Origin of the sequence: Fluviispira sanaruensis (assembly GCF_004295685.1) — a bacterium.
In the GTDB taxonomy this organism is placed as follows: domain Bacteria; phylum Bdellovibrionota_B; class Oligoflexia; order Silvanigrellales; family Silvanigrellaceae; genus Silvanigrella; species Silvanigrella sanaruensis.
In genome coordinates, this window is the sequence record NZ_AP019368.1 from 2,377,501 (window position 1) to 2,492,843 (window position 115,343).

Annotated in this window: 101 protein-coding genes (1 of these 101 running past the window's edge); 46 read left to right on the plus strand and 55 right to left on the minus strand. The window is 34.1% G+C overall.

Going from position 1 to position 115,343, the window contains the following annotated elements:
- Positions 1-41 precede the first annotated feature (41 nt).
- Positions 42-1,247, minus strand: coding sequence for a pyridoxal phosphate-dependent aminotransferase (locus EZS29_RS09975; protein ID WP_130609766.1), 1,206 nt, complete (start codon positions 1,245-1,247; stop codon positions 42-44).
- 431 nt (positions 1,248-1,678) lie between these two features.
- On the opposite strand from EZS29_RS09975, the gene EZS29_RS09980 reads away from it, so the two are divergent.
- Positions 1,679-2,308, plus strand: coding sequence for an HAD-IA family hydrolase (locus tag EZS29_RS09980; RefSeq protein WP_130609769.1), 630 nt, complete (start codon positions 1,679-1,681; stop codon positions 2,306-2,308).
- Between the two features lie 90 nt (positions 2,309-2,398).
- Here the strand turns inward: EZS29_RS09980 and EZS29_RS09985 are convergent, their stop codons facing one another.
- Positions 2,399-3,373: a flagellin N-terminal helical domain-containing protein gene (locus EZS29_RS09985; RefSeq protein ID WP_130609772.1), complete on the minus strand. Its 975-nt coding sequence runs from the start codon at positions 3,371-3,373 to the stop codon at positions 2,399-2,401.
- 282 nt (positions 3,374-3,655) lie between these two features.
- On the opposite strand from EZS29_RS09985, the gene EZS29_RS09990 reads away from it, so the two are divergent.
- From EZS29_RS09990 to pyk, 6 genes are read left to right on the plus strand one after another with little or no spacing between them, the layout of a single operon-like run.
- Positions 3,656-4,921, plus strand: a complete 1,266-nt coding sequence (locus tag EZS29_RS09990; RefSeq protein ID WP_172603884.1) for an exo-beta-N-acetylmuramidase NamZ family protein — start codon at positions 3,656-3,658, stop codon at positions 4,919-4,921.
- Positions 4,922-4,927: 6 nt separating this feature from the next.
- Positions 4,928-6,664 (plus strand): hypothetical protein, encoded by a 1,737-nt coding sequence (locus tag EZS29_RS09995; RefSeq protein ID WP_130609778.1) that lies wholly within the window; start codon positions 4,928-4,930, stop codon positions 6,662-6,664.
- Positions 6,661-8,691 (plus strand): hypothetical protein, encoded by a 2,031-nt coding sequence (locus tag EZS29_RS10000; RefSeq protein ID WP_130609781.1) that lies wholly within the window; start codon positions 6,661-6,663, stop codon positions 8,689-8,691. The genes EZS29_RS09995 and EZS29_RS10000 overlap by 4 nt, the downstream gene beginning before the upstream one ends.
- Positions 8,688-10,148, plus strand: coding sequence for an exodeoxyribonuclease VII large subunit (gene xseA, locus EZS29_RS10005; RefSeq protein ID WP_130609784.1), 1,461 nt, complete (start codon positions 8,688-8,690; stop codon positions 10,146-10,148). The genes EZS29_RS10000 and xseA overlap by 4 nt, the downstream gene beginning before the upstream one ends.
- Before the next feature lie 41 nt (positions 10,149-10,189).
- Positions 10,190-10,405 carry a hypothetical protein gene (locus EZS29_RS10010; RefSeq protein WP_130609787.1) on the plus strand — a complete coding sequence of 72 codons (216 nt, stop codon included), beginning with the start codon at positions 10,190-10,192 and terminating at the stop codon, positions 10,403-10,405.
- A gap of 1 nt (position 10,406) precedes the next feature.
- Complete coding sequence (pyk, locus tag EZS29_RS10015; RefSeq protein WP_130609790.1) at positions 10,407-11,855, plus strand: pyruvate kinase; 1,449 nt, start codon at positions 10,407-10,409, stop codon at positions 11,853-11,855.
- 52 nt (positions 11,856-11,907) lie between these two features.
- On the opposite strand, the gene trpS is transcribed toward pyk, so the two are convergent.
- The gene (gene trpS / locus EZS29_RS10020; RefSeq protein ID WP_172603885.1) at positions 11,908-12,960 is read right to left on the minus strand and encodes a tryptophan--tRNA ligase; all 1,053 of its coding nucleotides are present in this window, start codon (positions 12,958-12,960) and stop codon (positions 11,908-11,910) included.
- Positions 12,961-13,216: 256 nt separating this feature from the next.
- Here trpS and EZS29_RS10025 point away from each other — a divergent pair, with 256 nt between their 5' ends.
- Complete coding sequence (locus tag EZS29_RS10025) at positions 13,217-13,555, plus strand: integration host factor subunit alpha (RefSeq protein ID WP_130609797.1); 339 nt, start codon at positions 13,217-13,219, stop codon at positions 13,553-13,555.
- A gap of 9 nt (positions 13,556-13,564) precedes the next feature.
- On the opposite strand, the gene EZS29_RS10030 is transcribed toward EZS29_RS10025, so the two are convergent.
- Entirely contained in the window at positions 13,565-13,900 is a 336-nt protein-coding gene (locus EZS29_RS10030; protein WP_130609800.1) for an HU family DNA-binding protein, read from the minus strand.
- A 217-nt stretch (positions 13,901-14,117) separates the two neighbouring features.
- Here EZS29_RS10030 and EZS29_RS10035 point away from each other — a divergent pair, with 217 nt between their 5' ends.
- The 3 genes from EZS29_RS10035 (at position 14,118) to EZS29_RS10045 (ending at position 19,634) form a co-directional block, all read left to right on the plus strand.
- On the plus strand, positions 14,118-15,824 hold the full coding sequence (locus EZS29_RS10035; protein ID WP_130609803.1) for a pyridoxal-dependent decarboxylase: 1,707 nt from the start codon (positions 14,118-14,120) through the stop codon (positions 15,822-15,824).
- Positions 15,825-15,920: 96 nt separating this feature from the next.
- A complete protein-coding gene (gene lon, locus EZS29_RS10040) occupies positions 15,921-18,521 on the plus strand; it encodes an endopeptidase La (protein WP_130609806.1) in 2,601 nt (866 codons plus the stop codon).
- 18 nt (positions 18,522-18,539) lie between these two features.
- The gene (locus EZS29_RS10045; protein WP_130609809.1) at positions 18,540-19,634 is read left to right on the plus strand and encodes a sensor histidine kinase; all 1,095 of its coding nucleotides are present in this window, start codon (positions 18,540-18,542) and stop codon (positions 19,632-19,634) included.
- 47 nt (positions 19,635-19,681) lie between these two features.
- Here the strand turns inward: EZS29_RS10045 and rpmG are convergent, their stop codons facing one another.
- Complete coding sequence (gene rpmG / locus EZS29_RS10050) at positions 19,682-19,849, minus strand: 50S ribosomal protein L33 (protein ID WP_130609813.1); 168 nt, start codon at positions 19,847-19,849, stop codon at positions 19,682-19,684.
- Positions 19,850-20,007: 158 nt separating this feature from the next.
- On the opposite strand from rpmG, the gene EZS29_RS10055 reads away from it, so the two are divergent.
- Positions 20,008-20,982: a polyprenyl synthetase family protein gene (locus tag EZS29_RS10055; protein WP_130609816.1), complete on the plus strand. Its 975-nt coding sequence runs from the start codon at positions 20,008-20,010 to the stop codon at positions 20,980-20,982.
- 110 nt (positions 20,983-21,092) lie between these two features.
- Complete coding sequence (gene bamD, locus EZS29_RS10060) at positions 21,093-22,073, plus strand: outer membrane protein assembly factor BamD (protein WP_130609819.1); 981 nt, start codon at positions 21,093-21,095, stop codon at positions 22,071-22,073.
- 418 nt (positions 22,074-22,491) lie between these two features.
- On the opposite strand, the gene EZS29_RS10065 is transcribed toward bamD, so the two are convergent.
- The 3 genes from EZS29_RS10065 to EZS29_RS10075 are packed head-to-tail and all read right to left on the minus strand — an operon-like array spanning position 22,492 to position 25,707.
- Entirely contained in the window at positions 22,492-22,785 is a 294-nt protein-coding gene (locus EZS29_RS10065; RefSeq protein WP_130609822.1) for a hypothetical protein, read from the minus strand.
- Positions 22,786-22,828: 43 nt separating this feature from the next.
- Positions 22,829-24,391: a M17 family metallopeptidase gene (locus EZS29_RS10070; protein WP_130609825.1), complete on the minus strand. Its 1,563-nt coding sequence runs from the start codon at positions 24,389-24,391 to the stop codon at positions 22,829-22,831.
- A complete protein-coding gene (locus tag EZS29_RS10075) occupies positions 24,388-25,707 on the minus strand; it encodes a lytic transglycosylase domain-containing protein (protein ID WP_130609829.1) in 1,320 nt (439 codons plus the stop codon). Before EZS29_RS10075 ends, EZS29_RS10070 begins: the two co-directional genes overlap by 4 nt.
- A 65-nt stretch (positions 25,708-25,772) precedes the next feature.
- Here EZS29_RS10075 and EZS29_RS10080 point away from each other — a divergent pair, with 65 nt between their 5' ends.
- Positions 25,773-26,528 carry an ABC transporter permease gene (locus EZS29_RS10080; RefSeq protein ID WP_130609832.1) on the plus strand — a complete coding sequence of 252 codons (756 nt, stop codon included), beginning with the start codon at positions 25,773-25,775 and terminating at the stop codon, positions 26,526-26,528.
- Positions 26,529-26,548: 20 nt separating this feature from the next.
- On the plus strand, positions 26,549-27,286 hold the full coding sequence (locus EZS29_RS10085; protein WP_130609835.1) for an ABC transporter ATP-binding protein: 738 nt from the start codon (positions 26,549-26,551) through the stop codon (positions 27,284-27,286).
- A gap of 2 nt (positions 27,287-27,288) precedes the next feature.
- Here the strand turns inward: EZS29_RS10085 and EZS29_RS10090 are convergent, their stop codons facing one another.
- The gene (locus EZS29_RS10090) at positions 27,289-27,657 is read right to left on the minus strand and encodes a hypothetical protein (protein WP_130609838.1); all 369 of its coding nucleotides are present in this window, start codon (positions 27,655-27,657) and stop codon (positions 27,289-27,291) included.
- Between the two features lie 189 nt (positions 27,658-27,846).
- On the opposite strand from EZS29_RS10090, the gene secA reads away from it, so the two are divergent.
- On the plus strand, positions 27,847-30,381 hold the full coding sequence (gene secA, locus EZS29_RS10095; protein ID WP_130609842.1) for a preprotein translocase subunit SecA: 2,535 nt from the start codon (positions 27,847-27,849) through the stop codon (positions 30,379-30,381).
- A gap of 55 nt (positions 30,382-30,436) precedes the next feature.
- Here secA and EZS29_RS10100 read toward each other — a convergent pair whose 3' ends face one another.
- A complete protein-coding gene (locus tag EZS29_RS10100) occupies positions 30,437-31,720 on the minus strand; it encodes a GAF domain-containing protein (RefSeq protein ID WP_130609845.1) in 1,284 nt (427 codons plus the stop codon).
- A 608-nt stretch (positions 31,721-32,328) separates the two neighbouring features.
- On the opposite strand from EZS29_RS10100, the gene EZS29_RS10105 reads away from it, so the two are divergent.
- Complete coding sequence (locus tag EZS29_RS10105; RefSeq protein ID WP_130609848.1) at positions 32,329-33,573, plus strand: dicarboxylate/amino acid:cation symporter; 1,245 nt, start codon at positions 32,329-32,331, stop codon at positions 33,571-33,573.
- On the opposite strand, the gene EZS29_RS10110 is transcribed toward EZS29_RS10105, so the two are convergent.
- Positions 33,574-34,308 (minus strand): phospholipase A, encoded by a 735-nt coding sequence (locus EZS29_RS10110; RefSeq protein ID WP_130609851.1) that lies wholly within the window; start codon positions 34,306-34,308, stop codon positions 33,574-33,576.
- Between the two features lie 169 nt (positions 34,309-34,477).
- Between EZS29_RS10110 and EZS29_RS10115 the strand changes: the two genes are divergently transcribed.
- Entirely contained in the window at positions 34,478-35,359 is an 882-nt protein-coding gene (locus tag EZS29_RS10115) for a hypothetical protein (RefSeq protein WP_130609854.1), read from the plus strand.
- A 48-nt stretch (positions 35,360-35,407) separates the two neighbouring features.
- Here the strand turns inward: EZS29_RS10115 and EZS29_RS10120 are convergent, their stop codons facing one another.
- The gene (locus EZS29_RS10120; RefSeq protein WP_130609857.1) at positions 35,408-35,803 is read right to left on the minus strand and encodes a VOC family protein; all 396 of its coding nucleotides are present in this window, start codon (positions 35,801-35,803) and stop codon (positions 35,408-35,410) included.
- A 478-nt stretch (positions 35,804-36,281) separates the two neighbouring features.
- Here EZS29_RS10120 and EZS29_RS10125 point away from each other — a divergent pair, with 478 nt between their 5' ends.
- Positions 36,282-36,542, plus strand: a complete 261-nt coding sequence (locus EZS29_RS10125) for an NUDIX domain-containing protein (protein WP_130609860.1) — start codon at positions 36,282-36,284, stop codon at positions 36,540-36,542.
- Positions 36,543-37,110: 568 nt separating this feature from the next.
- On the opposite strand, the gene rpsG is transcribed toward EZS29_RS10125, so the two are convergent.
- Both rpsG and rpsL read right to left on the minus strand, forming a co-directional pair.
- Positions 37,111-37,584, minus strand: coding sequence for a 30S ribosomal protein S7 (gene rpsG / locus EZS29_RS10130; RefSeq protein WP_130609864.1), 474 nt, complete (start codon positions 37,582-37,584; stop codon positions 37,111-37,113).
- 146 nt (positions 37,585-37,730) lie between these two features.
- Entirely contained in the window at positions 37,731-38,144 is a 414-nt protein-coding gene (rpsL, locus tag EZS29_RS10135; protein ID WP_130609868.1) for a 30S ribosomal protein S12, read from the minus strand.
- 421 nt (positions 38,145-38,565) lie between these two features.
- Between rpsL and EZS29_RS10140 the strand changes: the two genes are divergently transcribed.
- From EZS29_RS10140 to EZS29_RS10155, 4 genes are all read left to right on the plus strand, one after another.
- Positions 38,566-40,758 carry a flagellar hook-length control protein FliK gene (locus tag EZS29_RS10140; protein ID WP_130609871.1) on the plus strand — a complete coding sequence of 731 codons (2,193 nt, stop codon included), beginning with the start codon at positions 38,566-38,568 and terminating at the stop codon, positions 40,756-40,758.
- A gap of 39 nt (positions 40,759-40,797) precedes the next feature.
- Entirely contained in the window at positions 40,798-42,201 is a 1,404-nt protein-coding gene (locus EZS29_RS10145; protein ID WP_172603886.1) for a flagellar hook assembly protein FlgD, read from the plus strand.
- Between the two features lie 32 nt (positions 42,202-42,233).
- Positions 42,234-43,610, plus strand: a complete 1,377-nt coding sequence (locus EZS29_RS10150; RefSeq protein ID WP_130609877.1) for a flagellar hook protein FlgE — start codon at positions 42,234-42,236, stop codon at positions 43,608-43,610.
- Between the two features lie 233 nt (positions 43,611-43,843).
- Positions 43,844-44,707, plus strand: coding sequence for a fatty acid desaturase family protein (locus tag EZS29_RS10155; RefSeq protein WP_130609880.1), 864 nt, complete (start codon positions 43,844-43,846; stop codon positions 44,705-44,707).
- Here EZS29_RS10155 and EZS29_RS10160 read toward each other — a convergent pair.
- Positions 44,704-45,045, minus strand: a complete 342-nt coding sequence (locus tag EZS29_RS10160; RefSeq protein WP_130609883.1) for a hypothetical protein — start codon at positions 45,043-45,045, stop codon at positions 44,704-44,706. The genes EZS29_RS10155 and EZS29_RS10160 overlap by 4 nt on opposite strands.
- Before the next feature lie 65 nt (positions 45,046-45,110).
- Between EZS29_RS10160 and EZS29_RS10165 the strand changes: the two genes are divergently transcribed.
- A complete protein-coding gene (locus tag EZS29_RS10165) occupies positions 45,111-46,079 on the plus strand; it encodes a lysophospholipid acyltransferase family protein (protein ID WP_130609886.1) in 969 nt (322 codons plus the stop codon).
- Between the two features lie 10 nt (positions 46,080-46,089).
- Here the strand turns inward: EZS29_RS10165 and EZS29_RS10170 are convergent, their stop codons facing one another.
- Positions 46,090-46,413: a hypothetical protein gene (locus EZS29_RS10170; protein WP_130609889.1), complete on the minus strand. Its 324-nt coding sequence runs from the start codon at positions 46,411-46,413 to the stop codon at positions 46,090-46,092.
- 125 nt (positions 46,414-46,538) lie between these two features.
- Between EZS29_RS10170 and EZS29_RS10175 the strand changes: the two genes are divergently transcribed.
- The 3 genes from EZS29_RS10175 to EZS29_RS10185 are packed head-to-tail and all read left to right on the plus strand — an operon-like array spanning position 46,539 to position 50,512.
- Positions 46,539-48,446 carry a hypothetical protein gene (locus EZS29_RS10175; protein WP_130609892.1) on the plus strand — a complete coding sequence of 636 codons (1,908 nt, stop codon included), beginning with the start codon at positions 46,539-46,541 and terminating at the stop codon, positions 48,444-48,446.
- Entirely contained in the window at positions 48,443-49,216 is a 774-nt protein-coding gene (gene deoC, locus EZS29_RS10180; protein ID WP_172603887.1) for a deoxyribose-phosphate aldolase, read from the plus strand. The genes EZS29_RS10175 and deoC overlap by 4 nt, the downstream gene beginning before the upstream one ends.
- 21 nt (positions 49,217-49,237) lie before the next feature.
- Positions 49,238-50,512: a vitamin K epoxide reductase family protein gene (locus EZS29_RS10185; protein WP_130609898.1), complete on the plus strand. Its 1,275-nt coding sequence runs from the start codon at positions 49,238-49,240 to the stop codon at positions 50,510-50,512.
- A 13-nt stretch (positions 50,513-50,525) separates the two neighbouring features.
- On the opposite strand, the gene EZS29_RS10190 is transcribed toward EZS29_RS10185, so the two are convergent.
- The 4 genes from EZS29_RS10190 to EZS29_RS10205 are packed head-to-tail and all read right to left on the minus strand — an operon-like array spanning position 50,526 to position 53,615.
- Positions 50,526-50,873, minus strand: a complete 348-nt coding sequence (locus EZS29_RS10190; RefSeq protein WP_216678662.1) for a histidine triad nucleotide-binding protein — start codon at positions 50,871-50,873, stop codon at positions 50,526-50,528.
- Between the two features lie 21 nt (positions 50,874-50,894).
- The gene (locus EZS29_RS10195; protein WP_130609904.1) at positions 50,895-51,455 is read right to left on the minus strand and encodes a hypothetical protein; all 561 of its coding nucleotides are present in this window, start codon (positions 51,453-51,455) and stop codon (positions 50,895-50,897) included.
- 60 nt (positions 51,456-51,515) lie between these two features.
- Entirely contained in the window at positions 51,516-51,935 is a 420-nt protein-coding gene (locus EZS29_RS10200; RefSeq protein WP_130609907.1) for a hypothetical protein, read from the minus strand.
- A 6-nt stretch (positions 51,936-51,941) separates the two neighbouring features.
- Positions 51,942-53,615, minus strand: coding sequence for an ABC1 kinase family protein (locus EZS29_RS10205; RefSeq protein ID WP_130609910.1), 1,674 nt, complete (start codon positions 53,613-53,615; stop codon positions 51,942-51,944).
- 146 nt (positions 53,616-53,761) lie between these two features.
- On the opposite strand from EZS29_RS10205, the gene EZS29_RS10210 reads away from it, so the two are divergent.
- On the plus strand, positions 53,762-54,064 hold the full coding sequence (locus tag EZS29_RS10210) for a rhodanese-like domain-containing protein (RefSeq protein ID WP_130609913.1): 303 nt from the start codon (positions 53,762-53,764) through the stop codon (positions 54,062-54,064).
- Here EZS29_RS10210 and EZS29_RS10215 read toward each other — a convergent pair.
- From EZS29_RS10215 to EZS29_RS10225, 3 genes are read right to left on the minus strand one after another with little or no spacing between them, the layout of a single operon-like run.
- Entirely contained in the window at positions 54,056-54,436 is a 381-nt protein-coding gene (locus EZS29_RS10215; protein WP_130609916.1) for a response regulator, read from the minus strand. The two genes, EZS29_RS10210 and EZS29_RS10215, sit on opposite strands and share 9 nt — an antisense overlap.
- Positions 54,437-54,460: 24 nt before the next feature.
- On the minus strand, positions 54,461-54,652 hold the full coding sequence (gene ccoS, locus EZS29_RS10220) for a cbb3-type cytochrome oxidase assembly protein CcoS (protein WP_130609919.1): 192 nt from the start codon (positions 54,650-54,652) through the stop codon (positions 54,461-54,463).
- Positions 54,640-57,093, minus strand: a complete 2,454-nt coding sequence (locus EZS29_RS10225) for a heavy metal translocating P-type ATPase (protein WP_172603888.1) — start codon at positions 57,091-57,093, stop codon at positions 54,640-54,642. Before EZS29_RS10225 ends, ccoS begins: the two co-directional genes overlap by 13 nt.
- On the opposite strand from EZS29_RS10225, the gene EZS29_RS10230 reads away from it, so the two are divergent.
- Entirely contained in the window at positions 57,074-57,751 is a 678-nt protein-coding gene (locus EZS29_RS10230) for a sulfite exporter TauE/SafE family protein (protein WP_130609925.1), read from the plus strand. The genes EZS29_RS10225 and EZS29_RS10230 overlap by 20 nt on opposite strands.
- On the opposite strand, the gene EZS29_RS10235 is transcribed toward EZS29_RS10230, so the two are convergent.
- From EZS29_RS10235 to ccoN, 3 genes are read right to left on the minus strand one after another with little or no spacing between them, the layout of a single operon-like run.
- Positions 57,748-58,323: a c-type cytochrome gene (locus tag EZS29_RS10235; RefSeq protein WP_130609928.1), complete on the minus strand. Its 576-nt coding sequence runs from the start codon at positions 58,321-58,323 to the stop codon at positions 57,748-57,750. The two genes, EZS29_RS10230 and EZS29_RS10235, sit on opposite strands and share 4 nt — an antisense overlap.
- Positions 58,313-58,471, minus strand: a complete 159-nt coding sequence (locus tag EZS29_RS15940; RefSeq protein ID WP_172603889.1) for a hypothetical protein — start codon at positions 58,469-58,471, stop codon at positions 58,313-58,315. The genes EZS29_RS10235 and EZS29_RS15940 overlap by 11 nt, the downstream gene beginning before the upstream one ends.
- Positions 58,468-60,615 (minus strand): cytochrome-c oxidase, cbb3-type subunit I, encoded by a 2,148-nt coding sequence (ccoN, locus tag EZS29_RS10240; protein WP_130609931.1) that lies wholly within the window; start codon positions 60,613-60,615, stop codon positions 58,468-58,470. Before ccoN ends, EZS29_RS15940 begins: the two co-directional genes overlap by 4 nt.
- Before the next feature lie 377 nt (positions 60,616-60,992).
- Between ccoN and EZS29_RS10245 the strand changes: the two genes are divergently transcribed.
- Positions 60,993-62,543, plus strand: a complete 1,551-nt coding sequence (locus EZS29_RS10245; protein WP_130609934.1) for an ATP-binding protein — start codon at positions 60,993-60,995, stop codon at positions 62,541-62,543.
- Between the two features lie 425 nt (positions 62,544-62,968).
- Here EZS29_RS10245 and EZS29_RS10250 read toward each other — a convergent pair whose 3' ends face one another.
- The 5 genes from EZS29_RS10250 to EZS29_RS10270 all read right to left on the minus strand — a co-directional run bounded on the left by EZS29_RS10250 (position 62,969) and on the right by EZS29_RS10270 (position 67,479).
- On the minus strand, positions 62,969-64,123 hold the full coding sequence (locus EZS29_RS10250; protein ID WP_130609937.1) for a branched-chain amino acid transport system II carrier protein: 1,155 nt from the start codon (positions 64,121-64,123) through the stop codon (positions 62,969-62,971).
- A 147-nt stretch (positions 64,124-64,270) separates the two neighbouring features.
- Positions 64,271-65,104 carry an alpha/beta fold hydrolase gene (locus EZS29_RS10255; RefSeq protein ID WP_130609940.1) on the minus strand — a complete coding sequence of 278 codons (834 nt, stop codon included), beginning with the start codon at positions 65,102-65,104 and terminating at the stop codon, positions 64,271-64,273.
- Positions 65,105-65,284: 180 nt separating this feature from the next.
- Entirely contained in the window at positions 65,285-65,908 is a 624-nt protein-coding gene (locus EZS29_RS10260) for an HNH endonuclease (protein WP_130609943.1), read from the minus strand.
- Positions 65,909-66,068: 160 nt separating this feature from the next.
- Positions 66,069-66,302, minus strand: coding sequence for a hypothetical protein (locus EZS29_RS10265; protein WP_130609946.1), 234 nt, complete (start codon positions 66,300-66,302; stop codon positions 66,069-66,071).
- The gene (locus tag EZS29_RS10270) at positions 66,286-67,479 is read right to left on the minus strand and encodes a tRNA-dihydrouridine synthase family protein (protein ID WP_130609949.1); all 1,194 of its coding nucleotides are present in this window, start codon (positions 67,477-67,479) and stop codon (positions 66,286-66,288) included. Before EZS29_RS10270 ends, EZS29_RS10265 begins: the two co-directional genes overlap by 17 nt.
- Positions 67,480-67,573: 94 nt before the next feature.
- Here EZS29_RS10270 and EZS29_RS10275 point away from each other — a divergent pair, with 94 nt between their 5' ends.
- The 3 genes from EZS29_RS10275 to EZS29_RS10285 are packed head-to-tail and all read left to right on the plus strand — an operon-like array spanning position 67,574 to position 70,621.
- A complete protein-coding gene (locus EZS29_RS10275) occupies positions 67,574-68,623 on the plus strand; it encodes an NAD-dependent epimerase/dehydratase family protein (RefSeq protein ID WP_130609952.1) in 1,050 nt (349 codons plus the stop codon).
- Positions 68,624-68,638: 15 nt separating this feature from the next.
- Positions 68,639-69,760: a lysophospholipid acyltransferase family protein gene (locus tag EZS29_RS10280; protein ID WP_130609955.1), complete on the plus strand. Its 1,122-nt coding sequence runs from the start codon at positions 68,639-68,641 to the stop codon at positions 69,758-69,760.
- Positions 69,761-69,769: 9 nt separating this feature from the next.
- Positions 69,770-70,621, plus strand: coding sequence for a ParA family protein (locus EZS29_RS10285; RefSeq protein ID WP_130609958.1), 852 nt, complete (start codon positions 69,770-69,772; stop codon positions 70,619-70,621).
- 32 nt (positions 70,622-70,653) lie between these two features.
- Here the strand turns inward: EZS29_RS10285 and rlmD are convergent, their stop codons facing one another.
- From rlmD to EZS29_RS10300, 3 genes are all read right to left on the minus strand, one after another.
- Entirely contained in the window at positions 70,654-72,081 is a 1,428-nt protein-coding gene (rlmD, locus tag EZS29_RS10290) for a 23S rRNA (uracil(1939)-C(5))-methyltransferase RlmD (RefSeq protein WP_130609961.1), read from the minus strand.
- 132 nt (positions 72,082-72,213) lie between these two features.
- Complete coding sequence (locus tag EZS29_RS10295; protein WP_130609964.1) at positions 72,214-73,164, minus strand: hypothetical protein; 951 nt, start codon at positions 73,162-73,164, stop codon at positions 72,214-72,216.
- 55 nt (positions 73,165-73,219) lie between these two features.
- Positions 73,220-74,008: an ImmA/IrrE family metallo-endopeptidase gene (locus tag EZS29_RS10300; RefSeq protein WP_130609967.1), complete on the minus strand. Its 789-nt coding sequence runs from the start codon at positions 74,006-74,008 to the stop codon at positions 73,220-73,222.
- A 221-nt stretch (positions 74,009-74,229) separates the two neighbouring features.
- Here EZS29_RS10300 and EZS29_RS10305 point away from each other — a divergent pair, with 221 nt between their 5' ends.
- The 3 genes from EZS29_RS10305 to ggt all read left to right on the plus strand — a co-directional run bounded on the left by EZS29_RS10305 (position 74,230) and on the right by ggt (position 77,624).
- Positions 74,230-75,075 (plus strand): flagellin N-terminal helical domain-containing protein, encoded by an 846-nt coding sequence (locus EZS29_RS10305; RefSeq protein WP_130609970.1) that lies wholly within the window; start codon positions 74,230-74,232, stop codon positions 75,073-75,075.
- Positions 75,076-75,083: 8 nt separating this feature from the next.
- Positions 75,084-75,767 carry a hypothetical protein gene (locus EZS29_RS10310; RefSeq protein WP_130609973.1) on the plus strand — a complete coding sequence of 228 codons (684 nt, stop codon included), beginning with the start codon at positions 75,084-75,086 and terminating at the stop codon, positions 75,765-75,767.
- 99 nt (positions 75,768-75,866) lie between these two features.
- Positions 75,867-77,624 (plus strand): gamma-glutamyltransferase, encoded by a 1,758-nt coding sequence (gene ggt, locus EZS29_RS10315; RefSeq protein ID WP_130609976.1) that lies wholly within the window; start codon positions 75,867-75,869, stop codon positions 77,622-77,624.
- 85 nt (positions 77,625-77,709) lie between these two features.
- Here the strand turns inward: ggt and EZS29_RS10320 are convergent, their stop codons facing one another.
- Together EZS29_RS10320 and EZS29_RS10325 are read right to left on the minus strand one after the other, a co-directional pair.
- Positions 77,710-79,218, minus strand: coding sequence for a methyl-accepting chemotaxis protein (locus tag EZS29_RS10320; protein ID WP_130609980.1), 1,509 nt, complete (start codon positions 79,216-79,218; stop codon positions 77,710-77,712).
- A gap of 61 nt (positions 79,219-79,279) precedes the next feature.
- A complete protein-coding gene (locus EZS29_RS10325; protein ID WP_172603890.1) occupies positions 79,280-80,296 on the minus strand; it encodes a pyridoxal phosphate-dependent aminotransferase in 1,017 nt (338 codons plus the stop codon).
- A 137-nt stretch (positions 80,297-80,433) separates the two neighbouring features.
- On the opposite strand from EZS29_RS10325, the gene EZS29_RS10330 reads away from it, so the two are divergent.
- On the plus strand, positions 80,434-81,372 hold the full coding sequence (locus tag EZS29_RS10330; protein ID WP_130609986.1) for a DUF1338 domain-containing protein: 939 nt from the start codon (positions 80,434-80,436) through the stop codon (positions 81,370-81,372).
- Here EZS29_RS10330 and murI read toward each other — a convergent pair.
- On the minus strand, positions 81,369-82,256 hold the full coding sequence (gene murI, locus EZS29_RS10335) for a glutamate racemase (RefSeq protein ID WP_130609991.1): 888 nt from the start codon (positions 82,254-82,256) through the stop codon (positions 81,369-81,371). The genes EZS29_RS10330 and murI overlap by 4 nt on opposite strands.
- Positions 82,253-83,125, minus strand: a complete 873-nt coding sequence (locus tag EZS29_RS10340; RefSeq protein WP_130609994.1) for an HAD family hydrolase — start codon at positions 83,123-83,125, stop codon at positions 82,253-82,255. Before EZS29_RS10340 ends, murI begins: the two co-directional genes overlap by 4 nt.
- A gap of 77 nt (positions 83,126-83,202) precedes the next feature.
- On the opposite strand from EZS29_RS10340, the gene EZS29_RS10345 reads away from it, so the two are divergent.
- Positions 83,203-83,955, plus strand: coding sequence for a PilZ domain-containing protein (locus tag EZS29_RS10345; RefSeq protein ID WP_130609997.1), 753 nt, complete (start codon positions 83,203-83,205; stop codon positions 83,953-83,955).
- Between the two features lie 5 nt (positions 83,956-83,960).
- Here EZS29_RS10345 and fliS read toward each other — a convergent pair whose 3' ends face one another.
- Together fliS and fliD are read right to left on the minus strand one after the other, a co-directional pair.
- Positions 83,961-84,524 carry a flagellar export chaperone FliS gene (gene fliS, locus EZS29_RS10350; protein WP_130610000.1) on the minus strand — a complete coding sequence of 188 codons (564 nt, stop codon included), beginning with the start codon at positions 84,522-84,524 and terminating at the stop codon, positions 83,961-83,963.
- 48 nt (positions 84,525-84,572) lie between these two features.
- Positions 84,573-85,922 (minus strand): flagellar filament capping protein FliD, encoded by a 1,350-nt coding sequence (gene fliD / locus EZS29_RS10355; protein ID WP_130610003.1) that lies wholly within the window; start codon positions 85,920-85,922, stop codon positions 84,573-84,575.
- A gap of 198 nt (positions 85,923-86,120) precedes the next feature.
- On the opposite strand from fliD, the gene EZS29_RS10360 reads away from it, so the two are divergent.
- The 6 genes from EZS29_RS10360 to EZS29_RS10385 all read left to right on the plus strand — a co-directional run bounded on the left by EZS29_RS10360 (position 86,121) and on the right by EZS29_RS10385 (position 92,943).
- Positions 86,121-87,290 (plus strand): glycosyltransferase family 4 protein, encoded by a 1,170-nt coding sequence (locus EZS29_RS10360; protein ID WP_130610006.1) that lies wholly within the window; start codon positions 86,121-86,123, stop codon positions 87,288-87,290.
- A complete protein-coding gene (rffA, locus tag EZS29_RS10365) occupies positions 87,287-88,423 on the plus strand; it encodes a dTDP-4-amino-4,6-dideoxygalactose transaminase (protein ID WP_130610009.1) in 1,137 nt (378 codons plus the stop codon). The genes EZS29_RS10360 and rffA overlap by 4 nt, the downstream gene beginning before the upstream one ends.
- Before the next feature lie 102 nt (positions 88,424-88,525).
- A complete protein-coding gene (upp, locus tag EZS29_RS10370) occupies positions 88,526-89,179 on the plus strand; it encodes a uracil phosphoribosyltransferase (protein WP_130610012.1) in 654 nt (217 codons plus the stop codon).
- A gap of 21 nt (positions 89,180-89,200) precedes the next feature.
- A complete protein-coding gene (gene udk, locus EZS29_RS10375) occupies positions 89,201-89,806 on the plus strand; it encodes a uridine kinase (RefSeq protein ID WP_216678663.1) in 606 nt (201 codons plus the stop codon).
- Positions 89,807-89,884: 78 nt separating this feature from the next.
- On the plus strand, positions 89,885-90,973 hold the full coding sequence (locus EZS29_RS10380; protein ID WP_172603891.1) for a thioredoxin domain-containing protein: 1,089 nt from the start codon (positions 89,885-89,887) through the stop codon (positions 90,971-90,973).
- 491 nt (positions 90,974-91,464) lie between these two features.
- Entirely contained in the window at positions 91,465-92,943 is a 1,479-nt protein-coding gene (locus EZS29_RS10385; RefSeq protein WP_130610018.1) for a methyl-accepting chemotaxis protein, read from the plus strand.
- Between the two features lie 109 nt (positions 92,944-93,052).
- Here EZS29_RS10385 and EZS29_RS10390 read toward each other — a convergent pair whose 3' ends face one another.
- The 6 genes from EZS29_RS10390 to EZS29_RS10415 form a co-directional block, all read right to left on the minus strand.
- Complete coding sequence (locus EZS29_RS10390; RefSeq protein WP_130610021.1) at positions 93,053-93,823, minus strand: hypothetical protein; 771 nt, start codon at positions 93,821-93,823, stop codon at positions 93,053-93,055.
- A gap of 338 nt (positions 93,824-94,161) precedes the next feature.
- Positions 94,162-94,836, minus strand: a complete 675-nt coding sequence (locus EZS29_RS10395) for an MFS transporter (protein WP_130610024.1) — start codon at positions 94,834-94,836, stop codon at positions 94,162-94,164.
- A 1,041-nt stretch (positions 94,837-95,877) separates the two neighbouring features.
- Positions 95,878-98,217, minus strand: a complete 2,340-nt coding sequence (cheB, locus tag EZS29_RS10400; RefSeq protein ID WP_130610027.1) for a chemotaxis-specific protein-glutamate methyltransferase CheB — start codon at positions 98,215-98,217, stop codon at positions 95,878-95,880.
- Positions 98,217-100,493 (minus strand): methyl-accepting chemotaxis protein, encoded by a 2,277-nt coding sequence (locus EZS29_RS10405; protein WP_130610030.1) that lies wholly within the window; start codon positions 100,491-100,493, stop codon positions 98,217-98,219. The genes cheB and EZS29_RS10405 overlap by 1 nt, the downstream gene beginning before the upstream one ends.
- A gap of 9 nt (positions 100,494-100,502) precedes the next feature.
- Positions 100,503-100,994, minus strand: a complete 492-nt coding sequence (locus EZS29_RS10410; protein ID WP_130610033.1) for a chemotaxis protein CheW — start codon at positions 100,992-100,994, stop codon at positions 100,503-100,505.
- Between the two features lie 5 nt (positions 100,995-100,999).
- A complete protein-coding gene (locus tag EZS29_RS10415; RefSeq protein WP_130610036.1) occupies positions 101,000-102,745 on the minus strand; it encodes a chemotaxis protein CheA in 1,746 nt (581 codons plus the stop codon).
- A gap of 167 nt (positions 102,746-102,912) precedes the next feature.
- Here EZS29_RS10415 and EZS29_RS10420 point away from each other — a divergent pair, with 167 nt between their 5' ends.
- On the plus strand, positions 102,913-104,502 hold the full coding sequence (locus EZS29_RS10420; protein ID WP_130610039.1) for a methyl-accepting chemotaxis protein: 1,590 nt from the start codon (positions 102,913-102,915) through the stop codon (positions 104,500-104,502).
- 3 nt (positions 104,503-104,505) lie between these two features.
- Here EZS29_RS10420 and EZS29_RS10425 read toward each other — a convergent pair whose 3' ends face one another.
- The 8 genes from EZS29_RS10425 to EZS29_RS10460 all read right to left on the minus strand — a co-directional run bounded on the left by EZS29_RS10425 (position 104,506) and on the right by EZS29_RS10460 (position 113,428).
- The gene (locus tag EZS29_RS10425; protein WP_130610042.1) at positions 104,506-106,002 is read right to left on the minus strand and encodes an MlaD family protein; all 1,497 of its coding nucleotides are present in this window, start codon (positions 106,000-106,002) and stop codon (positions 104,506-104,508) included.
- Positions 106,003-106,051: 49 nt separating this feature from the next.
- Positions 106,052-106,831: an ABC transporter ATP-binding protein gene (locus EZS29_RS10430; RefSeq protein ID WP_130610045.1), complete on the minus strand. Its 780-nt coding sequence runs from the start codon at positions 106,829-106,831 to the stop codon at positions 106,052-106,054.
- A 1-nt stretch (position 106,832) separates the two neighbouring features.
- Complete coding sequence (locus EZS29_RS10435) at positions 106,833-107,612, minus strand: MlaE family ABC transporter permease (protein ID WP_130610048.1); 780 nt, start codon at positions 107,610-107,612, stop codon at positions 106,833-106,835.
- Between the two features lie 8 nt (positions 107,613-107,620).
- Complete coding sequence (locus tag EZS29_RS10440) at positions 107,621-108,721, minus strand: ArsA family ATPase (RefSeq protein WP_130610051.1); 1,101 nt, start codon at positions 108,719-108,721, stop codon at positions 107,621-107,623.
- Positions 108,722-108,749: 28 nt separating this feature from the next.
- Positions 108,750-109,754 (minus strand): ArsA family ATPase, encoded by a 1,005-nt coding sequence (locus EZS29_RS10445; RefSeq protein WP_130610054.1) that lies wholly within the window; start codon positions 109,752-109,754, stop codon positions 108,750-108,752.
- Complete coding sequence (locus EZS29_RS10450; RefSeq protein ID WP_130610057.1) at positions 109,726-109,968, minus strand: Sec-independent protein translocase subunit TatA/TatB; 243 nt, start codon at positions 109,966-109,968, stop codon at positions 109,726-109,728. Before EZS29_RS10450 ends, EZS29_RS10445 begins: the two co-directional genes overlap by 29 nt.
- A 116-nt stretch (positions 109,969-110,084) precedes the next feature.
- A complete protein-coding gene (locus EZS29_RS10455) occupies positions 110,085-112,166 on the minus strand; it encodes a heterodisulfide reductase-related iron-sulfur binding cluster (protein ID WP_130610060.1) in 2,082 nt (693 codons plus the stop codon).
- A 110-nt stretch (positions 112,167-112,276) separates the two neighbouring features.
- Entirely contained in the window at positions 112,277-113,428 is a 1,152-nt protein-coding gene (locus EZS29_RS10460) for an NAD-dependent epimerase/dehydratase family protein (RefSeq protein WP_130610063.1), read from the minus strand.
- A gap of 101 nt (positions 113,429-113,529) precedes the next feature.
- Between EZS29_RS10460 and trmFO the strand changes: the two genes are divergently transcribed.
- Positions 113,530-114,999 carry a methylenetetrahydrofolate--tRNA-(uracil(54)-C(5))-methyltransferase (FADH(2)-oxidizing) TrmFO gene (trmFO, locus tag EZS29_RS10465; protein ID WP_130610066.1) on the plus strand — a complete coding sequence of 490 codons (1,470 nt, stop codon included), beginning with the start codon at positions 113,530-113,532 and terminating at the stop codon, positions 114,997-114,999.
- A gap of 82 nt (positions 115,000-115,081) precedes the next feature.
- On the opposite strand, the gene EZS29_RS10470 is transcribed toward trmFO, so the two are convergent.
- A protein-coding gene (locus EZS29_RS10470; RefSeq protein WP_172603892.1) for a TerC family protein crosses the window boundary here: on the minus strand, positions 115,082-115,343 show its 3' end. It continues 476 nt past the right edge of the window; the window shows 262 of its 738 coding nt (coding positions 477-738); the start codon falls outside the window, past its right edge — the gene reads right to left on this strand; the stop codon is at positions 115,082-115,084.

Sequence of the window (115,343 nt, forward strand, 5' to 3'; positions counted from 1 at the left end):
CAACAAACTATTTTATCAACTGTTAAATAAAAAATTAATACTTATATGTCTTTTTTATAATTAGAAATACGTTTAGCTGATTCTTCAATTCTATCAATATTTTGTGTTAAAGACGCTCTAAAATACCCAGGACAACCAAAACCACTACCAGGCACACATAAAACTCCTTTTGAAACTAATGAATCACAAAAGGCTCGATCATCTGGAATGGGAGATTTTGGGAAAACAAAGAATCCTGCTGCAGGTTGGATCGTTTTTATACCAGCTTCAGATAAAATTTGGATAAATTTGCTAACACGTTCTTCATATATCCCAACATCAACACGGGCATGATACACATGGGGTAGAATTCTTTGCATGAGTCTTGGCGCGCCAACAAAACCTAAACAGCGCGCAGAGTTACGTAAGGCATTGATAAAACCTAATTTTGTTTTATCTTCACTCCATGCCACAAATCCTATTCGCTCACCGGCAAGGCCAATGTCTTTCGAAAAGGAACGAATCAACCAGCTGTATCTATAACTTTCTAAAATAGATGGAACAGTTTTATTGCGAAAAACAATTCTACTATAGGGCTCATCTGAAATCAGCTGGATACATTGCCCCGTTTTTCTTCTATGTTCCTCGAGTATGCTGGCAATCCCTTCAATTGTTTCTTTACTGTAAAGCGCACCGGATGGATTATTTGGGCTATTTATAAGTACAACTTTAGTTTTTTCTGAAATTTTGCTGCGGAAATCTTCTAAATTTGGTTCATGTAATTCATCGCAGTTCACAACAACTGGTTTTGCATTATAATTAGATATATAGGGAATATATTCTGGGAAATACGGGGCAAAAATAATTGCTTCATCCCCTTGATCTAAAAAAACGCGTAAAAGAATATGTATCCCACCCGCAGCTCCTACAGTTAAATAAACCGTCTCCTCATTTATATTAACATGCTCACTATGCGAAAGTTCTTGGGCAAGAAACTTTCTCACATCAACAAGGCCAGCGAAATCCATATAGCGATGGGAACCTTTTTCATGTTTTTCTAAAACTTTTATTATTGAGCTCGTAACAATTTCTGGCGGCTCTAAATCAGGATTGCCTAATGATAGATCAATTAAATCAATTTGTGGATTTTCTTGCAGCAATTTTTGCCCCAACATAAACATCCTTCGAATATCTCCACCTACACTCGCAAGTTCATTAAATTTTTTTGCATAAAATTCTTGCAGATAAAAATTATTATTTTGATTCATATAAGCATTCCTCTAAATTTATAATCATATATTCATGATAAACTCTTATACACTATCTAATATGATTTTTTAAATTTAATAAATCAAGAACATTTATCTTGAATGTATTAAATATTTTTTAATTTATTAAAAAATATTTAAATAAAATAAATATATATTTATAAATTGATATAATTACAATTTCTATTATTAATTTAGTAAGATATTTATATTTGCATTTTTATTAAATAAATGTATTTTAAAAATGCAAAATTCGTTTATTTTGCCATTTTGTAAAAATATTTATGCTAAAATTACTTTTAGTCACATTGAATAGAAATTATCTTGATTCATTAGGAGACTGAATGCGAACTGATAAAACCAAGTTTCCGTTAGGAAATGCACGTTTGAATTGAGTAATGTAAAGTTAAATATAAAGGAATAAATATTCAATGAAAATAGCAATTTTTGATTTTGATGGAGTGATTGCTGACAGTCGTTTGGCGATTTTTGAAGCATTTAAAGTGATCTCGATAAGAAAAAAAATGCCGCTTATAACAAGTGACGAAATCTTTAATTTAAGCATAAAGCAAATACTAAGCAAATATAAAATTCGCTGGTATCAAATACCCTATTATTTAAATTTATCTCGTAAAATTATTTTTTTAAATAGAAATCTAATTACATTAGATCAGCAAATTATAAAAATGTTTGAATTCTTAAATTTGGAAAACATAAAGATCATTATATTATCATCAAATTCTGACAACCTAATAAATGAATTCATACAAAAAAACCTTCCTGAAATTAAATTCACAGAGGTTATTGGCGGCGTTTCTCTTTTTGGCAAGACAAGTAAAATAAAGCAATTAACTAAACGGCATTCAAAAAACAAAAATAATTTTATATATATTGGTGATGAAGTAAGAGATATTATAGCCGCGAGGAATGCTGCTATTAAATCAGTTGCAGTGCTATGGGGCAAGGAAAGTGAATATCTCTTAGCCCAAGAAAGGCCTAGTTATATAGCAAAATCAGGCTGCGAGCTTGCTCATATTCTCAATAAATTTGCTCTAGAATAAAAATTTATATCTCCAAGTAATAAAATCTTTGATGTTATTACTTGGAAATCTTATCTAAAAATAAATCTCAAAGAATATTACTAAGACTTATTATCCTAGCAAACGCAGAGCTGCTGCTGGAGATTGATTCGCTTGCGTCAATACAGCCACACCTGCTTGTTTTAAAATGTTACTTTGAGCATACCGCGTGGTTTCTTCAGCAAAATCTGTATCACGGATGCGGCTATTTGCTGCAGAAAAGTTTTCACTCATAATTGCTAAGTTACTCACAGTAGAACCAAGTCGACTTTGGATCGCACCCAGGTCTGCACGAAAGCCTGCAAGTTGATTGATAGCATCGTCAATTTTTGAAATTGAGCGTTGTGCTCTGTGCTTTGAAGCCAACGGATCACTTGGATCATCAATATACACACCAATTGACTCGAGAGTCTCGTCATTTCCACGCCCTAAATTAAGACCAACTGTACTTGTATCAATTTGATCGAATTTAATACGGATAATGTTGACAGGATTTCTGCCAAATGGATCATCTAGATCAGGTTTATCAACTCCTTCATACCAGTTTTTACCAACTTGAACTTCGAATGGAGGAACGTTTGCTCTTTCGAGCATTTTTTTATCAGGAATTTTATCTTCAGCATCTTTACCAATAAGTAATAAACTACCGTTAAATTCAGTTGAGTTCGTGATACGATCTATTTCATCTTTAAGAGCTGTATACTCCTTATTAATAAAGTTACGCTCATTGTTTCCAATTGTATCTGATGCACCTTGCACAGAAAGCTCTCTGAGGCGGGTTAAAATATTTCCAATTTCATTCATTCCACCTTCAGCAACTTGCACAAGAGAAATACCATCATTCGCATTTCTTTTCGCCATATTTAAACCGCGAATGTCAGCTTTGATTTTTTCGCTAATTGCTAAGCCGGCAGCATCATCAGATGATTTATTAATTCTAAATCCTGAACTTAATTTTTCGATGGAAAGATCATTTGCTGCAGTAGAAATTGACAAAGCACGTTGCGAGTTAAGAGATTGTATATTGGTTTGAATTCGCAAACCCATAATATGTTTCCTCCTTGAAACTTAGATGCATCTCTTTAAAAGAGATTGACAATCTTCCATGATTGCCTCGATTCCAAGTTCAATTTCAACGCAAAAACTTTTCATAAATTATGCGGCGGCTAGAAAATTTTATTTTTTAATTTTCTTGTGCCATCATGAACAAGGACTGAAAAGGAGATCGGAGATTACTGCATTCTCTAAAGTAGGTACTTTTTGCATAGCTCAACAATAAGACACATCATTTTGAAAGAAAATATTACAAGAATAATGATGAGGGTAAAAATGAATCCAGCAATAGATAAATTAGAAATTGAATTTGACCTTTTAAAAGATTTAAAAAAAGTTGGAATTGTTTCCAATCAAACATCAGCCAGTACAAAATTTATTCCATCTACAGAAATGATTTACAATGCAGCAAAAAAAACAGACAATTGTAAAGTAACAACTGTTTTTGGTCCGCAACATGGCTATCGTCAAACAGAACAAGATAACATGAAAGAAACTCCTGACGATTTCTATAAATTTTCAGATGGGCATAAAGTTCCCCTTTTCAGTTTATATTCTGACACTAGGGAACCACAACGGGAACAATTAGAAAACGTTGATACATTAGTCATAGATTTACAAGATATTGGCTGCAGGGTTTATACTTATATGTTAACTTTAGCAGCATGCATGAGAGCGGCTGCAAAGTATAATAAAAAAATTGTTGTGTTTGATAGAGCGAACCCACTCGGACTTGGTTTTCAAAATCATAAAAATGAATGGCAGCTAGTCGAAGGTAACAGACTTGAAAAAAAATGGCTTAGCTTTGTCGGATGGTATGATATTCCGATGAGACATGGATTGAGTATGGGAGAACTTGGATATTATTTTAAAGATCATGATAATTTAAAATTGGATTATCAAGTAATTCCAGTTGATTTACTTAACAGAAAAACTAAATTAAGCGAATTAAAAAAATTAAAATGGGCAATGCCTTCCCCCAATATTCCTTGCTGGGAATCTGCATTCTTTTTCCCTGCTTTTGTTTCTTTGGAAGGAACCAATGTAAGTGAAGGCAGAGGAAGTACAATTCCATTTCAATTGATTGGAGCACCATGGCTTGATGTGCAAAAATGTATTTCCTTTCTTAAAGAAATTAGTTCTCTATATCTATATGACTCAAGTCAAAATAACTCTCTTTTTATGCGCGAGCATCATTTTAGACCAACTTTTAATAAGTACATGGGTGAGATTTGTAATGGCATTCAATTTCACGTCAGTGTCCCAGAAAATATAAATCTTTTTGCTCTTGGCATGTGCTTTATCCATTTCTGCTGCCACGCCCATCCCAAAGATTTTAAATGGAGTGCGCCAGGATATGAATATAATTTCAAAGATTTGCCTATTAACCTTATTCTTGGCAAAGAACAATGGTATGATCATTTTGAAAACGCTAAGTCGCAAAGTAACAGTGAAAATCTGAAAACCCTTTTAGAAACAACGAAACAAGATGAATTTGGTTTTATGAAGGATTTATCAAGATTTTTAATTTATCGGGAATAGGAATCCATGTCTAGACATAAATTTTCTAAATCCTCAATGTCTAATCTATCCAAATTTTCCTTAGACAAAAGTTATTTATTTTTCTTAATTATATTTTCCATTTTTTATGCTTCAACAAAATCTTTATATGATATTATAAATTGGACAAAAGATTTTCAAAGTTATTTTGATAAAAACATAATTATAAGTAACATTTCATCGCCAACAAGCCTGCATATATTTCTATTACTTGTTAGTTCGTTTATTGCCACATTGATACCTGCTATAGTTTTAAGATTTTGTTGTGGAATTATTTTGATTAAATCACAAATAAAAGTACAAAGAATTTTTTCATTTTTTCTTACTATTCTTTTTTTAATTTCAACTCATTACGATGGATTCTCATTCGGCTTCAATGCTATTCAGTCGCAAGACATAATTGACTTTTCAAAAATGGTAAATTATTTTTTTCTTGTATTTTTTATTATTTCTTTAATTATATTTTTTGTAAATATAAATGAAAATGCTATGAATAGAAAAATAAGAATTATTTTTATTTTTATAATTATTTTCTCATACTTAATATATGACTGGAAAAAAACCAAAGACTTCAGATTAGAATCTAAGAATAATATTGAAAATTCAGACATAATATTTATTATTGAAAACACAGATGATTCCAATATAAATAAATTTAAATCCTCTCCTGAGTTTGAGTATATAAAAGAGAATTTTAAATTTGAGGAAGAAAAAATACCGCTCATATCAAATTCGCTGCTGGCAAATTATGCCACACTGCTTTCAGGTCTATATCCATTCGAAACTGGTATTCGCGATGAGAATCCTTCTAATTCCCGTATTGAAGCACTAAAAAATTATATAAAATCAAATAAAAGCAGTGATAAAATTATATATATCAGCAACATTGGTAATCCATCCAGTGTAGGAGCCTTAATTCAAACATTTGATGGTGGAATCCACTGCGATAATCGAATAAATGAAATATATTCCTATTCAATATTAAAAAATTTCAATCCCTTTTTAATTTTTATTCCCAATAAAATTATAATTAAAAAAATCCCTAAAACACTTTGCTTAAACTCGATGTCCGATGATACAAACTTAACAGCTGAAAATATTTATACCAATATAAACAGCATTTCTGAATTAAAAAAGAAAAAAATTATAATAAATATTTTACGAAATGACATTGGAGAAAATAATCTTATTAAAGTAATTGAAAGAATTAATGAAACTATTGAAAACAACAATATTAAAATTAAAATATTCTTTATTCAACCTGAGAAAATGTTTTGCAAAATAATTAAACTCATAAAGCAAGGCAAGACTGATTCGAATGATATTAGTTTAATATCTTTTTCAAAAGAAAATATCATAAATAATTCAAAAATAGAATCCAATATTCTTTTTGAGTATGAAGAAGAAATAAAAGCTATAAAGCAAAATATTTTTAATATAATTGACAGTCGAGTCACAAGTAAAAGCGGCAACGATTATGTGTTAAACAATACGATTAAGAGAAAATTTTCCTGCAATAATGTTGGATTAGAACATGAATTTTCCGCATTTTATGAGAATAATAACCGTGATTTTCCGAAAAAAATTGTTCTAAAAGGAAAACAAAATACAGATCCTAAAAAATGCGAAATTCAAATAAGAAAAACATTTGAGCAAGATTTAAATCTACTCATTGATGAAAATAATTTTGACAGATACTTCTCATTGACAGTGGAAAGAATATGAAGAAAAAAAAATATAAGATACGAAATATAGTTTTATTTTTGCTCATTTTAATCCCTGTATTTATATTTTTCTTTAAGGAAGATACATATTTATTTTTAAATCGGTTTGAAAACACTCAAAAAATGATAAATGAATTTAATTTAGATGAGTTTATTAATAGATCTATATCAAAAAATGATAAAATTTTTCTTGAACTAACAAACCGAATTGACGAAAAAAATTTATTTGAATTATTTCACTTTGCAAAAAAAGGAAAACTACGCTCTCAAGAAATTGATAGTTATGAAAAAACAGATCCAAAAATTATTGACATTTATAACACTGAAAAATTGGTCAATAAAATTAAATTCCAATTCGGAAATGATGCAAAAAGCAACATAATAATTGATTCTATTATTTTCACTAGTGGAGAAAGTATAAGCTGTGATTGTTTAGATATATTAAAAGAAAAAAGTCTCATTTTTGAGAATAAAGGAGCGCCACCCAATAAAATAGAAACAGCAAATTACATAACAATTACTTATGAAAATAAAAAATTTGATAATTTTGAAATTAAAAATAATGAAAGATTAAAAATCAGTATTCCGAGTGATAGAGATGGTAAATCAATAACAATATCTTGGAAAAAAAATTCTTCAGGAATTCTTATTTTTTATGGTATTGAGAAAAAGCAAATTGCTAACTCTCAGAAAATATTATTTCTTACAGCAAACCTAAACAAAGGCGATAATCTAATAAAAATTTTAAAAGAAAAACTGAACCCCGAGACTTCTTTTATAAGTCAAAATTCATATCCAGTTTATTCTTCTTTCGAACAAAATATCAGAGCTTTAGAAACGAATTTTTCCCCGATTAATAATGGCTATACATATGACTCAACAGATTTATTTAAAGAGCGTGAAAAATTTCTTTTCAATACAATTAACCAAAAATCTAAAGACCTACTAAGAATTAATATTTTCTCAAATAAGATCAAAGAAGCACAAATTCAGCATACAAACACTCTCATAAATATCAGAAGAGAAAGATCCATTTTTAATATAAAAAACATTGTTTTAGATAGCATAAGAAAATCTAATTCTGAAGTCTTTCGTATCGACCTAAATAATCCCAAAATAAATAATGTTTCCGTTATTTCTGATATTATCGACCAGTTAAAATCTGAAATAAAAATAATTGTTTTAACTGGTGAAGACTTTGACTTGAATAATAATATCATGAATTCTAACCAAAACTTAATTATTTCTATTCCAAGCAATGAAAATTTAGAAATAATAAGAGAAATTCAAAAGAAATTTAACCATGTTAAGTTCCAACAAAGTTTAGTAATGGATATTCTGTTGAAACTAATTAAAGAAGACAAAAGCAAAGTAACATTTAATTTACCTAATAGTATTGTTATACAATCAAAAGATATCGATGCATTTATTTTTAACAATGATGATTATATCTCAGATAATAAATTCAAATTTTCCCTTGAAAAAACCAAATCTTACCAGAAGGAAATTGAAGATATAAGATTGAAAAATCAAATAAAAGATATATCGTTTTCATTTATCAATCTAAAATCTGCTAAAATTAAACTTTTTTCAAAAGATAAAGTACTCAGATGCTTTTCAAACAAAAGTATAAAAAATTCAAACTTTGGCTACGATCAAAAACAAAATTATTTTACAGTTGAATTGAAAATGTCAGAAGAACAGAATATAGACGAATGGGAGTTAAGCTGTCTTATTAATAGCGACAACTTTATTAATGAATATAAAATTGAACTTCTAAAGGATGGTAAGCCTTTAAGCCCAACCCAAATTGCAATAGGACAATACGTTTTGCATCCAAATTCAAATTTATTAAATAATAATTTTATCGTATTAAATAACTCCAATGATTTTTCTCTTTTAAAAGCAAAATCATCCCCAAGACTTGTGGATAAAAGCTACACGGATGATCTTATGATTTGGTCAAATGAATATCCTGCCTTATCCCCAAATCTCAAATACTCTGTGACGTATGAAGAAAAAAAATGAAAAGAACTTATCAAGTTTCAGACAATAAACTTATCCTTTTGGGCGATACTTATTCTATAAAAGAAGAGATAAAAAAAGCAGGAGGGCGTTGGGATCCTACGCGAAAAAATTGGTGGCTTGTCCCAAGCAAAGCAAATCTTGAATTAATTGCTAATTTTGGCTTTCTTCAAAATGAAAACCTTGAAGTTAATAAGCAAAGTAATATAGATATTCCTAGTAAATATGAAGAAATCAGCAATGAATTAAGTGTTTCTAACTTCGTCTATATGATTGAATCCTTTATTCGAAAAAACTTAGCCGATAAATATTGGATATTTGGTGAAGTGACCAGTTTTAAAATTGCAAATGGGCATACTTTTTTTGATCTGTCCGATCGCGAGGAAGCACAGATAAATCTAGCTACAAGTTTAAAGGCGACCAGTATTCCCTGTATTTTATGGCAGGGTAAGCGAAAGCTGCTTGCTGATAAAATCTCTCAAATTATACTACAGGATGGTTCGAAAATTAAAATCCTTGTAGCCTGTGATTTTCGTAAAGAAGGCGCACGGATCAATGCGATCATTGAAGATATAGATATCCAATACACTCAAGGAGATCTTTATCTACAGAGGCTTGCAATCGTTCAAGACCTAAAAAAAAGAGGGCTTTACGACAAAAATAAGAGATTAAAAATCCCAAAGATACCCTTAAAAATCGCACTCATAACTGCTGAAAACAGCCGAGCCTGTTCCGACTTTCTCAATGAACTCAAATTATCAGAAATCGCTTTTCGTATCACAATTTATGATTGCAATATGCAGGGTGAAAAAACATCTGAAAATATTTGCAATGCATTTACACAAATCGAACAAAATAACCCGAAATTTGATTGCATTGTTATCAGTAGAGGGGGAGGAAGCAAACTCGACCTCAGATGGTTTGATAATATCGAAATAGCTAAAAAAATAGCTTATTCCTCACTCCCCGTTCTGACAGCTGTCGGACATTTTGATGATAAAAGTATCGCTGATGAAGTTTCTTGTGTCAGCGAAAAAACACCAACTGCGGCTGCGCGTTTTCTCTCTACAACAGTTTTAAACACACTTAATTTATTTTTCACCCGGATGGAAAATTTGAGCGGTCATCTTCTACGCAAATTTGCTCGAGAAAAAGAGTTTCTCAATTCGCTCGAAAATAAACTTGCCATATCCGCGCGAAGAGTTTTGCAGTCCGAAAAAAGAAATTTAGATCGCCTTGAACACGTATTGCGCATTTATAAACAGAGCACTCAACAAGCTTTGCAAAGAGGTTTTGCCCTTGTTTACAACAACAATGGTGAAATAATCACGGCCCATGATTTTCTAGCAGAAAACCCCCCCAAAGATTTGAAACTAGAATTCGCGAATATTTGCACAAATGAACATATCTTTGTAGATGTGTCAGTGAATGGGATTACCCTTCAAGAAGATAGAATCTGAGGAAGAAAAACAAATCTACTTCAAAGATAAATGAGAGAAGAATGGAAAACTCAAATTACGACGAACTTTTAGAACAGGCAAACGAAATTATATTGAGCATGGAAAAGGATAACCTATCTATCAATCAACTCTCTCAAAAGCTCGAAGAGGCCTATTCACTTATTGAAAAATTAAAGCTCCAACTTTTTGAAACAGAAGCCCAAGTCGAACAAATTATAAATTCACGCAACACCTTTAACAACTCAGATGAGGATTAATATGGATCTCAGCAGTCTTCCTAGAACAAAAATTGTTTGCACACTTGGCCCTTCTTCAAGCACAAAAGAAATGATTTCCAAATTGATCGATGCCGGAATGAATGTTGCAAGACTCAATTTTTCCCACGGTGAACATGCCGTGCATGCTGCAAACATAGCTTTAATAAGAGAAATATCTAAAGAAAAAAATGTACAAGTTGCAATTTTGCAGGATTTACAGGGTCCTAAAATTCGAACCGGTAAGTTAAAAGATGGTGGAATAAATATTAAAAAGGGGCAGAAAATAACCCTACGTTATGCTCCTGAACAAATTGATGATGCAATCCTACCAATCGACTATAGAGAACTCGCGACAGATGTAAAAGTTGGAGCACGCATTCTTCTCGATGACGGCCTTCTTGCCATGAAAATTATAGATATTAGAGGATCTGATGTAGACTGCGAAGTCACACATGGCGGATTTTTGAAATCGAGAAAAGGGGTAAACTTCCCAGAATGTCACCTTTCTATACCAGCAACAACTGAAAAAGACATTCGAGATCTTCTTTTTGGCGTTGCACAAGGTGTGGATTATATCGCTCTTTCATTTGTACAAACTGCTGCTGACGTATCTAAACTCAGAATGATGCTCAGAGCGCTTGGCTCTGAAATTCCAATTATCACTAAAGTCGAAATGCTCAGTGCAGTTCAATTTATCGACGATATTTGTGAAGTTTCAGATGGAATCATGGTGGCCCGCGGTGACCTTGGAGTTGAGTGCGGATTTGCCAATGTTGCAGCTTATCAAAAGAAAATCATCGAAGCTGCTCTTAACAAAGGGAAACCTGTTATTGTTGCAACGCAAATGCTTGATTCTATGATTGAGCACAGACGACCAACTAAAGCAGAAATCTGTGACGTTGCGAATGCCGTGTACGACCATGCCGATGCGACTATGCTCTCTGGCGAAAGCGCTTCTGGTAAATATCCAGAACTCGCTGTGCTTACTATGCGCGATATTCTAAATCGCGTTGACAGAAGCAAAAGCGTCAGCCCTATTGAGCCTGTTTCTATAAATCGCCCAGAAAACGAAACAGCAGCTGAAGTATTCGCACGGACAACAACAGAACTTGCAGAAAAAATGCAAGCGACTGCAATTGTCTGTCTTACTCTTACCGGCAGTATGGCTCGTTACGTTGCAAAATATCGCCCACAAGCTCCTGTGATAGCCTTTAGCCCTCGCCCTGATGTTGTGCGTAAATTGAGTTTAGTGAGAGGCGTTGTTGGAGTCTTAAATAATATTTTTTATGATTCTGACACTGCGTTTTCTGAAATTACTAAGTATTTAGCAAAAGAAAAGTTCGTAAAAGAAGGAGATCTCATTTTAATAACAGGAGGCATACCTGTTACTCAAATGTTACCTAGCAATACTATGAAAGTGCATCGCATGACAAAAAACGATTTTATCTAAAATAAAATCGTTTTTATAAAAACACCTATTTAAAATAAAATTTTATAAATTGTTATTTAATTCTATTATAGGATTTTAATCCTAATGCTGTACGCGCTCTTTCCAGCACAGCGTTGGCATAATTATTAGCACGCTCATAGCCTGGCTCTAAGAGATCTTTTACAACTTTTTCGTTATTTAAATAATAGTCATATTTCTCTCTAAAGACACCAAAAACTCTCTCATGTTCATCCACAAAGTCTTTTTTTGCGTGCCCATAGCCATAACCAGTTCCTTTTTCGAGTCTTTCTCTCATATAAGAGATAGCATCCTTAGAAGCAAAGGATTGAAAAATTTGAAAAATTGTACATGTATTTGGATCTTTTGGCTCATCGAGACCTTTTGAGTCAGTTTTTATTTCCTTTACTTTTTTCTCAATATCTTTTTTAGCTGCAAATATTGGTATTTCATTATTATAACTCTTACTCATTTTGCGATCGCCGTCTGTCCCAATGAGTGTTGGTATTTCCCTTTCGACTCCTTTTGCTTCAATATAGACATCTGTAGCAACTAAATTATTGAATAACTTAGCCATGTCAGAAGCGTATTCAAGATGTTGATTTTGATCTTTTCCAACTGGGATATATTGAGAATCAAAAGTCACGATATCACTTGCCATCAAGACAGGATAATACAAAAGACCAGCAGAGGCTTCTTTGCCATTCGCTAAAGCGTCTTTATAGGCATGAGAGCGCTCTAATAGGCCTGAGGCCGTTGAGCACGAAAGGTACCAAGCATTTTCATGAATTTGCGGGAAATCACTTTGTAAAAGGATTGAATTCCCATTTAAATTGAATCCTAAAGCAAGATACAGCGCAATAATCGAGTGAGATAACTCACCTGGAGCCATGATTTTTGCACGATTTGTCAGCCCATGCCAATCTACACACATTAAAATAACTTCATTTTCACTATTTTGCGATAATTCCATCATAGGTTTTATTGCACCAAAATAATTGCCAAGATGAATTTGTCCTGTCGCTTTGATACCTGTAAGAAATCTTTTTCGACTCTCTAAAGTTTTTTGCGTAGGTTTATTTTTAGTTATTTGTGTAGATTCTTTCATTGAGCAGAAACTCCTAATAGCGAAAAGAACAATAAAAACAAGATGAAATATTAGCATATCTATTTTTTAAAAACAATTGAGTGCATCTTCTAAATAAAAATGGTAAGCAAGAAAGGCTTCCTTTTCCCTTATTTTTATCGTAAGGGCTATTGACCACAGGGGAAAAGTTGACACTGATGGGGATTGTGTTTGTACAGAATAATGTGAAAAAATAGAACTACAAAGGTTCTAGCAAGTTATCTTAGAGAGGGTGATTATGACTCTAACCAAAGACAAGATTGTTGAATTAATTCGTTCCAGGACTCAATTTTCTTCGCAAGAAGCGAAAAACTTGGTAGAAACCATTTTAGAGTCCATTAAATCTAAACTAGAAAATGGAGAAGAAGTAAAAATTTCCGGATTTGGCAAATGGGTTGTGCGTGAAAAAAGAAGCCGTCCTGGACGGAATCCGCACACAGGACAGCGCATTGAAATATCTGCACGTAGAGTTGTTACCTTTCACCCCTCTGAAAAGCTCAGAGAGGCTGTAAATAACGCTAATCTTGATGATAGCAAGCTCGTAATGGCTGGGGCTGACGACGATTACAACGAATAAAAAGAAATATTATTTCTTTTTAGCCGTAGTTTTCTTTGCAACTCCAACTCTTTCTTTCAAAGATTTCGCAACGCGGAAGCTGATCTTTTTAGACGCAGGGATTTTAATCTCTTCACCAGTTTGTGGATTACGACCTTTACGTGCTGCGCGATCTTTGCAAGTAAGAATTCCGACTTTATCAATACGAACTTTATGCCCACCTGCTACATTTTCTTCAATAGCTTCAAGAAAAGCTGAAATGACTTCTTTAGTCATTTTCTTTGGAAGTTGTTCAAAACGCGCTGAAACGTCTGCAATGATAGAACTTGTTGGGACAGTTGTGAGTGTGCTTTTGCTTTTAGCCATAATAAAAATAACTCCATGTGTTAATTAAAAACCCGAATACTCGGAAATTTCTACTTACATTTCATTCCTGCTTAATGCAAGATTTGCAGCAAAAAAATCTGATACAAAATGCCGAAAAGTTTTTTTATAGACAAGTGATATGTCCGAAAGAGTAAGAGTCATCTGAAAAGAATGTTCTGACTTGTCATTGTCTCACCTTTTTAGGATTGAAATAAATATGAATATTTCTTCGCTCATATCTAGATATTTCCATTCATCAATTAACGATATAGAATTCCAAAAATGGGTATCTATCTCTCTCAAAGCTATTCTTGATTTCCTCGAAAATCATAATGGATTTAAAATCCATTCAGATAAATTACCAAGCGAAATTTCTAAAAAATTTATTTCCTTAAAAATTCCAGATAAAGGTCAAACGATCCCCATAGTTTTAAACGAAACTATTGAAAATATAATTAAAAATTCAGTTCACGTTTCCCATCCAGCATTTATTGGGCATATGACAGGAGCCTCTCCTCATTTTCTTTTAATTTGTGACCTAATTATAAGCGCTTTAAATCAAAATGTGGTAAAAATTGAAACAGCACTCTCTGCAACTTTTGTTGAAATGCAAACTCTCTGCTGGTTACATAGACTTATTTATGAGAAAAGCGAAAATTACTATAAAAATATTTTACAAAGTTCTCAAGGATCTGTGGGCAATTGTTGCAGCGGTGGCACAATTGGAAACATTACAGCATTAGTTGCTGCACGAAATAATGCTTTTCCAGAGCTTCATAAAAAGGGCGTTTATTTATCGTATAAAAATGCGCAATGTGTTCGCGCTGTGGTGTTAGTAAGTGAAAGGGGACATTATTCAATTAAAAAAGCATGCGCTGTCATGGGAATAGGCGAAGAAAACGTCATTTCAATTCCCTGCCATTTCTTTACAAATAAAATCAATATTGCTGAACTAAAAAAAAGAATTCAAAATTTAACTCTTAATAAAGTGAAAATCATTGCAATAATTGGCATAGCTGCAAGTACAGAAACCGGAAATGTTGATGATCTCTCAATTCTAGCACGAATTTGTAAAGAAAATAAGATTTGGTTTCATGTTGATGCCGCTTGGGGAGGCGCTATTCTTTTAAGCAATAAATATAAAAATTTATTGAAGGGAATAAAGAAAGCAGATTCAGTTGTTATAGATGGACATAAATTTATGTATCTTACGATGTCACAAAGCGCTGTCTTATTTAAAAATAAAAAATCTTTGGATTCCTTACATCAATCTGCTCATTATATTATCCGTGAAGGCAGTGTGGATCTCGGGAAAACAAGTATAGAAGGAAGCAGGCGATTTGACTCATTAAAACTTTGGTTTTCTTTCAAAGTATTTGGTCGCGAAGGGTATGAATCTCTCATTAATAATGCAATTAAAAATGCATTTTTGCTTGCTCAATTAGTTTCTGCTCACACATCATTTGAACTTACAAGTCAACCAGAAACGAGTATAGTAACATATAGATTTATGCCTAAAGAATTAAAGATGCGCATGGAATTAGCAAAGAAAATTCATTTTTTAGAGAATAAAATTTTTGCTAAAGAATTGAAAAAATTTGATTTTGGAAAAACTGCAGATTTTTTACGAGTTACAAAGAAAATAAATTCAATACTCAACGAAATCAATACTAACCTACAAAAAGAACAGAGGAAAATCGGTAAAAGTTTTGTTTCACGCACAACTCTTCAAACTATTTGGAAAAGTCAGGAAATTGTCGTACTGCGGGCTGTGCCTTTTCACCCACTCACAAACAATGAAACTCTAGCCGAAATTCTGAGAGAGCAAGAAGCGTTAGGGAATAAGCACTTTGCAAAAATCCGCAAAAGATTTATGAAAGAAGAGGCTGAGGCCATTCGTTTCTTTAGTGATTTTCTGATTTAAAGACTTAAGTCTCTTAGTATTGCCAAACTGTAAGGATGGCATAGAATAGATTGAGAAGGTATACATATAATCAAGACCGCAAAGGAGAAGCTCAACATGGCTGATAAAAAAACGACAAGCCGAACTTTACCGCTCTTGCCTTTGAGGGAATTGCTTGTATTTCCACACACAGTTGTCCCTCTGTTTGTTGGACGGGAAAAAAGTATTAAAGCTCTCGATGATGCAATGGCTCGAAATAGAGAGATTTTTTTAGCGGCGCAAAAAAAACCAAAATCCAATGACCCCCTACCCGAAGAAATTTATGAATTTGGCACAATAGCACAGATATTACAATTGCTAAGACTGCCAGATGGCACAGTAAAAATTCTAGTTGAAGGTAAAAAAAGAGGTCGCATTCTTAAATACACAGAATCAACAGAAATGCTCGTAGTTGAAGTCACAGAAATTCAAGAACCTTCTGGTCGTTCCGCAGAAAATGAAGCTCTTGTGCGCACTGTTAAACAAGCCTTTGACACTTATGTCAAACTGAATAAAAAAGTTCCGCCTGAAATGGTTTTTTCCATTTCAAGTATTGAAGATGAAAGTCGTCTTGCTGACACATTGGTTGTTCAACTTGCAAATTTAAAATTAGCAGATAAACAAAGAATCTTAGAAACCGTTGATCCTGCTAAAAGACTTGAAGAAATATTCAGCATTATTCAATCCGAAATAGAAATTCTGAGAGTCGAAAAGAAAATTAGAGCACGCGTCAAACGGCAAATGGAGAAAACACAAAAAGAATATTATTTAAATGAGCAAATGAATGCTATTCAAAAAGAATTGGGCAATGCAGATGACATTCGCACTGAAATTGCAGAAATTGAAAGCAAAATCAAAGCCAAAAAATTAAGTGATGAAGCGCGCGAAAAACTTAAAAAAGAAGTTAAAAAGTTGCGCAGTATGAGTCCAATGAGTGCGGAAGCAACTGTTGTTAGAAATTATATCGACACCGTTCTTTCGTTACCTTGGGCTGATTACGCAAATACAATTAAAGATCAAAATTTTGCAGAAGAAGTGTTAAATGAAGATCACTTTGGCCTAGAAAAAGTAAAAGAAAGAATTCTAGAATATCTAGCTGTCACGAGTCTTTCTAACAAGATTAAAGGACCCATACTTTGTTTAGTCGGCCCTCCTGGTGTTGGAAAAACGAGTCTTGCAAAAAGTGTGGCACGTTCAACTGGCAGAACATTTTCCCGGATTGCCCTCGGAGGTGTCCGTGACGAAGCAGAAATTCGTGGACACAGACGCACATATATTGGAGCGATGCCAGGCAAAATTCTCAATGCTATCAAAAAAGCAAGCAGTGGTAATCCAGTTATATTACTAGATGAAATTGATAAAATGAGCTCAGACTTTAGAGGAGACCCCTCAAGCGCTATGCTTGAAGTCCTTGATCCTGAACAAAATCATGCTTTTAATGACCATTATCTCGACCTAGATTACGATCTCTCTCAAGCTCTCTTTATCGCAACAGCAAATAGCTTGAGCGGAGTGCCCAAGCCCTTGCTTGATCGCATGGAAATAATATATTTAAGTGGCTATACTGAACAAGAAAAAATTAATATTGGCCAACAACATCTTATTCAAAAATCGATTAAAGCAAATGGACTCGATAAATCTGAACTCAAATTTGAAAACTCTGCCCTAGAAGAATTGGTACGCTATTATACACGTGAAGCAGGCGTTAGAAATTTAGAGAGAGAGATCTCAAGCGTCTGTAGGAAAATTGCTAGAGAGTTATTGAAAAACCATAAAAAGACTGCGCCCAAAACTAATCCATCAGTTAAAGAAACAGCTGCTCAAAATAAAGAATCGAATGTTAAAGAAATTTCTACATCTATCAAAGAAAATGCTGCTAAAGATTCTCAACAAAAAGAGGTTAACAATAAAGAAACTAATGATTTAACAAAGCTATCAACTCTTGAAGGAGTAAAAGCACCTCTAGTCGATGCAGCACTTGTGCAAAAATATTTAGGACCAAGAAAATACAGTATTGGTGAAAAAGAATTGTGCAATGAAATTGGCATAGGCCAAGGACTCGCCTACACTGAGGTAGGAGGAGATTTATTAGTCACAGAAGTTGCTGTTATGAGTGGAAAAGGAAATCTAAAAATCACAGGTAAATTGGGTGATGTCATGCAAGAATCAGCCCAAGCGGCCTTTAGCTATGTTCGCTCGCGTGCTGCATTTTTAGGCCTAGAAGAAGAATTTTATTCAAAAATAGATATTCACGTGCATTTTCCTGAAGGTGCTATTCCAAAAGATGGCCCAAGTGCGGGCATAACAATGGCAACTGCACTTGTCAGTGCACTGACAAAAAAGCCATTTAATCGGGAAGTTGCTATGACAGGCGAAATAACACTGCGTGGACGTGTTCTTCCTATTGGTGGATTAAAAGAAAAACTTCTTGCAGCACACCGCGGAGGGATTAAACGCGTAATTATTCCAAAAGAAAACGAAAGAGATCTTTTAGAAATACCAAAAAATATTATCCAGGATCTTGAAGTCGTCCCGGTTGATCATATGGACACGGTTTTATTGCATGCTATTGCTTGGGAACATGATGATGCTTTAGAAACACGCTTAAAAAACTCACAAGCGCTTGCACTTGCAGGAGTCACCAGCTCAAAGAACAATCAACCTTTAATTCATCATTGATGAACATGAAATCACCTAATGACTTCCAAAGATAATTATAATTTCATGGAAGATCTCAAGCAGCAATGGCTCTCAATGATAGATGCCATTGCTGACCCTCTTATTCTTATTGATAGTGATTATAATATTATTCGACAAAATAAAGCTTATTTTTACATGGTTGAAAACCATAAATTAGATAATATTACAAAAATACCTGGTAATAAATGTTATAATATATTTGCAAAAAGAAATTTACCTTGTGAACATTGCCTCGTACAAAAAGTAAATGAAAATGATAAAAATATTAAATGGACTTCAGATAGTCTAATAGAAAATAAAGAATTCGAAATACTCGTCCATTATGTACCCGCAAATGAAAAAAATAATTTAAGATATGTTGTTCATTATCGAGATATATCTGACCAGAAAAACCTGCAAAAAACATTGGCTCACTCAGACAAATTAGTTGCAATCGGAAAGCTTGCAGGTGGAGTCGCTCATGAAATAAATAGCCCACTTGCAGGAGTTTTAGCATTTACACAAATTGTCCTATCAGAAATGAATGAAGAAAATCCACACAAAGAGGATTTAGAACAAATAGAAATTGCAGCGCGAAAGTGTAAAGAAATTGTTGAAAATTTATTAAATTTTGCTCGTCTCGAGGCTCATGTAGAAGTTAAAAATGAAATTCAATTGCTCGCTGAAATACAAAAAACAGTTAAGTTAGCTAAGGGATTATTAACCCAAAAGAATATAACAGTTGTCTGGGATATTTTAGATAATAGCGATGACACCATTTATGGCAATAATGGTCAGATTGGCCAAATATTTCTAAATTTGATTTCTAATGCAATTCAAGCAATGAAAAATGGCGGTGTGATCGAAATTGAAAAATCAACAGAAAATGATTTTGTCTGCATCAAAATAAAAGACACAGGCTGTGGGATTCATCCCGATATTATCAATAAAATATTCGATCCGTTTTTTACAACAAAAACAGTCGGCGAAGGAACAGGACTCGGTCTCTCTATAACTTATTCGCTGGTTAAACAACATGGCGGAAGTATAACTGTTGAGTCTGTTATAAATGAGGGGAGTGAATTTATCCTAAAATTTCCACTTAAAAAATAAAAAAGCCACCTCATAATAAAATGAGGTGGCTTTTTATAAAAAGCAAATTATTTGCTTTCTCTGTGAAGCGTATGTTTACCGCAATATTTACAGAATTTTTTGAGTTCTAGCTTCTTTGTAGAAGCTTTTTTATTTTTTGTAGTGGAATAAAGATTATTGCCAGAACAAGAAATTTTTCCGTCACCGCTACAAATAAGCTTAATAATATCGCGCATTTAATTGACTCCTAGATTCTTTTTTTCATGTACGCGTTAAAAAAACGCAGTGGCGCAAACCCTACAAACAAAATCAACTTTTTGCAAGCAGTTTCTGCGAGTATATGATAGAGAAAATTCTTTTAAGGGTAAGAGGCACTCACTTCTAGAGGTAAAAAATGCTTAAAAACAGTGCTCACATTGAAAGTCTTCTGAACGAATTCAATCTCATTCTTGAAAACTATCGCTTGGAATTGGAAACAAATCCGGCTTCTAACGACATATCCAGTGAAATATCGGAAGCTTACATGTACCCTCTCCAAGCAGGAGGAAAACGCATTCGCCCTCTCCTTGTCCTTCTTACAGCAGGTGCATTTGGTGGCAAAGAAGGGCTTAAAACAGCATTTAAAGCTGCTCTGGCTGTTGAAAAAATCCATACCTACTCATTGGTCCATGATGATCTGCCTTGCATGGACAACGATGATTTAAGACGTGGAAAACCCACAACTCATAAGGTCTATGGTGATGCAAAAGCCCTACTTGTCGGCGATGCTTTGCTCACCCAAGCTTTCGCAGTATTAGCGGAAACTCAATATGTTCATCTGCAAAATCAGCATTATACAACATTTCTCATTCAAGCTTTGGCCAAAGGTGCGGGAGCAGAAGGGATGGTTTGGGGGCAGTGGCTTGATATATCCTTGACTGGAAACAAAAAGGTAATCTGGGAACAAATGGAAATTGTCCATAGAAATAAAACAGGTAAAATGCTGGGTACCTGTCTTGAACTTGGCTTTATCTGTGGACTCTCTGCGCAAAAATTAGAAATTAACCCCACACAATTTTTAGAAATGCGTTCTCTTATCCGCGAGGCAGGAATACGCATAGGCCTCGCTTTCCAAATCATCGATGATATTCTTGATATGACAAAATCAAGTGCAGAACTTGGAAAAACTGCCGGAAAAGATGAAGCACAAGATAAAATGACTGCTCCGCATTTACTTGGCATGGATGATGCTGTTTCACTTTCGGCAAGCCAAACCGAAAGTGCATTGTGCATGCTAGAAAAAGTATTTGAGAATTTTTCAAATGATTTTTTAGATTATAAAACTCTCCTGATAGAGCAAATTAAATTGCTTTTGCAGCGGACTCACTAAAACAATGATATTTTCTATTATATAATGCAAATAATTCATCCTCTTTTTGTTAAAATATAATTTATAATAAATTAATTTTTATATTTTAACAAAAAGAGGAAAAAAATAAAATGCAAAAGAAGAGTTCTTTCTTTTATTTATTCACATTCTGTATCTTCGCATTTTTTCTTTACTCATGCATATCTACAACACCCAAACCCGTTTCAGAAGATGAAACACAAAATGGAAGTGATGAATCTACAGCAGAAGGCAGCTCAGCGATGGGGACACAAAAAAAAGCCCCTGCACTGCCTGATTTCGACCAATTTGCGAAAATTGAGACAATAGATAATTTACAAAATATCAATAAAGACCAAGAAAAAAGACTATTAAAACTTGAAAAAGATAATAAAGCACTGATGTATCAAATCAACGATCTGAATCAGGACAATAGAATATCAAAAAAAGTTATAACTCAACTGCGAAACGATGTTTTTAGTTTAAGTGAAATAATCTCAACAAATAAAAGGGAAATAGAAATAATTAAACGGGGTTTACGCTCTGGAATTTTCGAAGACCTTAATGTATCTAATAAATCTCCCTCAAGTTCCACTGGGCAAAGCATGCTTCCAGATATCCTAGAAAGCCGCTATGCGCTTGAAGAAAGACCTAGCTCAATTGCAAAAGACCCTGGAAAAATGGAGATGACGCAGGCTTCATCTAACCCGATGAGTGCGGCACAATTATTAGCTAAAGCAGAAATTAAGATTCAACAAGCTCAATTCGGAGAAGCAATAGTTGCTCTTGAAGAAATGAAAAAAAACTTTCCTAATTATGATGACTCTGGGAAATCCAATATTTTAGCTGCTGAAGCATGGTTAAGAATGAGCGAGTACAACAATGTTTTAAATGAATTAAAGACATTTTATTTAAAATATCCGGCCAGTCATGAACTCTCACATGCTAAACTGCTAGAAGGACAAACTTATGAAAAAATGGACAGAAAAAATAAGGCTTCCGATCTATATCAAGAGGTCATTGCTCTTGCCCCGCAAAGCAATGACGCACAAAATGCGAGAGAAGGTATGCTCAGAATGCGTGATTCAAAATGAAATGCAATATTATTAAAGAATTAACTTGATAGTAAATGAATATTTACTCACTATCTCAGAATGGATATTTATTTCTCCAATGACTAGTACGCTCATTAAGTATATATAATTATTAATTTTTGTATAATATTTCCTCTTCATTTTAAATTGTAAGTCTAAAAAGAATTGAGTTTTTTCTTGCACTTTAGCTAAGATCATGTTATGTCTTCGGCATGGAAACCTACAAGGTAACCCAAGGATATTGTCGTTCGGACAGTATTTTTGTCCTTCCTTAAAAGAGAATAATAACCTTCCTTTTGAACTCTTGCCTTAGCATTGTCCTTTCTCATTTTCCTATCACATTCTCTCCACCGAGAGACGACGAAGCCGCCGGTTTCCGAACAAAACGGCGGCTTATTTTTTTGTGTCTTTATAAAAACTACAATGTTTTTGTCACACCTGTTTTTTCGAAGACTTCTTCTTTTGCAAATTTTCTTAATTTAATTAAATTTTGATCTATTTTTTCAACATTTCTCGAAATGGTAGAGATCATATCATTAAAGTTTTCATGATCGAATTTGGGATCGGTATATTTCTTTTCTTTTACATCATCACTCAATTCTTCTAAAAAACCTTTCGTGACAAAAAGCGCATTATTGATATCATGAATAATCTCTCTTAAACGCAAACTAACCATGTTAACAATTGCTTCTGGTGTTTGCATTTCAGACATAAATCTTTTGCTCCTTATTAAAAAAGAACTTAATTAATTTATATTAAGAGAGTTTTTGACTTTTTGAAATGTAATTTTCAATCGCTTTTGTCACTAGCCTGACACATTTACCAGTCGGACCACTTTCTGACCAGAGACTTATTGGACGATCCGACCACATAAAGGTATCAATGTGGTTCCATTTATCAATTGTTACAAATTTTTTGAGAAAAAGGGCCGCAGTTATGGATCCCGCATAGCTAGATACACTTCCATTCATAAAATCGGCTACAGAAGAGTCAAAATAAGAGCCATAGTCATCGGGTAATGGCATTGACCAAACCCAATCTCCCGTTTCAATTGCCGCAGCCTGCAGCATATCCGTAGTCTCAGAATGATTGCCAAAAAGTGAATCAACTGCAGTTCCCAAAGAGACCCGCGCTGCACCTGTAAGTGTCGCTAAATCTATGAGCCAATTGGGCTTTTCTTCGCAAGCAAGCGCAATTGCATCGGCTAAAACAAGTCGACCTTCGGCGTCCGTATTATCGATTTCAACCTGCAAACCATTTCTTGCTTTATAAATATCTCCTGGACGCATTGCCTCACATGAAATCATATTTTCAGCTAAAGGCAACCAACAGGTTAAATGCATAGGTAAATTCATTCGGGCGCAGGCCACAAAAATTCCCAAAGCCGCTGCAGCTCCTCCCATATCTTTTTTCATGTTACGCATATTGGACGAAGGTTTTATATCATAGCCACCCGAGTCAAAAGTTATTCCTTTGCCAACCAAGGCAATGTGAGGAATATTTTGTGCCAACTTTTTAGGAGAGTAAGTTAATTTAATCAGTCTAGGCTTAACCGCACTGCCTTTTCCAACAGCACAAATAAGCCCACAGCCCTCTTTTTCAAGTTTTGCATAATCCCAATTCTCTAGCTGAATATGATTGGGATCTTTCGCCTTTTCACATTCATTCTTGACCAAAAGCCTAAGAATGACTTCAAAAGTTTCTGGATTTAATAAATTGGGCGGCATATTGATAAAAGTTCTTGTGTAAGTCATTGCATCGGAAAGAGCAATTGCCCGATTAAAACAGTCTTGTGAAAATATTTTTTCAGATAGAATGATCTTTTTTTGTTGTTCATTTTTCTCTGTTATTTTTTTAATTTTATTTGAAATTGATTTTTGCAGGAGGCCAACTATAAATTCAGAATTATTGTCTAAAATAAGATTTTTAATATCATCAGATAAAGATACTAAAAATGCATAAGCATTTTGCTTCTGAATGAGATACGAAGTGATTTGTAAGGATAATATACTGCCAATGTAACTTGCTATATGTGCTCTACCTGGTTTCTCATGGGATAATTTTTTCGGTTCATTTTTTGGAACAACAAAAAAAAACTCTTTGCCATTTGAATCGTACGGATAAAGAGTCTTTAATTTAAATTCGCCAAAAATCTTGCGAGCAAACAAATATAACGATGAATTTCGATAAAATTCATCTTCACTTAATATATTGATTAATATACTATCTGTTCCTTTGGCAAAGCTATTATATTCTACATCAGATAACAATTCTACATTTAATGAAGATGATAACAAATAATCCGAAAAAAAATTCATTTTAATTTTCCACCCTGTGAACTGAGAAGCGTACGTTTAAGTACGGTTCTGGATTCTCCTTTTTTTGCTAAGACAATGTATCTTTGCATAGCTACCTTACGGGCTGCAAGGAACTGAGCATAAAAATTGGTAGAAGCAAATTTAAATGAAGGCGAATCGTAGTGATCAATTATTTTGCATAAATCACGAGAACCTGTTTCCGATATCGCACGCAACATCCCATTAACACCATGATTATAAGCAGTTAAAGTCAAAGGCCAGCTTTGTATTTTTTCATAATCGGATTTTAATATCTTCATAGCTACACGAGTCGAAATTTTTGGATCTGTTCTTTTGCTCACAGCCGCATCACCTTCTATGTGGCGCATTGTGCCTGGCATGATCTGCCAAAGCCCTTCTGCACCCACTTTAGAACCGGCTCTTGAATTATAGCTACTCTCAACATGTGGTAAATAAGCTAAATCTAAAGGCAGAGAGCTTTTCTTAATTTCAGGAAAAATAACTGGCATATGAATAAGACTGCGCTGTATTCCTTCTTCAAATTGTGATTTCAGACCTGATTGAATGCGAATATTGTCTTGCGCTATTATTAGATTTCTCTGCGTTAACTCCCCTTTACGAAAGAGTTTTGCAATATTTTTTTCAGCAGTTGTCCATTTCTTTGGAGTTTTCAATTTTTTAGAAAGACTATCCAATAAATTAACATATTTTTCCCGCTCATTTTTCACAAATTGTGTTCTTAAAGCTGCATTTTGTGGTATTTTTATTTTTGCATAAACACGATTTAGTTTATCTTTATCGTGAATAAAAGCTTCATTTGTATCAATTTCTATATAAACTCTTTTCCAAAAATTAACATTATCAACGATGCAGGGGAGCATTGGAAACTTTTCGTTGTTTACGGGTGCTTTTTTTATTGATGCTATTTCTTTTTCTTTTTTTTTAACTTGAATTGAGCTGACTTGAATATTTTTTTGAGTCGGCTTTACTCTTAATGATTCCGGTGGAGGAGGAATTTTAAAAAGATTTTTATTTTTAATTCCTTGATTTTCAGCAATAACAACTTTATCAATTCTCTTATTTTTCTCTTGGATTATACCAACTTTTTTATTATTAACAGAATTATTTTTTAATTCTGAGCCTAAATTTTGATTGACAAGTGGATTGTAATAAAGCACTGGATGTTTGCCTTCTTCTGGCGGCAAATCAATTTTGAGATCCAACGCAAACGTTTTTGCAAACAGAGCAACCTGCGAAATTATTACAATCGTAGAGAAAACTGACTTTCGGTTCATTTGCAAATTTTTCAGAAACATATTAAATCCTCGGAAAGAAGCAGATTTCTGCTTCTAGCTTAAAACAACAACATGAAAGGCATAGTATGTTTCGCATATTTAAGTGGTTTTTACCAGTCTTTTTTAGCGTGCTATTGCTTTTCATACTTGAGCTGATCCTGCAAAAAGCTAAAGTACCAAATTATATTATCCCACTTCCATCTCAAGTTTTCGATGTGTTACTGACTGACTGGGAAACAATTTTACAGAATACATCCACAACTTTAAAAGAATGGATGATGGGTGTCGCTCTTGCTATTTTACTTGGTTTAATCCTTTCAATTTGTTCCTTTAGATCAAAAATATTTCATTCGTTTATATCACCTATTTTAATTATTTCTCAAAGTGTCCCTTATCTTGTTTTCACTCCTATACTTATGATTTGGTTTGGTTTAGGAATTGCTCCAAAAGTTATTTTAGTTGTATTGACCTGTTCATTTCCAATTTCACTTGTTTTACAACATGATCTTCTTGAAGCTAAAAAAGAATATCACCTTGTTGTCGAAATGCTTTATATTAAACCAATAAAAGCTTTTATTCATATTTATCTACCCTATTCATTACCAGGTTTTTTTAATGCTTTAAAAATCAGCGTAAGTTATTCATTTGGCTCCGCAGCTTTGGCTGAACTTATGGGCAGCGAAAACGGTCTTGGAGTTTATTTGTTACGTTCTCAATCAACATACAGAACTGATAAAATGCTTGCAGCCGTCTTTGTTATAGTATTGATAAGTATTGCAAGCACATCTTTTGTATCACTTATACAAAAAAAAGTTATCTTTTGGAAAACCGCAAAGCATTGAATAAATAGGTAATTTAAATTATGATTCAGATTAATATAGATAAATATTCCTATAAAAATAAAATACCTGTTATTAAAAATTTAAATATTTCCTTATTAGAAGGACAAATCACAACTTTGATTGGAGCATCAGGCTGTGGGAAGTCAACATTTCTGCGCGTTCTTATGGGTATGGAAACTGGGGCAGTTGGCCATATTTTACATAATAATAATTCATATAATTTTAAGGAGTGGAGTTCTAAACAAACATTATTTTCAATGGTACCACAAACCCCTTTACTCTTTCCCTGGAAAAATATTCTTGAAAATATAAAATTAGCAATTACGAAAAAAAAGGAAATTTCGGAAAATAAAAATAAAAATGAAATTGCAATAAATGCTTTAAAAATTGTGCAAATGCATGAGCATGCTTTAAAATATCCAGATGAGATTTCCCTCGGAATGGCACAACGCGTTTCCTTTGCCAGAGCACTTGTGCTCGATACAAAAGCTATATTATTAGATGAGCCCTTTGCTTCTTTAGATGCACATACAAGACGTCTGTTACAGGATTGGTTACGCATAAAAATAAAAGAAACCGGTAAATACGCCATTCTCGTCACTCACGATGTGCGCGAAGCTCTTTTACTTTCAAATGAAATTAATGTTTTACAAGGCTCGCCAGCGGAAGTTTATAGAAAATTCCATTCTGATGAAATATTATCTGCTGATAAAAACTTAGAAGATGATATTTTATTGATTCTAGGAAAAAAAATTTAAACTCAATGCGATATTTTTTTAATAAAATGTGAACTACTTGTTTTGGCATTTGATTCATCAAAAACATCGCAAGCTAACTGAAAGTCATCAATATCTAAATAACCTTTTTCATTTAAGACATCTTTTAGTTTATGAAATGAATCCATAAGCAATGTATTTTGTTCGAGCAAGCCATCCATTTCTGCTCTTAATTTACATACTTCTCCACCAATTCGTGTCATAGTATCGAAGATCTGTTCAATTTGTTTTGATAAATTGACATTAAGGCCATTGTCATCGGTCACATTTCTTGGAGATTCAAGATCGAGAGCATAAGTGTCAAGACCTTCCTCTCCAGCTTCTTCATATGTTTCCTGAGGTATGTTGGCCATTGCTTCCCCTTCCAAATAGAAATCAGCAAACGCTCTTTTACAACATCTCCCCTTGTCGGATGGATTTAACTTGAAATAAGAGGAAAGAATTGGCACCTTGTTTCTAAAATTGGCACAGACCTGAGAGGTGTGTTAAAAGGCCTCTGGTTTAGTATGTGTTTACTTTGTTGAAAGGATAAATTCTTAGTCATGTTAAATATTCTCAAGTCTCTCTTTGGAACCAAAAACGATCGAGAATTGCGCAACACTGCGCCAATCCTTACAAAGATAAATATGCTCGAAGCCAAAATGCAATTGCTCAGCGACAGCGAACTCAAAGGCAAAACAGTTGAATATAAAGCTCGTTATAAAAAGGGAGAAACACTAGATTCACTTCTTCCAGAAGCTTTTGCCACTGTTCGTGAAGCCAGTAAACGTTGCCTTGGCAAAAGACATTTTGATGTTCAGCTTATTGGTGGGTTCGTACTGCACCAAGGAAAAATTGCAGAAATGCGTACAGGTGAAGGAAAAACATTAACAGCAACAGCACCTGTCTATCTAAATGCGATTTCTGGAAAAGGCGTGCATGTCGTGACCGTCAACGAATATCTTGCATCGACTCAATCTGAAGAAATGGGACGTTTATACACTTTTCTCGGCTTAACAACTGGATGTATTCTTTCTGGCATGAACGATCACCAGCGACAAGAAGCTTATGCTTGTGATGTCACTTACGGCACCAATAACGAGCTCGGCTTTGACTATTTACGTGATAATATGAAAGTTCGTCTTGAAGATTTCTGTCAACGCGGACATCACTTTGCCATTGTGGATGAAGTGGACTCTATTTTAATCGATGAAGCTAGAACTCCACTTATTATCAGTGGTCCTTCGGACACTTCCTCAGATAAATATCTTGTTGCAAATAATGCCATTCGTGGACTGAGAAAAGAAATCGATTACACTGTCGATGAAAAATCTCGCGCATGTGCTTTAACAGAAGCAGGAATTTCTAAAGTCGAAAAACGTTTAAATATTGATAATCTTTTTGATCCTGAGCACAATGAACTCGTTCATGCATGTAACAATGCACTGCGTGCTCATGTTCTATTCCGCAAAGATGATCACTATATCGTGCAAAATGGACAAATTATTATTGTTGACGAATTCACGGGTCGCCTTATGCACGGTCGCCGCTTTTCGGACGGATTGCACCAAGCATTGGAAGCAAAAGAAAATGTGCAAATCCAAGCAGAGAATCAAACGCTCGCACAAGTGACTCTGCAAAATTATTTTAGAATGTACGATAAGCTTTCTGGGATGACTGGAACTGCTGATACCGAAGCTGTCGAGTTTCACAATATTTATAAATTAAATGTTGTTGTCGTACCTACAAATAGACAAATGATTCGTAAAGATCACGATGATGTTTTATTTTTAAAACAAACAATTAAATTCAATGCTGTTGCAGATGAAATTGAAAAAATTCATAAGACAGGACAGCCTATTTTAGTTGGTACGGTGAGCATTGAAAAAAGTGAATTGCTTTCCGAGTTGCTAAAAAAGAAAAACATTAAACACCAAGTTCTAAATGCAAAGCATCATGAGCAAGAAGCGCATATTATTGCCCAAGCAGGCCAAAAAAGCCGTGTTACATTATCCACTAATATGGCTGGGCGTGGAACCGATATTATTTTGGGCGAAGGAGTTGCAGAACTCGGTGGACTTTACGTAATCGGAACCGAGCGTCACGAAAGCCGACGCATTGACAATCAGCTGCGCGGACGTTCAGGTCGCCAAGGTGATCCAGGCGCAAGTAAATTCTTTCTTTCTTGGGAAGATGAACTTATGCGCAGATTTAATAACAAAGCAAATCAATTTATTATGGAACGTTTCGTGGGCGATGAAGCAATCCACGACCCTCGCTTAACCAATGTCATTGGTAAAGTGCAAAAACGAGTGGAAGGCTTTAACTATGACATTCGTAAACAACTTCTCCAATACGATGATGTTTTAAATCAGCAAAGAAAAGCGATTTATGCTGCGCGTATGCGAATTCTCCGAAAAGAAAATGTAAAAGAAATTCTGGCGGGTGATCCCATCGAAAAATTTGCTCGGACAATTTGTGATGATTTTACTCCACCTTCAGGCTTGCCTGGCGAAATAGTTACTGTTGATTACCGTAATTTAGAAAGAGTTCTTTTCCGCAGTTTCAACAAAGCAATTCCTTTCAACGAAAGTGAAAGAAAAAATAACGAGATTGGCAGAGATGAATTTTACGCACTCATTACCAAGAAATTAATGACTGAATACGAAGAAAAAGAAAATCTTTTTGGGCATGAACAAATGCGTGATATTGAACGCTGGGTAATGCTGCAAACCATCGACTCCTGGTGGAAAGATCATTTATTAAATATCGACCATCTTAAGGACGGAATTGGCTTACGTGGTTATGCACAAAAAGATCCTTTGCAAGAATATAAAAACGAAGCCTTCGAACTCTTTAAAAGACTTATCAGCGCTATTAAACAAGACTCTCTGCAAATGATCTTCAGAGTACAACCAAATTTGGCAGAAAAATTCATTGCCGAAGCGAAAGCAGAAGTGGAAAAGAAGGCCAGACTTGAACTTAAAAACTCACAAGCAGAACATCAAGATCCAGAGGATGCATTTGAGCACAAGCTAGAAGAAAAAGAAGAAATTGAACGCAAAAAGGCCATGTATAGCAATTTAAATACAATATAATAATTGAATTTAAATATTATAATTGAATTTAAATATTATAAATAAATTTAAAAAATCAAGAAGCAACTCTTTTCGGCAACACAAAAATAATATTTGTGTTGTCTGATATTTTGTCGAATTTTAAGTAGCCACCTTGTCTATCGATCACGTTAGAGAGCAATTTTATATCAATAAAATAAAATTGATTGTTAAATTGATGCATTGGTTTAATATCATCTTTATGAAAAAGACCCCGTTCAAAGCGATTGCAACTATCCGTAAAACAAAATTCTATTCTATCATTAAATTCTGTGAGCAGTAATTCTATCCATCTACATTTTTTGTATTTTAAAATCTTAATAGAATTATTGATTAAATAAAGAAGGACATAAACAATAGATGAAGGTCTGCATTCTAATTCAAGTTTAGGATCAACATCCATCACAATATTATATTGTATATCGTGATTTTTAATTTTATCTAAGAAAAATAGATTAACAGTATCAATTATTTGCGACATATTAGTATTTTGAATATTATTCTGATCTAAATTTCTATAAAATGTTTTAATGGAATTTATTTTTTTTGCTGCGTTAAAGCTCTTAACAGAGATCAATTCTACATCATTAAGAACAATATTTTTGTTGAATTCTTGTCGAACTAAGATAGATGAGGTTTTAATGGATTTTATATAAATATCTGCTAAGGAACGATTAACTTCGTTTAATACTTGTATTGTTAAAATATTGCAAAAAACATTTTGCTCGTATTGAAATAATTTTTCTTTTTTTAGACATAATTCCTTCTTTTCTTTTATTAAATTCTTTTCAGCCAATTTTTGCTTGATTTCTATTCTCTTATTTTCTAAAAGATTCATTGCAAATCTAGAGAGATATTTTAGTGAATTAATTTGATATTTAGTAACTTTTTTAGGATTAGTCCCCAATACACAAAGTGAACCGATTCGATGTCCAGATTGAGTAATTAAAGGTGCGCCAATATAAAATCGAATATTCCTTTCCTTAACGGCAGGAATTTCTGAAAAACGATGATCATTTAAAGTATTTTGCACAATTAAAACATCATCACTTAATATAGTATAACCACAGAAAGAGCTATGTCTGGGTACTTCTTTGATTGAATATCCTAGACTTGAAATAAGTTGAACACTATTTTCTTGGACTAAGGTAATTGCAGAGATAGGGCATTTAAATATTTGCATAGCTAGAAAAGTAATTTCTCTGAATTCTTTTCCGAATACTTCTTTCAATAAGTCATAATTACGTAGGACTTCTAGCCGTTCTTTTTCGTCAATAGGTACTAAACTAACTTTATTTTTCTGGGGTCGGGTGGCACTCATTCGATATTCCTGAAAGTGACGATTTAACAATTATTTTTTAAAATAATCATTACAAAAGCATTCCTGTCTTAATTTAATTCTTTTTTTAATAATTGTATTTATAATCAAATATTTATATTAGGCATTCGCCTTTATTGTAAAAAAACAAATAAACTTGCACAAAATTCACTTTCTTTAAAACGGAACGTAAAATTATACATTAAAACAAAAATAAAACATTCGAAGAATTTTAAAAAAAAGCGATAACTTATTAACTTATAAAAGTAAATATTAAAAATTTAGATATCACTCAAATTAATTTCTCTTTGTTTAAGTTTCATTTAGAATAATTACCAAAAGAACCCCAACTACTCACAATATAAATCTTCATTTCAAATTTGACAACAAAACAACAGCATATTCTTAAAATTAATTTGATCAAAATGAAAAATATTCTTAATATCTTAAAAATATTTATCTTTATTGATTAAATTAGTATTCTAACACTTAGAGAAATTGACAATTAAACAAAATAGGAGAATTATATTTATGAAGGATAAGCCTATGTTTAATATTGCAAAAACTTAGGTAAAAAAATCATCTATTTTAGATTAATTTTAGGAACTTATATGTTAGGCAAGTTTTTCAAAAGAAAATTAGACTGGAATCTCATTATTCTTTTATTTTCTATATTTTTAGGAGGACTTTGCGGATATTATTTTCCTAACTTTATTCAATCTATTGAGTGGATTGGTAAAATATTCATGAACACTCTCATGATGTTAGTTTTACCACTTATTTTTCTTGCTCTCGTTGGCGCAATAACCTCGTTAAGCGATATTTCAAAATTAGGATCCCTTGGTAAAGTAACAATTGTAATTATAATTATAAATGTCGGTTCTGCTGCATTTATTGGATTGTTACTGAGTTTATTTCTAAAACCTGGCCAAGGAGTAAATCCAAGTTTGATGGGACAAGATTTACAAACAATGTTATCTCAATCATCACAAAACTTAGGCTTTTCTGAATTTATCCTTGGAATGTTCCCTGCGAATTTAGGTGAGGTTGCCATTCGCTCTCAAATTCTCCCAATCGTTGTCTTCGGTATATTTTTTTCAATTGTGGCTTTGCGTATGCTTAATAAAAGTTCAGTAGCAAGTGCGTTGAAAGTCTGTAAAGGTTTTAAAGAAATACTCATGGGCATGATTTCAGCTGTTATGAAACTCACCCCAATTGCTTTATTTTCTCTTATTGGCAACTCTGTTTCTTCTTCTCTCTTAAAAGGAAACTTAGCTGAAGACATGATGGGAATTTTTAAATTTTTAATAATATTCCTTTTAGGTTGTGTGATACTCTGTATTTTACAGTTTATTATATTAAGAATTCTTTGTGGAAAAAATGCCAATTCTTTTTTAGCTCAGTCAATTGGTTGTATTTCGACTGGTTTCGCAACGGCCAGCTCTCTCGCTACTTTACCCGTTATGCTCATAGCTGCAGAAACACAAAAAATCGATGAAACAATTGCTAAATTCGCTCTTCCCTTAACTGTAGTATTCAACCTTGGCTCATCTGCTTTGTATGTTTCCTCTGCAACTCTCTTCGTTTCTCAAGTCCTTGGCATAGAAATATCAGGATTTAACATCTTTTTAATTTATATCACCACCGTCATTACAGGATTAGGAACAACTGGAATTCCAAATGCGGGTTTTATAGCGACAGTCACCGTGCTGAAAACCATTTCAGTTCCAGCCACTTCCGTTGCAATATTGTTTCCAATAGACGCTGTTTTAGGACGGGTAAGAACATCAGTTAATATTTGGGGACACCTTGTCTGCACCAAATTAATTCAATTTTGGATATCTAAACAACAATAATCATTTTGAAAAATTACATTCTTTTTTCTTCTCATTATTGAGAAACTGAATACCAATCCCAAATGCTTGGGTAAAATGATTAAACTCAATTAAGCTCTGCCCATAGCCGTAAAAATACTGAAAATATAAAGCATAGTCACGATAAAAATTATATGATTGCGATGCAGTGATTTGAATGCGATCGATATTTTCGATATTTTGTATCGAAATTTTTGTTTCAAAATTCCCTATTTTATAAGATCCAGTTACTTTTTCATAGCCGAGATAGTCTTCTATTTTTTCCGAGTGATGAGTAAATGTTGTTTCGTTATCAACCGGCAAAAACCAAGCCATAAACTCAAAGGAAAAATCTTTTTGCTCATAATTAAATTTCCCATACACTCTATTCCAAGACATTTCATAATCTGTACCTAAGCCATTTGATTCATGTGAATAACCTAAACTTGCTTTATTATGTTCGTTTATTTTATATAATAAAAATGCTTCTGGGTTATAATCGCTTGAGCGAAACCAAGGTCTAATTTCATACAATTGCCAAAAGGATTTTAAGGTAAATGCCGCATTTAAAGATATGTGCTCCCATTCATAAATAGGAGCATAGACACTCAATTGCGCTTTGAACTCCTTACTTTCAACAGGCTCATTTTCTACAGACATTTCATTATAAAGACTATAATAGGGTGAAGCTGTATAATAATAGGGTAAAATATAATTATCTTGATATAGTTCAAACATAATTTAACTCAAAAAATATTTATTCTTTAAAATTATCCTACGTTAAAATTTAGTATTTTATTCATTTATTTGACATTATAAATTTTTCCTATTACTAAGAATATTCATAAATATCTTCTAAAATAATAAAGATACTTTCTCTCTTTCGGTAGAAATAATGAGAACTTCAATGCGTTTAAAAATTTTAATTTCAATGCTATTTATTTTATTTCATACACAAGTTTTATCTAATCAAAATCCAAATGAAGATCAGATAAATCAAAATAATAATGATGACGATAATCATTTTTTTGGCGGTGAGTGGTATGTTTCTTGGGGCTACAATAAGGATTATTGGCGCCCAACGGATATCCATGTTGTGCAAAAATCATTAAATAATGACTTTACTGTTCATGATGTCCATGCAGTGGATTATCCCCAATGGGACACAGGTTACAGTATTTTTACGCCTGAAATAACAACTCCACAATGGAATCTAAGAATAGGCCGTTATATCGATGCAAAAAGAAATTATGCTCTAGAGTTTAGTTTTGATCACACAAAATTTAGCTCTGTTATCGATCAAAATGCCCATATTACAGGTACAATCGGTGGTCAAAGCGTCGATATGTATCATCAGCTAACAACTGCTTATTTTAGATATGATCTGCACAACGGCGCCAATCATATTATGTTTAATATTGTAAGGAGATTTTCATTAGCAGGTGAGGTTAACCAAGACTATAGTCTCAATACAGTGGTAAAACTTGGTGCGGGTATTATGTTACCTCATGCTGACAACTCTATTTTTGGCAACCAAAATAACAATGGCGGCTTAGCCTTCGGCAATTGGTTTGGCTTGACCTCAGGTTGGTGGCAACTCAATGGGATAACGACCGGAGTAGAAGCCGGTCTTCAATTTGTTTTCTGGAAACCATTTTATTTGGAATTTACTTTTAAAGAAGCTATTGCAAAAATGTTTAATGTTCCCGTTTATCAGGGTGTGGCTGACCATGTGCTCATAATGAGTGAACTTATTTTAAGTGTTGGTTATACCTTCAATTCAAGATAAATATACCTCAGTGAACCTTTTATCCCTAAAGAAACAAAAATGCGGCACTTATTGAAAAAAAGAGATCATCCACAAATGTCCGTCTAAGTCTGAAAATCCTTTAACATACATAAAACTATAATCATTCTTATCCAAAAGATGTTGATGCTCCGTCGCTCCCAACTTCGTTGCTTTTTTAATATAATTATCTACTTCTGCTTTCGAAGAGACTGAAATACTTACATACGATTCTTTAAATGTGAAAGGGTCACAGATTTCTTTCACAACTATCTTATTGAATACAGGCTCATTTATAAGCATAACATAACAATTTTTCCCTATTACCATACATAATGCATTCGCATAGGTATAGATTGGCTCAAAGGAAAATCCCAATTTGCTAAAAAATTCTTTAGACTTTTCTAAATCTTTTACGGGTAGACTGACAAAGAATGCCTTATACATATATCACCACTCTTAAAATTTTGTTTTTATCATATCACAAAAAATTGAAACTGATGTCATAAAATTAACGGGTTTTTTTGAATTTTTATTTCGGGGGATTTTATAAATATATGTTTTTATTTTTATTCTTAATCTCTCGGTAAAAGAAAGAGCATCCTTTCAGGGCAGTGGTTTTTCAAAGTCTTTGTTCGGGGATTTTATAAATATATGTTTTTATTTTTATTCTTAATCTCTCGGTAAAAGAAAGAGCATCCTTTCAGGGCAGAGTTGCTGGCCGCAAATGCCCTTCAAGAATGCTTTTCTTTTACCTAAATTTCTGCCTAAATAAAGCCAACTTATATTTTAAAATCGTTTTTTGGGGTGACTTCGGGGGTTTTGCGCAAGTTTATTTCGGAAGAATTAACAAATTAAGTATTTCATTTTTAAACTTTATAAGGTAAGCTTCAACTCTTTTATCTATTTTACTTATGCGAGAGAAATGAAAACAAAACACAGAGCAACTTGCCTATTTATATATGAAAATTCAATTCTGCTTATTAAAATGCAAGACCCAATATCAAAGATAATTTATTGGTATCCACCTGGCGGCAAAATAGAACAAAACGAAACTGCTGTTGAAACCGTTAAACGAGAAGTGCGCGAAGAAACTGGATTTGAGCTTCAATTATTAAACGAAGATTATGTTATTACAGAATATGAGATGTTATTACAGAATATGAGATGTTATTACAGAATATGAGAGCGAATGGTGTAACGATATTTATCGGTGCATAAATTATACTTTTGTTGGCACAATCAGAATTCCAGACTTTGACCCTGCTTGTGAAACAAACAAACGAATATACGAGTTAGAAACGCAATGGGTCGACCTTAAATATTTAAAATTTTTTCTAGGCTTTAATAAAGAACTCTTAGAATCAACATTAAAAATATTAGCGCAGTATAAATTAGAATTTGTTTTCAAATACTAAGAAGAATTTAATCATTATTAATCAACCTTCATAAGTTTCGCTTAGCAGAATTCATTTATGCAAATACACGAAGCATAAGTATAGTTACTTAACATAAATCTGCAGAAAGTATTAATTTAATTCAGAGGGGAGAGACATGTAAGAGGCTTCGAAGGGCATTTGCGGCCAGCAACTCTGCACTGAGAAGCCCCTTACATGACGCATGCCCGATGATATTTCGATCTTTAAACTGATGATTTATGCACCACCACCACCAAAAAAAAAGCCCCGCCGAAGCGGAGCCTTTTTGCCAAATGTACTTTGTAAGAAAAACAAATTGGTTGCAGATGTTTGAAATTAGAAGCGGTAGTGAGCAAATGCTTTGTTTGCTTCTGCCATTTTATGAACGTCTTCACGTTTCTTAATAGCAGCACCACGGCGGTTAGCAGCATCGAGGATTTCTGCTGCAAGCTTATCGCGCATGGATTTTTCATTGCGTAAGCGAGAGTAAGAAATAAGCCAACGAAGTGCAAGAGCTTGTCTGCGCTCAGGACGGACTTCTACAGGAATTTGATAGTTCGAACCACCAACGCGGCGGGTACGAACTTCAACTTGTGGTTTCAAGTTCTCAAGAGCACGTTTGAAAACAGCAATAGCTTCTTCATCTTGTGCTTTTTGAGTTACGATTTCGATAGCGCCGTAGAAAATTTTCTCAGCTGCGCTTTTTTTACCATCTTCCATCATGCAGTTGATGAATTTAGTGACAAGTGTGTCACCAAATACTGGATCTGGAAGTACTTCACGTTTTATCGGGCGGCGTCTGCGTGCCATAGTTTAAATTCCTTCTAAAAAAAGAGAAACTTCAAAGTTTCTTTGAAACCTTTACTCAAAAGCAGAACACAGTGTTTGCTTCTGTTTGTCGTGTTCGCCATATTGCAGGCAGGGAGCAACAAATCTCACCTAGAGCGTAACTGTGCTTACTTTTTACCTTTTTTAGCCGGTTCAGCAGCAGCAGCGCCTCCTTTAGGACGTTTAGCGCCATAAAGAGAGCGGGATTGACGACGTTTTGCAACGCCGGTTGTGTCAAGTGCACCACGAACAATGTGGTAACGCACACCAGGTAAGTCTTTTACACGACCGCCACGAACAAGAACCACGGAGTGTTCTTGAAGGTTGTGGCCTTCACCTGGAATATAGGAAATAACTTCAATACCTGTTGTCAAGCGAACTTTTGCAACTTTACGGATCGCAGAGTTTGGCTTTTTAGGTGTTGTTGTATAAACGCGTGTACAAACGCCACGACGTTGTGGGCACTCTTTGAGCGCTGGGGACTTGCTGCGATAAGCCTTAGGTGTACGACCACTCGCGACAAGCTGGTTAATAGTTGGCATACGAAACCTTTCCTTGTATGTATCCGTCTGTTTTTCTTACACTTAATCTATTTGGCTGAAGAAAAAAGTGTGCATAAAGTCGCCTTTTTGCAAGCTCCACACATTAGTGAGGAACTCCGTCAAAGTCAACCTTTTTTTATGAGACAAAAGTCCCTATAAAGTCAAATATTTAGATGGCAAAAAAGACCCTGAAAAGCTTGCCGCGCAGGCTTAACACTTCATTTAAAAAGAACATTTAAAATTTTCACAAATCTCAGTACCATTTTAGCCTGCAAAACGATTGACAGAATGAGCCTGAAATACCCAAGCCAGAAAAATAAATTCATGCAAGTTTTAAGCTCAAGTTTATTCATTTTATCCGCTAATGTTCATAAGAAGAAGCTAAAGTATTGCTGAAATAAAATTACAAAGGAGCGGCTTCATGCTTTCAGGACTTGCGCGTAAAGATCTCTTTTCACCAGATCAAAGCCCGCCCCAAATAGCCCCTGTCGAAGGCTCGGTTGCAAAAAAAGCAAAAATGGAGAGTCCGAGCGTGGAGAAAGATACTCCTACATTTAAAAAAATTTTAGATAAATCTTACGATAACAATACAAAACCAGAGGTAAATGAGAAAAATGAAAAGGAAGTACAAGCATCTCCACAAAAACAAAGTTCAATGAAACAGGAAGAGGGAAAAGAGAAAAAAGAAGACGATATTATTCCAAGCTTTTCTTTTTTACCAAATTTTTTCTTTTCATCTATGCAAAAAGACGAAAACTTTCAAGTCATCGCACTTAAAAATGAAAGCGGGCAAAATACCTCTAAGATAATAAATGAATTATTTCAAAAACCAGCAATGAGTCTTTTATATCAAAATCAATCCATTTTTGAGCAAAGTGAAGAAACAATAATTCCATTTCAATCTCCGAATTTTAACAAACAAGACAATATTTTACCCATTATGAAAAGCGAAAATTTTTACTCAGAAGAACAGACAACTCAGGTTTTAACTGGAGATAAAAATAATACAGACAAAAATAAATTTATTACAGTTGCTTTAAACACATCGGAAGAGACTAATTTTGTTATCAATAACACCCATAATATAGATGACCTCAAAAATGCTGTAAAAGATTATTTTCCAAATACAAAAGTAGAAGTCTTACAAAGCAAAGCAAAAGATGAAAACACCTTGGATGAAAAAAATCCAAATATTTTACCGACACCACAACTAGAAAAGAATAACTCAACAAATAATTCAAGTAATAAAGTCGATATTAAAATTGAGAACCAAGAAAAAATACCTAGTATTAAAGCAAATGAACTTCAGACAAAAAACTTTATTATATCCGATCAACCTGAAAGCTTCCTTATTAGAAATACTTTTCAAGAACAAGAAAATATTATTATTACCAAACCAGTAAATAAAATGGATGGACAATCTGAAAAACCGCTAGAAAAAAATAATTTTCTTAATTCTTTTATAAATTTATTTGACAATAAATTAAACAATAAATCTAGTGATTTTCAACTTTTAAAAAATGAAGTTACAATTCCTCTTCCCACAATTTTAACGAACAGCCCTAAACCAGAAAATAGTAAATATGACATTGAAGAATTCATCACTCTACAATCTTCTCCAGAAGAGATAAAAGCACCGTTAAAAAAAGAGGATGCAAATAGTAAAATTGATCCATTGCTCATGAAACTCGAAGAAAAAGCTAACAATACAATTGCCAATGAGAAAGATTTAAAAACCGATACCAAAGTTGGAAAATCCGAAATCGAACTTAAAGTGACTCCTAAAAAAGAAGATAATTTAATGCTAAAAGATAATAAAGACTTACCAATTGAGAACGGTAAGATTGAAGCCCCAAAAGAAAGCAATTTTAAACGAAATGAATCTTCCATGCAAATGTCAAACTTTGAAAATTCATTTAAAAAAGAAGAAAAATTTAATGATGAAAAAAAGAGTTTTGACGATAAACCCCTAGTCATAGAAAAAACAATCTCAGCTCAAGAAAAAACCCCTATCGTTGTTTCAGACAAAGGCAAAGCAGACTTTTCATTGCCAATTGTGAGTGCATCAACGCGAAAAGCCATCGATCTATCAACTCAACTCCAAGCGCGTGGAGGTGGCACGGCCAAAGTGAGTATACAAGATGATAAATTAGGCCAAATTGAATTGAATATACAAATGAAGAAAGATAGCAGCGTAAGTTTAGAAATTAAAACTTCAAGTAAGGAACTAAAAACATTTATAGAAAATGGCACAGATTCACTTAAGAAATCATTGGAAGTACAAAATATAACTCTCACAGATGTAAAAGTTTCCACAACTGAAAAATCTTCTCAGAGCAATCTCAACTCTGGTGGACATTTTAACTCAAATGATAACTTTAAACAAAATTCAGACAATAATCAAAGTAGTCAAAATAATAATCAAAATTTTGCAAATACATTTTCCAATCAAAACAATCAAAAATTCTTTCAAAATCAAGAAAATGACTTGATAATCAATCCATATCAAACTGCAAATAGTAACAATTTAAGTGATAAATTTAAAAAAGTGGAAAAAAATTCATTAACAAATATTCAACGTGGTGCAAATGGATCTATTAAAGTTTTAGCTTAAATATTTTATTATTATTTATATTTTATGATGGAGACAATTATGTTTATTGGAGATGTAAAAGGCCCGGTTAAAGTTCCAGACAGAGCAGCAGAACCCCCTAAGGATAGCAATTTAAAAGTTGAAAAAGGGGATGACTCTCCAAATTTTGAAAGAATGATTTCTGAGTCAAATTTTGAAAAACAAGCTGAACTTGAAAAAGAAAAAGCTGCTGCAGGCGGAGATTTTAAATTAGGTGAAAATAAAACGGACCGAGATTTCAGGCAACAACTTGAAAAAGTAACAGGGAAAAAGCAAGACAAAGCAAAAAATAAACTTGAAAGAGATGATTATTTAAATTTACTCGTGACCCAACTTAAATACCAAGACCCAAGTAAACCAATGGAACATTTTGAGATGGCTTCACAAATGGCACAATTTAATACAGTTGAACAACTTATGGGAGTTAATAAAGTATTAACTGAAATGAAAAAAATGCAGAATGACAATAAAGCTGAAAAACTCGCTCAATATTTAGGCAAAGATATTGAATTGCAAGGTGACAAAATTAAACTCTCGGGTGATGGAAAAATATCATCTGCTAAATTTGAAATAGAAACTCCTGCAGGAAATACAGTCGTCGAAATTAGAGATGAACAAGGAAAACTTGTGAGAAGCATTCCAATGGGACCTAAGCAAGCTGGAGCTCATAAAATAACTTGGGATGGCTTAAATGATAAAGGGGTTCCACAACAATCAGGAAATTATACATTTAATGTTCTAGCATCTACCGATGAAGGGAAACATTTATCAACAAAACTTTCGTATGTGGCCCATGTAGAAGGAATTACCGATATATTAACAGGCGGTAAATTGGATACTAATTTAGGCTCAGCCGATCCAACAAAAATTGTCGCAATTCGCAATCCTGAAGAAGTTCCCAAGATTGCAAAACCCATGAATCCTTATGCGCAGCGCCCGAGTAAAGATCCCGCGCTCCTTAACAATGAAAATCCATTAAATAAAAATAATCTGCAAAATATTACACAAAATGCACAAATAAATCCTGCACAAATGGAAGAACAAATGATGCCTCCACAAATGCAAAACGCACTCAATCAACCACAGGCTATGCCAGAGCAAACTCGCATGATGCCTCCACAGATGCAAAACGCACTCAATCAACCACAGGCTATGCCGGAGCAACCTCGCATGATGCCTCCTCAAGTTCCACAAAAAATTGCGAATTTAAGCCCACCTCCCAATGGTGAGCCACAACGTCTTATGCCACGTCAATCGCCGAAACCCATTGACAATTCAGGACCAAAAGAGGTTTTTGCCTCACAAAATAGTCCTGCGCCACGCCCCGCTCCTCAGAATAAAAGTGGTGAAATACCTCCACAAATTTCCCCACAACGCTATGGGGGTCCTCCGCCTGTGGCTGGAATCAATGGCAGATCGATTTGATAATTTCTATTTATTGATAAAGGACACGTGTCATGCCAATAAATTATGCCTTATTTAGTGCGGTTTCTGGTTTAGGTTCCAATGCAGATGGGATGTCAGTTGTTGCCAACAACATCGCCAACGCGAATACAAAATCTTTTAAAACAGATAGAGCTGAATTTGAAGACATGTTCGCTGTGACGCTCAATGAAAGATCGCAATTGGGACGTGGTTCTCGGTTGAGAAATATCACAACGCTATTTAATCAAGGTGCTTTGACTAACACTGGGCAAATCACTGACTTGAGCGTTCAAGGCGAAGGATTTTTTATCGTTAAAAATGAAATGGCTGAAGTGAAGGAATCGAACGGGATGTTTTTCACCCGTCAGGGCAGCTTCCGCTTTGACCGCGATGGCAAGCTGACAGATCCTACGGGCAGCCGAGTGCAAGGTTTTATGCCCGATCCTGACAGCAACAATCGCTTATCTGTCAAAATGACAGATCTACAAATCATCAGCAATGTACTCCCCCCTAGAGCTACTTCCATAGTGAATGTCGTGGCAAACTTAGATGTGCGTGAAAAGCCACCTCTTGATGAATTTGATCTCTCACGCCCATTGGATACATCTAACTTTGCAAGTGCTGTAACAATATTTGATAACTTTGGCTATGGGCGCCAAGCAGTAATATATTATGTAAAATCTCCTGAACAAGATAAGAATGCCTGGGATTGGTATGCCACTGTCGATGGCCAAGAAGTTTCAGTCGATCCTCCGCGCAATCAAAGAGGAAAAGTTTTACCTGCTGTTATAGCGAAAGGCAGAGTTGAATTTGATGAAGATGGCAAACCGATATTACCCTTTTTAACAAAGGCCGGCCTTCCTGTCGGTATCGACATAGTGAGCCGCACGGATGCATTTGAGGTACAATTCGTCAACGGCGCGCGTCCACAAAAACTCCAGTTTAACTTTGGACCAACGATTGAAGAAGACTTAGTCTTAGGAGCACAAGGTTCTACAAGTATTGCCGCGCGTTCAGGTATTTCTTTTCACTCTCAAGATGGTTATGAAGCAGGATATTTAAAGACAATTAAAATTGACCTTGATGGGATGATTCGAGGGACTTATACGAATGGGCTTGAAAGAAGACTTGGAGCCATGGCCTTAGCCACCTTTCCAAACAATCATGGGCTGCAAAAAGTTGGGAGAAACAACTGGATAACGACCCCTAAGGCTGGAGAAGCCCGCATAGGTTTGCCACAAACTGCCTCAAGAGGAAGCATTTATTCCGCGAGCTTAGAGGAATCAAACGTGGATTTGGCTCAACAATTTGTGGATATGATTTTAACCCAACGTGGCTTCCAAGCAAACTCAAAGGCCATCACCACCACCGACACAATGCTCGAAGAAATAATCAATCTTAAAAGATAATTATATCTGAATAGAATCGAAGCCATGTGCTTCAATATGAATGAATGGCCTGAGTTATTACCACATGTAAAAACAATCATATATGAGGATATTTTAAATAAAATAAAATATCTAAGCTTAATATTTGATTTTCTAAATTGAGATGTTATCAGTACTTTAGTTAGCAATCTTTTCTTGCAATAGAGTTTAAGATCTTCTAACATTTTAAGAGATTTTAAACTTGGTTTTATTGTATGAAAATAAATGAAAAAAATATGTATTCTCGTTCCGCTTGCTCTCATATTGTTATTGGAATTTTTATCGTTTTTTTTCATTTATTTTTAATTTTTTTACCTATTTATTTATTTGACTCTTTAAATATAAATATAATTATTAAATCATTATTGGCTATAATAATCATTTTTTTCATTGGCACTCGCATGCGAGCACTTGGCAATATTATACATGAATGCTCACACTATACTTTTGTACCATCAAGAAAACATAACATTAATATCGGAAAAATAATTTGTTTTTTAGACATCTCTGATTTCAATACCTATAAAAAAGACCATTTTTCTCATCATCGTTATTTAGGAGATCCTGAACGTGATGAAGATTTTAAAGAAAGAAAAAAAATTGGTATATTTAAAGATGATAGACTGCATTTTTTTAGGATTTTATTAATAATCCTATCCTGCAAAAATTGGTTTTTATTAATCAAAACAAATAAATACTTAAAGAGCATTATTTGTTTTAAGAATAAAAAATCTATTTATTATTTAATATTTTTATTATTGCTTGGCATTGTAATTGGATTTTCAAATTTATTTATGTTTATTATTCTTCCTTATCTTTCCAGTTATCAAATGATGAAACTATTATCAGATTATCTTGATCATGGAGCGATTTATTTTAAAGAATCCACAGAGGAAAGAACGCGCAACCATATTTTTTCCATAGGAATACTCAATTGGATTTTTTTTCCCCGAGCAGACTGTTTTCACTTAGTTCATCATTTGTATCCCACGATTCCTACCAATCAATTAGCAAAAAAACACCATGAAATTATGCGAAAAAATGCAAATTATAAATTGAGAAGACATAATATATTCTAAGGCCAAAGCAAATATTGACTGCCAAAAGGATCTTTACCTTCATCAATATAATGCTGAGCGGATTTACTTTTTAAATCAGCGTCTACATAAGTTAAAAATGTGTATTCGTCATTGTCTTTTTTTATAGTCAAAGTATTGGGTTGCCTAGGATTTATTGCTTTAATTTCAACTTCATCTCCCTTATCCCAATCATCACCTTTCTTTCTATTAATGGTAACCTCATCACCAATTGCATAGTTGTGAAGTTTTAGGGGAGGAACCCTACGAATAGTTTGTTTCTCACCATCTTTATAGTATTCAACATAATAAGGTGTGCGATCAAAGATCGGTGGAATCATTGACTGCTCCAGAGTAGGTCGATTGACTTCATTCAGTCGGTATTTTTTGCCAAGGGCTTTATCAAATGAATAAAATAAAGATTATTTTCCTTATATTACTTAATGTTATGTTAAGTCCAATTTATCTTATTCTGTTCATTTTTTGTTTTTTGTTAACCGTATTGCCTATTTTTCCAACTCGGATCGCAAAGCAAAACCTTGCGGAGCGTTTAGGCGTCAAAGGGTTACAGGCAAACTACTATATATCATTAATATTCTTGAATTATATTTATTATTTTGTTGAAGCATTTATCTTTCATACCTTAAACTTAAACGTCTGTGTCTTTGCTGACGACGATCAATTAAGCGAAGTAAAATCATTAATCACAAAAAAACATACACTGAGCCAAGAAAAAGGCTGTGTATTTATTTTACCACATATGGCCAATGTTGAAATGTATGCTTTGCCAGTAATAGAGCTCTATCAAGCAACATTAAAAACAAAAATATATGCACTTGCTCAACCAACTAAATCACAACTGACAAATAAAATATTGGAATGGTACAGAAAAAGACCAGGTTTTGACATGATTTGGACAGACAATAAACTTTTTACAAAAATGGAAAATGCAATTAATAAAGAAAAAGCATCTGTTTGTATGCTCACCGATCAAAAGGCAAAAAAGGGGGGGGTCTTTATTCGTTTTTTTGGAAAATATGCGGCCTTTCCGACTTCAGGATTACGGATGTGTTTAAATCAAAATATGCCGGTAATCTATGCATCTGCTAAAAGAATATTCCCAGGATTTCTCACACTCAAATTAAAAATTGGACAAAACAATCACTTAAAAAGCAAAGCTGTGTCCAATAAAATACATAATACAACTGAGTTGAATTCGGCAGAAATATTTAATTTCTCAGAATTAAAAGAGCGAGAAATAGAAACAGCGCTTGAATTATCTTATTTTGTCGCTTGGGTTGAAAAAGAAATCCGGACCAATCCAAGTCAATGGTGTTGGGATTACAATAAATGGTCGCGAGATCCAAGCAATTAAATACAAAAACTTATATAATTTCTCTGCCCGCAATGGTTCCAGCAGCACGGCTTGAACATCCGCAGGTTCTGTTTCCAGCAGACTCAAACATAGATCCACACGTCAAACAGCGGCGGACACGAACATGGATTGGGGAAAGACCTGCAAGACGACGCGCAATGTTTTTTTGTTCGATATCTTTAATAACGCTAGGAGGTAAAGTCTTGATACGCATGCCATTTTCAATTCTCTCGCCATTTGCAAGATCAGACACAGGCGCGTGTACAGAGTCTTTAACTGCTGCGCTTTCTTGCTCGTTCGAAAGTAAAATTTTAGAATTATTGCGTATTAACATAGGTACCTCATAAATATTTAGAAAAATTCTTGTAAGAAGGGATCTTGGATGGAATGCACCACCTTGAAGTCTTGCAAGCTAAACGAGAAAAAGAAAATATTCTTTGATATGGATCAATAAACTATATGATTAATACTATAAATCATCTGAAGCACTTGCTTTTACTACAAAACTTCTATCCTCTATTTTCACTGATCATTTTTCCATTATTTATGCTAAATAGCTGTAATATAGCAAAAAATGATCCTAAAAAAGCCCTCAATACGATCTCAAGCCCTTTTTATTCGATTGAAAGTTCTGCAGATACTTTACAATTTACTTATCAAGACCTTAACCCTTATATTGTCAATGGTTTAGCCTGGACCCCTCTTGTTCTTCCTATCAAAGAAAATATTCTTATTCAGCAATCTGATTTTCTTAGCGCATTTTGGCAAGAAAAAGATGATCCTGTGCTCCCACCTATTGATGGGTCTTGCAGTTTTATCAATAATCCAATCAACGAAGAAAAAAACGCGCAAAAAGGCCCTCTCAAACTTGTTAACTTCAGCTCAGACAGTGCTGACCCAAGCAAAGATGCAGGTGAAATTTTCTTTCTTCTCAATTCAGAAACCTTAGATCCATTTGCAATGCTCAAATTAAATATATATGGACAAGCAAAATGTTTTATATCACAGAAAAATTATCGAATATCATCAGGTTTTGGGAAATTACGCAATGAAAAAGATGCTCAGACAAATGCTTCTCAACAGTCTGTTCCTTTTTCTGAATATTCTTATCTCTCCTTTCTTCCTCAAAGAGTAGATGGCATTTATGAAGGAGATCTCGTTCGCATTGGCCGGAGTCTATCAGCAAATGTCTGGACCAATTTAAAAGATAAATATAATGAAGGTGGATTTTTTATACCAACTAAAATAAGCAATGATTTATTTGTATCAGGAAATTTCCAATCCAAAAAAATGGGAGTGGATGAATTTATGCAAACATCTATTCTTGTAGGAAATACGCCTTTTAAAGTTAAACTAGAAACCTCAACATATCAAATTGCTATTTTTCGCAAAAATAAAATGGTTTGTTTAAAAAGTATAGAACTCAAACCAGAAGAAGTTTATGATTTCACATGCTTTCCAAATGAAGGACAAACTGAAGATGATATTTTTGAAAATGAAGGGCAAAACTTTTATTTTGATCCCACATTTTATCCATTTTCTATTTTAGATTCAATTCATTTTCAGAGATGGGCATTTTCATTTCCAAATAATTTTCTCGTAACATCACCATTAAATATAAGAAATGATTATTATAAAGAAGATGAGCATACGAATTTTCAAAAAGAATTTCAATTTTTATTTCAAAATTCAAATAATAAATTAACAAGTATATTAGGTAAAAAATACAATATTTTGAATTTTGATAAAATAAATAAACAAAGTTTAGATCAATATTATTTAGGTGTAAATTCATCAATATTTTCAAGTTATATTAATACCGTTCAGAATTATCCTAAAGATATAGATTTAATCGGAATTCCTTTGGGCGCTGTAGGAGAAAAAAGTCTTGCCCTTGGAGCAGTTCCATTTTCGGCTTTTACAAAATTTACTAAGCAAAATCTGGGTGAAGATTTTTTAAGCATGTCCAATGTTCAAGCATCTAATGGAACTTTAATTAAAATTTTTGAACCTTTACCCATAACAAACAATGGTGGAGTCCTAACCAGTTTTATTCAACAGAGATTTCGTTTTCGAGTGGTTATTCCTCCTTGGAATTCGACAAATATTGTAGAAATGTATATTAATGGTAAAATTCATCGTCGTTGGATTTTAGATCGAGGTGATATTTCAAAAGCATATTCACAGAGTATCGAAGATGTCACGAATGAAAAAGGATCTTTTTCAGTTAGATGGATAGCCTGGGGTGAGGATTATTTACCTGATTTTCTAACTGGCTCTAAAAATACTTTACCACTTATGATCACCCGCGATTATTGTATTGATACTCTAGGCGATGGAATATGCCATATGGAGCTGCAAAAATGATAAAATACAGTCATGCTGAGATCGAAAAGGATTATAAAGCACGCGAAAACTTTCTAGCCACCAACAATCGTAAATACTTAGCAGAACTGATCGATTCCACACTTTTAAAAGCCGATCTTTTAAAATCTCAGATTGAAGTTCTCTGTCACGAAGCAATTGAGCATCGATTTAAAAGTATTTGCATTCCTCAAACTTATCTTAGTTTTGCAAAAGATATTTTCCTAAACTCAATCACAAAAAGTGAACAAACAAAAATCTGCACCGTTATTTCTTTTCCTTTAGGATATACAACAACTGAAGCAAAAGTTAAAGAAATAGAAATTGCCCTTCAAAAAGGTGCAGATGAAATTGATTTTGTCCAAAACATCACTTTTGTAAAAAATGGTGATTTTATTTCGCTAGAACATGAATTTCTTGCTCTAGCCAAAGCAGCACAAAATAAAGTAACGAAAGTTATTTTAGAAACGGCTTTATTAACCAGCGATGAAATATTTAAATGTACTTTTTTAGCTGCAAAATGCGGGATTCACATTATTAAAACATCGACAGGTTTTTCACATAGAGGGGTATCAACAGAAGATATAAGAATTATTAAAAATGCATTAGAAACTCACCAAAAAGAAACAGGAATTATTCTTGGAATCAAAGCAAGTGGGGGAGTTCGCTCTTTAAAAGAAGCTTACGAACTTGTGAATTTAGGTGCAACCCGACTTGGTACCAGCGGAGGAGTTGTTATCCTCCAAGATAAAACAAATGTAAATAATTATTAATTTTTATCATAGGATTTTGTAATGGAAAATATCAATAAAAATCAAGGTGATTCACATTTTTTAAAAAAAATTAGTCTTGTTTCTATTTTAATCAGCATTGTTGGTTTTGCAGTCTCTCTCTATGCACTCATAATCCATTTAGAGCTTATTCTAAACTCTTCAAGCACTTCTGTGTGCGATATCAATGCAAAACTAAGTTGTTCCGCAGTCATTGGTAGCTCTTATGGAGAGTTTGCCGCTATTCCTTTAGGGGCATTTGGGATGACATATTTCTCCATCCTATTTTCAGCTGCAATCATGCCAAGAATTGCGAATATTAATCACAAATGGCTTGCCTCAGTTGAACTTGCTTTAGGCTTAGTTGGTCTATTCACTTCAATAGTTTTGGCATATATTTCTTATAAAGTTATTCAAATAACTTGTCCTACTTGCACAGTTATTCACATTACGACTGCTGCATATACTCTTGTTAAAATCAAACAATATTTAAATTTAAAAAATGAAACAAAAAGATCACAGCCCGATGCTCTCACACGTTTTCTAGCTGTTTCGTTATGCTTTGGTTTACCACCATTAGCAGCAGGTTTAATCGGTAACATTATGGCCGAACATTTTAAAAAACCAGCTGTAGAAGCTTCTGCAAATACTGAAAAAAAGCCAGAACAAAGTAACATTCCAACTGTAGAAGCCAATAATGCTACCAAAGCCCTAATGACATTTAATAAAACAAACTTTGTCGGAAATGGTGAAGATTATCGCAGAGGAAGTGATTCAGCCAAAGTTATTGTCCAAATGTTTTCTGATTATGGATGTCCGCATTGCCGTATAGCAACAGAAGCTATAATGAAAGCGCAAGACATTGTGGGTTTAAATAAGGTGTTATATGTTTACCGTTTTTTTCCATTGAGCAATAAATGCAACCCTTTTATGCAATCAGAAGGTCCTTATGAGTATTCTTGCACACTCACTGAAGCCACTCGTTGTGCAGGTCAGCAAGGTAAATTCTGGGAGTTTAAATCATGGGGATTTTCAGCTCAATTTTGGTCTGATGCGCAGAGAAGCGAAAGTTTTTCTATGAAAGGATTAAAGAAAGAAGCAGATGTGCTAGGAATAAATTCCGATCAATTTACTCAATGTATACAAAGTCACGTTGAGTTACAAAAGATTAAAGATGATGCTCAAATTGCCAATCAATTAAATATTAAAGGTACACCACTTATTTTTATTAATGGGGTTGAATATACAGGGGATCATACATTTTTAGCATTTTCTGAAGCATTCAATCGCTCACTTTAAAATACGACTACACTCATCCTGGCGGCCAAGATAATGATCTCCCACCTAAAACATGACAGTGCATATAATAAACTGTTTGACCGCCATGTTCGCCATTGTTAAAAACAAGCCGATAGCCTGACTGAGAAATACCGGTTAATTCCGCAACTTTTTTAGCAGCAAACAACACTCGTCCCATTTGATCTATATCATTTTCATTTGCTTGCGCTACGTTCACTATTTTTGTTTTTGGAATAACCAAAACATGAACGGGCGCTTGAGGGCTTATATCATTAAATGCTAAAGTATACTCATCTTCATAAATTGGTTTACAAGGGATTTCTCCTTGTAATATTTTTTCAAAAATTGTTTTTTGACTCATTGTGGTTTCTCGCATAGAAAATTAGGTGAATACAAATATCACAAAGAGAAGTATCACAAAAACCGCTGCAAACCAAATATATCCTTTTGGTCTATAAATATTGAAAGGCTCTTCTTCAAAGTTTGTTAACTTAGTGCTCTTTGCCATTTCTTTTTCATTCATTTCTTTTTTATTTGTTTCATGTTCTTTCATAGAGTCTTTTGGATGACTCATTTCTTTTTTATTTGTTTCATGCTCTTTCATAGAGTCTTTTGGATGACTCATTTCTTTTTTCATACTCTCCGATGAGTGTTCTTTTGATTTTTCCATATTCGTTTGGGTATTAACCATGGTTCCATGTGGGTCTTTAGTTTCTATCTCTTTCTTTTCTGTTTTTTTCTCGCCTTTTTTAGCTTCAGGTAAAGTCATTTTTTTGAGAGCATGTTCATCACTTTTAGGCTCATAGACCTCTTCGCCATTCACTTTCTTAACTTCATGTGAAGGATTCTCGTGTCCTGAATCAGCATTTAAATTTGAAAAAATAAATATGATATTAAGAAATGCTATAAAAAAAACTATGGAATAAATTATTTTCCGCCGCAAGGCATAACCTCCGAGCTTAGAAAGAATGCAATTTTAAAAAAGCATCATTGTATTTCCATACTATCTTTTTTGTGAAGCTTTTTGTTGCCTTTGATTCCAAATTTGACGGACGAGTTTATGCCAATATTCTGTGTTGGTAGGAGAAATACCTTTGACCGAAACAAATTTTAACAGTGGTGATTTCCCCTCATAGGGGATTTGTTTTGGAACGATATCTGTAAACAGATGCACAGGTCCCGAAATTTTATGACGTTTAAAAACCTTTTCAGGACCATAAACGCGCAACTCAACTCTGAGTAAACCTTTAGGTTTATCCACAACTTGCTCGAAAAAAGAGTCAATCTGCGCCCCCTGTTCTTCATTTTGCGTTTGCAACGACAATGCCAATTCGTTCTCTCCAAAATCATGAATTTCACTTTCAAATCCATAGGAGAAACTACCGTAACAAAACCATATGTCCACACAAAATTCTTGAAGCATATCTCTCTACTTAAATCGTCCTGAACGAATGATACCTAATATGAGCCAAAGGCCTAAGACCAAAGCAATACCAAAGCCAATCAATCCAAATGTGGCTAAGGAGTCGTACAGTCTACCTTGTTTTCCATAAGTAGCAATACTGCTGCCCAAGACTATAGAACCAATTAATATTGCTAAGCTTAATCTATTTGATGCGCGATCGATTTCGCGAGTCAAAAATATAATATCTTCACTCTTAAACTGAAAGGCGAGAGAGCCGGTTTGCAATTTTTTTGCAAGAATTCTTAGGGTTATTGGTAAATCCTTAATAAATGCTCCGGAATCATGCATTGCTAAACTGATATTGCGCTCAAACCATTTTTTATCGAAATGAAATAACGCATTTTTTTCTGCATATTCTGTTGAAAACTCTAGAATTTGAAATTTTGCATCCATACTGCGACCAAAGTTCTCTAGAGCAATCAAAGCTCTAAAGAAGAGGATCAATTCTCTTTCAAGGGGAGCTCCTTTGCGTGCAGATACTTTTGCAATACGCATAAGAACTTTACCTAAATGCATCTCTTGTGCGGGGAGAGTGATGATATTGTCTAATATTTCTGTGATTTCAGATTCTAATTGATCATTTGAGGTCAGATCATCATTTTCGGTTAAATCTATAAATAACCGAGCACAGGTTTCAATATCTTGTTTTGACAAGGAGTAAAACATAAAAGCCATGGTATTGCGAATGTCTCGTTTGAGTCGCACTGTCAGTCCAAAATCGATAATTGCTAATTTCCCATTGTCCATCAGAATAAAGTTACCTGGATGTAAATCCCCATGAAAAACCCCAAATTTAAAGGTCATGTCAAGAAAAGCTTCCACTCCAAGACGGGCCAAAGACTTTGTGTTTTTAATTTCTAATTTACCTGTGAGTTTTGTGCCTTTAATCTCACTCATACAGAGAATTTTTGAAGTACAATACTTATAAAATATCTGAGGAATTTCAATGTTTTTATGATCTTTAAAAAAAGCACGCATTCTTTCTGTGTTTGAAGCTTCGCGCAAATAATCCAATTCGTTGAGCAAAGAACGCCGGAGTTCCTCAATTATCACTGTTGGCCGTAAAAGTCTTAACTCAGGCATAGCTGTTTCTAAAATAGAAGCTATGGTCATTAAGATCGCTAAGTCATTTGAAATAATAATATTGATATCTGGCCGTTGAATTTTAAAAACCACATGCCGTCCATCTTTTAGCAGAGCTCTGTGTACTTGACCTATACTCGCGGAACCAATCGGCACATAATCGAAGTCTTCAATTTCCGCTAGAATATCTTCGGAAAACTCATCAATTAAACATTTTTCAACCACTTCTTTTGGTAGAGGTTTTACTCTATCATGCAATCTTTTAAATTCTTCTACATAATTTTTAGGCAAAAGATCCTCTCTTGCAGCAAGGATCTGTGCTAATTTTACAAATGTTGGACCCAGTTCTTCAAAGGCCATAGCCAAACGTTTCGCTATGGAATGAGGGGTGTTCATATGTTGCTCATGTAGACTTGAATCATTCGTTTGGGATTGAATGAGATCACGTAACTCAGTTCTTTGAATCTCCCTTTTAAATCCATAACGCGCTAAAATATTTACAATATGGGTAAGCCTCCCAATATTTCTAAATTTTTGTAATATGCTTGAAGGCATAGAGACCTCTCAATTTTCAACCTGAGGAATTTTTATCGTTTACAAACCTCGATTCATTTATAATACACTGGTAATTTATTATCTAAGGAATTTGTTTTGCAATACGAAATATTACTGCTTTAAATTTAATCACCCGAGAGGCTTGTATGAAAATAAATTGCAGAGAGTTTACACAAATGTATAAAAGTGCGGATAAAAATAAGAGTACTTTATTGGATGTTCGGAATAATGAAGAAGTACAAAATGGTTCTCTACCCTGGAGTTTACATATTCCAATAGTTGACCTTGAGTTTAGGTATCTCGAAATCCCATCTGACAACGAAGTTTTTATCTATTGCAAGTCTGGGGGAAGAGCGGAAAAAGCAGAGATGTTTTTGACTCATAAAGGATTTAAAAAAACAAGGTATGCCAGCCCAGGGGGCTATGAGGAATTAAAAGAGTTATTTTAAGGGGATACCTTCAAGAACTTTTTTAACCGCAGCCAATAGTTTATCAGGAACAAAAGGCTTTACAATCCAAACCATGATGCCTATTTCTTTGCCCTGTTGAGCAACTTCTTGACTTGCCACAGTTGAAAGCATAAATATTGGAATGTTTTGAGTTTTGGGATCGGATTTGATTGCTTTTGCCATTTCAAGACCGTTCATTTTAGGCATATTGAGATCAGAAATAATCAGATCCACTGTGTTTGAGCGTGTCACAGCCAAACCCACAGAACCATCTTCTGCCTCTAATATATTATAACCACCTTTAGATAGGGCATATTTTGCAAGATTTCGCACTGTTAATGCATCATCCACTATCAAAATAGTTTTTGCCATTGAGGACCTCAAGCCGAAAGAATTCTAGACTTTCTTTTCGGTATTTTTTATTTCTACTTTAGGGGGTGGCTCGTCCACAGAATCGTCCAGTAAGATTTTATGTGCGGGTGTTTTCAAATCTTCAAATTGACCATTTTTAACTGCAAAAAGAAAAATAATTAAAAAAGCTCCGCCAATTATAAGCATAAATATTGCTAAATACATTATGATTGCCATATTTTATCTCCTTTACGAAAAAAAACAATTAGGTAAACCGTTAAAGAAGAAAATGGCATAAATAATGCCGCAAATAATGGATTGACATATCCAAATGCGGCTAAGATAACTACAATTATATTATAATATAAACTAACTGTAAATAAAATTATTAAAGTCTGTTTTATGTATTTGCAATACTCAAAAGTCTTTTTTAATAAGCTCATTTCATGCTTGCGTAAAAAAATATCTGCAGAATGCAGAGCCACGTCGACCCCTCCATGAGCGGCAATACCCACATGCGCTTTGGCTAACATTGCAGCATCATTAACACCATCACCAATCGCCAAAACACATTTCTTTGCTTTTTGTAAGTGCTCTAAAAACTCGAGTTTTTCATTAGGTAAGAGAGTTGAATAACAATTTTCTGGTTTAATCAGCAAAGAAGATGCTATTTTTTGCACAGATTTCTTTCTGTCACCCGATAAAATATAAGATTCAATATTTTTTCTTTTTAAGAATTGAATAAATTCTTTTCCATCAGCTCTAATCGTTTCTGACAAAACAAATTTTACAATTAAATTATCATATTTTGCATAAGCACAATAATCATCTGATTCAGTTAAATCCTCATAGCCAACAAAATTTTGTTTGCCAATTCTTATTTCTTTTCCGTCTGCAAATGCTTGAATCCCTTTCCCAGCAAACTCTTCGATATGAATCAATTGAATTTGCAAATCATTTGTTAAATAATTTTGGGCGATTGCTTTTGAGACAAGATGTAAAGAATTCTTCGCCACATGCGCTATAATATTTAAAACATATTTCTCTGTAATTTCAGGTAAACTTCCCTGCAGAAAAAAGTGATTCTTAATGGTTAAATTGCCTTCAGTTAAAGTACCTGTTTTGTCAAATATAACCGTATCAATTTTGGCAATTGTTTCGAGTGTTTCTGAACTTTTTACAATCACACCTTTTTCCCAGAGTTTTTTTAATGCAGAAGACATTGTGAGCGGAGTTGCCAAAGCCAATGCACAGGGACAGGAAATAATGAGAATAGCAACAAAAACATCTAAGGCTTTTGTTTTATCAATAAAAAACCAGACAATAAATGCCAAAACAGCTGTTAATATTGTTAAATATGTAAAATAGGGAAGAATTTTTTCCATTGCAGATTCTATTTGCGATTTTCTTGATTTTGCAGTTTGAATTAAATTCTCGAGGGATGAAATCCAAGTTTCAGATCCTGTTTTTTCTGCAACCACTTTAACTGGTTTTAAAATATTTTGTGAACCCGCAAGAACATGATCTGATACGCATTTAAAAATAGGAAACTCTTCACCTGTTAATGATGCTTCATTGACTTCGGTTTCTCCTTCAATAATTCTCCCATCAGCAAGAAATTCTTTACCAACTGGTACAATAAATATATCACCTTTTTTTATTGAATAAGCTTCTATAGGTAAAATATTTTTAATTGACTCACCCAGTTCTTTTGCTTTATTTAAGGATTTTTCATGGAAATAACGACCAACAAGTAATAAAAAAATCAAGCCAGTAATTGTATCATAATAAACTTTACCAGAATCTAGTATAGTTTCATAAATACTCACAAATAAAGAAACAATAAGTGCAAAAGAAATTGTCATATCAATATGCACAAGCTTATTTTTAAACGCTCTGTAAGAATTATAAAAGAAACTTCTTCCTGCATAGACAACGGTAGGAACAGATATGATCATACTCAAAACAATAAAAAGTTTATTGATATTATTATCAATACCGAAATATGCTCCCAAATAAGAACTCACTGCAAAAATCATGACATTGCCAAAGGCGAATCCAGATATTGCAATATCTTTTATCCGTTCTTTTTCATACTTGGATCGAAACTCCTTCGAAGATAAGAAAGGAAGCGGTAATACATCATAACCTGCAGAGATTAACATACGAGCAGCTTTTTCGAGAGACTTTTCATCTTTATTTATAAAAGAAAAACTCACTGTTCTATCAATTAAATTAACTGAAATTTCAGTGATATTAGAATCTCTTGAAAGAATTTTCTCTATTAACCAGATACAGGCTGCACACTTAATTTCTGGGACAAAAAATGCCCATTTATCCTCTTTGAATTTAAAAATAGTATTTAAATTATTATCGCGAAAAATCGAGAAATGTGCCTCATTATAATCTTGCGCTTGCGCAGGTTGCTCACCAACCAGCTTCATTATTTCATAATATTTATTTAAATCTTGCGCTTTTAAAAAATAAAAAACCGAATAGCATCCCTTACAACAGAAAGAATAATTTACTCTTTTTTTGTCCAAAGAATTTTGGCAGTGAAGACAAAATTCAGGCATTTTATTTTCTAAATTTATTTCTTGATCACTTCTATTTTGTGTTATTAATATATTGTTTTGTTCATATTGGGAGTCTTTTTTTATGAGTGAATTTTTAGACATTTTAGTTCCTTTATCATCGGTCGCCATCTTCGGCTTTTCCGGATCGCTCCACTGCCTAGGAATGTGTTCTCCAATGGTTGCCACCTGTCATAAAAAGACCTGGCAATACTTCATGTTTCGGTTGTTTTCTTACACAACTATCGGTGTTTTATCTGGATTTTTTGGTTCGTTATTTTTTGAAAAGTTTTTAGGTTTATCTGCTAGAAAAATCGCTTGGATAGTTGCAATCGTCTCTATACTTCAAATCTGTTACCTTCTTAAAAAATCATCACTCAATCAATCTATGATTTCACAAAAAATCTTAAATAATTTGATGAAATACTCCCCCTTATCCTATTCAGCAACTCTTGGAATTGTCACAGCTCTGTTACCGTGTGGGTTTTTATATACTGCCATTCTTATGTGTATTTCATATGCAAACCCTGTTATCAGTGGTCTAGGAATGCTTATTTTTTCAATCGTAACTTCTCCTGTACTCATTGGTGGTAAAGGAGTCTTTATTTTCCTGACTCGAAAAAATGAACATATTGCAAAATATGTTTCAATATTATTACTTTTAATTGTTGCTATTTTTGCACTCATGCGAGGAGGTGTTTTTAGCGACTTCTTTAATCATACACATGAGCAGTCCACCGAACATAAAATAAATTGCCATTAATGCAATTTACCAGGTTTCCCTTCAGGCTTTTTTGCCCCTGGAGGATTTGTTCCTTGAATGGATGCAATATAAAGGACGAGGTCTTGAATTTTTTTATCGCCTAATATTGTTTTCCAGCCTGGCATACCCTTTGCAGGTTCACCCTCTTCTATAATCTTTTGTACATCAGCAAAAGTATCGCCCGCAACCCAATAATCATCAGTCAGATTTGGACCAACAGTACCTTGCCCGTTCATACCATGACAAGAAGCACAATTTGAGGCATATATTTTTTTTCCATTCGCAATTTTATCAGCGTCCTGTAGAAAATTTTTATAATCAAATGGCGCTTCCCCACCAGATTTTCCAGGGCTTTCTTGTCCCATCGATATGAGATATTCTTTTTTAATAGTGCCACCACCTTTATATATCTGATAATATAATAAATAAGCGGCAGCAAAAAAAATGGTGCCGAAAAATAAGCAATGGAACCAGAGCGGAATTGGATTGTCGAGTTCTTTAATTCCATCGAAATCATGTTCTAAAAATTTTACTTCTTTTTTATTTTTTTTATCTTCATTCTCAGTCGTCATTTTTTGGCAAATCTCCACAATGTTTTATATATTTTTTACTTAAAATTGAAATCCAAATCATCCAAATTATATAAAGTAAAAATGTTCCCCCAAATACAATTGCAGTGAGAAATACATCTGAATGATCCGAGGCAAGCTCACGTATCATTTTTTACTTTCCTCTTTATTTTTTTGGGATTGTTCAAATGTATTTCCGTCGACACCAAGCCTTTGCAGATATGCAATCAGCGCAATCATTTCGGATTGTGAACTGATATTTACGCCTTGAGAGACAAGACCTTTTTGGATTTCTTCTGCTTGTTTATTTAACAGCGCATTGGCATTTTCGATTTCTTCAGCAGAATAGGGAACGCCCAATTTTGCCATGACTTTCAATTTATCGCTTGTGTATGAAGTATTTAAGAGGTCTTTTGCCAGCCAATCGTATTTAGGCATGGTGCTGTCAGGAGTCATTGTGGTTGGATCCATCATATGATTATAATGCCACAAATCACCATATTTTTTACCCAGTCTGTGTAAATCAGGGCCTGTTTGCTTAGATCCCCATAGGTGTGGGAAATCATATTCAAATTCACCCGCCTTTGAATAAGGACCATAGCGCATAACTTCTTCTTTAAATGTTCTGACCATTTGCGAATGACAATTGCTACAACCTTCACGAATATAGATATCGCGGCCTTCAAGCTCGAGAGGAGAATAAGGCTTAAGAGTAGGAATTCTTTCTTCGGTTGAATGGGAAATTAGAATCGGCAGGATTTGAATAATTCCACCAACTGAAACAGCGATTAAAGAGAGCATTCCCATAACGAGACCTAAATTTTCTGCTGCCTTTTGTAATGAACCAAATGTAGTTTTATTGTGCTCGATATTTGAAAAAGGTGCAGCTTCTGCTTCAGTATCTGGTACCTTACCTGCCAAGCGGATTGTCTTAAATAAAATATATGCACCAATGATAAAACCAATTAAGTATAAACTACCACCGATAGCTCGAATATAATGATAAGGTAAAATAGTTTTAGCCATTTCCATATAATTTGGATAAGTTAACACACCGTCTGTAATACTTTCTCTAACAATACCCAAATAAGCACCAGCAATCCACATAGGTATAGTATAAACAAGTATACCAATTAATGAAACCCAAAAATGTACATTTGCTAATTCTTTACGATAAAGAGTTGTTTTATAAATATTAGGCACTAGCCAATAAAGCATGGCAAAAATAAGGTAACCATTCCATCCTAAAGCGCCTCCATGCACATGGGCTATAATCCAATCGGTGTAATGAGCAACACGATTTATGTCTTTAAAAGAAAGTATAGGACCTTCTAAGGTAGCGATGAGATAAAATATAATCGCAGCTAAAAAGAATTTTATGGAAGGATGATCCTTCATTTCTTTCCAAGCGCTTTTAATCGTTAAAATAAAGTTAATCCCTCCCCCCCATGATGGAGCGATGAGCATAACTGAAAAAACAACGCCCAAAGATTGCAACCATTCTGGTAGAGCTGTGTACTGAAGATGGTGCGGACCTGCCCACATATAAATAAATATAAGCGACCAAAAGTGAAGTATAGAAAGACGATAAGAATAAATAGGACGATTGACTAATTTTGGAATGTAATAATAACCCATTCCTAAGAAAGGCGTGGTTAAAACAAAGGCAACGGCATTGTGCCCATACCACCATTGCACGAGGGCATCACGCACACCAGAATAGGCTGAATAGCTCTTAAAAAGTGAAACTGGCAAAGATATATGATTTACAATATGCAATAATGCGATTGAAATGATAGTTGCAATATAAAACCAGATAGAAACATACAATACTTTTTCACGGCGCACTGCAATTGTCATGAAATAATTAATGGCAAAAACAACCCAAACAAGAGTTATTAAAATTGCAATTGGCCATTCAAGTTCAGCATATTCTTTTGAAGTGCTGAGTCCCAGAGGTAGAGTGATCGCTGCTAACACTATAATGAGCTGCCAGCCCCAAAAATGTACTTTTGATAAAAAATCGCTATACATTCTCGTTTTTAACAGACGCTGAGATGAGTGATATATTCCTGCAAAAACACCATTTAAACAGAAAGCAAAAATAATTGCGTTCGTATGGAGAGGCCGCAATCTGCCGAACGTTAGCCATGGTAAGTCAAAATTAAATGGTCGGAAAAAAAGTTGGATAGCAATTATAACTCCAACCAACATTCCGACAATCCCCCATATGATTGTCGCTATTATAAACTTCTTAACAATATCATCATTGTATCGAAACCGTTCTAAACTCATCCTCAACTCCTACAACTCTTTTTAAATAATAAAAAGAAAAATACAATATCGATATTATATTTAATTATTTAAAAATTTATTTCAAGGTAACTGGGAAATTATGTTTGACTTATTATTGTCATAGCTGACGAAAATATGACATTATTATTGAGAATGATTCTCAATTATTTTTTAATAACTTACCAAATTTGAATATTTTAAAAATTTATCGGTTTTTTACTATTAAATTAAAAATAAAAAATTGTTCAATTTTATTTTGTCTGCACAAAAAATGATCGGCTTATTTTAATTGCCTCAAGAGTGTTAAATTTTATTTTTAGACTGATTTTCTTATCAGCTTCATTTAATTAAAATATATATTATTCAAGAGGTTTTCATTGGCTAAAACATATTCATGCACACTTGTTGGAGTTAAAGTCATTCATGTCGAAATAGAAACAGTTGTTGGCAGCGGATTTTCAGGCCTCAATATTTTAGGGCTCAGCCCTGAAATTACAAGAGATATGCGTGAGCGCATTCGCTCAGCATTGGAGTGTATCGGAATACCTATTCCTGCACGCAGAGTGGTTGTGAATATCACTCCTTCCGATTCCCTAAAACTTTCACGCACACCTACATGTCAATTGGATTTCGCAGTCGCTACTTCTATTATTTATGCTTTGTTTCAAGAAAATAAAAAAGGCGCAAAACTTTTACCCCCAGTCAAGGAGTATCTTGCTGGGGAAATATCACTTTCAGGACAAATAAAAGCAATAGAAAATCCTTTGGTCTATTTTGCAGCACTTCATTCCATGCAAAAAGAAGAAGCCATATTTTGTTTGCCATATGCAAAGCTAGAAAACCAATTGTTTACGCCTGCACACAATTTAGAGTTCTATGCATCGCTCAGTGAGTGGATTTCTGCCCGAAAAATAAGCGAATTAGGAAGCATAAAAAAGCGAGCTCCATTTCAACCCCTTTCAAAATATCAACAAACATACGATTCCACATTTATGAATGAGCAAGAGGTATCCAATAATATTAAAATCTTAGCAAAAAATCCTAAAATTTGCGTTGCCATTCTCATTGCAGCCTTAAGCCGATCGCATATTCTCATTGCAGGCGAACCTGGGGTGGGAAAGAGTTTTTCAATCGATAAAATTATTCACTTTCTTCCCCCACTCAGTGAAAAAGAAAAAATTGAAGTCAAACTCATTCACCCTTGCGGAATTCAAAACGAAAGACCCTTTCGTGCGCCTCATCACTCTGCAAGCTCTGCAGCCCTCGTTGGCGGACAAACGCTCAAACCCGGTGAAGCTTCGCTCGCCCACCATGGCATCTTGTTCCTGGATGAATTGGCAGAGTTTTCTCGAACAAGCCTAGAATCTCTTAGAGAACCTCTTGACTCAGGTCAAGTGAGTCTTGCGCGCTCAGGTGGCCAAATCACCTATCCAGCAAAATTTCAACTGTGTGCCACGACCAACCCCTGTGGGTGCGGTTATCTTTTCTCACGCAAGCGACCCTGCCGTTGCAATCCAAGTGACAGCAAAAAGTATTTGCAAAAACTCAGCGGACCTTTGCTCGATCGCTTTTCTATACAGTTATGGGCTGAAAATCATTTTGATGAAAACAACTTAGATATTTTTTCTAGACATCTCTTAGAAATACTTAAAAAAGAAGGAAGCATTTTGCTTAGCAAAAAAATTATTGAATTGCAGCGATTGGACTTAAATGCAAAACTAAGACAGGAAATAAAGTTTTGGCATGAAGCTACTATTCAAGCAAATCCTGATTTTCAAAGTCTATCGAACAGAGGGCAGATAAAAATCAATGAACTCATGTTTTATTTTAACTTACTTTTTCCAGAACTGAAAAAATCAGAGCATTATATCAGTTCTGTTTTAAGTTATAGAATTCTTAATAAAATGTTTACTGAAAATATTTTTTAATTGCACTAAATTAGATATGATATGATATTTTTTCCATTATAAACTACAAAAGACAACAAAAAAAGCATGAAAGACTATTTACCCCAGTCATTGTAAAACATTAGAATAATAAAAATTAAAATTCTCAGACACAGAGTGCCGTAACAAAATTATTTTTATGCTATTTTATTTCATCAATAATAAATAGCATTTCATGCTGAAAACGATTATTAAAGCAATTCATTAACCTTGTCAAGAAAGTCTTTAATTTAATAATAATGTTTATAAATCGTCTTAACTCATTTATTTGATTTAAGCATTATGCACTATCACAAGTTTAATTATAAATATAAAATGTTTTTAGTCCCACATAAAAGCCAAGTAAAATTTTTACATTTAGCTTGGCTTTTATTGGCGTGCTCATGAAAAATTAGATATAGAAAACTTCAAGCTGCTTTTTTACCATTTTGATCTAATTTTGAAGATTTTCTTCTTTTATAAAAATGAACTGCGATATTTAATATTGTAAGGCCAATAACAAAAGGATATAACCAAGTTAATATAGGCGCCATGAGAGACATAATTCCTGTAAATCCAGTCAACGCTATAATAAATGTAATAATTAAACTTAAAGCTAGAGTGAGTTGACGTTTTTGTCTTAAAAAAGCAACTTTTTCACAAATAAAATCGACTGACACTGCTGTCAATGCAACAGCCGTTGTTAAACAAGAAACAACCAATGTAAATGAAATTAAATAATCTGAAGTTTCACCCAAAGCAATACTGGCAATTTCTGGCAGCATTTGTGTAGCAGGGAGATGAGTTATTTGTGCTGAGTATGCAGCACCTAAATAAACAAGTGCCATATAAACAATAAATAATAAAAACATTCCAATTGCCATAGCTATTAATGTTGGTTTAAATGGAATGACATCATTTTCTTTTGCTTTAAAATAATGAACTAAACTTACGCCAAAAAAGAGTGCAGCCATAAGATCCATCGTGTGATAGCCTTCAAAAAAGCTTTCCTTAAATGAAGTTGCAGGTGATACTGCTGCAGAACTGCTTACTATACCCTGCTGCGAAGTTATGGCAAAATAAAACGAACCACCAATGACAAGTGCCAAAGCTCCCAATTTAAATGGGGTAAAATATTTTCCTATAACATCAACTATTTTGCAATTACTATAGGTTGCTATCCAGATTATTCCGACACAACCCAAGGTAAATAACCAAAGAGGGGTTTGTTCTGAAAAGGATTGCCATGCACCATAGCCCACTGCAATACAGCGAGGAATGACTCCAAATGGGCCTATGAGTAAGAGAATTAAAAAGGGAATAATCCATCCTGCAATCCTTCCAAGCCAACGAAAAAATGCATCTTGCGAGCCTTTTAAACATGTCATTGCAACGAGACCTAAAAATGGAACAAAGACTCCCGTAATTGCAAGGCCTAATGATGAATAAAACCAATTAGTTGGACTTTTACTTCCTAACAGAAGTGGAAATACAAGATTTCCAGAACCAAAAAACATTGCAAATGCTGCAAAACCCGCTATAAATATTTTGATTTTTGCAACCGATCTAACTTGAGCAGACATGATAAAATCTCCAAAGAACTGGATGACTAGCCAAAACAAGTGGCCATAGAATCCTTTTATACACTTCTTGTCAACTTTTAAAATAGCGTATAGTCTATGGAGGGAGCTAACATCTCTTAAATATCATTACGTTAAACTTGATTTAGTCTATGAAAAAAAATCAAGTACTAGGTCGTTGAATTTTTTTGGATGCTCAATCTGCGGTAAATGCCCGCAGTTTTCAAAAATAACGACTTGAGCATGCTTGATTAGCTCTTGTCCTGCTTGTGCATGGCTCACATAAATTATGGAGTCTTCTCTGCCCCATATTATTAAAACCGGCATATGTAATTTATGAATTTCTTTTTTAATTGTTTTTATTATTTTATTTTTAAAACCAAAAAGATTGATAGCGCTTCTATTTATCCACAATAAAGTTTTACCCATTTGCGGATGAAGTGACATATTATACAATAAATCTATTTTGTCTTTTTTAATAATATTTTTGTCAAATGTATTCCGCCGCAATGCACTGGCTAAGCCTCTTTTATTAGGCTTTACCAAAATTTCACCAACAAAAGGAAGAGATAATATAGAAAAATGAAGTGGAATTTCTCGCTTAAATCCTGCGCTTCCAACAAGGACTAAACTTTCTACCATTTCTGGATGCATTTGGGCAAATTTAATTGCAATAAGTCCACCCATTGAGTGCCCTACAACTTTTACTTTTTTAATACTTAATTTTTGCAAAAACTCAAAAACAAATCTAGGGTGTTCTTCTAATTGTGGTTTTGTTTTTGGTTTATCTGTTAAACCAAATCCAAGTAAATCAAGAGCAATAACCTTATGATTCTTGGAAAACTCTAAAATATTTTCGCTCCAAAATTCAACCGATAAAGCAAATCCATGTAGCAATAAAATAACAGAAGATCCTTCACCTACCGACCAATAACGCGTTTTATATCTATTGACTTCGGTAAAACAATCTTGAAATAAATGCATAATTTATCTCCAAATAATTATTTGGTACATTATTTTATAATTAAAAAAATGAAAAGAAGCAAATTTTTAATAATTAATAAATAAATTTTGAAACTTATTTTTATTTGGGATCGTATAGAAATGAATATTTATTAAACACTTTTTACTCATACATTTTTTAATGATTTATAATAAAATAATTTAAAATTGAATCCCCATACCGTGTTGAAATGCGGGTATAAAGACAGGGGATGAATCAAACCCCACGGCAAAAGCCCTATCTGCAACAGACAGGTCAAGATAGGGAACCCAAACAACTGGTGAATTTTTTGTAGTCAAACCATAACGCAATGGGAAAAGTGCAGTCGGATGCAAATGCGGTCTTGAAGGGGGTCTCTGCAAACGAATTCCAAGTTCTTCAATCGTTTTTGCACCTTTTTTCATATTACATGTTTTGCATGCTGTTACGATATTCTCCCAAGTTGTTTTTCCACCCTTTGCCGATGGAATAAGATGATCGAGAGTTAAATTCGAGCATGGACCGCTCCAATTGCAATATTGACAACGAAATCCATCCCTTAAATAAATATTTTGCCTTGAAAATCGTGGACCATTCAATCTTTTTGTGCGCGGTCTACATCCCTCGAGACGAACAATCCAAGGAACTTTCCACGTCCGAGAAACACCGTGAATAACTCGATCGGATTCGAGGATAACTGAAACTCTGCCCGCATACATAAGAACAAATCCAGCTTCCATTGTGACGACTTTCACAGGTTCAAAACGCGCATCAAGAACAAGCACTTTTCTTTCAAAACTGCCCATAAACCATCCTGATTATATTGAAAAAAACAATCAGACTCGCCACTTTCTGATCATTTTAATGATATATAAAATGATGAAAACATTTATTTTTATATGACTCTAAACTTACAATAATCTTATCGGTAGAGAATTAATAAATCAATAGTGTATGAGGTCAAAATTACGAACCGCTCAGAGGTGCATGTGTCGACATAACAATATAAAGTCCAATAAATACTAGTAATATAACAATAAAAAGCACTATAGATATAAATATTGCAGATCCCATTTTTTTCTTATTCAATTGCTTCTGATATTGGTTCCATAAATTTATTGCATCGTCTTGCCGGATATTTTTGCCGATTATTTCATGCTTATTATCTTTATTTTTCTCTTTATTACTTATCTCGTTCATTATTCTTTGCTCCAGAGTAGATCCAATCATACTGTTCTTTATATTCAAGAGGCAAAAGGATATTTTTATTCTCACACAAACTCATAAAACTACAGGAGAAATCAGAAAAACAGGCCGTTCTCAGCAAAGTGGGTTCCATAAACTTTTCGGGCAAAGAACTTCTTAGCGAATTCCAAATCATTTTTACTCTCGCAAAACTCGCTCGTTCAACATGAAGTTTATCTATTGAAATATAATCATCAAAGACAGCTTGCGACAATTTGCTATACAAATTCTCCCAATCCTCTTCTTTTGTACCACATGTTGATAAAAAATCACCCCGTTCAATTAAATTTATCAATTTATGACTGTTGCATGCTAATATTTCTTGCAAAAGAGCAAAGCAAGCGAGAGATTTTAAAAGAGCATAACTTGAAATTGAAATTGCATGCCCTTCTCTTAACTCCATAAATATCCATGGGTTACGCAGAGCTCCCCGCCCAACAATAAACTTATTGACTTCTGGAGCTTGTTCACGCAAATATTTAAAACTACCTAAATCTGTAATATCCCCAGAACCTACTACGGGAAAGTCTAATTTTTTTGCTGCTTCATCAATTAAGCTCCATCGGGCTTTGCCTGTGTAACGATCTTTGCGGGTGCGTGCATGTAAGGTCAATTGAGATAATTTTGCATCAGCTACTATCTTTAATAATTCTGGAAATTCATCATCCGAAGAAAAGCCAGATCTCATTTTTATACTGAATTTTTGAGCTCCAAGAAGGTTTTCTAAACCATGAAGGAAATTATAAAAAACTTCAGTCTTTTCTAATAAACCACTGCCCGCATGGCTGCCAACAACTTTTGGCGAAGGACAGCCACAATTGATATCAACAAAGGAAGTTGCCCTTAACAGAGGAGCCGCAATCCGCTCTAAATCTTCTGGCGCAGTGCCCATCAGCTGAGGAATGAGTGCATAGTTGAAACAATTTTTTAGGTCAAAAATTTCTGCTGCATACGTTGAAGCAACCCGTTTCCAAGGGTAGTCTCGAGTGACACGTAAAAAAGGTGTCACAGCAAAATCTGGCTGAGATGTTTGTGAAAACCAAAGACGAGTGGCTAGGCAGGTCACACCTTCCATTGGTGCCAAGCCTATGGAATTGTTGTTTATAATATTTTTATTCGGTGTCGATAGCACAGCATTCCTCTTTGAGATCTCTTTTACAAACAATGCGTGGTATAGGTGAAAAAACTCTAAGCTTCAACAAGAAAGAGAAATAGGCTGACAAGGTATGGAAAATATACAAATACACGAGCGAATCGGCTTAACAGGTGCATCGAGTTTTTTAACGACTCTGGTCTTAAAACGTTTAGCTGAGCTTTCAACAGTTAAAGAAGTTCATATTTTTGATATCCATTCCCCTTCAATTGCATCGAGTAAATTCATATTTCATCGTGTGGATCTCACAAAAGATGAAGCAAGCGCTGAAATTGCATCTACATTATTGCAAAATAACGTAACAGCTTTTATTCATGGCGCGCTTTTCTCTGGCCCCACACGAAAAAAAAGTTATCATCACGAAGTTGAATCCATAGGAACCTTTCACATATTAAATGCAGTTGCGGAGGCACAAATTCAGAAACTTGTTGTGCACAGCGCAACTTTTGTTTATGGCGCTCATCCAAAAAATCCAAATTTTATTCATGAAAATTATGAATTAAAAATGCAAGGACCTTCTTTCGTAAAAACCCGCGTCGACGTCGAAAAGCAATTAGAAGATTTTACCATTAACTATCCAAACTGTGCTGTTTCTCTCTTAAGATTTGCCCCTATTTTAGGACCAAACTCAACCAATATCCGCGCTCGTTACTTTATGACAGGGATTGTCCCAAAAGTGCTTGGATACGATCCTCTTGTCCAATTTATCCATGAAGATGATGCTGTGCGAGCTCAAATTTTAGCCTTAACGAACAACATTCGAGGTGTTTTTAATATCGTAGGAAGAGGCGTTCTCCCTCTTAGTACAGGTATACATATGTCAGGTAAAATTCCAGTGCCGTTTTTTTCGGCGGTGTGTAAAACATTCTTTTCAGCAGGTTATTCTTCAAGAATTTGGGAATTGCCTGCTGAAATCGTGCCTTTCTTTCAATTTTTGTGTGTCGCCGATGGTAAGAAAGCAGAAAAAGAATTGGGCTTTGTTGCAAAATATTCGAGTCGACAAGCTCTTAAGTCCATGATTGAAGCAAACCGTTTGAGACAAATAGGTTTTTCTGTTCCTTCATCTACTTTGGGCGAAGATGAAGAATACGCAACATCACAAGGCTTTCAAAGAATTTACTAAAAAGGTAACACGCATATGAATAGCAACGCAGCTCGAAAAGAAAAAAATAATATAAATAGTGACACACTTACTAATTTTTCTAATCAAGTTTTTAATATAAGAAGAATGCTTATAGAGCAATTTAATAGAATCGAAAAAGATTTGCAAAATAAGTTTTCCGACAACCAAGAAAAATTCGCCACAAAAGAAGAGCTGCAAAGTGTTATTGGTAAAATGCAGGAATTTCGCCAAGAAATTGAAAAAACATTCACAACAAGTGATAGCAATCCACTTGAGCCTGCAGCTGATGAATTTTTTACGGGCTTAAATCCATTTAATTTACGCAGAAAATATCATGATTTTTCCTTAAGATTGCGCAGTGAAGAAGTCGATCCCTTTGGATACGACCCTATTTTCGACAAATTTGTCAGTCCATTGCTGAATTTCTTCTACGTAAAATACTGGCGAGTTGAAACATATGGGATATCGAATATTCCAGCCGATGGCCCAGCACTTCTCGTCGGCAACCACTCAGGCGGCCTCCCCTACGATGCCACCATGCTCAAAATTGCGATCCAGAGAGAGCACCATATGCATAGAGATCTTCGTTTTATGGTTGAGGATTTCTTATTTCATTTCCCATTTTTAGGCTCACTCATGAATCGCTTTGGCGGTGTGAGAGCCAGCCAAGATAATGCTCAGCAACTGCTTGAAAACAATCACCCTGTGGTTGTTTTCCCAGAAGGAGTGAAAGGACTTGGGAAATTATATCGCGATAAATATCATTTAGCGCGTTTTGGCAGAGGTGGTTTCATTCGCCTTTGTCTGCGCACACGCTCGCCTCTCATACCAATTGCTTTTATAGGACCAGAGGAAATTCATCCTATGATTGCTAAAGAAACAGCTATTTCTAAAATGCTTGGACTTCCTTACACACCCATTACTTGGACTTTTCCTTGGCTCGGCCCGTTAGGAGCCATTCCTCTACCCAGCAAATGGAGCATACATATTCTACCAGCAATCGATTTTACAAATTTCGGGCCTGGAGCCGAAAAAGATCGTGTTTTAGTTTATAAAATGAGTAGAATGGTAAAAGAACAAATTCAAGACACCATTGTCGATAAATTAAAAAATAGACGGAGCATATGGTTTGATTAAGGGGATAAAATGACACAGATTATAAGGGTAATATACAATCAAAAAGGTGGAGTTGGTAAAACAACACTTGCTGTTAACTTAGCAGCTTGTGCCGCAAAATCTGGCAAAAGAACACTCTTAATCGATTCCGATCCACAAGGGAATGCAAGTTCCTATATTTTAGGTAACGATAAGTATCCAGATAGTACTTTGGCCGATTATTATGAAAGTTGTTTACATTTAAATATATTTCGACAATCTATTTTTGAGTATATTACATTGAATACGAAAATACCCAATTTGCATCTTGTTGCAAGCAATCGTGAACTCGAAGATTTAAGAACGAAACTGGAAAATAAACATAAAATAATGAAATTACGTGAAGGCCTTAAAAATAACACATATGAACAGGTCTATCTTGATCCACCACCTGCTAATGATTTTTTCAGTCTTGCATGTTTAATAGCAGCAACCGAAATTATTATTCCTATAGACTGCGATGCCTTTAGCATTCGTGCAGCAACAGAAATAAAAAATACCATCGAAGAAGTTAGACAGGATCACAATCCCAACCTAAAAGTTTTAGGAATTGTAGTCAACCAATTTCAAAAAGGCACAAAACATTCTATTGGTATTATTCAAGAACTACAAAAGATTGGATTCCAAATATTGGAGCCATATATTCCATCAAGTGTAAAAATAAGAGAATCCCATTCAGAAATTAAACCGATCGTAATTGGGCATCCTGAACACGCAGTGAGTCAAGCAATTCAATCTCTATTTAATTCTATAGAAAATATTTCACAAATGAAAAATATAAGAAACAATTTCACAGATAAAACATCTTCTAAAGAAAATAATTCAGCTTTGAATTTAGATTGAGTTTTTTTGTAAAATAAAAAAGAATTTGAGAATTATTTTTTTGTTAAATAACAAAGAACTTCATAATTGTTAGTTCCTGGAGCTGTATCAAATGGTTCAAAAATTGTTGGTTCATAACCCGCTTTTTTAAAGGATTTTAAATCTCTAAAAAGAATATCAAAAAATGTAGATAAATAAACAATTGTTTTAGGTTCCAGCGCAACAGCATGTTCTATTGTTTTTCCTTCACAGCCAGAACGAGCTGGATTTAATATAACCACGTCTGCTTTTTGCAATCTTTTTTCTGCATTTAACTTCTGTAAAACTTCATCGACTTTACCTTCATAAAAATCAACATTTTTTACTTCATTTATTTTTGCATTTCTCAATGCATCTTTAATAGAAGAAGTTGAATGATCAATTCCTATAACTTCACGGGCTGACTGAGCAAGTGTCAAAGAAATTCCACCTGCACCAGAATAAAGGTCAACGACTGTTTCTTTCCCTGTTAACTCAAGCAATTCTTCAATACGTGAGTAAATCCGATTGGTGATTATAGGATTTATAGACATAAAACTTGCGGCAGAAAACTTAAATACAAAATTGCCGAATTTTTCTTCAAGTAGATCCTGCCCAACAATAAGGGTTAAATTGTCATTTATTTTTTCATCTTCATTTTGAGCACTGCGACCTGGTGTGACAACTTGCATATAGATGCCTTGAACATTCATATACTTTTCAGCAATGTCTCTCGCCAATGGACGCAAAGTTGCTAAATCTGCTTTTGTTACGATAAATATTAAAATTGCTTGGCGTGTGTGTCTTGAAGTTCTTATTACAACATTTTGTAAAAGACCTGTCTTATTTTTAAGTGTATAAACGCTTACATTGTGGAGACGGATACCTGTGCGCAACCAACCCATGATGTCGTTCATTGTATTTGATTGAATTGGACAACGACCAATATCAACCACTTCATTTAAGGATTGCCTATAAAAACCAAGGTCTATCCATCTCTTAGTCCCTTCTTTTTGCGAAGAGCGTCCACCAAAACTCATTCGTTCCGAAACAACGAGCTTAACATTGTGTCTATATCCCAGACGATCTTCTGACTCGACACAATCTTTGATAACGACAGTAGAGAAATCAGAGCCTGCTTTTTGCACCCGAGACTTAAGGTCTGCTGTTTTTTGCATCAATTGGCTTTTATATGAAATATCGAGAGTAGGGCATGATCCGCACTTTTCAAGAACCCGACACTGTTCTTCATGCATGACTCGCTCAGAAACACCTGATTTCGTTGTAATAAGTCGAACAGGTTGAATATCCGAGCTGCGATCACTTCCTCGTTCTGAGCGATTGTCTCGCGGGGAACGCGGATCTCTCTCACGTCTATAGGTTTTATCGGAAAAGCCGCCACGCTTGTCTGCTCTGCTTGAAGTGGAACGACTGCTAAAACCTATTTTACTAAAATCTTTCATATAGAAAATATCACCAATATTAAAGTTTTCAAAAAACACACACCAAAAAACGAAAATTTATACTCAATATATTTATATTAAACAACAAAAATAAGAAGATAATTTAACTTATTTTTATTTGTATCAAAGGGATTAATTCATTGCAGCACTGTTCGCACCTGAGGAACTGTTTGCCGTTGTCTCAGTGTTTAAAATTGCATTCCAAGCTTCTGCTAGAAGTCTATCCGCTTGTATTTCATTTTCAGAAAGCGAGGGAGGGGTCAAGTTCTTTTGTGCTAAAATCCATTTTGACAAGGCAACAACGCCCTCTTGATAGGTGGAGACTTTGGTATCGGAGAGTTCTCGCATTTGCCGCATAAGACGATACATCTTTCTCCCAGTGACAGCTCGATCGTGCCATCTTAAAAAAGCAGAGGCATCAAGTGCTTTTCCATCAGAAGTCGTCGCTGCTTCCTGCCATTTTTGCAGTTCTATTTCTAAATTTTTCAGCTTATCTAAATGAGTGGAGAGTTTATGGGTGCTGTGTTTTAAGCTCTTTTCAAGTTCTATATTTTTATGCTTCGCCTTAGAAAGATCATCTCTTAATCCATTTATTTCAACTATTTTATTTTCAAAATCTTGCAGTGACACTTTATTTTTACCGAAATCAAGTGCTGCTTTCAATTGCTGATCCAGAGAACGCATTTGCTCAATGAGTTTAGTATTTTCTTCAGTTAAACTATAAAGCTTATTTACGGTTGATTCAGCTTGTCCTTTTAATTCCTTTTCTTTATTCCGCAATTCTTCTTTTGCTTTTTTGTTTTCATCTTTTAATTTTGAGACTTCCTTACGTAAATCAAGCAATTCGGAAGTATGATTTGAAGTGTGTTCATGCACTTGCGCTTTGGCTGGTGCTATTTTTTTCTCTACATTTGCTATCACTTTTGGTGCAATATGTGTGAGTTCACGCGCTTCCAGTGCCACGAGCTTATTATTAAGTTCAATAACTTTAAGTGAGACTTTTTGTTTCGATAAAACAAGCCATGCGCATAATAGAAGAACAACGCCAGAAAATACAAGTGAGACAGTTGCAAATATATCCATATCTGTTTCCAAGAGTTGAGTAGAAACACAGCTCTGAAAACCAATCAAAGAGCCGTTAGTTTCTGTATATCAGAAAATCTTTAAGCCGAATGTTCACAAGTGTGCGGCTCATCCAAAAAAGATCCATAAGCTGCTCAATCGTGTCACGAGCAGGATCACATTGACTACAAGCAATTTGTAACAAATGCGACGGCATAAGCAAGAAAAGAGAAAGAGCGTTTGCAAAAATTGGATTTTTATCTTGCGGAAGTTTCAATTTTAATGTCTCAGAGTTGAGCATTACCAAGGCAAACTCACGCATTAATAGAAATCTCAATGCTGTACCAAATCGATCTCCTTTTTGCCATGTTATATACCACTTTCCATTTTCGTAACGAGAAAGTACGACTTCTTTTTGCCCTTCTTGTGCTTTTAATTCTACATCAGGTAAAATTTGAGACAACTCCGGTAAGAGTACAGGAACTGATTTAATATTTGCAAGTTCAATAATTCGATTTGCTTCTTGCATAAGAATGTTTCGCTCTACATCTGTGCATATAAATTCACCATAGCCCTGATATTCGATAAGAGCATCGTATAAAACGTTTTTTCCTAATGAAATATCGATCAAATTTCGCGGATCAATTTCGAGCGCATGCGCCAATTGATTGATATTTTGAATGGATTTAATATTTTTACGCCCATATTTCCAGTGTGTACAATCTGCAGGATCAAAGCCAAGCAATGCACCTACATCTTGATCAGTTACTTTTTCAGGCGAACTTTTCCGTATTGTAAGAACTTCTTTGCAAAACCTAAATAACTCTGCGCTATGCGGAAAACGATTATTTTCGACATTGATCATTACACGTGTCCTTTTTGAAAAAAACAAAATTTAAGAGTTGAATGAAGAAACCTTCATGAATTATAGCACGAAAATAGGACTTTCCTAATAAATCATAGAATTTGTATGGAGTTATATACCTACCACAGAATTGACACCAAACGCTTACAAATTAAGCATTTTTTGATAGCGTAAAAAAAGAGAACCTATTCCTATTGCATATATAAGAAGTGGAGAAGGCTATGGGCTATCGGATAATGACCAACGTCACCTCAATTACAAACCAGAGACACATGCGCAATACGCGCAAAATGCTGGATCAGAGTTTGGAAAGATTAGCCTCGGGCTTTAGAATTAACAAAGCCGCCGATGATGCCGCAGGCCTTGCAATAAGTGAAAAATTACGCTCAAAAATTAGAGGACTCCAACAAGCTCAACGAAATGCAAATGATGGAATCAGTCTTATTCAAACTGCGGAAGGCGGAATGAATGAAGTCCAAAATATGCTCATTCGTATGCGTGAACTCGGAGTGCAAGCTGCATCTGACACAATTGGCCCCAAAGAACGTGTCTATCTTGATATCGAATATCAAGCACTCAAAGATGAAATTGATAGAATTGCTTATGCGACTGAATTTAATGGAACACAGTTGCTCGACGGTACGGGAGGTATCCTCGAAATTCAAATCAACACAGGAGGTGACAACATTTTAGGTGTTGACCGTCTTGAATACAATTCATTTAAGGCTGACGTAAAAACAAATAGACTCGGCGTTTCAGAACTGGCTCTCGACACAAAACAAGGAGCTCAACATTCTCTTACGGCTATTGAATCGGCCATCGATTACGTAAGTGCTATCCGTGCTGATTTGGGAGCACTCCAAAACAGACTCGGTTCAACAATTAACAATATTGCAACAACAGTAGAAAATATCAGCGCTGCGAACAGCCGCATAAAAGATGTCGATATAGCAGAAGAGAGTTCGGAATTAACACGAAACTCAATCTTACTTCAATCCGGTACCAGTGTCCTTCAACAAGCAAACCAAACGAGCCGCATGGCCCTAACACTCCTTGAAGGAAGATAAGGTAACATATGACAAATAAACTTCAACTGTCTCATGAAAATTTTGTTTCGATCGCAAAGGATCTAATAAAAATTACGGACACGATTTTAAAAAACGTGGTGGTCAAAACAGAAAAAGCCGCTCTCGAAATAGGTAATAAAATGGAACATGTTTCCAGTCTTTCTTCAGATCAAGCGCAAACTGTAAAAGGTTTGATAACAAGTATGTATCAAGAAGGCACTCAGGAACATGAAGAAGTCGAAAAAATGGCCGCAGAAGCCAATTCAATTGCAGATAAAATATTTGAAAGTGCTTCGGCTGGTGATTTAGATGCAGCAAAAAAATTAGGTGAAAGCGATCGATACAAAGAAATTGGGGCAAAAACAAGCGGTTTGTCAAAGCAACTTGAAAAACTTTCTGAATCTGACAAAGAGCTCGCAAATATGATTGCACCTGTTATAATGGCACTTCAATTTCAAGACAGTGTCAGACAAAGTTTAGAAAATATAATAAAGTGTTTTGAAGAGTTTACCAATTGTTCAGACTCTATTACGCAACAAAAGCTTTCTGAAGATTTGGCTAACAAATTTTGGTCTGTGCTCGAAAATAAATTCACAACGACAGATGAGAGAAATATTGTCCGCAAAACTGTGTATGGCGAAAATGCAAAACTCATAGAAGATTCTGGAAAAGATGACCCCTTCATGTTTTAAATTTTTATAATACCTAAATTGATTAATTTATAAAATCAGGTAAAATAGACTTCAATTTTACTGATTTTTCGTTCGCAATTATCAAGGTAACAATTATTTATGCACAGAAAATACATTAAAAATACAACAAAAGCATCTCTTATTCTTATTTTTTCTCTTTTACCTTATCAAATTAAAAGCTTGGCAAATAATTTTCCAATTGAAGAATCCTATCAAATTTTCCAACCAGAATATTCTGAAAAAGGGATGGTCGCATCGCAAGAAAAAATTGCATCTGAAGTAGGAGCACAGATATTGAAGCAAGGAGGAAATGCAGTCGATGCCGCCGTTGCAGTTGGCTATGCCCTTGCTGTCACTTTACCGAAAGCAGGAAATATTGGTGGCGGTGGATTTATGCTTATTTGGCTCAATAAAGAAAAAAAAGCTGTCGTAATAAATTATAGAGAAAAAGCCCCTCTCGCTGCTCACAAAAACATGTTCCTAGATAAAGATGCTAAAGTCGATGTGGAAGAAATAACAGCAAGCTATAACGGTGCAGGTGTCCCTGGAACAGTCTATGGACTCAACTCTGCCTTAACAAAATACGGAAGTATGCCCTTAAAAAAAGTCATGGCTCCTGCCATACATTTAGCACGCAATGGAATTTTAGTCACTCATGCTCTCTCAACATCTCTTACAGAAAATAAAAAACATTTACAAAAAAGCGAAGAATCTACAAAAATATTTTTTAATAAAGAAAAAGAAGCATTCAAACCTGGGGAAATTTTAATTCAAAAAGATTTAGCAAATACTCTTGAAGAAATTGCTTTATATGGATCAGACGCTTTTTATAAAGGTAAAATAGCGAAAAAAATAATCGATGATGTGCAGTCCCATAAAGGAATAATGACCTTAAAAGATCTTGAGCAATACAAAGCTATCGAAATGACGCCGATTGAAGGCACCTACAATGGATTTAAAGTTTTATCCGTTCCTCCTCCCAGCTCAGGTGGAGTTACTTTAATCGAGATTTTAAATATATTAGAAAATGTCGATTTTAAAAAAATACCATTTCGCAGTGCGGAATATTTTCATATATTAAGTGAAGCAATGAATTATGCCTATTATGATCGAAACAATTCTTTAGGCGATCCTGATTTTGTTAAAAATCCAATTGAACGTCTCACTTCAAAAAAATATGCAAAACAAATATTTCAGAGTATGGACTTAAAAAAACACACCCCATCTGAAATTGTCCAAAAAGAAGGAATCCGCCGCGAAAGCAATCAGGAAGGAAACACAACCCATTATTCAATAGTTGATAAGCATGGAAATATGGTATCGAATACATATACGTTAAACTATTATTATGGAAATGGTAAAACAGTTAAAGGAACAGGAATCCTTTTAAATAATGAAATGGATGATTTCACTGCAAAAGTAGGAGCGGCAAATTCTTTTGGCTTAATTCAAGGTCCTAAAAATTCGATTGAACCTCAAAAAAGACCATTGAGCTCTATGACACCAACAATTTTATTGAACGATAAAAAAGAGGCTATTCTTGCAACGGGTGCTCCTGGTGGAAGCCGTATTATCACACAATCATTACTTATGATTACTGGATTTATTGATTATAATAAAAATATATCAACCCTTGCTTCTTACCCTCGCTTTCACCGCCAATTATGGCCAGATAAGTTTTTTTATGAAGATGGAATTGCATTTGAAACATTAGAGTCTTTAAAAAAGATGGGGCATGAGATTGAGAAAGTCAGACCCTACGGTTCGTTGCAAACAGTGCAAAAAGATCCTGATAATCACTTTTTAGGCAGCAGTGATCCACGCTCTGAAGGAGATGCTGCAGTTGGTGTTTGGTGATTCATTTAAAATTTGAAAGATCTCCTAAGTGTAACTATTTTAAAACAAAATTATCAGAAGATATGGAAATAAATCTATATTAAGATTAAGAAAGTGAAACTTGCTCCTCAGAAAATTTATTTTGCCCCGAACTTTTAATATCCATCGCAAAGCCATGGATCATCATATTCAATTGATTTACATAGTTTTGCAATGAAAGTGACTGTTGTGTTAGTTCTGAAGCAATAGAAGCGACTTTTTCGGAACCAGAAGCATTTTGTTGGGTGGACGAATCGATTTCATTCATTGCTTTGCTGATCTGGACAATACCGTTGGCCTGTTCATGCGATGCAGATGATATTTGCGAATTGAGTTCTGAAACTTTTTTTATTGAAATTAAGATACTATTTAGAACTTCAGCTGTTGAAGAAGCAATTTCTTCACCCTTCTTTATCTTATCTACGCTGTCTTTAATTAAATTTGAAATATCCTTTGCCGCAGAAGCACTTTTTTGTGCTAAATTCCTGACGGCTTCAGCCACTACAGCAAATCCACGTCCTTGCTCACCCGCTCTGGCGGCTTCAACTGCAGCATTTAAAGCGAGTAAATTCGTCTGGAAAGCGATGTTATCAATTACAGTTGTAATCTCTTCTATTTTCTTAGAACTTTCTGAAATATCTGCCATCGAACGAGCCAATTTTTGCGTTTCAACTTCACCCATTTCAGCTGTTTTATAACTTGTCTGCGACAGTTTTGCAGCCTGTTGAGCATTCTCTGCATTTAACTTCACCATGCTCGAGAGTTCTTCGACCGACGCCACTGTCTGTTCGAGAGCGGCAGCCGCTTCTGTTGTTCCAGACGAAACTTGCAAACTGACAGAAGACAAATATGTACTTGCCTGTGAAACATCTTTACCAGATTGCGCAATTTGATCGGAAAGAACGACTAGCGTCCTCAAAAGTTTCTTAGAAACAGTAAAGCTAAAAACAATCGTAAATAATGTTCCGAAAATCCCAGCAAAAAGAGAAAACAACTTTGTTTTCTCTGCTTCATTTAATGATTTTTCTACAAATTCAGAATTTAAACTCACTGCTCTGCTTTCCAATTCATCTAAATTTGCAATTACAGGTGTCACTTTTAAGTAGAATTCTCCCAACATTATTTTCCGCACATCATCAAATTTTTCTTGTTGCATGAGACTTGAAACATTTTTAAAAGTAACAGCTTCTATATCTTTCCAAGAATCTTTTATTTTTCTCATTTTTTCTTTGCTTGCTTCTCTGCTACTAAGTATAATATAATCATCGCTTAGCTTATAAAGTTTATTTATCTGTTGTTGTGCTTCCTCAATCTTTTTATCCCTTGCCTCTTTATTTTCTTGATTGGCATTAGCGATCCATATTAAGCGCGCTATATTGGACACACCATAGCGCATATCATTTATTATATTTATGATTTGCATCCTCTGGCTTGCTATGTAATTTAAGTCATCATTCTGTGATTTTATGCCACGCCAACCCAAAACACTGATCAAAACAATCAAGACTATCGGAATTATTGTTAATATAAGCAATTGTCCACTGAGACCTTTGAACTTAAAATGAGATTTTTCCATTTTAATATCCTTTTTCAATTCTTTTGATATTCAGTTTAATAGTATTTTATTTATTGATATTTTAAAAAGATTTTTCGTCAAATTTTTTATCGATAATGGATAAATAGTCTTCTATTTTATTGCATACATTTACGGGCGCTAAACCAAAACGTAGGTAAGGATTTTTATCTTTAATTAAAAACTTTGGCCGCACAAAAGATTGTTTTTCTGCAAATAAAAGGATTTGTTCTAAATCTTTAAAAAGTGGAAGTTTAACCAAGAAAAAAGATGCTGAGGTTTTAAAAATTGAAATATTCTTAAATTTAAAGCGTTCTAAAGATTTTGCAAAAGTTAACATTTCGTTGCGATTGCTCTGATACCAGTCAATGTGCTGTAATGCTGTTTGACATATTTGAATAGCTTGCGGTTGCAAACCTAAATTCAATTGAAACGCTTTTGGTAAATAGCCGATGGCAAAGCCAACTCTTAATCCTGGCAATCCAAAAAATTTTGAAAAGCTCCCTACAAACAAAGAATTTTCTGAACAGAGTAAAGGGGCAAATTCATGTTTAAAAAAAGGTGCATATACCATATCTAGGATAAAAAAATGTTTTGGATAACTTTTGAGCAATGCATAAAGCTCTTTTTCGGAAATTTCATGCCCAGTGGGATTGTTTGGGGAAGTTAATAAAACAACGGAGGGTTCACTTGAATCTAAATAATTTCTTAATTCACTTGTATTTAAACAAAATGAATCTGCTTTTATCTGAGTTTGTACTTTCTTGAGTTGAAAGCCTAAGCCTTCCGCAATGTGATTGTAATTTGCCCAAGAGAAATCCTCTAAAACTAAAGTTTTATACTTTAATTTCAACCACGCCAAAGCTTTTATAAGTGCATCTTCAGCACCATGGGTTAAAGTTATTTTTTGCAAATCAACTTTAAATAGAGTGGCGAGCGCATTTTGCAATAGCACATGATCGGTGCTTGCAGCATAGCGCGAGTGTCCCTGTTGATTATAAAATTGAAACAAATTCAGGACTTCTACATGATGGTCAAAATAATATTCATTCCGATCGAGAGCAATAATTGCTTGAGACAAATTCATATTCCTCAGTCATAAAATAAAAGACTTTTCCTAGCCAAAGCCCAAAGCTTGAGCTAAATTACTAACATAACTTTTACACGCTCACAAAGGACTAATCCTTTTTTTTTGCATCTATTTCTGAGGGATATCGAATGCTTAAATTACAAGAAAAAATAATTAATAAATTGATCAAACAGCTCTGGCTCAATTATAAAGCGAAGGTCCAACAGGTTAAAAAGATTGAAAATGCTGTTCGCACTGAAGGTGATCATTGGAGCGAAGACCATATGGCTTTTCGCACTCTCCCTGGGCCTCACTGTGGACTGGAAACTCTCAAACAGGTCTTTGAAATACTTGGCTACAATCAAGCTGATGAATACCACTTTAAAGATAAAAAATTGATGGCAATATCAATGAACCCTCCAAATAATAAAGAAGAGCACAGCACAAAAATTCCGCCAAAAGTGTTTTTGAGTGTTCTCGAACCTGAAAGTTTTTCACAGGAATTTCAAAAATGTATATTAAAATATACAAATGATTTAAGCGAATCTCCAATTCAAAAATTAAGAAATGAATTTAATTCTCTTAAAACTCATCCAGAAAATATCGATCAATTTGTCCAAGCGTTAACCCTTTATTTAAGCAATGGTCCTGTTTGGCGCACACCAAGTTTTAAAGATTATGAAATGCTTAGAAAAGAAAGTGAATATGCTGCTTGGACATTGGTTTATGGCAACACACCAAATCATTTTACCTTAAGTATCCACTTGATGAAAAAATTTAAGTCTCTCAAAAACTTTAACCAATTTATTCAAAAGGAACTTGGTATTGCAATGAACACTTCTGGAGGAGGTCTTATAAAAGGATCAGCCGAAGTGCATTTAGAGCAAAGTGCAACCCTTGCCGAAGAATTACTTGTTCCTTTTCAAGAAGGGTTTCATAAGATTCCATATGCATTTGTAGAGTTTGCCTATCGCCACCCACTCATTGGCAAGAAAAAAGATGGTATTTGGAGCAGTTATTATCAAGGTTTTGTTACAGACAATGCAGATAAAATTTTTGAATCAACTAATTTAAGGAAACAGGCTTAACTTTGGATTTCTGCTACTTCGACTTTAGGTAAGGCAATTGTCGTAAAAAAACGGGCAATATTTTCAAAGTGGGATGGCGCATCGGTACAAAAAACATGTTTATTTCCCTGACTGTATATTCCTGTTGAGTTATTTTTATGTAAAAATTGCGAAACATAATTAACAATAGGCAAAGAGGATTCTACTACATAAATAGGATCCTCTAAATTATTTCTACCTAATATTAAGACCCAGTCCCCATCAATGGTTTTATATATAATTGTTTTTCCGAGACGACGCTCAATAGAGGCCGCAATTGCATGGACAAGGCGTGGATAATGTGTACAAGCCAACATAACGATCTTTGTATCTTCGGGGATATCCCATAAATACATATCTGCCGCAGCATCCGCCATAGGACCTGAAGAAATCCCTTCCTCAACTAACGGAACAAATAAGGGGCAAGCTCTTTCCCAAACGTTATTTATATTATATAAGGAAAGCTCTTCTTTAAAACGACCACTTTTAATTGTAAAGCGAGTACCAAGTACAGCTACACTGCGGGATTTATTTTCCAAAATGGAACCCACAAATTGACAAAAACCTTCAACAATACCAACAATTGGTATTTTAAATATTTTTTGAATTTCTTTTGCTGCGACACTTGAAGCTGTTCCACAAGCAACAATTAATAAATTGGCATTGCGATTTAATAAAAACAAAGCTGCTTCTGATGAATATTTTATAATAGTTTCTGCACTTTTATTACCGTAAGGACAACGTGCATTGTCTCCTAAATACTGGGTGTTTAAATTGGGAAATCTTTTTAAAACGTTTTCCCAGACAGTCAATCCACCTTGACTTGAATCAAAAAAAGCAATATTTGGACTATAATTATGTTTCATAAAGTAACAATACTTTTGAATATATTTTCGACTCTCGATGCAGCGCTTTGCCCAAATAATAAATTTTCTCTAATATGTGAAGCTTCTTTAAGCTCATTCTCCGAAATCTTTTTTTGCGATATTTTTTCTAAGATAGAGTCATTAAATAAGTTAACTAAACTTGTTTGCCAATTCATCTCACGCGCCGCCCTAACATTTACAGGAGTGTCATCGATAAAATATATATCATTTGGATCCAGTGTAGCATTAAACTTTTTTTGCACAAAACGATTTGCTTCATATTGAGCGACTTCATAAATTTTTCTCTGCGGTTTTTCACAACCTAAATCTTGACTAAAAATACACACATCAAAAAAATCTCGGACAGGCAGTCTTTTTTCAATCACAACCTCGTGCCAAGTCGTGGCATTGCTCAAAACGCCAATGGCAAAATTCATATCGCGCAATTTCTTGGCAAGTTCATACACTCTGAGGCGCAAGGCACCCACGACCAAGCTGTCTGCATGTTTCACATCTAGAATGGAAAGAAGGGAGTTTACCTCTGAAATTTTAGCCTCTTGCCTATATGCGTTCATAATTGCTTGAGCGTATGAAAATGCCCCCATTTGCCCTGTGCACCAATCGCTCAACACATGATTTTCGCGCAATATTTCTAATACGTTATAATAATTAATATTTGTTCCAACGGGAAAGAGTTTACCATAGGTTTCAAAGGAAATATCCCAGTCTAAATCAAGTAATACGCTCCCAATATCAAAAAAAACAAATCCAGCATATCCCTTGTTATTTAAACAAATTTTATACTTTTCATCATTAAATTCAGTAACTAATTCGATAAGATCAGTTTCTGTTACTGCAGGCCACAACATGATTCCTCCTCAAGAGCTCACAAAATTTCCCCGATAAATCTATACGAAAGTAATCTAACTTTAACAAAGAGAACTTTATGTCCATTGCAAAAAAACTTCAAAAAAAAACCCCTAAACCTCTATCACAAAAAATAAAATTATTACTCTCCGATGAAAGCCCAATAACGGGACGGATAGAAAAATCCTCCCTTAATCAAGCAGGTATACATGTCGAATTGACAAACAATTTAAATAGTATGCTTGAAATATTATCAAAAGAAGAGTTTGATATCGCAATGCTTGATTATCACTCATACAATGGTCACGGCATCTATCAAATAGAAAAAGCAAAAAAAATTAGCCGCAACCAAAAAATAAAATTTATTGTCACGAGTGTCGAGAATTTTGAAGAGATTAAAGACAAAGCTTATACTCTCAACACCGATTTGTTTTTACCAAAACCCATTCCCCATGAAAAAGTTATAGAAGAAATTAAAAAAATTGCGCAAGTGAATTACCGGCGTTCTGAAAGACTCAAATATAAATTAAAGGCAATTGTGCGCTATAAATTCAAAGAATTTGAAACTTATTCTATCGACATTTCAGCAGATGGCTTACATCTCTCAGATATGGATAAAAATATTCTACCAAATGTTGGCCTTGACTTAGAAATTGAATTCACTCTGCCAAATGTCGATAAAAGGATTTTAGTTAAAGGAACAGTGGTTAGAATCACTGAAGAAGGTTTTGGAGTGAAATTCCAAATAATGAGTTTAAATGATAAAAAAATAATCAATCGATTTATTTTGGAAAATAGTTCTGAATTCCGTTCGAGTCATTATTATTTGTAATTATTTTATTTTTTACTTACAACATTCCCTCCCAAAGCAGGTTGTTTCACTTCTGCTGACAAATTTACCGCAGCAGCCCCATTTGGCTTCAGGGGTTGGGTATTTTTTGGAGCTTCAGTTTTTGCTGTCTGACTATTTGAAGTTAAATACATTGCGTAAAGCTCAGGTTGTAATTTTGGGCTAGGCACTCCATCTGGCCTAGGATTATTTACAACATCCGTCCATGCTTCGAATAATGTCATAAGAAGTTTTTCCACCACTTCGAGATCTTCTACTTTATTAAACATATTTGCTTCTATCAATTTATCCATCATAAAAATATATAGATTTTCCAAATCGGCTGAAAGTTGTCCCCCGACTTCGTGATCGAGGGTGTTGATCAATTCAGAAATAATCGCCAGAGCTTTGCTGATATTTTTTCCTTTTTCTGCAATTTTTTTCTCTACCATCTTTGTCTTAGCAAGTCTGACAAATTTAATACAACCTTCATAAAGCATAAGTAATACTTTTTCTGGTTTAGCTGTAGTTACGTTAGTCGCTTGATAAGCTTTAAATGCTTTTGAATTCATGCAATCCCATCCTTGAAAATAAGAACAAGAATTTTTCTTGTGCAAAAATTAGCTCATGCCACCCAATTTCTGCTGCAATACCTGTCCCTGTGCATTCATTCCACTGATAAGCTGCTCCACCACGGCAAACTTCCGTCTGATCCCTTCTGCTCGCTGAGTTGCCAGTCTTTCTTTTGTAGCGAGATCTTTATCAAAATTTTCAAGAATTCTTTTGTATTCTCTATCTTTTGAAGAGATCACTCCACTTTGCTGATTTTGCATTCCGCGCACAGCGTCCGACATGCGAATACCGAGCCCCGTTGAATCATCTGTTTGGATAAACAGCTTTGAAACACCAACATAATCTTCGGACAATGCCTGCTTAGCTTTAGATTCGTCATATTTTAATGCGCCAGTTTTTGGGTCGGTAGAAATTCCTACATCTGCTAAAGTTTGATATTTTTTATTTGGAATGGAATATTGCAATGCAGATTGAAGTGAGCGGCGCAGAGTTCTTAAACTGTTATCCTTAGAAAGAATACCGGCTTTATTTGTATCTGGATTGACTTGAAATTGTTTATCAATAAAGTCATTAGCTTTATTATATGCTTCCACAAATTTCTTTATACTTTCTAGACTTTTTTCGACATCATAATCAATTTTGATATTCACTTTTGTCCCTGGTTCCGCTTTTTTTACATCCAATACCAAGCCTTGAAATAATTCAGTTACTTTATTTGTTTCGTTATAGACTTTGACATCCTCAAAAGTCATTTCTAAATTTCTACCAGTGACCTGTTCTTTAAATTCCATATATGTCGTGTCAGGATCAATATATATTTTTGCTTCTTTTCCCGATTTCTCTGACATGACAAGTAAGCGAAAATTGTCTTCTTCAGAGTCCTCTATTCCTTCCTTAGTGTTAATAACAATTGCTCTTGCACCTTGCCCCATTGAGTTTATTTGGGTCGCAACATCGTTCAAAGATGATTTGTCTGGATCGATGTCGACATCAAAATGTTTGCCATCCTCAAATTCGATTGTCATATAACCAAAGCCAACGGGAGTCTCATCTTTATCAGGAAAGGTTTGAGTCAGTAGCTTTTGTGTGTGGGCTAAATTCCGCACTTCGAGTTCATAAGTACCAATAGGAGCATTATTATCTACAGTGCCATCAACGATATCTGGATGAGAACTGGTTAATTTTAATTTATTAAAGTCTGCCTTTGTCCGTAAAGCATTCAAAGCGGTTCCAAGCGCACTGATATGGTTTTTGAGTTCGCCAAATGATTTTTGCTCATTTACCACTTCTTTTTTACGTGTTTCTAGCTGCTTAATGGGCTCGCGTTCCATTTCTACGAGCTGATCAACCATTTTGGGATCAATACCCGATCCCGTATTGATTCTTATTCCAGCCATAAAAATGATTCTCCCCCAAAGATTGTGCCAAAGTAATAGAATTATTGAGGAGTTTTAATTGCCGTATCAGACAAAAAATATCAAAACTTGTGCAAAATTTTCTCTTTATATAGTATCACTCACTTTGTGATTTTATTATGTTCAAACTTTGAGTATAATAAATCCTTGATTAAGGAAGTCTTTCTACTAGGAAAAAGAATGCTAGATCATACAAACGTTTTACACATAAACACTTCTCGCTCTTGGGGAGGACTTGAGCTTTATACCATTAACCTCATCAAGAAGATCCATGAGTCAGGCGAATGCACTGCCCTTTATTGCATACCGGGATCAAAAATTGCCATAGAAGCTGAAAAGATTGGGGTAAAGGTATTCAATGCGCACAAACAAGCACGGATTAGCATTAAAGATATATTAAATTTATCAAAAATTATAAAAAAATATAATTATAATATTATACACACTCACACCCGACAAGATGTTTGGCTCGTTTCACTGACACTCTTTTTTTATAAAAATGTAAAACAAATCTTTAGTTTGTATATGAGCGCTCCATCCAAAAAAGGCCTTATTCATCGTCTTATTTATGGTCAAGTTTCAGCAATTGCTTCTTCTTCTGAACTGTTAAATGAAAATATTAAAACCAATTATCCCCTCAAACCTGAACAAGTCTATTTATTACGCTATGGTCGGGATCTCGATCTATATCAAAAATATCCACAAGACTCTGAAGAATTACGCAAAAAATGGAATACAAGTAAAGATGATATTGTTATAGCAACGATGTGTCGTATCGATCCTGCCAAAGGAGTGCGTGAGATCGCTGAAGCAATTCTCCACCTAAAACCAGAAATCAAAAGTAAAATTAAAATATGGATTATGGGTGAGCCCACGCTATTGCAAACTTCACCTTCTGGCCTCCCTATTTTTGAGCCCGCAGCTTACGAACTGTATATATGGCTCAAAGAATTCGTAAGTTTACCCACAGTTGAAAATCGTATTCAATTGATACCTTTTCAGTCAGACATCATCCCATTTTTAAATGCAATGGATATTTTTGTCCTAGGAACTTATGAAGAAACGTATTCGCTTTCTGTGATTGATGCCATGAGTATGGGACTTCCTGTTATTGGAACAAATTCAGGTGGTACCCCAGAACAGGTTAAACATCTCGAACGTGGAATACTTGTCTCCCCTAAAAGTTCACTCGAAATTGCCAATGCAATCACCAAATATATTGAAAACCCCCAACTGATAATTGATCATGGAGCGAACGCAAAAATTTGGGCCCGAAATGAACACAATTGGGAAAATAAATTAAAAAATTTGAATATTATTTATAATAAAATTTGGAGGAATAAATTATGAAAATTCCACTGTCAAAAGCCCATATCCCTCAACAAGTATATGAAAATCTCAATCAAGTGCTAACTTCTGGAAAACTTTCGGGTGATGGGACTTTTTGCCACACAGTCGAAAAAAAGTTTAGCCAAATACTTTCTATTAAACACACTCTACTCACATCTTCGTGCACACATGCCCTCGAAATGGCCATGTTACTTTTGGAAGCCAAAGAAGGAGATGAAGTCATTCTCCCTTCTTTTACATTCACCTCAACTGCCAATGCTATTTTAGTCGCAGGACTCAAACCTGTTTTTTGTGAAATCGATCCTCTGACCATGAATATGGATATGCGCGATGTGGAAGCTAAGGTAACAAATAAAACCAAAGCAATTATTCCTGTCCACTATGCGGGTGTAGCATGTGAAATGGAAAAACTAAACGATATTTGTGCCAACAAAAATATTATGGTTGTGGAAGATGCTGCCCATGCAATTGGCGCAAAATGGCGAGGAAAACATCTTGGTACTCTAGGAGATATGGCTGCATTAAGTTTTCACGAAACAAAAAATGTTATTTGCGGTGAGGGAGGGGCACTCCTGACAAACAATGATTATCTTGCAGAGAAAGCACTTATTATTCGCGAAAAAGGCACGAATCGATCACAGTTTCTCCGTGGACAAGTTGATAAATACACATGGATTGACAAAGGCTCAAGCTATATTCTAGCAGAACCATTAGCAGCTATTCTCGATGCTGAACTTAATATTATGCATGAATTAAACAAAAAAAGAGAATCAATTTATGATTTCTTTATGCAAGAATTAAGACCACTCGCTGAGAAAGAGATTTTTAAACTCCCATTCATACCTGCAGATTGTGAAAGCAATTATCACTTATTTCATATTATAATGCGCAATGAAAGTGATAAACATACTCTTATTGCCCATTTACGCAATAAAAATATTGGAGCCACTTTTCATTATATTCCTTTGCACAGTGCTCCAGCAGGCCTCAAACTCGGGTTTAAAGTTGGAGATTTACCTCTGACAGAAGAATATTCTCAAAGACTTTTGCGCCTACCTTTGTATCCCGATTTATCACAAAGCGAAATGCAATTTATAATTGAAGAAATTTATAATTGGAGCAAATTACAATAAATTATTTTTTCTGAGTTTTTCTCTATGCAAGAATTCTTGATATGATAAAATCATAAAAATCTGTTTTTTAATCATAGTAGAAGTTTTGCAACGGAGTTAAAAATGTCAAAGCACTCTCAGAAAGAGCAATTTAAAAATGTCAATATCATTAATCATCCATTACTTACACATTCTCTCTCAACTTTAAGAAGAAAAGAAACAAATTCGAGCGAATTCCGGAGAATTTTAGCAGAAATGAGCCGCTTGATGGCTTATGAATGCTCACGCGACCTGTCAATGAAAACTTATCCAATTGAAACTCCACTCGAAAAAACAGATTGTTCCTTTATTTGCGAAGATGTTACTATTGTTTCTGTGATGCGCGCTGGAATGGGGATGCTCGACGGTTTTATGCAAATGTTTCCCCTTTCTAAAGTTGGACATATTGGTATTTATCGCGATAAATTTTTAAACAATACTGTTGAATATTATTTTCGCTTACCAGACGATATAGAGGGTAATAAAATCTTTTTACTAGATCCTCTCCTTGCTACGGGAGCCACAGTCGTTGCAGCTATAGAACGACTTAAACAGTATGGAGTAAAAGAAATCCGCTTTAATTGCTTGCTTGCCTCACCAGAAGGTCTCGAAATTCTTCAAAATGTCCACCCTGATGTGCAAATTTATTGTCTCTCAATAGAAAGAACTATGAATGAGAAAGGCTATCTGCTACCAGGTTTGGGAGACGCGGGAGATCGCATCTATGGAACTTTATAAGTAGGTAAATAGAGGTGGAATTTGCAGAAAAAAATAAAAATTATTGCTATCTCAGGTGGGAGTGGATCTGGTAAAACAACAGCCGCACGTCGTTTACAAAAAATGCTCGAAATAGATCATTGTAAAATCCTGAGTCAAGATAATTATTATATCGACCAAAGTAAAAATTTTAAAGGAGATGGAACTGTTAACTTTGACCATCCCGATGCCATAGATTTTAATTTAATGGCAGATCATTTATCTGATCTTATTAATAATAAAACAATTCAAATTCCAATTTACGATTTTACGACCCACAAACGAAAAAACGAAACTATTTCTTTTCAACCCACCAAGGTTATCATTGTTGATGGCATTCTTATTCTCTCCCAAGAAAAATTAAGATCCTTTTTTGATGCTTCGTTATTTCTTGATATTCCAGAACAAATACGATTTGAGCGCCGTTTAAAGCGCGATGTAGAAGAGCGAGGCAGAAGTCCAGAAGGAGTTAAAATACAATTTTATTCATTAGTAAAACCTATGCATGACGCATTTGTGCAGCCATCAATTGAGTTTGCTACATATATTGCAAATAATGAAATCACACTCAACCTTGCACTTGATGAAATAAAAAATTTTGTCAATTAATTTTTAAATAAGTTTATTTCGTATACAACTTAAGGTATGTCCTTAATTGAGTCTTTTTACTCTACATTTGGAGGCAATATGTTTTCGAGCTCATTACGATTCTTTAAATTAAAAAAATTGCAAAACCTTTCTGCATTAACATTGGTTTCGCTCGCTCTTGTGGGCTGTCAAACACGTACTTCCAAAAACGTTTTAAATAATGATGATGTTCTTGGTTCATTCGATTCTAAAAAAATCAAAATCTCAGAACTCTCTGCAGCTGAGCGCAATGAATTATTCAATGCGCAAAAAAAGCTTTATGAAACCGCGGAGTTTATTTTACAAAAACATTATATGGATGAATGGTTCGCCAATTATCAAAAACAGAATAAACTCTCTTCACTTGAAGAAGCAAAAGATGATTTTTATAAAAAGAATATAAGTATTAATGATGATGTTGTTAAAAACTTCATCGCACAAAATTCCGCCAATCCTCAAATGCAACAAATTCCTGAAAATGAGCGAGAAAAACTAGTTAAGCGTTATCTCACCCAAATGGAAAAAGAAAAAGCAGAACAAAAAATCTTGCAACAAGCGAATGAAGAAGGAAAAATAAAGGTCATTGCACTTGAAAGACCCAAAGAACCTGTGGTTAAATTTTCCGATCTTGGCTACAAATACGATCCATCATTGAAAAATCCTAAAATAACAATTGTTGAAGCTGCAGATTATCAGTGCCCTTACTGTGTACAAGCTCACGGACCCATTCAAAAAATTCTTGATGAATATAAAGGAAAAGTTCAATTCGTGTTCCGTGATTTCCCATTGACACAAATTCATCCGCAAGCTTTACCAGCAGCCATTGCCGCAAAATGCGCCAATGAACAAGGTAAATACTGGGAAATGCACAAATTACTATTTTCCCGTGCGCCTATGGCCCCTTTAGCTGCCGACGCTTATCCCAAATTTGCAGAAGAACTCAAACTCAATCTTACGGCATTCAACACGTGCTTCGCAGATGAGAAAAAAGAACACGCAAAATCAATTATGGCTGACCTTGAAGAAATGAGTTCACTCGGCGTAAATGCAACACCATCGATTTATATCAACGGTGAAAAATATGAAAATAATTTAAGTTTTGAAAGTTTAAAGAAAGAAATTGATTCTCGTTTAGCGTCTGCTAAGTAAAAGTATATTTATTCAAAACGAGATTTACCTTTTAAATCTCGTTTTTTTATTTTATAATATTTATAAAAATTACAAAAATAATTTAAATTTAATAATTTCCATACCAATAGATTATTTTATGTCCAAAAAAATGACGGATATTGATCCAGTGAACCACTTATTATTTCGTATTCAACACAAAAATTTTTAAATATGTAATTATTATATCAAAGGTAACTTTTTTCATTGAGGCTTACTTTATTGAATGAGGCATACTTTATTGAATGAGGCTTACTTTATTGAATGAGGCTTACTTTATTGAATGAGCAAATTATTAATTTCGTCATTTTTAAAACAGTATAACGCCAAATCAAGTATTCGGAAATCTGACAAGTTTTCGTATACTCATATTATACCAAAAAAGTTAATTATTTTATTCTTAATTAATACTTTAAATTTAATTATATATATTTTTTATAATTAAAATTTAATAAAAATTTATAGGTGCAGTAATGCTAAACAAATTAAGTATTAAACAAAAAATAATTTATTGGAACATTTTCATAATTATTCTATTTACTCTTACATTAATTTATTTAGGAAATGCATCCATTAATAGACTGATGGATGAAAAAAGAACGCAATTAAGAAACTTAAGTAATGCACTTGGAGCTGTTGTTGTTCAATATATAAAATTAGAAAAGGAAGGCAAATTATCTCATGAAGAAGCCGTCACAAGGGTAAAAACCACTGTAAATGCTGCACGGTATGATGGTGACAATTACTTTTTTATTGGCGATTATGATATGCGCCAGATAGTAAATCCAAAGCGACCGAAAGATGATGGTGTCATTCAAAGTTCTGCTCAGTACAAAAAATTTGTAGAAATCTCATTAAAAAATACAGGACCAGAATTCTTGTCTTATTTCACAACAAAACCTGGTTCAACAGAGAATTTTCCAAAGCTCACTTACTTAATCCCGATTCCAGAATGGAAATGGTATATTGGCACTGGTATTTATATCGATGATGTTGATAGAGCTAAAAATAATAATATAATTCAACTCGTAACAATAACAACATTTATTACAATTTTATTAATGTTTGGTGGCACTAAAATTGCAAATTATATTTCAAAACCACTGTCCAACCTTACGAATTTATTAAAAGAGTCATCTGACAAAATGGAAGAAGAATCGACTCAATTGACAAAAATGAGTGAGGATGTTGGAAAATCTTCCAATGAACAAGCAAGCTCAATTCAAGGAACCGCAGCCGCAATTTCTGAAGTAACAAGTATGATTGCAAGGACATCTACTCTTACGTTTAATTCAGAAAAATTATCACAAACTATCAATAATCGAACAGAAATGGGCAATACTGCAGTCAAAGACATGGTTTCAGCCATGGAGGCGATACAAGAAGCAGGTCAAAAACTTTCAGAAATTGAAGCTATTATTATACAAATTGAAAATAAAGCAATGATTATTAATGATATCGTTACAAAAACTGAATTGCTTTCCTTAAATGCCTCAATTGAGTCCGCTCGAGCAGGAGAACATGGGAAAGGCTTTGCTGTGGTTGCAGAAGAAGTAGGCAATTTAGCAAAAACAAGTGGGAAATCCTCGAATGAGATTAGGGATCTCCTTAATAAAAGCAGGGAAAAAGTTAAAAGCATTTTAGAATTAACCATAAGCAGAGTCACGGAAGGTCAAAGTAAAACCATAGAGGTTTCGAATATCTTTGATCAAATTATTATAGATGTAAAAGAAATCAATACACAAATGAGTCAGATTACAGAGGCTACAAAGGAACAAGAAATTGGGGTAAAGCAGATATCAGAAGCAATGACTAAAATTGATTTATCTGCAATAAACAATTTGAAGAGTGCAGAAAGTTCTATCCGATCTTCTTCTAAAGTATTAGAAATCAGTCATGCATTAAAAACGATTTCATCTAAAACTGAAGAAATTGTCCTTGGCCAGAAATAAGTAATACAGATAGAATGAGTATTATAAATATTCTCTTTGTTTGCGATGAGTTATTAATAGTTTTAACTTGATCTAAAAATTAAGACAAATATATTTTTTTTAATAAAAATTAATATTCTTCAAAAAACTTTTTTGACTCAATAATTTTGTAATTTAATTTATAATTTTTTATATTTATATTATTCGTGTTCATTATTGTTTGATAATAAAAACTCCATTTATTATTTTTCCGAAAACCTATAACAATTGTCCCTCCGATAAAATTCACCGCATCATTAGAAGGTATTGATTTTATTAGATAATAAAAATTAGAAGCATGATTAACAATTTTAAAATATTCATCTTTATATAATGATCTCAATAATTGTAAATTTCCTTTTGATTTATATTTTTCAGAAAAGATATCCATCATTCGAGCAAGAGATTTTTGTGTATTAAAACTTTGCCAATTGGGAGATTTATTTACTAAATCTTTTACGCTTTTAACATCGTCTGCACTAGAATTTATTGCATTTGCGTGACAAACAACAATCTTTTTTGTGAAAAGATTGCGACAAATATAAAAAGAACATCCATTCATTCGAGCCGTTATAAACGTTTGTACAGTTCCTGTGCTTGGCAACTCCATTGCGGTTACACTATTTTCTTTAAAGGGTAAATAAAAAGTATCATTTAATAGATTTTCATCTTTTAATTCAATAAAATGCGCACCTGAAAAATCATCTCTTTTTAAAGTTGATTTAAATACATTGCTTGAGTTAAATAGTAAATTACCATCAAATAATTTTATAACATTTTTTATTAATTTCATTCCAACCGTTGAATTTTCCACAACTTCTATAATTGGAATATTATCTATTGATTTACAATCTATTTTCATTAAATATTCTTTCTTTAATAAATTAAATCATACTAATAAATATGATTTAAAAGGTAAAAAATATTTTTCACAACCGTTTCCATAATTTATATTAAATCAAAATTAGCCAATCGGTTAATTTCAAAACCATATAGTGCCATAACTTTTTTTATTAATTTTACAATAGAAAATATTTTTGTTATTCTTCTCTAACAATATTAAGAAAAATATCTCTATGAATTTAAATCTTTATTTTAAAAAAATTTTGCATATCCAGATACATTTACTAACTCAACATAACATACTTGAAATGATGTAATAGTTTGCTTAAAGTAGTTTTCTAAAAAACAAACAATTATTCATTTAAGATAAAATATAGCAATAAATGGCCCTAAAAATTTACCCACACTTGAAGCTATTAAGTGAAGAGAGATTAACTGAAATTTATTGATGTCATAGTTTCTGCTGTAAAATAGCGCTGCTGAGTTGATATACGTACCTGAATTTGAAATTCCAAGTAAGACAAATAAAATAAATATCTCCAAAATATTTCTAGTATTGCTTAATAAAATAACACATAAAATGAAGATATGGCTAAAAAGACTGATAAAGAAAGTTACTTTTTCTCCTATATAGTAGGAGAGTTTTAACCATAATTTTTGTGAAAAGGCATGACAGAATGCTTCAATCGCAAGAAAAATTCCTATAATACTAACATCGAGACCGTTGCTTTTTAAAGCCGGCGGAATGGTTGTGTACCAAAAACTAAAAACAGATAAGTCTAGAATAAATAAAACAATACAAAAATTCAAATGTTTAAAATTTTTATTCTTAAGAAACTGCTTGAGCGAAAAACTTATTTTTTCATCATTTCTTTTTGCTGTATCAATGAAAAAAGATAATAAAATAGAAGCGAAAGCCATAAAATATATCACAATATTACTTAAATCTTTACTTTTATCGCTTGAGGTCACAAGGCAGCCGATGAAAAAGCCAAGCGATATACCTAAAATTTTTAAAAAATTGAGCATCATAAGTTGATTTTTCAATGTGTTTTTATCGGATGTATTTGTCGCAAATGAGAGGCTCGCAACCTCAATGGATGAAGAAGAAAGACCCATTATAATGGCAAATATATAACAGAATGGGATTGATTGATAGAAATTAAAAACATAGAAAAGTAAATTAATAATTGAAATTATAATTGCTATATACTTAATATATTGTATAGAAAAATGATATAATTTATAAGAACATATTAAGAAAAACAAACTCAAAAGCGAAGTGATTGAATATAAATTCAGCACCATCAGTGGGAGGTTATTTGCAATGGCAAAAAGCGGGTAAGAGATTGAGAAAATAATATAATAAACTCGAAAAATAAGGCTTACAATATAGAAGTTATTTTTACTTAGAAAATTTATTGCCGTACTGTGTATGCGCAGTCCCATTTTATTAATTTCACTCTTTTATAAATAAATCTCTTGTAAGATTATGTTCTTTACAAAAAACCTCTTTGTTCAATTAGAAAAAATTGTTAGCATAAAAATAATTTTAAGTAAATATTTTATTTATTGTAACAAACCGAACGACGCATAAAATAAAGTTACTTAGCATAAATCAGCAGTGGCCGTATATGATTAAGTTACGCAGCATAAATCATCAGTGGTCGTTTAAAACCAACAGATTGTCGCATAAATCAACAGTGGCCGTATATGATTAAGTTACGCAGCATAAATCAACAGTGGCCGTATATGATTAAGTTACGCAGCATAAATCAGCAGTGGTCGTATCTGATTAAGTTACGCAGCATAAATCAGCAGTGGCCGTATATGATTAAGTTACGCAGCATAAATCAGCAGTGGCCGTATATGATTAAGTTACGCAGCATAAATCAGCAGTGCGTCGAATAGCTTAATTTAGAGGGGAGAGTAAGAGAATGGCTCCGAAGGGCATTTGCGGCCAGCAACTCTGCCCAGAGGAGTCTTCTCTTACTCATACCCGTCGAATTTAATAAATTTCAAAATGATGATTTTTGCACCACCCGTCGAATTTAATAAATTTCAAAATGATGATTAATCAGACACTTTAGTTAAATTGATTATTTTATTTGCAATATTCTCAAGTGGCTCAATAAAATCGACTGCATTTAATTTAATAGCTTCACGAGGCATACCGAAAACCACGCAAGTTTCTTCATTTTGGGCAATTGTTTTTGCCCCAGCATCTTTTAATTGCTTTAACCCTTGCGCACCATCAGCTCCCATTCCTGTTAATATAATGCCAAGCATTTTTTGTAACTTTAATTGTGCCAGTGAATTAAATAATACATCGACGGAAGGTCTATGCCCATTGACCACATTGGCTCCTGTCGTTTGAATTTGTAAATTTTTTACATGTTTTCTTACGATCATATGATAATTTCCAGGAGCAACATAAACTCTATTTGGCATTAAAATATCATTGTCTTTTGCTTCAACCACATCAAAAGGACAAATATTATTCAGCCTATCTGCAAGTGCTTTTGAAAAGACTTCAGGTATGTGCTGAACAATCAAAATAGGTGGTATTTGTGATGGAAGATGCTCTAAAATCAATTTTAAAGCTTCAGTACCCCCCGTAGAAGATCCTATGGCTATTAAATACTCTTCATCTAAAATTTTATTTTCATTATAATTATAGACTCGATCTCTATGAAAAGATATTTTTGCACTTTTTGCTAAAATAATTTTTTCAATTAATATTTTTCCTTCTTCGACAACATTTCGTAACTCTGGTTTTTGAAAAAATTCCACCGCACCAAGTTCAAGCGCTTCCATAACAAGAGATCCTTCTTCTAAATTCAAGGCGCTTACAACAACAGTTGGAATTTTGTAGCGGGGGATTATCAAACGTAAAATATCAATGCCACTTAAATATGGCATATTAATATCTAAAGTAATAACATCTGGTTTCAACAATTGAATTTGTTTGTCAAGTTGTCTTGGGTCTTCCACCTCCCCCACAACTTTTATATTCTTACTTTTTGCTAAAATATTTTTAAGCTGTGTCCGAATTGTAGGCGAATCATCCACAATGAGAACACGAATCGTATCGTGCAAATCTCTTAACTGAACAGCGGGCTTATCATTAAACGAATCAGTTACTTTATTGCTTTTTAAAATTGTATCAATTTTAAAACATATTTCTTCACTCGATTCAGCCATATTTTTTAAATCAGGTTTTTCAACATAATCGGAAGCTCCTAAATCCAGCGCTTCCTTAGCAATGTTAGTTCCATCTCTTTCAATTGAGCTGACAATCAAAACGGGTGGGTGTTTTCCTTTCACAAATGAAGATTTTAAATACTCTATACCTGTTTCATCGGGCATATGAATATCTAGAGTCACAATATCAATTTTACTTGTTTTTAGAACCTCTCGCGCTTGAGCTGCACTGCTCACAGTTGCGACGACTTCAAAGCCATTATCTGTAGAAAGAATTTTTTTCATCAAAAGTAATATAGTTGGAGAGTCGTCTACAACTAGCACTTTAGCAAGTGGTTTTTTAGTTTCAGGAATGGGTGAACTGAATTCTTTTTCTTCATGCGTACTATGCGAATAAATAGCATTGGATAATAATTTAACGGGTAGATTATAACCATTAATCGACTCGCTGATACCTAGGACTAAAATACCATGAGGCTCAAGTCGAGCCAAAAGGTTTTTTATGATTTCTTTAATTTGTTCATCGTTAAAATAGATCAAAACGTTTCGACAAAAGATAATATCAAATTTTTCTGTTAAAAATTTATTATTTATTTTTATTAAGTTTACTTCTTCAAAAGTAACTGAGTCTTTAATATGTAACTTAGGTTTAACATAATCGCGAATTTCTCCACGACCTCTCAGCCAATTGCCATGAATATAAGACATTGGAACTTGAGAAATGTCTTTATAGATATAGACTGCATTTTTTGCATACTCAAGTGATTCGTGATCAACATCAGTAGCAAGTATTTTAAAATCACAGTTATTTAATTTATTCTCTTGTTTTAATTTATGAAATAGCATAGAAAGCGAATATGCTTCTTGCCCCTGACTGCAGGCAGCACTCCAAATTCGGATTGTTTTATCTTTCTTCGCATTTAATATTTTTTTTAAATATTTTTTTTCTACGTCTTCAAAATGAAAGTACTCTCTAAAAAAGAAACTATGATGAGTTGTGAATAAAGAAATAATCGCTTTTTTCTCTTGCAATAAATTCTTTTGCAAATAATCTAAATACTCCTTAGGAGTATTCATTCCGAGAAACGTTAAGCGCTTTTGTAAACGCGATTCGACCATTGAAATATTGTTTTCAGATAATTGATTACCCGTTTCTTCGTTCACTATATTCTTAATTTTAAGAATGAGATCATTCCATTCTGAATACATCAAAGCTCCTCAAAGCGATCGTCGTTATATTTGGGCACTCCATCCTTTTTATTTTCATTTTTTACATTCTTGTCATTTTTGCTAAGATATTTTTCATTTTTATTTATTTTTCTTTCGCTTTTTATAAATAATTTTTCATTTTTATCTATTTTTTTTATTATTTCATTAGGATATTCTCTTTTAGTATTTTTTATAAATTTTTCTATATTTAAATTTTTATTTTCGCTTTTCTTAGAAAATGATTTATGTGAGGAGTCATCTTCACTTATATCTATAGCTGAAGAATTATCATTGTGTCCGTAAACGATATCCATTAATCCCTTCGTAAGGGCTTCTAGTTCATGACTTTGATTAAAAAGAATGGCGGAAGTTTCCGATGATTTTTGAGCAATTTTAGAATTTTGATTTGTCAATGTATCAAGTTCACTCATAGCATTATTTATTTCTGCTACGCCACGAGCTTGTTCTCTTGATGAGTTTGAAATTTCATAAATAAGTGTATTTACTTCTTCTGAGTTTGCAAAGATTATTTCAAAGATCTCCATACACTCTCGGCTCACTTCTTCGCCAGATTGAACAGCTTCTTTCGAAATCAACATTATTCTCTCAATATTATTTTTCGTATCATCGATAATACTTTTTACTTTATCAACGCTATTTTCAAGTAATGCAGATATTTCACTTGAAGAATTCCCACTCATTTGGGCTAAGTTACCAACTTCTTCAGCAACAATGGAAAAACCCCTGCCATGCTCGCCAGCTCTTGCGGCTTCAACCGAAGCATTGAAGGATAGAATTTTCGTTTGAAAAACAATTTCATCAATAACTTTAGTTTTATTTTCAATTTCAGATATAAATTTTACTATTTCTGAGATCCTTTTATTTCCTTCAACAACTTCGTTCAACACATTCTGATTGCTCGATCTAATATTAGCAATAGAATGTACCATTTTTTCGATCGCACTTTTACCGGCGGTTATTTTATTCCGACTTTCTTCTGACTTTTTCTGAGACATATCTGCCATTTCTGAGGTTTTATTCATCATAGCACTTATTTCATTCACAGCAGAGGCTGTCTCTTGCAAAGCTGAAGTTTGTTGGATAGAGGCTGCTGATAATTTTTGACTTTCCTGATTCACCTCTGCAGATGTTCTATTTAACTCTTGATTTCCATGCGATAACTTAGCTGCTAGATTCATTATAATTTTAGAAATTTCAGTGCTAAAATATATACTAACAGCAATAGTGATAATTAAAATGGTTACTAATAAAAGAGAAAAAATAATCTTTGTTTTATTTATAGCTGATAAGGCTTCATCTTTATCAATTCTAACTAAAACTTTCCAATTCAATTTATCTACTATTTTCATTCCAGAAATCAATTTATATGCGGTAAATTGTATTTCTTTTCGTCTTATATTTTCAGACTCAAGGACACCTTCTAGACCTTTTTGCGCTTGAATTGCAGCTGTTTGCCCTGCTTTAACAAGATTGAATTTATTAAGATAATTTTCATTATGGACCACGATATTTTTATATTCATTCGAAGCGGGATGAAAGTCCAAAATAAGAGTACCGTTAGAATCTAATAAGTTTATTTCAAGACTTTTTAAGCCACTATTTACAAAACTATCGTACACACGCGATATCGTATTTTCAAGCCAAAAAAAATCGGCATGACTACTAATAATTCCAATTGGATCACCTTTTGTATTATATATAAGTGTTGAGAAAATAGTTCCATATTTTTTCACATTGTAAACTTTTTCAACCATAGTATTAAATTCTGCATCTTGAAAATAAACATTGGAAAATCCTTTCTTAGGATCTTCCAAAAAATTTCGCGCCAAAGTTTCTTTAAACCATTTTGTTTTTGAAAAATTCATTGCATATAGCATTTCACTATTTATTTTTTTATCATCTGGAGATTTATCATTCACTGCCAAAAGTTTTCCATTGAGATCACAGACGAGAATAAGATCGTAAATTCCATATAATACACTAAATTGATTGAGAGTGATGACATTTTCCCTCGATAAACCTTGAGTATTTTTAAAATACTGAGCAAAAACTTTTATATCTCCATATCGCTCATAAAATTGATCTTGAAATGAGTTTGATAAATCTTCTGCCGCAAGAAATAGTTTACTTTTTACCATTTCTTCTTGTTGAGAAACATTAATTAAAGTTAATATAATAGATGCCACACAGGCGATAAGAATTCCGCAAATACTTATAAAAAATATTTTAGTTCGTAAAGATAATTTATCCAACATTGAAACACCTCACGATCCAGAATTCTCAATATGAACTAGATCTTCAATACTTAATGACTTTACTAAATTCATTAAAACTATGATTAGATTTTTATGTTCAATAATTCCATCTATATAATCATTTTTAATAGAAGTCTGCATATTTGGTTTAGGCAGTATCTTGTCTTTTTCAATTTTTATGACATTGTCAACAGAGTCGACCAAAGCACCCATTGTTATATTATCTAAATCGCAGACTATCACTGAGTTTTCATCATCGCCTTTGCTTGTAATATTTAATTTTTTACGCATATCAATAACGCTGATCACTTTTCCTCTTAAGTTCATAATCCCACAAAAATAGCCTGGAGTATATGGTATTTGGGTAAATTCAGGAATACCAATGACTTCTTTTACCTGTAAAAGAGGAATACAAAAACGCTCATTGCCTAAACTAAAGCATAAGTATCGATTTTCCGCAGAAAATAACATGGTCTGTTTATTTAATTTCTCATCACTCATAACATTTACCTACTTATACTTTTTTGTAGATTATTTTGAAAATTTCTACTGTTCACTAATTGAGAAATTTCTAAAATTGGTACAACTTTTCCATCACCAAGTATAACACTTCCAATAATTCCTGATTCACATCTCAATTCTTCACCCAGATTTTTAGTGACAACCGACTGAATAGAAATAACTTTATCAACAATGGCACCTATTTTAATTGCATTCGCTTGGACAATAAAAATAACCCTATCTTTTAATTTTTCTTCTTTTTTCTTATGAAGATTTAATCCTAAAGAGAGATCAATGACAGAAATTTCTTCATCGCGAAGTTTGATGATGTTCTCAATTCCAGTTAAATATGTTAAATTACTTTTTCTTAAACTTAAGCATTCAATGACTTGTTGGACGGGTATGATAAATTTTTGGTTAGATATTTCAGCTATAAAAGCTTCCATAATTCCTACAGAAAGTGGAATTTTTATTTTAAAATTAGTCCCCATATTTAAAACCGAACTGATTTCAATTTTTCTATTCAGCTTTTCAATATTCGTTTTAACAACATCCATTCCTACTCCGCGTCCAGAAATTTCAGTTGTTTCAGTTTTTGTTGAAAAACCCGGAGCAAATATGAGCTCATAGCATTGACTATCTGTTAACTTAACATCTTCAGAGATCACACCTTTTTTAACTGCGCTCTCATATATTTGCGTTGGATTCAATCCCTTTCCATCATCAGCCACTGTGATAACTAGATTACCAGATTCATGCGATGCATTGACGGAAATATTCCCTTCTCGCATTTTTTCCTTTGCAACTCGTTCATCATTGTCTTCAATACCATGATCAATTGCATTTCGAATCATATGCATGAGAGGGTCGGATAATTCATCCAAAATAAATTTATCGAGTTCCGTATTCTCTCCTACAAATGTAACATTCACTGTTTTTCCTAGCTGGGCAGAAGTATCGCGTGCTGTACGAAGAAGTTTTTGAAATGCAGGTTTAATAGGTACCAATCTCAAGCCCATAATTATTTCTTGAACTTCTTTGGTCGTTTTTTTTAATAGACGATAATAATTTTTTAAATTTTGATTACTTTCCTGCTTTATTTGCTCTTCAAGCATACTCTCTATAATAACAATCTCGCCAATATAATTTTGTAGTTTTTCAATTTTATTAAGAGAAACACGAATTACTTCTTCATTTATTATTTTTTTCGTTGTATTAATTTTTTGCTTTGTAATTTCTTCAATTTTGTTTGATAAAATATTATTTTTTGCTTCTTCAACTTCATTAATATCATATAAGACAAAAATGTCACCTTCTTTTAAATCTTGACTTTCATTTGGAGCATTTCCAATTGGGAGACCGGACTCTTCTGATTGAATTTGATCAATCTCTGCGATTATATTTTTTGTATCAATTTTATAATCCGTATTTATTTTTATCTGTTCAACTATGAATTTAAGTTTGTCATTTGTGGCAAGTAAAATATTAGTAATCTTTTGTGAAACATTCAACTCTTTGTTTTTTAACTTTAATAAAAATGACTCAAGTCTGTGAAGAATTTCAGCAATATCACTAAATCCAACCGCTTTAGCACTTCCTTTTAAGTTATGAGCAAGGCGAAAGCAGCGCGCTAAAAGTTCGCTTGGTGGATTTTGACTGAACTGCAAATAAGCTTCTTCTGCTTCTTCCAAATTGATATCAGCCTCTCTTAAAAAAACCTTGCGCAGTTCTAATTCAAAGTCTTCATCCATTATAAGTTGTCCTCTGCCGGATGGAATAATAAATATTTGTAGTTATTATCGCTTGTAAATTTTAAAAGTTTAACTCACTGCAAAATAAATTGAATGCAAAAATTGCAGCACTTTAATCGAACAGACTTTTACCGATTGTATTATAAAGTTGATTGAATGAGGACAAAATGAAATTACATTTTAAAGCATCACTTAAAAAAAGATTTTACTTACTCATGTTTATAGTTTTTATCAACATGTTTATTATTGCAATGTTTAGCGTGTATACAAATTTTCAAGCCAGTAAAAGCTTAACTTCACTTTCTAATTTATATTTCCCTGCTGTCCAAAATTCAATCCTTGCCGATATGCTCCATGATGGTTTACGAGCGAACGTAAATATAGCTCTTTTTCACATGCTAGACGGTTCAACTTCGGAAGACAAAGTCGAAATTGAAAAAGAGAACAAGGAAATGACAACAAAATTCATTTCTTATATTGAAAACATCCAAAAAATGAATTTAGATGATGAAGTCCAAATTAATATTAAAAAACTTTTGCCCGTTTTAATTGAATATACTGAAACAAGCACGCGCGTCATTCATGCCGCATATTCTTTAAATAGAAAGCTCGCTACAGATGAAAGCAAAAAATTTAATATTATATTCAAAAAGCTTGAAGTGGAACTGGATGCACTTTCAGATTCAATTGAAAAACTAAGCAATAGTAAGATTGAAACCGCAAAAAATTCTTCCAATAATTTTCAGTTTATAAATTTATTAATTATACTGTTCTTTATGTTATTAAGTGGTTTCATCAGTTATATTTTTATAAAAAAAATTACTAAACTCACGCTTCAAATAGTTGAATCTCTTAGTTTGCAGAGTCAAGAAATAAGAATTTCTGCGAGTAATATAAGCGATACGTCAGAAGAATTATACAACGCTGCAAAGTCACAAAACGATTCCTTACAAAAAACAAGCACTGCAATCCATGAAATAAATTCAATGGTAAAACGAACTTCTGAAAGTACACTTGAATCGAGCGCTCTCTCTAAAAGAAGTGAAGAAACCGTATTCCATGGGAAAAAAAGCGTTAATGAACTTATAAACAGCATTGAAAAAGTGAAAGTTAATAATATAAATATAATGGAGAAAGTAACCTCTAGCAATAAGAGATTCTCTGAAATTATTAAAGTCATTTCTAATATTTCATTGCGAACAAAAGTTATTAATGAAATTGTTTTTAAAACAAAACTCCTTTCCTTTAATGCATCCGTTGAAGCCGCTCGAGCCGGAGAGCATGGCAGAGGATTTTCTGTTGTTGCAGAAGAAGTGGGTAATCTAGCAACGATGAGTGGCGAAGCTGCTAAAGAAATAAATAATATGCTCGCTGAAAGCATAGAAAAAGTCGAAAGTATTATTTCTGTAACCAATTCAGAAGTTTCTAAAATTATTGCTCTTGGCGATGAAAGTATCAATGAAAGTACAGCTCTCGCAAACAAATGCACAAGCGTGATGGAAAATACAGTTGAGAATGTTACTTTAGTAAAAAAATCTATAACTGATATTTCTTTAGCTGCAAAAGAACAAGAAGTGGGAATTTCGGAAATCGTGAATGCAATTTCTGAAATTGAAAGATTAACCCAAGCAAATGAATCTATTGCCAATGAATCTTCCCAAGCAAGTCGTGACCTAACTGAAAAAGCAAATACCATTTTGGAGATCATTTATAATTTAAATTACATTATGAATGGCGAAAAAGGTGAATCAGAATAATTTTTATTTTGCTATTGAAGCTATACCAACTAAACCTTTTAAATCATCATCACTGATAGAAATCCCAGCACCTAAGAACGGAAAGGGTTTATCACTGATAACGAGTCCATCAACCCCACCTGTGACAAAGAAATTTGGCGTAATAAAATAATTTACAAAAAGTTTTAAGTTGATAAATCCTCTGTTGCCATAAAGAGTGTCAGAAGGGATTGGCACGCCATTAAACTGAGAAATTTCCATCGTTCCAACCAATTTATCTTTAAATACATAGAAATCTGTTGCCAGACCTGCAGAACTTGAAAATAATCCAAGACGCAAACTCATAAAGCCAAATCGTTGAGAAACTTGTAAATTATAGCGAAGTTTATTAACGTCTTCAGGGACATTTTCTTGTGTATTTGTGACAGAAGTATTGCCAGTTGTGGTCGTCGTTGTGGTTGAGTTTGTAACTTTGCGCGCATATGCAGCATTTGTTACACCAAGTAAATAATATCTATCTGGCCGTGTGGAAAGTAAGATATTGAGTTCATTGGTGTATTTATCTCCAGGCACCGCATTTGCAAGCCTTGCTTCAGCACGATCTTGCACCGTGATTTTAAGTTGAGAAATAGGACGAACTGCATCTTGAATGCTTTTTAGGGTCGCTTTAACTTCTTCAGCCGTTTCTTCTTTTGCGATCAATTGGCCGAGCGTGCCTTCTCCATTTTCAATTTTTGCTGCCATCCGTTTGATAGATCCCGCCGCCGCTTCAACGCTCGTTATAATACTTTCAATTTTTTCTCGATTTTCAGGGGTCGAAATTTGTCTTAACTCTGTTGTAAAAGTTTTTACATCAGCAATAATTTGATCAATTTTCGCATCATTTCTTTCAATTAATTTTGAAAGTCGCACAGAAGTGTCTCTTAACCCTTGAATGGCTTCTTTTAAATTTTCTTTCTGTGACCCTGTAATTTCACGTAAATCACTGGTAACACCTTCAATATTTGCCACAATATTCTTTATGGAAGTTTCACCATCACTCGTACCAAGAACATTTGCTAAGGAACCGCTTATTTTTTTGATATCTCTTGCAATTGCATTGAGATTTGTCATCAGGGTTTCCATATCATTGGATTCTGGATTTCTGGGCAGTTGATCCCCTGATTTCATTTCACCAGTGCCTTTTAAATTACGCACAATTTCTATATAAACATCTCCAAGAATTCCTCGGGATTTTATTTCTAAATAAGAACCACTCGGAATTTTAACGTTTGAATCAACATCGAAATTGATACGGGCTCCATCTGGCAATATTTCAACAGAGGTGACTTCACCTACCTTCACCCCAGACGCTCTTATTTGTGTTCTTTCAGCTACTCCTCCAACATTATTTAAAATAGTATGAAAATGTTGTTTTTTGCTGGCAAATGGATTCCCACCCAAAACAAATGCTGTTGTTGTCAAAACCGAAGCTCCAACGAGCGCAAAGAGACCTACTTTTATTTCTGAAGTCATTAACATTTATGCACGATCCTTACCTCTGATTTTGACACGCTGTTATAATTTTAATTTATGCGATCGGAACTGCCAATGGACCATTTCTGCCGCCGGATAAGAACTGCTTAACAAGAGCATCTTGACTCGTTTGAAATTCTTCGGGAGTTCCTTCAAAATACACCTTTCCTTCATGCAGGAAAAAAATATACTCCGCAATATTCATCACAGAAGTGATATCATGACTTATCACAACAGATGTAATTCCTTCAATTTTTTGCTGAGTGTTTTGAATTAAATTATCGATGAGATCCGCAATTAATGGATCCATACTTGTCGTGGGTTCATCGTAAAGTAACAGCTTAGGTTTTAATGCAAGCGCTCTCGCTAATCCCACTCTTTTTCTTTCACCAATAGATAATTCAGATGGAAATTTTTCTTCAATATTTGCAAGCCCAACTATTTCCAATAGATTTTTAACTTCATTTTTTATTTTTTCTAAAGGCATTTTGGTATGATTTTGAATTGGAAAAGATATATTTTCAAATACATTTAAGCTGTCAAATAAAGCTCCGTCTTGAAAAAGTGTGCCTATTTGCTGGCGAATATTTTCCCATGCACGTTCATCAGCGCTGTGCATCGCAACACCATCAATCCAAACTTCACCTTCATCCGGTTTTAAAATACCAATAATATGCTTTAAAGTAACAGATTTGCCTTCTCCGCTTCGACCAATAATATATGAAATTCTTTTCTCAGGTATTTTTATATTCAATCCTCTGAGAACTTTATTTTTGCCAAAAGTTTTTTTTAAATTAATTAAAGTTACTATTGATTTGTCTTTTACTTTTTCCATATTATACCTGAAATAATGTAATTATAAAGTCTCCCACTAAAATTGAGAGTAAGCCTGCAACAACCGCTTTAGTGGTTGCTTCACCGACTCCCTTAGCGCCACCTCTGGCATGAAACCCTTTGTAACAAGCAATTGATGCAAAAATAAATCCAAAGAATAATGCTTTTACAAGTCCTTTGACAACATCACTCCACCATACGATCCATTGCAATTGTTGAAAAAATACCATTGTATCGACACGATAATAAGAAATTGCAACGATGTAACAACCAACAACACCAATGAATAAAAATATTCCAGCTAAAATAGGCATCATAATAACACTTGCAATAACCCTTGGTACAACTAGATAACTAATTGGATTAACACCCATAGCCTCCATTGCATCAATCTGTTCATTCACGCGCATGGTTGCAATTTCTGCTGCCATAGCAGCGCCTGCTCTACCAATTACAATAAAACCACACATAACAGGCCCAAGTTCAAGCGCTAAAGATTTACCAGTTGCAGCGCCCATTAAACCCTCTGCACTGAATAAGCGAAATATCACACCCAATTGTAACCCTAAAACCGCTCCAACAAATAAAGCTGCTATAGATATAATAAGAGAGCTTTTATTTCCAACAAACTCAAGCTGTTTGATAATAAGACCTATGCGAAAAGGGGGAAATATTGACCAACGAAACACTTCTCGTAAAAATATTATAAATCGCCCCAAACCACTGATAGTAGAAAGGATTACATGACCTATATATCCAATTACAGAAATTAGTATTTTCATATTAAAAATTATCTCATTTCTTTTCTAATAACATCACCTAGTGAAGTTAAATCAGAAAGTCTTAATTCATTTTCTCTATCCAATGAAGCTGATATAGGAACTTCAATAACTATTTCCGCATAATTTATAAGTTCATGAAATATTTTTTGCTGAGTCATTATATAATTTGCTAAATAATTTGAAAGTAATTTTTCAGAATCAATTAAACTATTTTCGTTTTTAATAAAATCATTAAAGGAGATTTCATTTTTTAAATGAAGAGGAAAAGCCCGATTGATAATTGCTAATTTAGGATTCATTCCCATATATTTCAAAATTCGCCCTAATTCCTTGGTAACAAAGACAGCATCTTCGCGAATTGAGCTGACTAATATAAATTGAGTGTTTTCATCTTGTAACCACTTTTGAGAGTATTTTAATCTTTTTATTGCTGTAATAAACACATCATCCAGCATAGTTAAAAACTCACCAAAATTGATTAAAAAATTTCGACCCCCAACAAGTGCGAGACCTTCTATGATTTTTCTGGCTCCAGTCTTTAAGGCTCTTGCAAAAAAACTTTGTTTTTCTTGCGCTCCACCAACAAACCATTTTAGCCATTCCACCAGTTTTCCATCAAGAAAGGCCATTATTTTTTCTGGTTTTGAAATAAAATCGATTGCATGAATTCCAGGTGCTGTGTCGATGACCAATTCCTCTACATCAGGATATTGTTCGACCCATTCTGCAATACGTATAGCGGCCAATGTGTCCGTTGCAGAAGCCATTTTCTCTGCCAATGCGCTAAAATATGGGTTTTCAAACAGCTTTGCTTGTTTATCCGCAGGCATACCTTTTTCTTCAACCCAGCGCGACAGACTCTCCCCAATTTGTAAAACAGCTGCACGCAACTCACCTTTGCTGTTATTTCCAAGAGGAATAAGAACGCCACGCTCGGAAAGATTGCTTACCCCAAGAGCAGATTGCAATCTTTTTGCAGGATCAATACTCAAAAGCCCCACTTTTTTTCCTGAGCTGGCGAGTGACAGGGCAAAAGAAGCAGATAAAGTCGTTTTTCCAACTCCACCCGCACCCAAAAAAACATGGAGCTTTGGAAAAGAAGATCTCATTCTTTACCTCAAATAAAATTCAATTCACTTAAGCAAGAGATTCATAATACTTTGCCAGTGAGTTTATGATCGTGAGTGACGTAGTTGATTTATACATCATGCCTATATCAGGTAAAGAAACAATTGGTATAGGTGAATGATTATTTTCTTGATTTTGCGCCCAGATAGATAGTTTTTTTTCAAAAATATCTCTTTTTATGAGAGATGCTAAGATCAGTTCCAACTCTTCTTTTGAATTTTCGTATTTAAAGCTTTCTTCCATTTTTATAAACCAATCTTCATTTTTAATATTTTCAATACCTTTAAAAAAATGTGGATTGATGGATTGATTTAAAAAAATTGCGTTTGGACTGCGATTCAATTGCTTCGTTATTTTTGGAATGGTTTCATAGCACTCTTCAATAGGCAATTCCTCTGGTAAGGTAACAACAATAACCCCTGTTTTTTGTGGATCAGCAATTAACTTAGCGACACGATCACATTCATTTGCTAATGGGCCCGTGATACCAAAGTTTGCAATTGCCGGAGCTATGCCAAATAAAGAAACAGCATGTCCTGTCGCAGGCGCATCGACGATCACTCGATCGTAGCTATAGCCTTTTTCACTTTGCGCCAATTCAACCAACCAAAATAAACGGCCTAAAAAAAACAGCTCCTGTACACCAGGCGCTGCATGTATTAATTTCTGCACATGTTTATTTTCAATGATAACAGAATAAAGAAGCTTCATTTTTAAATGATCAACAAAATATTCTTTTATGGCTTCAGCTGCTGAGTAATTCATGACTTTAAAGCCACTTGGCAATGCTGCTTCTTTGTGCGAACACTGAGGGGATGAATACAAAGGTGAAATAGAGTCTTTCAATGCCCATTGGACAACAAGAACAGACTCTCCTTTTCCTGCAAAATAAGTCGCAAGAGATGTCGCAACAGTTGTTCTGCCTACTCCGCCTTTACCCACAACAAATAAAAGCTTTTGAGATATTTGATTGGAGAGTTGCATTTTATGACTTTGGTGAGTCTTTGTGCTCAACGTCAACCACCTGAGCTAAATTTTGATTTTGCACAGGAGTAGTGGGTGCTTTTAATTGTTTATCTTCAGGTTGAGAGCCATTGCTTAAACCTTTTTTAAAGTTAGAAATTCCCTCGCCCAATGATTTACCGACGACAGCAAGTCGACTTCCACCAAAAAGCACAACAACAATTCCAAAAATAAGAGCTAATTCACCAAAGCTAAAGGAGTGCATAACCACCCTCCAAAAAAAGACTAAAAAGCGATCCATCCTAAGAAAAATGAGGCGCTTTCTTAAAAAAGAAAGAACCGTCGGACACAGTTAACCTTAGCATAAAGATATGTCAAATATCAATTCACTGGCATGGAAGCAGCATTCTTTGCTTCACTTGGCATAGCCAAGGCAATCGCTTCGGCAATGTCCATCACTTCAAGATTTTTTGTTTCTTCCAAGTTTTGAAAGGCACTCTTAAAGTTAATCATGCAAAATGAGCAGCCAGTGACCAACGTTTGCACACCCGTGGCTGCAACATGTTTCAATCGATTTTCAACTATTTTACCACCACCTTCACTTTCATACCACATATTTCCTCCACCCATTCCGCAACAGCTCGATGTCTCGCGACTCGACTCCATTTCAGAAAGGCGCAAACCAGCAACAGCTTCAAGAATTTGCCGAGGAGCATCGTATTCTCCATTGTGCCTGCCTAAAAAACACGGATCATGAAAGGTAACAGATTTGTTTACTTCTACAGGTAACTTTAATTTCTGCGACTTATACAATTCTGTCAATAATTGTGAATGATGATAAACTTCATATTTCCCACCATACTCTTGGTAATCATTTTTTAAAGTATTAAAACAATGTGGACAATGCGTGACTATTTTTTTGAATTTTAATTTATTCAATTGTTCAACATTGCTATTTGCGATTTCAGAAAATGAATATTCATCCCCTAAGCGTTTTACAGGTTCACCATTGCATTTTTCTGCTTTACCCATAACAGCATAATTAACACCGCAATATTTTAATATATTGACTACAGCGCGTGCGACTTTTTGATTTCCTAAATCATAGGAACCAGCACAACCGACATAGTAAAGATATTCGACTTCAGGTGAATCACCTGTAATAATAGGTAAATCTAAGCCTTCAGCCCACTTAAATCGATCAGCCTGCGGCAATCCCCAAGGATTGCTATACTGTTTTATATTTTCTATAGCTTTTCCGGCAGAGGTCGGCACTTCGCCTAAAGATAAAGTCTGATAACGTCTCAGTTGCATAATTGTGCGCAGTTGATCGATGCCCACTGGACACTCGTTGACACAGCCTCCACAGTTCGTACAAGACCAGATTTCGTTGTGTGTGATTGTGCCATTTTCAAATAAATAATATTTATCATCTTCTTCTTTTGCAAATAATGCTTCGACAGTCATACTATTTTTTAATTTTAAAATAACTTCCCTTGGATCGAGTGGTTTTCCAACTGCATTTGCAGGACAAATATCTGTACAGCGTCTGCACTCTGTACAGCTGTCAAAACTTAATAAATCTTTCCAAGTAAAATCTTTTATTTCACGTGCACCAAAATATTCTGCATCTGCATTTTCAAAATCCATTTTTGCTAACAAAACGGTTGGTGTTAAACGTTGTGTGTATAAATTTAAGGAAGCAGTGACAATATGCATAGCGCGAGTATATGGAATAAAAGCAACAAATGCCATGGTTGTGACCATATGAAAATACCAAATACTCGTATAAACTGCATTTGCATTGTCCGCAGACATTTCTTTAGGAAAAATAAAACTAATGGCATTACCTACAAATGCCCAATGCATATCCGGCGCATTTTCTTGAAACGCTAAACGAAAACCTTGTAACAAAAACCCTTGAATAACTAATAAAAATAAAAAAGAATAAAGTAAAGTATATCCAGCGCTATGTTTAAAGCCAAGATTTTTATCGCTTCTTCTAAATATTCCCATTAAAAGTCCAATAGCCAAACCAACACCAGCAACTTGACATGCAACTTTTATAAACGCATAAAACCAACCATAATACACATCAAGAATATGATAATCTTTTAATGCAACTATTGTTGTTGCAAATAATAAAGTTAAAAAACCGTAAAAAATAAGTCCGTGCATCCATGCAGCATAGACAGATTTGGGTTTTGGATCTCTTTGTCTTCTCGCACGAAGAACTTTTGCTTGAGCGATAACATTTCGAAATAATAAAAGGAAACGGTCTAATGGACGATCGAATGCAACCTCAGCTTTGCCCATGCGCCAAAGCTTTATGTGTTTCCAAACTCCAAAAACAAAAATTACCATAGCTAATAAAAGCCAAAAATATGTAGTTAAATGGAGTATTTCGTTTAATCCGCCAGAAGGCGACCAATAAATCTGTCGTGTGAGTTGTTGAGCATCCATGCAAAAAAACCTTATATAAACAGGGAAAAACAATTCCAATATGAATTATTTATATTCTACATGCGCAGCAATGTAAACATTCTCAATTTTTATTTTGAGTTAGATTGTTTTTATTGGCCTCGCATTAAATGCTTTTGTACGTATTTCGTTACACCTGTTTTTAGACTTCTAAACTCATGCTGAATACCTAAAGAGCGCAAAGTAGAAAGTTCTGCACAAGTGTAATTCTGGTACTGTCTTACGATATTATCAGGCATAGGAATATATTCAATGGATTCTGGAAGCGAAAGCGCTGAAAAAACTTCCCGTGCAAGATTGTTCCAACTTTCAGCAATTCCTCGCCCGATATTTAAAAATAATCCATCGTCGGCAATTATATGTGAAGATTTATTTTCTTTTCTTTCCATACAAATACGAATAAGTTCCATAGTGATATCAGTTATATCATCGATATAAACAAAATCTCTAAGCTGTTCTCCATGTGCATAATCTACAGAATTGCTTTCAAATAATTTTATTTTTCCTGTTCTCACCGCTTGATTATAGCCATGAAAAACCATGCTTGCTTGCCCCGCTTTGTGCGATTCAAATTGACCAAACACATTAAAGTAACGAAGCCCAAACCATGTTTGTGGAGTCGTTTTTTGTTTTAATGCCCATAGGTCAAAATCAAGTTTAGATTTACCATATAAATTTAAAGAAACATATTTTTCACAATCTTCCTTTTTGTCGGAAAAACCATATCTCCCATCTCCATAAGTTGCAGCACTCGATGCATAAATAAATGGAATGTCATTTTTTGCACAATACTCCCACAACAATTGAGAATAACCTAAGTTTAGTTTTTGAAATATCTCTGGATTTGTTTCTGTAGTAGAAGAACAAGCACCATTGTGAATAACCATATCGGGTTTGCGATCCAGTTTATTTAAATGAGCAATAAGGTTTTCATAATCAACATAGTGATAGCGTACGGACCCTAAAAACCGACTTGCATTGATCCTATTCATAGAATTCGACATATCGGTTGCGATAACAGAACAGCCTTTTTCTTGCACTTTATTTTCAAAATCTGAAAAGCGAACAGATTGCTCTTTGGCAAAGCCAAGTTCCTCAGGAGCTGCCGTCAGCAATCTTTCCACTACATTTGTTCCAATAAATCCATTTGCGCCCGTAACAACAAAAAGTGGCATATTTACTCCAATAAGGGTAAAGAGAATTGGCAATTGAGCATAATATATGCCCATTGAAAAAGCAGTCAAGCTTTTCCCTTTGAAGAGGGGTCTAGCATAAATAGGATGCTTTTAGAAAATAAATTTCCTAATGAAAAAAAGTTGAAACTAAAAAGAAGAGGAATTTTTATATGAAAGTTGCAGTGATTGGTGCAGGATTAGCAGGGAGCGAGTGCGCTTGGGTGCTGGCAGAGAAGTACGGAATTCAAGTCACTTTATTTGAAATGAAAGCAAAAAAAACAACTCCTGCACAAATATCTCCACATTTATTTGCAGAACTTGTCTGCTCAAATAGTTTAAAATCAAAAAGCCGCTTAAACCCTGCGGGAACCCTAAAGAGCGAAATTGAGCAATTGGGAAGCATAGTTATCCCTTCAGCAAAATACGCTGAGGTGCCTGCAGGCGAAACACTTGCTGTTGATAGAGAACTTTTTTCTCAGACAATTACTGATAAACTCAAGCAACATAAGAATCTCAAAATTGTTGATTGCATAATTGAAAGAGCAAGTGATGTTTTCAAACACACTGATTTTGCTGCTGTTGTGATAGCAACTGGACCTTTGACTGACGATAGCTTAGCAAATGATCTGAGAAACATGACAGGTACAGAGGAACTCTATTTTTACGATGCAATTGCACCTATCCTAGACGGTGATACCATTGATAACTCCATCGCCTTTCTGGCAAATAGACAGACACGCACCCATGCCTTTGAAAAGAAACAAGCGCAGGAAAAAGCACTTACGGATGGTCTGCCTCCAATAGCAGATGAGGAAGAAGAAGGACATTATTTAAATATTCCTTTAAACAAAGAAGAATATTATTCTTTTGTAGAAAAAGTCTGTGCTGGCGCAAAGGTTCCACACAAAGAGTTTGAAGAGCCAAAGTATTTTAACGGCTGCCAGCCTATTGAAGTTCTTGCAGAAAGAGGGCCTCGTACACTTGCCTTTGGCCCCATGAAACCTCGCGGATTAGACGATCCACGCACAGGCCGCATGCCCTATGCTGTGGTGCAATTGCGCAAAGAAAAAATGGGTGACTCCGCATGGAATATGGTTGGTTTTCAAACACGCTTGACCTGGGGAGCGCAAAAAGAAATTCTAAGAACATTACCAGGTCTTGCAAACGTTGAATTTTTCCGCATGGGCAGCATGCACCGCAATACTTATTTGGTTTCGCCAAATATTTTAAATGAAGATTTTACTTTAAAAGCAGATAAGCGGTTCTATTTAGCCGGACAAATAATGGGAGTAGAGGGTTATTTAGAAAGTTCAGCGATGGGTGTTTACATTGCGCATGTGATTGGGCAAAAATTAAAAAACAATCGTAGACTTTCATGTCCGCCTGCAAATACTTCACTTGGCTGTCTCGCACGTTATTGCATTTATGGTGAAACAAAAAGATTTTCGCCAATGAATATTCACTGGGGATTGTATAATGATTTAAGCAAAGAAGACATAAATAAATATTCAACAAATCCAGAAAATATTTTAAAACTAAAGAAACTGGATAAGTCTGTAAAAAGAGAATTAATGGCTTGCCGTTCAGAAGATCTTTTTAGCGCCTGGCTTAAAGAAACAGAATTAAACTGCCTTTCATAACTCGTTTAAAGTATATCACAAATAACATATTTCTTTTAAAGAAAAACAAAATAACTTTCAAAAAAAATATGAAAGTTATTTCTTATTTATGAGAAAACTTTTTAGGAAATAATTTATTTAAAATCATTGCCCCAATAAGAATTCCTACCATTAATGACAAAAATATATTTTCAGGGATATGTTTATCGATTGTCAAATACATAAAGCCTAAGTTTAGATCCTTTAATTTAAGCAGGACATTTATACCGGCAATACCGACCAAAACAAATGCTGTTTTTTCGAGGATTGGAAATTTATCGATGAGTTTAATAAAGAATTGAGCGGCAATACGCATCATCAAAATA

Coding starts and splice junctions, on each gene's coding strand:
- lon (WP_130609806.1), top strand. CDS start 15,921: ATGGCTGATAAAAAAACGACAAGCCGAACTTTACCGCTCTTGCCTTTG.
- EZS29_RS10160 (WP_130609883.1), bottom strand. CDS start 45,045: ATGATTCCACCGATCTTTGATCGCACACCTTATTATGTTGAATACTAT.
- EZS29_RS10320 (WP_130609980.1), bottom strand. CDS start 79,218: ATGGAAAAATCTCATTTTAAGTTCAAAGGTCTCAGTGGACAATTGCTT.
- EZS29_RS09995 (WP_130609778.1), top strand. CDS start 4,928: ATGTCTAGACATAAATTTTCTAAATCCTCAATGTCTAATCTATCCAAA.
- EZS29_RS10440 (WP_130610051.1), bottom strand. CDS start 108,721: ATGAGATCTTCTTTTCCAAAGCTCCATGTTTTTTTGGGTGCGGGTGGA.
- murI (WP_130609991.1), bottom strand. CDS start 82,256: ATGAAACATAATTATAGTCCAAATATTGCTTTTTTTGATTCAAGTCAA.
- EZS29_RS10295 (WP_130609964.1), bottom strand. CDS start 73,164: ATGGATATATTTGCAACTGTCTCACTTGTATTTTCTGGCGTTGTTCTT.
- EZS29_RS10250 (WP_130609937.1), bottom strand. CDS start 64,123: ATGTCTGCTCAAGTTAGATCGGTTGCAAAAATCAAAATATTTATAGCG.
- EZS29_RS10345 (WP_130609997.1), top strand. CDS start 83,203: ATGTCCATTGCAAAAAAACTTCAAAAAAAAACCCCTAAACCTCTATCA.
- EZS29_RS10405 (WP_130610030.1), bottom strand. CDS start 100,493: ATGTTGGATAAATTATCTTTACGAACTAAAATATTTTTTATAAGTATT.
- EZS29_RS10265 (WP_130609946.1), bottom strand. CDS start 66,302: ATGAACGAGATAAGTAATAAAGAGAAAAATAAAGATAATAAGCATGAA.
- EZS29_RS10280 (WP_130609955.1), top strand. CDS start 68,639: ATGAATAGCAACGCAGCTCGAAAAGAAAAAAATAATATAAATAGTGAC.
- EZS29_RS10105 (WP_130609848.1), top strand. CDS start 32,329: ATGTTAGGCAAGTTTTTCAAAAGAAAATTAGACTGGAATCTCATTATT.
- ggt (WP_130609976.1), top strand. CDS start 75,867: ATGCACAGAAAATACATTAAAAATACAACAAAAGCATCTCTTATTCTT.
- EZS29_RS10275 (WP_130609952.1), top strand. CDS start 67,574: ATGGAAAATATACAAATACACGAGCGAATCGGCTTAACAGGTGCATCG.
- trpS (WP_172603885.1), bottom strand. CDS start 12,960: ATGAAAGAATCTACACAAATAACTAAAAATAAACCTACGCAAAAAACT.
- rpsL (WP_130609868.1), bottom strand. CDS start 38,144: ATGCCAACTATTAACCAGCTTGTCGCGAGTGGTCGTACACCTAAGGCT.
- EZS29_RS10255 (WP_130609940.1), bottom strand. CDS start 65,104: ATGCATTTATTTCAAGATTGTTTTACCGAAGTCAATAGATATAAAACG.
- EZS29_RS10165 (WP_130609886.1), top strand. CDS start 45,111: ATGAATAAAATAAAGATTATTTTCCTTATATTACTTAATGTTATGTTA.
- EZS29_RS10385 (WP_130610018.1), top strand. CDS start 91,465: ATGCTAAACAAATTAAGTATTAAACAAAAAATAATTTATTGGAACATT.
- EZS29_RS10430 (WP_130610045.1), bottom strand. CDS start 106,831: ATGGAAAAAGTAAAAGACAAATCAATAGTAACTTTAATTAATTTAAAA.
- bamD (WP_130609819.1), top strand. CDS start 21,093: ATGCAAAAGAAGAGTTCTTTCTTTTATTTATTCACATTCTGTATCTTC.
- secA (WP_130609842.1), top strand. CDS start 27,847: ATGTTAAATATTCTCAAGTCTCTCTTTGGAACCAAAAACGATCGAGAA.
- EZS29_RS10065 (WP_130609822.1), bottom strand. CDS start 22,785: ATGTCTGAAATGCAAACACCAGAAGCAATTGTTAACATGGTTAGTTTG.
- ccoS (WP_130609919.1), bottom strand. CDS start 54,652: ATGGCAATCATAATGTATTTAGCAATATTTATGCTTATAATTGGCGGA.
- EZS29_RS10175 (WP_130609892.1), top strand. CDS start 46,539: ATGATTAATACTATAAATCATCTGAAGCACTTGCTTTTACTACAAAAC.
- fliS (WP_130610000.1), bottom strand. CDS start 84,524: ATGAATTCAAAAGCATTTAAAGCTTATCAAGCGACTAACGTAACTACA.
- EZS29_RS10415 (WP_130610036.1), bottom strand. CDS start 102,745: ATGGATGAAGACTTTGAATTAGAACTGCGCAAGGTTTTTTTAAGAGAG.
- EZS29_RS09990 (WP_172603884.1), top strand. CDS start 3,656: ATGAATCCAGCAATAGATAAATTAGAAATTGAATTTGACCTTTTAAAA.
- EZS29_RS10080 (WP_130609832.1), top strand. CDS start 25,773: ATGTTTCGCATATTTAAGTGGTTTTTACCAGTCTTTTTTAGCGTGCTA.
- EZS29_RS10190 (WP_216678662.1), bottom strand. CDS start 50,873: ATGAGTCAAAAAACAATTTTTGAAAAAATATTACAAGGAGAAATCCCT.
- rpsG (WP_130609864.1), bottom strand. CDS start 37,584: ATGGCACGCAGACGCCGCCCGATAAAACGTGAAGTACTTCCAGATCCA.
- EZS29_RS10140 (WP_130609871.1), top strand. CDS start 38,566: ATGCTTTCAGGACTTGCGCGTAAAGATCTCTTTTCACCAGATCAAAGC.
- EZS29_RS10010 (WP_130609787.1), top strand. CDS start 10,190: ATGGAAAACTCAAATTACGACGAACTTTTAGAACAGGCAAACGAAATT.
- EZS29_RS09975 (WP_130609766.1), bottom strand. CDS start 1,247: ATGAATCAAAATAATAATTTTTATCTGCAAGAATTTTATGCAAAAAAA.
- EZS29_RS10170 (WP_130609889.1), bottom strand. CDS start 46,413: ATGTTAATACGCAATAATTCTAAAATTTTACTTTCGAACGAGCAAGAA.
- EZS29_RS10395 (WP_130610024.1), bottom strand. CDS start 94,836: ATGATGCTCAATTTTTTAAAAATTTTAGGTATATCGCTTGGCTTTTTC.
- EZS29_RS10055 (WP_130609816.1), top strand. CDS start 20,008: ATGCTTAAAAACAGTGCTCACATTGAAAGTCTTCTGAACGAATTCAAT.
- EZS29_RS10000 (WP_130609781.1), top strand. CDS start 6,661: ATGAAGAAAAAAAAATATAAGATACGAAATATAGTTTTATTTTTGCTC.
- EZS29_RS15940 (WP_172603889.1), bottom strand. CDS start 58,471: ATGATACGTGAGCTTGCCTCGGATCATTCAGATGTATTTCTCACTGCA.
- EZS29_RS10380 (WP_172603891.1), top strand. CDS start 89,885: ATGTTTTCGAGCTCATTACGATTCTTTAAATTAAAAAAATTGCAAAAC.
- EZS29_RS10150 (WP_130609877.1), top strand. CDS start 42,234: ATGCCAATAAATTATGCCTTATTTAGTGCGGTTTCTGGTTTAGGTTCC.
- rlmD (WP_130609961.1), bottom strand. CDS start 72,081: ATGAAAGATTTTAGTAAAATAGGTTTTAGCAGTCGTTCCACTTCAAGC.
- EZS29_RS10235 (WP_130609928.1), bottom strand. CDS start 58,323: ATGACGACTGAGAATGAAGATAAAAAAAATAAAAAAGAAGTAAAATTT.
- EZS29_RS10085 (WP_130609835.1), top strand. CDS start 26,549: ATGATTCAGATTAATATAGATAAATATTCCTATAAAAATAAAATACCT.
- xseA (WP_130609784.1), top strand. CDS start 8,688: ATGAAAAGAACTTATCAAGTTTCAGACAATAAACTTATCCTTTTGGGC.
- fliD (WP_130610003.1), bottom strand. CDS start 85,922: ATGGCTGGAATAAGAATCAATACGGGATCGGGTATTGATCCCAAAATG.
- rffA (WP_130610009.1), top strand. CDS start 87,287: ATGAAAATTCCACTGTCAAAAGCCCATATCCCTCAACAAGTATATGAA.
- EZS29_RS10455 (WP_130610060.1), bottom strand. CDS start 112,166: ATGGATGCTCAACAACTCACACGACAGATTTATTGGTCGCCTTCTGGC.
- EZS29_RS10205 (WP_130609910.1), bottom strand. CDS start 53,615: ATGCCTTCAAGCATATTACAAAAATTTAGAAATATTGGGAGGCTTACC.
- EZS29_RS10185 (WP_130609898.1), top strand. CDS start 49,238: ATGGAAAATATCAATAAAAATCAAGGTGATTCACATTTTTTAAAAAAA.
- EZS29_RS10200 (WP_130609907.1), bottom strand. CDS start 51,935: ATGCTTCAAGAATTTTGTGTGGACATATGGTTTTGTTACGGTAGTTTC.
- EZS29_RS10310 (WP_130609973.1), top strand. CDS start 75,084: ATGACAAATAAACTTCAACTGTCTCATGAAAATTTTGTTTCGATCGCA.
- upp (WP_130610012.1), top strand. CDS start 88,526: ATGTCAAAGCACTCTCAGAAAGAGCAATTTAAAAATGTCAATATCATT.
- EZS29_RS10090 (WP_130609838.1), bottom strand. CDS start 27,657: ATGGCCAACATACCTCAGGAAACATATGAAGAAGCTGGAGAGGAAGGT.
- EZS29_RS10410 (WP_130610033.1), bottom strand. CDS start 100,994: ATGAGTGATGAGAAATTAAATAAACAGACCATGTTATTTTCTGCGGAA.
- EZS29_RS10435 (WP_130610048.1), bottom strand. CDS start 107,612: ATGAAAATACTAATTTCTGTAATTGGATATATAGGTCATGTAATCCTT.
- EZS29_RS10035 (WP_130609803.1), top strand. CDS start 14,118: ATGAATATTTCTTCGCTCATATCTAGATATTTCCATTCATCAATTAAC.
- EZS29_RS10305 (WP_130609970.1), top strand. CDS start 74,230: ATGGGCTATCGGATAATGACCAACGTCACCTCAATTACAAACCAGAGA.
- cheB (WP_130610027.1), bottom strand. CDS start 98,217: ATGTATTCAGAATGGAATGATCTCATTCTTAAAATTAAGAATATAGTG.
- EZS29_RS10425 (WP_130610042.1), bottom strand. CDS start 106,002: ATGTTAATGACTTCAGAAATAAAAGTAGGTCTCTTTGCGCTCGTTGGA.
- EZS29_RS10450 (WP_130610057.1), bottom strand. CDS start 109,968: ATGCACTCCTTTAGCTTTGGTGAATTAGCTCTTATTTTTGGAATTGTT.
- EZS29_RS10420 (WP_130610039.1), top strand. CDS start 102,913: ATGAAATTACATTTTAAAGCATCACTTAAAAAAAGATTTTACTTACTC.
- EZS29_RS10360 (WP_130610006.1), top strand. CDS start 86,121: ATGCTAGATCATACAAACGTTTTACACATAAACACTTCTCGCTCTTGG.
- EZS29_RS10125 (WP_130609860.1), top strand. CDS start 36,282: ATGAAAACAAAACACAGAGCAACTTGCCTATTTATATATGAAAATTCA.
- EZS29_RS10225 (WP_172603888.1), bottom strand. CDS start 57,093: ATGTCTAAAAATTCACTCATAAAAAAAGACTCCCAATATGAACAAAAC.
- EZS29_RS10030 (WP_130609800.1), bottom strand. CDS start 13,900: ATGGCTAAAAGCAAAAGCACACTCACAACTGTCCCAACAAGTTCTATC.
- EZS29_RS10260 (WP_130609943.1), bottom strand. CDS start 65,908: ATGGGCAGTTTTGAAAGAAAAGTGCTTGTTCTTGATGCGCGTTTTGAA.
- EZS29_RS10145 (WP_172603886.1), top strand. CDS start 40,798: ATGTTTATTGGAGATGTAAAAGGCCCGGTTAAAGTTCCAGACAGAGCA.
- EZS29_RS10120 (WP_130609857.1), bottom strand. CDS start 35,803: ATGTATAAGGCATTCTTTGTCAGTCTACCCGTAAAAGATTTAGAAAAG.
- EZS29_RS10155 (WP_130609880.1), top strand. CDS start 43,844: ATGAAAATAAATGAAAAAAATATGTATTCTCGTTCCGCTTGCTCTCAT.
- EZS29_RS10285 (WP_130609958.1), top strand. CDS start 69,770: ATGACACAGATTATAAGGGTAATATACAATCAAAAAGGTGGAGTTGGT.
- EZS29_RS10230 (WP_130609925.1), top strand. CDS start 57,074: ATGAGTGAATTTTTAGACATTTTAGTTCCTTTATCATCGGTCGCCATC.
- EZS29_RS10115 (WP_130609854.1), top strand. CDS start 34,478: ATGCGTTTAAAAATTTTAATTTCAATGCTATTTATTTTATTTCATACA.
- EZS29_RS10215 (WP_130609916.1), bottom strand. CDS start 54,436: ATGGCAAAAACTATTTTGATAGTGGATGATGCATTAACAGTGCGAAAT.
- deoC (WP_172603887.1), top strand. CDS start 48,443: ATGATAAAATACAGTCATGCTGAGATCGAAAAGGATTATAAAGCACGC.
- EZS29_RS10300 (WP_130609967.1), bottom strand. CDS start 74,008: ATGATCAATGTCGAAAATAATCGTTTTCCGCATAGCGCAGAGTTATTT.
- EZS29_RS10340 (WP_130609994.1), bottom strand. CDS start 83,125: ATGTTGTGGCCTGCAGTAACAGAAACTGATCTTATCGAATTAGTTACT.
- EZS29_RS10045 (WP_130609809.1), top strand. CDS start 18,540: ATGACTTCCAAAGATAATTATAATTTCATGGAAGATCTCAAGCAGCAA.
- EZS29_RS10070 (WP_130609825.1), bottom strand. CDS start 24,391: ATGAATTTTTTTTCGGATTATTTGTTATCATCTTCATTAAATGTAGAA.
- rpmG (WP_130609813.1), bottom strand. CDS start 19,849: ATGCGCGATATTATTAAGCTTATTTGTAGCGGTGACGGAAAAATTTCT.
- EZS29_RS09985 (WP_130609772.1), bottom strand. CDS start 3,373: ATGGGTTTGCGAATTCAAACCAATATACAATCTCTTAACTCGCAACGT.
- pyk (WP_130609790.1), top strand. CDS start 10,407: ATGGATCTCAGCAGTCTTCCTAGAACAAAAATTGTTTGCACACTTGGC.
- EZS29_RS10100 (WP_130609845.1), bottom strand. CDS start 31,720: ATGAGTGCCACCCGACCCCAGAAAAATAAAGTTAGTTTAGTACCTATT.
- EZS29_RS09980 (WP_130609769.1), top strand. CDS start 1,679: ATGAAAATAGCAATTTTTGATTTTGATGGAGTGATTGCTGACAGTCGT.
- trmFO (WP_130610066.1), top strand. CDS start 113,530: ATGAAAGTTGCAGTGATTGGTGCAGGATTAGCAGGGAGCGAGTGCGCT.
- ccoN (WP_130609931.1), bottom strand. CDS start 60,615: ATGAGTTTAGAACGGTTTCGATACAATGATGATATTGTTAAGAAGTTT.
- EZS29_RS10025 (WP_130609797.1), top strand. CDS start 13,217: ATGACTCTAACCAAAGACAAGATTGTTGAATTAATTCGTTCCAGGACT.
- EZS29_RS10390 (WP_130610021.1), bottom strand. CDS start 93,823: ATGAAAATAGATTGTAAATCAATAGATAATATTCCAATTATAGAAGTT.
- EZS29_RS10110 (WP_130609851.1), bottom strand. CDS start 34,308: ATGTTTGAACTATATCAAGATAATTATATTTTACCCTATTATTATACA.
- EZS29_RS10330 (WP_130609986.1), top strand. CDS start 80,434: ATGCTTAAATTACAAGAAAAAATAATTAATAAATTGATCAAACAGCTC.
- EZS29_RS10075 (WP_130609829.1), bottom strand. CDS start 25,707: ATGTTTCTGAAAAATTTGCAAATGAACCGAAAGTCAGTTTTCTCTACG.
- EZS29_RS10210 (WP_130609913.1), top strand. CDS start 53,762: ATGAAAATAAATTGCAGAGAGTTTACACAAATGTATAAAAGTGCGGAT.